Origin of the sequence: Streptomyces achromogenes subsp. achromogenes (assembly GCF_000720835.1) — a bacterium.
Classification (GTDB): Bacteria; Actinomycetota; Actinomycetes; order Streptomycetales; family Streptomycetaceae; genus Streptomyces; species Streptomyces achromogenes.
The window spans coordinates 110257-220163 of the sequence record NZ_JODT01000004.1 but is presented as its reverse complement, the minus strand read 5'-3'; the positions used below and the strand labels follow the sequence as shown (position 1 = coordinate 220163).

The 109907-nt window shown below is 72.7% G+C and carries 111 protein-coding genes, 2 pseudogenes and 1 riboswitch (2 of these 114 only partly in view); of the genes and pseudogenes, 66 read left to right on the top strand and 47 right to left on the bottom strand.

What is annotated here, in order from left to right; translation table 11 throughout:
* A protein-coding gene (locus tag IH25_RS0105970; protein ID WP_030604132.1) for an Rv1733c family protein crosses the window boundary here: on the bottom strand, nt 1-521 show its 5' portion. It extends 73 nt beyond the left edge of the window; only the first 521 of its 594 coding nucleotides appear in the window; its start codon is at nt 519-521; its stop codon lies beyond the left edge, outside the window.
* Between the two features lie 388 nt (nt 522-909).
* On the opposite strand from IH25_RS0105970, the gene IH25_RS0105965 reads away from it, so the two are divergent.
* The 3 genes from IH25_RS0105965 (at nt 910) to IH25_RS0105955 (ending at nt 3650) form a co-directional block, all read left to right on the top strand.
* Nucleotides 910-1587, top strand: a complete 678-nt coding sequence (locus IH25_RS0105965) for a uracil-DNA glycosylase (protein WP_030604130.1) — start codon at nt 910-912, stop codon at nt 1585-1587.
* Entirely contained in the window at nt 1584-2558 is a 975-nt protein-coding gene (locus tag IH25_RS0105960) for an N-acetylglucosamine kinase (RefSeq protein ID WP_030604128.1), read from the top strand. The genes IH25_RS0105965 and IH25_RS0105960 overlap by 4 nt, the downstream gene beginning before the upstream one ends.
* Nucleotides 2559-2723: 165 nt before the next feature.
* Nucleotides 2724-3650, top strand: a complete 927-nt coding sequence (locus IH25_RS0105955) for a sirohydrochlorin chelatase (RefSeq protein ID WP_078844146.1) — start codon at nt 2724-2726, stop codon at nt 3648-3650.
* Between the two features lie 521 nt (nt 3651-4171).
* Here the strand turns inward: IH25_RS0105955 and IH25_RS0105950 are convergent.
* Nucleotides 4172-5209, bottom strand: coding sequence for a lactonase family protein (locus IH25_RS0105950; protein WP_030604120.1), 1038 nt, complete (start codon nt 5207-5209; stop codon nt 4172-4174).
* Between the two features lie 116 nt (nt 5210-5325).
* Nucleotides 5326-6819, bottom strand: coding sequence for an FUSC family protein (locus tag IH25_RS0105945; protein WP_030604118.1), 1494 nt, complete (start codon nt 6817-6819; stop codon nt 5326-5328).
* 230 nt (nt 6820-7049) lie between these two features.
* On the opposite strand from IH25_RS0105945, the gene IH25_RS0105940 reads away from it, so the two are divergent.
* From IH25_RS0105940 to IH25_RS0105930, 3 genes are all read left to right on the top strand, one after another.
* Entirely contained in the window at nt 7050-7529 is a 480-nt protein-coding gene (locus IH25_RS0105940) for an Lrp/AsnC family transcriptional regulator (RefSeq protein WP_030604115.1), read from the top strand.
* A 20-nt stretch (nt 7530-7549) separates the two neighbouring features.
* Nucleotides 7550-8239 carry an HAD family hydrolase gene (locus tag IH25_RS0105935; RefSeq protein WP_030604111.1) on the top strand — a complete coding sequence of 230 codons (690 nt, stop codon included), beginning with the start codon at nt 7550-7552 and terminating at the stop codon, nt 8237-8239.
* Between the two features lie 140 nt (nt 8240-8379).
* The gene (locus tag IH25_RS0105930) at nt 8380-9879 is read left to right on the top strand and encodes an MFS transporter (protein WP_030604108.1); all 1500 of its coding nucleotides are present in this window, start codon (nt 8380-8382) and stop codon (nt 9877-9879) included.
* A 53-nt stretch (nt 9880-9932) separates the two neighbouring features.
* On the opposite strand, the gene IH25_RS0105925 is transcribed toward IH25_RS0105930, so the two are convergent.
* A complete protein-coding gene (locus IH25_RS0105925; protein ID WP_030604106.1) occupies nt 9933-10745 on the bottom strand; it encodes a LysR family substrate-binding domain-containing protein in 813 nt (270 codons plus the stop codon).
* An 81-nt stretch (nt 10746-10826) separates the two neighbouring features.
* On the opposite strand from IH25_RS0105925, the gene IH25_RS0105920 reads away from it, so the two are divergent.
* Nucleotides 10827-11234 carry a DUF5997 family protein gene (locus IH25_RS0105920; protein ID WP_030604103.1) on the top strand — a complete coding sequence of 136 codons (408 nt, stop codon included), beginning with the start codon at nt 10827-10829 and terminating at the stop codon, nt 11232-11234.
* Nucleotides 11235-11303: 69 nt separating this feature from the next.
* Here IH25_RS0105920 and IH25_RS0105915 read toward each other — a convergent pair whose 3' ends face one another.
* A complete protein-coding gene (locus IH25_RS0105915; protein WP_030604100.1) occupies nt 11304-11726 on the bottom strand; it encodes a secondary thiamine-phosphate synthase enzyme YjbQ in 423 nt (140 codons plus the stop codon).
* Between the two features lie 122 nt (nt 11727-11848).
* Here IH25_RS0105915 and IH25_RS43070 point away from each other — a divergent pair, with 122 nt between their 5' ends.
* The 5 genes from IH25_RS43070 to IH25_RS0105895 all read left to right on the top strand — a co-directional run bounded on the left by IH25_RS43070 (nt 11849) and on the right by IH25_RS0105895 (nt 15905).
* A complete protein-coding gene (locus tag IH25_RS43070) occupies nt 11849-11932 on the top strand; it encodes a putative leader peptide (protein WP_350968097.1) in 84 nt (27 codons plus the stop codon).
* Between the two features lie 129 nt (nt 11933-12061).
* On the top strand, nt 12062-12952 hold the full coding sequence (locus IH25_RS0105910) for an ABC transporter permease (RefSeq protein ID WP_030604098.1): 891 nt from the start codon (nt 12062-12064) through the stop codon (nt 12950-12952).
* Nucleotides 12925-13662, top strand: a complete 738-nt coding sequence (locus IH25_RS0105905; protein ID WP_030604096.1) for an ABC transporter ATP-binding protein — start codon at nt 12925-12927, stop codon at nt 13660-13662. Before IH25_RS0105910 ends, IH25_RS0105905 begins: the two co-directional genes overlap by 28 nt.
* A 106-nt stretch (nt 13663-13768) precedes the next feature.
* Nucleotides 13769-14776 (top strand): ABC transporter substrate-binding protein, encoded by a 1008-nt coding sequence (locus IH25_RS0105900; protein WP_030604093.1) that lies wholly within the window; start codon nt 13769-13771, stop codon nt 14774-14776.
* A 52-nt stretch (nt 14777-14828) separates the two neighbouring features.
* Nucleotides 14829-15905, top strand: coding sequence for an NAD(P)-binding domain-containing protein (locus tag IH25_RS0105895; protein WP_030604090.1), 1077 nt, complete (start codon nt 14829-14831; stop codon nt 15903-15905).
* An 11-nt stretch (nt 15906-15916) separates the two neighbouring features.
* Here IH25_RS0105895 and mltG read toward each other — a convergent pair whose 3' ends face one another.
* Nucleotides 15917-16819, bottom strand: coding sequence for an endolytic transglycosylase MltG (mltG, locus tag IH25_RS0105890; RefSeq protein ID WP_030604086.1), 903 nt, complete (start codon nt 16817-16819; stop codon nt 15917-15919).
* 43 nt (nt 16820-16862) lie between these two features.
* Nucleotides 16863-18665: an ABC transporter ATP-binding protein gene (locus IH25_RS0105885; RefSeq protein ID WP_030604083.1), complete on the bottom strand. Its 1803-nt coding sequence runs from the start codon at nt 18663-18665 to the stop codon at nt 16863-16865.
* 115 nt (nt 18666-18780) lie between these two features.
* On the opposite strand from IH25_RS0105885, the gene IH25_RS0105880 reads away from it, so the two are divergent.
* On the top strand, nt 18781-19230 hold the full coding sequence (locus tag IH25_RS0105880) for a MarR family winged helix-turn-helix transcriptional regulator (RefSeq protein WP_030604081.1): 450 nt from the start codon (nt 18781-18783) through the stop codon (nt 19228-19230).
* 102 nt (nt 19231-19332) lie between these two features.
* Here the strand turns inward: IH25_RS0105880 and IH25_RS0105875 are convergent, their stop codons facing one another.
* Complete coding sequence (locus tag IH25_RS0105875; protein WP_245172711.1) at nt 19333-20943, bottom strand: peptide-N4-asparagine amidase; 1611 nt, start codon at nt 20941-20943, stop codon at nt 19333-19335.
* Nucleotides 20944-21172: 229 nt separating this feature from the next.
* Here IH25_RS0105875 and IH25_RS0105870 point away from each other — a divergent pair, with 229 nt between their 5' ends.
* The 6 genes from IH25_RS0105870 to IH25_RS0105845 all read left to right on the top strand — a co-directional run bounded on the left by IH25_RS0105870 (nt 21173) and on the right by IH25_RS0105845 (nt 30111).
* Nucleotides 21173-22723 carry a M1 family metallopeptidase gene (locus tag IH25_RS0105870; protein WP_245172710.1) on the top strand — a complete coding sequence of 517 codons (1551 nt, stop codon included), beginning with the start codon at nt 21173-21175 and terminating at the stop codon, nt 22721-22723.
* A 230-nt stretch (nt 22724-22953) separates the two neighbouring features.
* Entirely contained in the window at nt 22954-25068 is a 2115-nt protein-coding gene (locus IH25_RS0105865; protein ID WP_245172709.1) for an N-acetylmuramoyl-L-alanine amidase, read from the top strand.
* A gap of 193 nt (nt 25069-25261) precedes the next feature.
* Entirely contained in the window at nt 25262-27064 is a 1803-nt protein-coding gene (locus tag IH25_RS0105860) for an ABC transporter transmembrane domain-containing protein (protein ID WP_030604072.1), read from the top strand.
* A complete protein-coding gene (locus IH25_RS0105855; protein WP_030604068.1) occupies nt 27061-28842 on the top strand; it encodes an ABC transporter ATP-binding protein in 1782 nt (593 codons plus the stop codon). The genes IH25_RS0105860 and IH25_RS0105855 overlap by 4 nt, the downstream gene beginning before the upstream one ends.
* A gap of 483 nt (nt 28843-29325) precedes the next feature.
* Complete coding sequence (locus IH25_RS0105850; protein ID WP_030604063.1) at nt 29326-29796, top strand: DUF5709 domain-containing protein; 471 nt, start codon at nt 29326-29328, stop codon at nt 29794-29796.
* Nucleotides 29797-29847: 51 nt separating this feature from the next.
* Nucleotides 29848-30111 (top strand): type B 50S ribosomal protein L31, encoded by a 264-nt coding sequence (locus IH25_RS0105845; RefSeq protein WP_030604060.1) that lies wholly within the window; start codon nt 29848-29850, stop codon nt 30109-30111.
* A gap of 164 nt (nt 30112-30275) precedes the next feature.
* On the opposite strand, the gene IH25_RS0105840 is transcribed toward IH25_RS0105845, so the two are convergent.
* Complete coding sequence (locus tag IH25_RS0105840) at nt 30276-31070, bottom strand: metal-dependent hydrolase (protein ID WP_030604057.1); 795 nt, start codon at nt 31068-31070, stop codon at nt 30276-30278.
* A 145-nt stretch (nt 31071-31215) separates the two neighbouring features.
* On the opposite strand from IH25_RS0105840, the gene IH25_RS0105835 reads away from it, so the two are divergent.
* Both IH25_RS0105835 and IH25_RS0105830 read left to right on the top strand, forming a co-directional pair.
* The gene (locus IH25_RS0105835; protein ID WP_030604055.1) at nt 31216-33729 is read left to right on the top strand and encodes a DEAD/DEAH box helicase; all 2514 of its coding nucleotides are present in this window, start codon (nt 31216-31218) and stop codon (nt 33727-33729) included.
* 40 nt (nt 33730-33769) lie between these two features.
* On the top strand, nt 33770-34636 hold the full coding sequence (locus tag IH25_RS0105830; RefSeq protein ID WP_030604052.1) for an acyl-CoA thioesterase: 867 nt from the start codon (nt 33770-33772) through the stop codon (nt 34634-34636).
* 31 nt (nt 34637-34667) lie between these two features.
* On the opposite strand, the gene IH25_RS43180 is transcribed toward IH25_RS0105830, so the two are convergent.
* Nucleotides 34668-35900, bottom strand: a complete 1233-nt coding sequence (locus IH25_RS43180) for a DUF6397 family protein (RefSeq protein ID WP_394298415.1) — start codon at nt 35898-35900, stop codon at nt 34668-34670.
* Nucleotides 35901-36028: 128 nt separating this feature from the next.
* Nucleotides 36029-36442 (bottom strand): roadblock/LC7 domain-containing protein, encoded by a 414-nt coding sequence (locus IH25_RS0105820; RefSeq protein WP_030604047.1) that lies wholly within the window; start codon nt 36440-36442, stop codon nt 36029-36031.
* 91 nt (nt 36443-36533) lie between these two features.
* Between IH25_RS0105820 and IH25_RS0105815 the strand changes: the two genes are divergently transcribed.
* Nucleotides 36534-36962 carry a PPOX class F420-dependent oxidoreductase gene (locus tag IH25_RS0105815; RefSeq protein ID WP_030604041.1) on the top strand — a complete coding sequence of 143 codons (429 nt, stop codon included), beginning with the start codon at nt 36534-36536 and terminating at the stop codon, nt 36960-36962.
* An 83-nt stretch (nt 36963-37045) separates the two neighbouring features.
* Nucleotides 37046-37645: a class I SAM-dependent methyltransferase gene (locus IH25_RS0105810; protein ID WP_030604039.1), complete on the top strand. Its 600-nt coding sequence runs from the start codon at nt 37046-37048 to the stop codon at nt 37643-37645.
* A 13-nt stretch (nt 37646-37658) separates the two neighbouring features.
* Here IH25_RS0105810 and IH25_RS0105805 read toward each other — a convergent pair whose 3' ends face one another.
* On the bottom strand, nt 37659-38414 hold the full coding sequence (locus IH25_RS0105805) for an alpha/beta fold hydrolase (RefSeq protein ID WP_030604034.1): 756 nt from the start codon (nt 38412-38414) through the stop codon (nt 37659-37661).
* Nucleotides 38415-38519: 105 nt separating this feature from the next.
* Between IH25_RS0105805 and IH25_RS0105800 the strand changes: the two genes are divergently transcribed.
* Nucleotides 38520-39053 (top strand): PadR family transcriptional regulator, encoded by a 534-nt coding sequence (locus IH25_RS0105800; protein WP_030604031.1) that lies wholly within the window; start codon nt 38520-38522, stop codon nt 39051-39053.
* Here the strand turns inward: IH25_RS0105800 and IH25_RS0105795 are convergent.
* Nucleotides 39030-39935: an oxygenase MpaB family protein gene (locus IH25_RS0105795; protein ID WP_030604026.1), complete on the bottom strand. Its 906-nt coding sequence runs from the start codon at nt 39933-39935 to the stop codon at nt 39030-39032. The genes IH25_RS0105800 and IH25_RS0105795 overlap by 24 nt on opposite strands.
* 392 nt (nt 39936-40327) lie before the next feature.
* Here IH25_RS0105795 and IH25_RS0105790 point away from each other — a divergent pair, with 392 nt between their 5' ends.
* A complete protein-coding gene (locus IH25_RS0105790; protein ID WP_030604023.1) occupies nt 40328-41170 on the top strand; it encodes a hypothetical protein in 843 nt (280 codons plus the stop codon).
* 129 nt (nt 41171-41299) lie between these two features.
* Here IH25_RS0105790 and IH25_RS41120 read toward each other — a convergent pair whose 3' ends face one another.
* Nucleotides 41300-41437, bottom strand: coding sequence for a hypothetical protein (locus IH25_RS41120; protein WP_157846950.1), 138 nt, complete (start codon nt 41435-41437; stop codon nt 41300-41302).
* Nucleotides 41438-41604: 167 nt separating this feature from the next.
* Nucleotides 41605-42771, bottom strand: coding sequence for a xylose isomerase (xylA, locus tag IH25_RS0105785; RefSeq protein WP_030604019.1), 1167 nt, complete (start codon nt 42769-42771; stop codon nt 41605-41607).
* Between the two features lie 155 nt (nt 42772-42926).
* On the opposite strand from xylA, the gene xylB reads away from it, so the two are divergent.
* From xylB to IH25_RS0105760, 5 genes are all read left to right on the top strand, one after another.
* Complete coding sequence (gene xylB / locus IH25_RS0105780) at nt 42927-44372, top strand: xylulokinase (RefSeq protein ID WP_030604016.1); 1446 nt, start codon at nt 42927-42929, stop codon at nt 44370-44372.
* 50 nt (nt 44373-44422) lie between these two features.
* Nucleotides 44423-45631 (top strand): ROK family transcriptional regulator, encoded by a 1209-nt coding sequence (locus IH25_RS0105775; RefSeq protein ID WP_030604013.1) that lies wholly within the window; start codon nt 44423-44425, stop codon nt 45629-45631.
* A gap of 409 nt (nt 45632-46040) precedes the next feature.
* The gene (locus IH25_RS0105770; RefSeq protein ID WP_030604010.1) at nt 46041-47543 is read left to right on the top strand and encodes an APC family permease; all 1503 of its coding nucleotides are present in this window, start codon (nt 46041-46043) and stop codon (nt 47541-47543) included.
* 57 nt (nt 47544-47600) lie between these two features.
* Nucleotides 47601-48614 (top strand): acetamidase/formamidase family protein, encoded by a 1014-nt coding sequence (locus tag IH25_RS0105765; RefSeq protein WP_030604007.1) that lies wholly within the window; start codon nt 47601-47603, stop codon nt 48612-48614.
* A 129-nt stretch (nt 48615-48743) separates the two neighbouring features.
* Nucleotides 48744-49343, top strand: coding sequence for an N-acetylmuramoyl-L-alanine amidase (locus IH25_RS0105760; RefSeq protein WP_030604003.1), 600 nt, complete (start codon nt 48744-48746; stop codon nt 49341-49343).
* 98 nt (nt 49344-49441) lie between these two features.
* Here the strand turns inward: IH25_RS0105760 and IH25_RS0105755 are convergent, their stop codons facing one another.
* A complete protein-coding gene (locus IH25_RS0105755) occupies nt 49442-50023 on the bottom strand; it encodes an EF-Tu/IF-2/RF-3 family GTPase (protein WP_245172708.1) in 582 nt (193 codons plus the stop codon).
* A gap of 350 nt (nt 50024-50373) precedes the next feature.
* Entirely contained in the window at nt 50374-50958 is a 585-nt protein-coding gene (locus IH25_RS0105750; RefSeq protein WP_030603998.1) for an isochorismatase family protein, read from the bottom strand.
* A gap of 357 nt (nt 50959-51315) precedes the next feature.
* Here IH25_RS0105750 and IH25_RS0105745 point away from each other — a divergent pair, with 357 nt between their 5' ends.
* Nucleotides 51316-52005 (top strand): TetR/AcrR family transcriptional regulator, encoded by a 690-nt coding sequence (locus tag IH25_RS0105745; protein ID WP_030603995.1) that lies wholly within the window; start codon nt 51316-51318, stop codon nt 52003-52005.
* 240 nt (nt 52006-52245) lie between these two features.
* Here the strand turns inward: IH25_RS0105745 and IH25_RS0105740 are convergent, their stop codons facing one another.
* The 3 genes and pseudogenes from IH25_RS0105740 to IH25_RS0105730 form a co-directional block, all read right to left on the bottom strand.
* A complete protein-coding gene (locus IH25_RS0105740; RefSeq protein ID WP_030603992.1) occupies nt 52246-53160 on the bottom strand; it encodes an MBL fold metallo-hydrolase in 915 nt (304 codons plus the stop codon).
* A gap of 163 nt (nt 53161-53323) precedes the next feature.
* Nucleotides 53324-53461 (bottom strand): annotated as a pseudogene (locus IH25_RS39085) (response regulator transcription factor); the annotation flags it as partial.
* Nucleotides 53462-53630: 169 nt separating this feature from the next.
* Nucleotides 53631-54197, bottom strand: coding sequence for a GNAT family N-acetyltransferase (locus tag IH25_RS0105730; protein ID WP_030603986.1), 567 nt, complete (start codon nt 54195-54197; stop codon nt 53631-53633).
* Between the two features lie 115 nt (nt 54198-54312).
* Between IH25_RS0105730 and IH25_RS0105725 the strand changes: the two genes are divergently transcribed.
* Nucleotides 54313-54780 carry a hypothetical protein gene (locus tag IH25_RS0105725; protein ID WP_030603983.1) on the top strand — a complete coding sequence of 156 codons (468 nt, stop codon included), beginning with the start codon at nt 54313-54315 and terminating at the stop codon, nt 54778-54780.
* Between the two features lie 14 nt (nt 54781-54794).
* On the opposite strand, the gene IH25_RS0105720 is transcribed toward IH25_RS0105725, so the two are convergent.
* Nucleotides 54795-55265, bottom strand: a complete 471-nt coding sequence (locus tag IH25_RS0105720) for a DUF2267 domain-containing protein (RefSeq protein ID WP_063755140.1) — start codon at nt 55263-55265, stop codon at nt 54795-54797.
* Between the two features lie 310 nt (nt 55266-55575).
* On the opposite strand from IH25_RS0105720, the gene IH25_RS0105710 reads away from it, so the two are divergent.
* Nucleotides 55576-55776, top strand: a complete 201-nt coding sequence (locus tag IH25_RS0105710; RefSeq protein WP_030603978.1) for a cold-shock protein — start codon at nt 55576-55578, stop codon at nt 55774-55776.
* A 107-nt stretch (nt 55777-55883) separates the two neighbouring features.
* Here IH25_RS0105710 and IH25_RS41530 read toward each other — a convergent pair whose 3' ends face one another.
* The 3 genes from IH25_RS41530 to IH25_RS0105695 form a co-directional block, all read right to left on the bottom strand.
* Nucleotides 55884-56045 carry a hypothetical protein gene (locus tag IH25_RS41530; protein ID WP_167346012.1) on the bottom strand — a complete coding sequence of 54 codons (162 nt, stop codon included), beginning with the start codon at nt 56043-56045 and terminating at the stop codon, nt 55884-55886.
* Nucleotides 56046-56163: 118 nt separating this feature from the next.
* A complete protein-coding gene (locus tag IH25_RS0105700; RefSeq protein WP_037654423.1) occupies nt 56164-57306 on the bottom strand; it encodes a GNAT family N-acetyltransferase in 1143 nt (380 codons plus the stop codon).
* The gene (locus tag IH25_RS0105695; protein ID WP_391637480.1) at nt 57303-58415 is read right to left on the bottom strand and encodes an aminotransferase class I/II-fold pyridoxal phosphate-dependent enzyme; all 1113 of its coding nucleotides are present in this window, start codon (nt 58413-58415) and stop codon (nt 57303-57305) included. The genes IH25_RS0105700 and IH25_RS0105695 overlap by 4 nt, the downstream gene beginning before the upstream one ends.
* Before the next feature lie 507 nt (nt 58416-58922).
* Between IH25_RS0105695 and IH25_RS0105690 the strand changes: the two genes are divergently transcribed.
* Together IH25_RS0105690 and IH25_RS0105685 are read left to right on the top strand one after the other, a co-directional pair.
* A complete protein-coding gene (locus IH25_RS0105690) occupies nt 58923-59774 on the top strand; it encodes a zinc metalloprotease (protein ID WP_030603971.1) in 852 nt (283 codons plus the stop codon).
* Nucleotides 59775-59995: 221 nt separating this feature from the next.
* Nucleotides 59996-60661 (top strand): DedA family protein, encoded by a 666-nt coding sequence (locus IH25_RS0105685; protein ID WP_030603966.1) that lies wholly within the window; start codon nt 59996-59998, stop codon nt 60659-60661.
* Between the two features lie 60 nt (nt 60662-60721).
* Here IH25_RS0105685 and IH25_RS0105680 read toward each other — a convergent pair whose 3' ends face one another.
* Both IH25_RS0105680 and IH25_RS0105675 read right to left on the bottom strand, forming a co-directional pair.
* Nucleotides 60722-62401 carry an amidohydrolase gene (locus tag IH25_RS0105680; protein ID WP_030603963.1) on the bottom strand — a complete coding sequence of 560 codons (1680 nt, stop codon included), beginning with the start codon at nt 62399-62401 and terminating at the stop codon, nt 60722-60724.
* A gap of 195 nt (nt 62402-62596) precedes the next feature.
* Nucleotides 62597-63298 (bottom strand): TetR/AcrR family transcriptional regulator, encoded by a 702-nt coding sequence (locus IH25_RS0105675; protein WP_030603961.1) that lies wholly within the window; start codon nt 63296-63298, stop codon nt 62597-62599.
* 90 nt (nt 63299-63388) lie between these two features.
* Between IH25_RS0105675 and IH25_RS0105670 the strand changes: the two genes are divergently transcribed.
* The 3 genes and pseudogenes from IH25_RS0105670 (at nt 63389) to IH25_RS0105665 (ending at nt 66311) form a co-directional block, all read left to right on the top strand.
* Nucleotides 63389-64867 carry a purine-cytosine permease family protein gene (locus IH25_RS0105670; protein ID WP_030603958.1) on the top strand — a complete coding sequence of 493 codons (1479 nt, stop codon included), beginning with the start codon at nt 63389-63391 and terminating at the stop codon, nt 64865-64867.
* Between the two features lie 28 nt (nt 64868-64895).
* Nucleotides 64896-64997, top strand: a pseudogene (locus IH25_RS42140) (DUF779 domain-containing protein); the annotation flags it as partial.
* A 75-nt stretch (nt 64998-65072) separates the two neighbouring features.
* A complete protein-coding gene (locus IH25_RS0105665) occupies nt 65073-66311 on the top strand; it encodes a phosphodiester glycosidase family protein (RefSeq protein WP_209445275.1) in 1239 nt (412 codons plus the stop codon).
* Nucleotides 66312-66323: 12 nt separating this feature from the next.
* Here IH25_RS0105665 and IH25_RS0105660 read toward each other — a convergent pair whose 3' ends face one another.
* The 6 genes from IH25_RS0105660 to IH25_RS0105635 form a co-directional block, all read right to left on the bottom strand.
* Nucleotides 66324-66518 carry a hypothetical protein gene (locus IH25_RS0105660; protein ID WP_030603951.1) on the bottom strand — a complete coding sequence of 65 codons (195 nt, stop codon included), beginning with the start codon at nt 66516-66518 and terminating at the stop codon, nt 66324-66326.
* Nucleotides 66519-66620: 102 nt separating this feature from the next.
* A complete protein-coding gene (locus IH25_RS0105655; protein WP_030603949.1) occupies nt 66621-67556 on the bottom strand; it encodes a phosphatidylinositol-specific phospholipase C/glycerophosphodiester phosphodiesterase family protein in 936 nt (311 codons plus the stop codon).
* 150 nt (nt 67557-67706) lie between these two features.
* Nucleotides 67707-68780 carry an acyl-CoA dehydrogenase family protein gene (locus IH25_RS0105650; protein ID WP_030603947.1) on the bottom strand — a complete coding sequence of 358 codons (1074 nt, stop codon included), beginning with the start codon at nt 68778-68780 and terminating at the stop codon, nt 67707-67709.
* Nucleotides 68777-69958 (bottom strand): acyl-CoA dehydrogenase family protein, encoded by a 1182-nt coding sequence (locus tag IH25_RS0105645; RefSeq protein WP_030603943.1) that lies wholly within the window; start codon nt 69956-69958, stop codon nt 68777-68779. Before IH25_RS0105645 ends, IH25_RS0105650 begins: the two co-directional genes overlap by 4 nt.
* Nucleotides 69955-70926 (bottom strand): NADPH:quinone oxidoreductase family protein, encoded by a 972-nt coding sequence (locus IH25_RS0105640; protein ID WP_030603921.1) that lies wholly within the window; start codon nt 70924-70926, stop codon nt 69955-69957. Before IH25_RS0105640 ends, IH25_RS0105645 begins: the two co-directional genes overlap by 4 nt.
* A 140-nt stretch (nt 70927-71066) precedes the next feature.
* Nucleotides 71067-71639 (bottom strand): helix-turn-helix domain-containing protein, encoded by a 573-nt coding sequence (locus IH25_RS0105635; RefSeq protein WP_030603900.1) that lies wholly within the window; start codon nt 71637-71639, stop codon nt 71067-71069.
* Nucleotides 71640-71716: 77 nt separating this feature from the next.
* Between IH25_RS0105635 and IH25_RS0105630 the strand changes: the two genes are divergently transcribed.
* The 8 genes from IH25_RS0105630 to IH25_RS0105595 all read left to right on the top strand — a co-directional run bounded on the left by IH25_RS0105630 (nt 71717) and on the right by IH25_RS0105595 (nt 79600).
* Nucleotides 71717-72646 carry an NAD(P)/FAD-dependent oxidoreductase gene (locus tag IH25_RS0105630; RefSeq protein ID WP_030603880.1) on the top strand — a complete coding sequence of 310 codons (930 nt, stop codon included), beginning with the start codon at nt 71717-71719 and terminating at the stop codon, nt 72644-72646.
* A gap of 29 nt (nt 72647-72675) precedes the next feature.
* Nucleotides 72676-74214, top strand: coding sequence for an ATP-dependent DNA ligase (locus tag IH25_RS0105625; protein WP_030603871.1), 1539 nt, complete (start codon nt 72676-72678; stop codon nt 74212-74214).
* Entirely contained in the window at nt 74211-74684 is a 474-nt protein-coding gene (locus IH25_RS0105620) for an NUDIX domain-containing protein (RefSeq protein ID WP_030603867.1), read from the top strand. Before IH25_RS0105625 ends, IH25_RS0105620 begins: the two co-directional genes overlap by 4 nt.
* A gap of 77 nt (nt 74685-74761) precedes the next feature.
* Entirely contained in the window at nt 74762-76147 is a 1386-nt protein-coding gene (locus tag IH25_RS0105615; RefSeq protein ID WP_030603864.1) for an NADP-dependent succinic semialdehyde dehydrogenase, read from the top strand.
* 26 nt (nt 76148-76173) lie between these two features.
* Nucleotides 76174-76407, top strand: a complete 234-nt coding sequence (locus IH25_RS0105610) for a DUF6213 family protein (RefSeq protein ID WP_030603860.1) — start codon at nt 76174-76176, stop codon at nt 76405-76407.
* Nucleotides 76408-76795: 388 nt separating this feature from the next.
* The gene (locus IH25_RS0105605; protein WP_030603857.1) at nt 76796-77860 is read left to right on the top strand and encodes a type III polyketide synthase; all 1065 of its coding nucleotides are present in this window, start codon (nt 76796-76798) and stop codon (nt 77858-77860) included.
* Nucleotides 77857-79071 carry a cytochrome P450 gene (locus IH25_RS0105600; protein ID WP_030603854.1) on the top strand — a complete coding sequence of 405 codons (1215 nt, stop codon included), beginning with the start codon at nt 77857-77859 and terminating at the stop codon, nt 79069-79071. Before IH25_RS0105605 ends, IH25_RS0105600 begins: the two co-directional genes overlap by 4 nt.
* Nucleotides 79072-79078: 7 nt before the next feature.
* Complete coding sequence (locus IH25_RS0105595; RefSeq protein ID WP_030603852.1) at nt 79079-79600, top strand: cupin domain-containing protein; 522 nt, start codon at nt 79079-79081, stop codon at nt 79598-79600.
* Between the two features lie 40 nt (nt 79601-79640).
* Here IH25_RS0105595 and IH25_RS0105590 read toward each other — a convergent pair whose 3' ends face one another.
* Nucleotides 79641-80870: an acyl-CoA dehydrogenase family protein gene (locus tag IH25_RS0105590; RefSeq protein WP_030603837.1), complete on the bottom strand. Its 1230-nt coding sequence runs from the start codon at nt 80868-80870 to the stop codon at nt 79641-79643.
* Between the two features lie 164 nt (nt 80871-81034).
* On the opposite strand from IH25_RS0105590, the gene IH25_RS0105585 reads away from it, so the two are divergent.
* The gene (locus tag IH25_RS0105585) at nt 81035-81679 is read left to right on the top strand and encodes a TetR family transcriptional regulator (protein WP_030603834.1); all 645 of its coding nucleotides are present in this window, start codon (nt 81035-81037) and stop codon (nt 81677-81679) included.
* Between the two features lie 18 nt (nt 81680-81697).
* Here IH25_RS0105585 and def read toward each other — a convergent pair whose 3' ends face one another.
* Nucleotides 81698-82255, bottom strand: a complete 558-nt coding sequence (gene def, locus IH25_RS0105580) for a peptide deformylase (RefSeq protein WP_030603821.1) — start codon at nt 82253-82255, stop codon at nt 81698-81700.
* 153 nt (nt 82256-82408) lie between these two features.
* On the opposite strand from def, the gene IH25_RS0105575 reads away from it, so the two are divergent.
* From IH25_RS0105575 to rocD, 8 genes are all read left to right on the top strand, one after another.
* The gene (locus IH25_RS0105575; RefSeq protein ID WP_030603819.1) at nt 82409-83647 is read left to right on the top strand and encodes a Mur ligase family protein; all 1239 of its coding nucleotides are present in this window, start codon (nt 82409-82411) and stop codon (nt 83645-83647) included.
* A gap of 21 nt (nt 83648-83668) precedes the next feature.
* Entirely contained in the window at nt 83669-84397 is a 729-nt protein-coding gene (locus IH25_RS0105570) for a type 1 glutamine amidotransferase (protein WP_030603815.1), read from the top strand.
* A gap of 275 nt (nt 84398-84672) precedes the next feature.
* Entirely contained in the window at nt 84673-85698 is a 1026-nt protein-coding gene (locus IH25_RS0105565; RefSeq protein ID WP_030603812.1) for a 6-phosphofructokinase, read from the top strand.
* A gap of 121 nt (nt 85699-85819) precedes the next feature.
* A complete protein-coding gene (locus IH25_RS0105560; RefSeq protein ID WP_030603809.1) occupies nt 85820-86770 on the top strand; it encodes a cytochrome c oxidase assembly protein in 951 nt (316 codons plus the stop codon).
* A 130-nt stretch (nt 86771-86900) separates the two neighbouring features.
* Nucleotides 86901-87077, top strand: a complete 177-nt coding sequence (locus IH25_RS40510) for a hypothetical protein (RefSeq protein WP_030603805.1) — start codon at nt 86901-86903, stop codon at nt 87075-87077.
* 34 nt (nt 87078-87111) lie between these two features.
* A complete protein-coding gene (locus IH25_RS0105550) occupies nt 87112-87597 on the top strand; it encodes an Lrp/AsnC family transcriptional regulator (RefSeq protein ID WP_030603802.1) in 486 nt (161 codons plus the stop codon).
* Nucleotides 87598-87758: 161 nt separating this feature from the next.
* Nucleotides 87759-88568 (top strand): dimethylargininase, encoded by an 810-nt coding sequence (gene ddaH / locus IH25_RS0105545; protein WP_030603799.1) that lies wholly within the window; start codon nt 87759-87761, stop codon nt 88566-88568.
* Nucleotides 88568-89785: an ornithine--oxo-acid transaminase gene (gene rocD, locus IH25_RS0105540; protein ID WP_030603796.1), complete on the top strand. Its 1218-nt coding sequence runs from the start codon at nt 88568-88570 to the stop codon at nt 89783-89785. The genes ddaH and rocD overlap by 1 nt, the downstream gene beginning before the upstream one ends.
* A gap of 48 nt (nt 89786-89833) precedes the next feature.
* On the opposite strand, the gene IH25_RS0105535 is transcribed toward rocD, so the two are convergent.
* Complete coding sequence (locus IH25_RS0105535) at nt 89834-90469, bottom strand: DUF305 domain-containing protein (RefSeq protein ID WP_030603794.1); 636 nt, start codon at nt 90467-90469, stop codon at nt 89834-89836.
* Nucleotides 90470-90564: 95 nt separating this feature from the next.
* Entirely contained in the window at nt 90565-90963 is a 399-nt protein-coding gene (locus tag IH25_RS0105530) for a DUF6153 family protein (protein WP_209445274.1), read from the bottom strand.
* Between the two features lie 233 nt (nt 90964-91196).
* Here IH25_RS0105530 and IH25_RS0105525 point away from each other — a divergent pair, with 233 nt between their 5' ends.
* Both IH25_RS0105525 and IH25_RS0105520 read left to right on the top strand, forming a co-directional pair.
* Nucleotides 91197-91910, top strand: a complete 714-nt coding sequence (locus tag IH25_RS0105525; RefSeq protein ID WP_030603790.1) for a lysophospholipid acyltransferase family protein — start codon at nt 91197-91199, stop codon at nt 91908-91910.
* 58 nt (nt 91911-91968) lie between these two features.
* Nucleotides 91969-92991: an NAD-dependent epimerase/dehydratase family protein gene (locus IH25_RS0105520; protein ID WP_245172707.1), complete on the top strand. Its 1023-nt coding sequence runs from the start codon at nt 91969-91971 to the stop codon at nt 92989-92991.
* Between the two features lie 51 nt (nt 92992-93042).
* Here the strand turns inward: IH25_RS0105520 and IH25_RS0105515 are convergent, their stop codons facing one another.
* The 8 genes from IH25_RS0105515 to IH25_RS0105480 all read right to left on the bottom strand — a co-directional run bounded on the left by IH25_RS0105515 (nt 93043) and on the right by IH25_RS0105480 (nt 99976).
* Nucleotides 93043-94638, bottom strand: a complete 1596-nt coding sequence (locus tag IH25_RS0105515) for an alpha/beta hydrolase (protein WP_030603785.1) — start codon at nt 94636-94638, stop codon at nt 93043-93045.
* Between the two features lie 224 nt (nt 94639-94862).
* Nucleotides 94863-95627, bottom strand: coding sequence for an urease accessory protein UreD (locus IH25_RS0105510; RefSeq protein ID WP_030603783.1), 765 nt, complete (start codon nt 95625-95627; stop codon nt 94863-94865).
* Nucleotides 95624-96301 (bottom strand): urease accessory protein UreG, encoded by a 678-nt coding sequence (gene ureG, locus IH25_RS0105505; protein WP_030603781.1) that lies wholly within the window; start codon nt 96299-96301, stop codon nt 95624-95626. The genes IH25_RS0105510 and ureG overlap by 4 nt, the downstream gene beginning before the upstream one ends.
* 130 nt (nt 96302-96431) lie before the next feature.
* Entirely contained in the window at nt 96432-97106 is a 675-nt protein-coding gene (locus IH25_RS0105500; RefSeq protein ID WP_030603778.1) for an urease accessory protein UreF, read from the bottom strand.
* A gap of 15 nt (nt 97107-97121) precedes the next feature.
* Nucleotides 97122-98843: an urease subunit alpha gene (locus tag IH25_RS0105495; protein ID WP_030603774.1), complete on the bottom strand. Its 1722-nt coding sequence runs from the start codon at nt 98841-98843 to the stop codon at nt 97122-97124.
* Nucleotides 98836-99147 (bottom strand): urease subunit beta, encoded by a 312-nt coding sequence (locus IH25_RS0105490; protein WP_030603771.1) that lies wholly within the window; start codon nt 99145-99147, stop codon nt 98836-98838. Before IH25_RS0105490 ends, IH25_RS0105495 begins: the two co-directional genes overlap by 8 nt.
* A gap of 12 nt (nt 99148-99159) precedes the next feature.
* Nucleotides 99160-99462 carry an urease subunit gamma gene (locus IH25_RS0105485; RefSeq protein ID WP_030603769.1) on the bottom strand — a complete coding sequence of 101 codons (303 nt, stop codon included), beginning with the start codon at nt 99460-99462 and terminating at the stop codon, nt 99160-99162.
* Nucleotides 99463-99697: 235 nt separating this feature from the next.
* On the bottom strand, nt 99698-99976 hold the full coding sequence (locus tag IH25_RS0105480; protein ID WP_030603766.1) for a type II toxin-antitoxin system Phd/YefM family antitoxin: 279 nt from the start codon (nt 99974-99976) through the stop codon (nt 99698-99700).
* An 85-nt stretch (nt 99977-100061) separates the two neighbouring features.
* Here IH25_RS0105480 and IH25_RS0105475 point away from each other — a divergent pair, with 85 nt between their 5' ends.
* The 3 genes from IH25_RS0105475 (at nt 100062) to IH25_RS0105465 (ending at nt 102070) form a co-directional block, all read left to right on the top strand.
* Nucleotides 100062-100697, top strand: a complete 636-nt coding sequence (locus tag IH25_RS0105475) for an ATP-dependent Clp protease proteolytic subunit (RefSeq protein WP_030603762.1) — start codon at nt 100062-100064, stop codon at nt 100695-100697.
* A gap of 7 nt (nt 100698-100704) precedes the next feature.
* Nucleotides 100705-101010: a hypothetical protein gene (locus tag IH25_RS0105470; protein ID WP_030603760.1), complete on the top strand. Its 306-nt coding sequence runs from the start codon at nt 100705-100707 to the stop codon at nt 101008-101010.
* Nucleotides 101011-101450: 440 nt separating this feature from the next.
* Nucleotides 101451-101593: riboswitch (cyclic di-AMP (ydaO/yuaA leader) on the top strand.
* A gap of 3 nt (nt 101594-101596) precedes the next feature.
* Nucleotides 101597-102070 (top strand): C40 family peptidase, encoded by a 474-nt coding sequence (locus IH25_RS0105465; RefSeq protein ID WP_030603757.1) that lies wholly within the window; start codon nt 101597-101599, stop codon nt 102068-102070.
* A 729-nt stretch (nt 102071-102799) separates the two neighbouring features.
* Here IH25_RS0105465 and IH25_RS0105460 read toward each other — a convergent pair.
* On the bottom strand, nt 102800-103246 hold the full coding sequence (locus tag IH25_RS0105460; protein ID WP_030603754.1) for an ATP-binding protein: 447 nt from the start codon (nt 103244-103246) through the stop codon (nt 102800-102802).
* Nucleotides 103247-103459: 213 nt separating this feature from the next.
* On the opposite strand from IH25_RS0105460, the gene IH25_RS0105455 reads away from it, so the two are divergent.
* Together IH25_RS0105455 and IH25_RS0105450 are read left to right on the top strand one after the other, a co-directional pair.
* A complete protein-coding gene (locus IH25_RS0105455; RefSeq protein WP_030603751.1) occupies nt 103460-104320 on the top strand; it encodes a helix-turn-helix domain-containing protein in 861 nt (286 codons plus the stop codon).
* A 9-nt stretch (nt 104321-104329) separates the two neighbouring features.
* Nucleotides 104330-104551 carry a DUF397 domain-containing protein gene (locus IH25_RS0105450; protein WP_030603748.1) on the top strand — a complete coding sequence of 74 codons (222 nt, stop codon included), beginning with the start codon at nt 104330-104332 and terminating at the stop codon, nt 104549-104551.
* A gap of 102 nt (nt 104552-104653) precedes the next feature.
* Here IH25_RS0105450 and IH25_RS0105445 read toward each other — a convergent pair whose 3' ends face one another.
* Nucleotides 104654-105781 carry an 8-amino-7-oxononanoate synthase gene (locus IH25_RS0105445; RefSeq protein ID WP_030603745.1) on the bottom strand — a complete coding sequence of 376 codons (1128 nt, stop codon included), beginning with the start codon at nt 105779-105781 and terminating at the stop codon, nt 104654-104656.
* 147 nt (nt 105782-105928) lie between these two features.
* On the opposite strand from IH25_RS0105445, the gene bioB reads away from it, so the two are divergent.
* From bioB to IH25_RS0105425, 4 genes are read left to right on the top strand one after another with little or no spacing between them, the layout of a single operon-like run.
* The gene (gene bioB, locus IH25_RS0105440; RefSeq protein WP_030603742.1) at nt 105929-107125 is read left to right on the top strand and encodes a biotin synthase BioB; all 1197 of its coding nucleotides are present in this window, start codon (nt 105929-105931) and stop codon (nt 107123-107125) included.
* Nucleotides 107118-108398 carry an adenosylmethionine--8-amino-7-oxononanoate transaminase gene (locus IH25_RS0105435; protein ID WP_030603739.1) on the top strand — a complete coding sequence of 427 codons (1281 nt, stop codon included), beginning with the start codon at nt 107118-107120 and terminating at the stop codon, nt 108396-108398. Before bioB ends, IH25_RS0105435 begins: the two co-directional genes overlap by 8 nt.
* Before the next feature lies 1 nt (nt 108399).
* The gene (gene bioD / locus IH25_RS0105430; RefSeq protein WP_030603736.1) at nt 108400-109116 is read left to right on the top strand and encodes a dethiobiotin synthase; all 717 of its coding nucleotides are present in this window, start codon (nt 108400-108402) and stop codon (nt 109114-109116) included.
* Nucleotides 109117-109150: 34 nt separating this feature from the next.
* Nucleotides 109151-109669, top strand: a complete 519-nt coding sequence (locus IH25_RS0105425) for a hypothetical protein (protein ID WP_030603732.1) — start codon at nt 109151-109153, stop codon at nt 109667-109669.
* A 65-nt stretch (nt 109670-109734) separates the two neighbouring features.
* On the opposite strand, the gene IH25_RS0105420 is transcribed toward IH25_RS0105425, so the two are convergent.
* Nucleotides 109735-109907, bottom strand: the end of a protein-coding gene (locus IH25_RS0105420; RefSeq protein ID WP_030603728.1) for a hypothetical protein. It continues 202 nt past the right edge of the window; 173 of the gene's 375 nt are visible here — the last part of the coding sequence; the start codon falls outside the window, past its right edge — the gene reads right to left on this strand; it ends in the stop codon at nt 109735-109737.

Here is a 109907-nt window from a genome sequence, read left to right as displayed (position 1 = left end):
AGGCGGCCCCGTACGGCCAGGCCCGCGACGCAGGGCACGGCGGCGGCGCTCACGCCGACCAGGAGGCCGATCAGGGTGGCCCGTAAGGCGGCCTCGGAGGCGGTGGTGGGGCGCTCGACGAGCCGGCCCCGCGGGTCGGTCCAGACGGTGACCGGCGTGCCGGGCCCGCTGCCGGAGCCCGCCCGGATCCGGCCGGTGTGGGCGGAGCCGTCGGCCGCCGTCCAGCGGACCTCGGTCCAGCCCCGCTCACCCGCCGAGGCGCGGTCCTCCCGCGCGGCGGACTTCTCCGGGGCCGGGGTGACCACCCGGGCCACGGTGGGCCGCCGCAGGGTCCGTTCGCGGGCGAGCCCGTGCTCCACCGCGCCGGCCGCCGCGAGGCCCGCCAGCACTCCGGCCAGGACGGTCAGCAGGAAGGCGCCGAGCACCACCCAGGCCTCCACCACGTCGGCCCGGCGTCTGAGCGGGTTCCGCCGCCAGCGCCACAGCCACACCTTCGGACCACGGAACGCCTTCAAGGGCATCCTCCTCACGAGCGCACCGACCGGCCGGACCGCCCTCCCGTACGGGAGGGATCGCTCCGTTGCTCACGACGAGCCGTCACCCCGACGGTCGCACGAGACACCCCTCTTGCGCAGGCGCATGCCGGAACGGAACCGGCCGATCTTCGCCACTGTCCGACGACATGGGTGGTGACCTGCGCGGACGCCCGTGGTGGGGGGATTGTCAGTGGTGGGGTGCACACCGACCGATATCCGACGACCACCCGGACAGACGGCTATCCGGACAACGGCGTCCCGGAGGCGACCGGTCAAACGGGACGGTCCGGCGGGCCGGTGCGGGTGGCCGGGCCCGGTCGTGCTCCGGCCGTCGGTTGATCGGCGACGGGTGTACGGCAGTAGGGTGACGCCCGTGGCACCACGACCGTTGCATGAAATCGTCGAACCGGGCTGGGCGAAGGCCCTCGAACCCGTCGCCGGACGGATCGCCGACATGGGCGACTTCCTGCGCGCGGAGATCGCCGCGGGACGCACGTACCTCCCGGCCGGACCGAACGTCCTGCGGGCCTTCCAGCAGCCCTTCGACGAGGTGCGTGTCCTGATCGTCGGTCAGGACCCGTACCCCACCCCCGGGCACGCGGTGGGGCTGTCGTTCTCCGTCGCGCCGGAGGTACGCCCGCTGCCGCCCAGCCTGATCAACATCTTCCGCGAGCTGCACAGCGACCTCGGGCTGCCGCAGCCGTCCACCGGGGATCTCACCCCGTGGACCCAGCAGGGCGTCCTGCTGCTCAACAGGGCGCTGACCACCGCGCCGCGCAGTCCGGGGGCGCACCGCGGCAAGGGCTGGGAGGAGGTCACCGAGCAGGCGATCCGGGCCCTGGCGGCACGCGGCAAGCCGTTGGTGTCCATCCTGTGGGGCCGCGACGCCCGCAATCTGCGTCCGCTGCTCGGCACTCTGCCCGCGGTGGAGTCCGCGCACCCCTCGCCGATGTCGGCCGACCGCGGCTTCTTCGGCTCCCGCCCGTTCAGCCGGGCCAACGACCTGCTGATGCAGCAGGGCGGACAACCGGTGGACTGGCGTCTGCCGTGACGGCCCCGGGGTATCTCGCCGTGGACTCCGGCGGTTCCGGCCTCCGGGTCGCCGTCGGTGTGCCCGGGCGGGAGCCCTCGGCGCGGGGCGAGACCCGGGAGCCGGTCCGCACCGGTGACCGGGGCATCGACCCCGGCCACCTGATGGCCCAACTCGTCCCGGTGGCCCGCTCCCTGGCCGCCGAGGCGGGGCTCGGCGCCTTGCCCACGGCTGTCGTCGGGGCCGCCGGGTTCGCCAGCCTGGGCGACGCCCTGCGCGCCGAACTGCCCGGCGCCCTCGCCCGGGAACTGGGCGTGCGTGCCGTGGCGCTGGCCGCGGACGCCGTCACCGCGTACGTCGGCGCCCTCGGGCCGCGTCCGGGTGCCGTCCTGGCCGCGGGCACCGGACTGATCGCCGTCGGCACCGATCTGACGGGCTGGCGGCGGGCCGACGGCTGGGGGCATCTGCTGGGCGACTGCGGGGGCGGCGCCTGGATCGGGCGGGCCGGCCTGGAGGCCGCGCTGCGCGCCCACGACGGCCGCGACGGCGGTTCCGCGCCGCTGCTGGCCCGCGCCGAGGAGCGGTTCGGCCCGGTACGCGGCCTGCCCGGCATGCTGTACCCCCGGGCCGACCGGGCCGCCGTACTGGCCTCCTTCGCGCCCGAGGTGGCCGCGTGTGCCGCGCACGACCCGGTCGCCGCCGGCGTCCTGCGCGCGGCGGCCCGGCACATGGCCGAGTCCGCCGCCGCCGTGTGCCCGTCCGACGGCGCCCCCGAAGTGGCGCTGACCGGCGGCCTGTTCAAGCTGGGCGAGCCACTCCTCGGACCGCTGCGCGAGGAACTGGCGCGCCGGCTGCCGCACACGCGGCAGGTGCCGGCCGAGGGGGATCCGCTGCACGGCGCGGTGCGGATCGCGACGGATCTGGCGACGGACCGGCTCGCCCTGCCGGGTGAACCGGCGCTGCTGTGCGTGGTGCGCGACCGAAAAAGCTGAGGGTCCCGTTTCGGGCGGTTGCGTCCCGGTGCCGGGTCATGCGTCCGGCATGTGCCCGGTCCGGGTGGTATCCGCGCGTAACTCATCAGACAAAACCGGACGGATACCGCTCACCTGCACCCTCCCCGAACGGAGGAGCCCACGAAACCAGTAACATGCGGCGCCATGAGCTCCCCCACTGGACCCGCGTCCGGCCTGCCCGTACGAATGCCGCGACCCCGCCAGCCCGGACGGCACCGCCGTCCGGAGCCGCTGGTGGCTCCCGAGGGCGCGCCCGCGCTCGTCCTCGCGGTGCCCGGCGCGCCCAGCGCCGGCACGCGCGGCCTCGCCGAGGAGGTCGTGAGCATCGCCCGCTCCGAACTGCCCGGCCTGGACGCCCGGATCGGGTACCTGGACGGGGACGACACCGAGTTCCCCACGCTCCGCTCCGTGCTGGCGCGCACCGCCGAGGAGCGCACCGCGCGGTACGAGCAGGCGGTCGCCGCCGGGATCGAGGGGGTCACGGAGCCCGAGGGGCCGGTCGCCGTCGTCGTTCCGCTGCTGGCCGGTCCGGACAGCGCGCTGCTGCGGCGCATCCGGCAGTCCGTGATGGACAGCCGGGTCGCCGCCGAGCTGACCGACGTCCTCGGCCCGCACCCGCTGCTCGCCGAGGCGCTGCACGTGCGGCTGTCCGAGGCGGGTCTGGCCCGTGCCGACCGCGCCCGGCTGTTCACCGTGGCCACCGCCGCCGACGGCATCATCCTGGCGGCCGTGGGCGGCGAGGAGGCCGTGCAGGCGGCCGGGATCACCGGCATGCTGCTCGCCGCGCGCCTGGCCGTGCCGGTGATGGCGGCGGCCCTGGACGAGGAGGGCTCCATCGCCTCCGTGGCCGAGCAGCTGCGTTCCGCGGGTTCGCAGCAGCTGGCCCTGGCGCCGTACCTGATCGGCCCGGAGATCGAGCCCGGGCTGCTCGCCGCGGCGGCCGAGGAGGCGGGCTGCTCGACGGCGGAGGCCCTGGGCGCGTACCCGGCGGTCGGCAAGCTCGCGCTCGCCAAGTACACGACGGCGCTGGGCATCGCCCCGCAGCAGCCGCAGGGCGTCCCCGTCTGCTGATCCGCCGGCCACCGGCACCACCCAGGGCTCAGGGCTCGCGTACGACACGGGGCCCGCTCCTTCCCGGAGCGGGCCCGTCGCCGTACCCCGGGCAGCGCAACGCCTCCCGGCGGCCCACTGCCGCCCCCGGCCCTACGCCGTCCCCGACCCGCTGCCGCCCCGCGGTCCCGCCCAGTCGGCTCCCGCACCCGGGCACCGCAACGCCTCCCGGCGATCCACTACCGCCCCCGGCCCAACGCCGTCCCCAACCCGCTGCCGCCCCGCGGTCCCGCCCAGTCGGCTCCCGCACCCAGGCGCCGCAACGCCTCCCGGCGGTCTACTACCGCCCCCGGTCCGCCGCCGTCCCCGGTCCGCCCCGCCCTCGACCCGCTGCCGCCCCACGGTCTGCCCCGGTCGCCACCCGCCCCGGTCGGCACCGCGCCTCGGCCGGCTGCCGTCCAGGTCGGCTCCAGCCCCGGTCGGCTCCCGTCCCCCGTCCGCTCCCGTCCTCAGCTGAAGACGACCCCCGCCGAAGACGACCCTCAGCCGAAGACGACGCAGGAGGCCGCGGCGACCCGTACCGAGCCGTCGTAACGGGGGATGCCCGTCGTCGGGTCCACGGCGAACCAGGAGACGTCGCCGGAGCGCTCGTTGGCCGCGTAGAGGAAGCCGGCGTGTTCGGCCAGCGCGCGCGGCCAGTGCCCGCCGCAGGGCACCGTGCCGGTCAGCCGGAGCCCGTCCGCCTCGACGGCGAGGACCGACAGGACGTCCTCGCCGCGGGTCGCGGTCCACACGAAGCGGCCGTCGGGCGAGACGACGATCCCCGACGGGTAGGCGTCGCCGGCCGGCGCTTCGCGCAGCACGGGGACCTCGGTCAGGGGCCTCAGCGTGCCGCCCTCGGCGTCCCAGCGGCACACCGTGACCGTGGGCGTCAGTTCGTTGACCACGTAGGCGTGGCCGCCGTCCGGGTGGAAGGCGAGGTGGCGGGGGCCGGAGCCGGGGCGCAGGGCGAACTCGCGGTGCACGGCGGGGCTGCCGTCCACCAGGGTGCACACCCGCACCGAGTCCGTCCCGAGGTCGACGCTGACGGCCCACCGGCCGCTGGGGTCGGGCTGCGCCTGATGGGCGTGCGGGCCGCGCTGCCGTCGGTCGTGCGGCCCGGAGCCGGTGTGCTGGAGCCGTCCGGAGGGCGCGCCGGCGAGCGAGCCGTCCGGGCGCAGGGGTACGGCGGTGACGCTGCCGCAGCCGTAGTTGGCGGTCAGCACGTGCCCGGCGTACAGGCCGAGGTGGGTGGGGCCGCTGCCGCCCACCGGTACCGGCGCGCCGGCGGGTTCCGGCCGGTCTCCGGCGACACGGTAGGCGGCCACGGCTCCCTCGGCGGTCTCGCTGACCGCGTAGAGGGTGTTCCCGTCCGGGGCGAGGGCGAGGTAGGAGGGGTCGGGGACGTCCTTGACGGCCGACAGCAGGGTGAGGGCCCCGCCCCCCGGCGCGACCTCGGCGGTCACCAGTCCGGGGCCGCCCGCCGCCGTGAACGATCCGATGAACGCCCGGCGCCTGCCCGCCCTGCCGTCCCGTGCCACCGCTGTCCCCTCTCGGTCGAGCCCGTCGAGCCAGTCCGGGGCCGACGGTAGCAGTCCCCGCGGCGCGGTCTAGACCAAGGGCCGGGGGCGGGGCGGTTCGCGCCGTGCCGGGGCGGTCAGGCGCCGACCAGCCGGGACCGGGACGGTGTGCGCAGCGGCTCCGCGAGGTCGGCGAGGGCGCGCTCCAGGCCGTGCAGATGGACGAGGGCGGGTTCGGCGGGCGGTTCGGCGGGGTGCGGGAGGGGTTCGGCGCGGCCCGCGGTGAGGGCCTCGACGGCCGTCTCGACCCGCCAGCAGGCGGCGGCGAGGCGGGCATCGTGGGAGGCCTCGGGGTCGGCGGCGACCGCGACCAGGCCGCGGACCTCGCGGGCGCAGTCGTCGAGCAGCGCCAGGACCCGGCGGGCCCGCGCCTTGCGGGCCGGCATCGGGTTCAGCGGGTGCACCAGCGGCGCCACCGACAGCCTCACCCGGCCGAGCAGCTGCTCCAGTTCGGCGACGCGCGGGGCGGGGTCGGCCGTGGCGGAGCCGGCCAGCCGGGCGGCGGCCTCGGCGGTGCAGGCGTGCACGCAGCGCAGGGCCCGCTGGATCCAGGCGTCGGTGGTGGCGTGCGTGGTGACCGGGAGCACGAGGAGGACGGCGAGCGCGGCACCGAGCGCGCCGACCCCGGTCTCGGCGAGCCGCAGCGCGAGCAGTCCGGGGCTGAGGACGCCGAGCAGTCCGTACAGGGAGGTGGCGAGCAGGGTCACCCAGAGCATCATCCAGGTGTAGGAGACGGCGGCGGTGTAGAAGATGCCGAAGACGCAGACGGCGACGAGGACGGCCGTCGGGACGGGCGCGCCGTGCACGGGGACGGCGACGAGGAGGCCCAGGCCGATGCCGAGCACCGTGCCGAGGACCCGGCGGAAGCCGCGCACCAGGGTCTCGCCGCGCGAGGCGGTGTTGACGAAGATCCACCACGTGGCGCCGACGGCCCAGTACCAGCGCTGGCCCGACACCAGCTGCCCCACCACCAGCGCGAAGCCGGCCCCGGCGGTCGCCTGGACGGCCTGCCGGGTGGTGATCCGGGCGAGGCCGGTGCCGCCGAGCGGGGCGGGCGGGGCGGCGGCCGGGGCGAGCCGGCGCTCGTAGCACCACAGTCCGAACCGGACGCCGGCCGCAGCGAGCACGGAGAGCAGCACGGCGGCGTACAGCTCGGGCAGCTGGGGCGGGGTGGCGTGCAGGAACTGGGCCACGAAGAAGGTCATGAAGGCGAACACACCGACGCTGTGCCCGCGCGGGCCCCACCGCCGGGCGTAGACGCCGGCGCCGGTGACGGTCAGGAAGGTCAGGTCCCGGGCCACGGGGTGGTCGTGCAGTCCGGCCGCGGCGGCGAGCACCGGGACGCCCACGACGGGCAGCAGGGCGGTGGTGACCGCCTGCCCGCGCACGGTCGGGTCGGCGACGGTGAACAGCGCGAGCAGCGCGGCGAGTCCCCCGGTGACCGCTCCGGGGAGGGAGTGTCCGGCCAGTCCGCAGACCACGACCGCCAGCCCGATGCCGAGGACGGCCCGCGCGGCGAAACGCAACCGCGCCCGCCCTGGGTCCGGTGCCACGAACATCCTCTTCAGCACTGCTGCCCTCCCCTGGGAACACCGATACGGAAAAGGCGCCGCGGGGATCCGCAGCGCCATTGACACGTCCATGAGAGCATCACCGGGGTCACTGGCTCAAGTCAGCCCCGTTTCTCCGGGCCATTGGCCCACTACGAGCACCGCACCCGTACCCACCGGAACGCCAACGCAGCAGGTCGCAGGGCATACAGTGCCCGGCCTCGGCTGGGCCATTGGTACAGTCGTCCATCATGGCCGTGGACGAACTCGACACCCGCATCCTGCGGCTGCTCCTGGAGCAGCCGCGCACCAGCGTGCGCGAGTACGCCCGCATCCTCGGCGTGGCCCGCGGCACCCTCCAGGCCCGCCTGGACCGGATGGAGCGCGACGGCGTGATCACCGGCACCGGCCCCTCCCTCTCCGCCGCCGCGCTGGGCCATCCGGTACTGGCGTTCGTGCACATCGAGGTCACCCAGGGACACCTGGACGACGTGGGGGACGCGCTGGCCGCCGTGCCGGAGATCGTGGAGGCCTTCTCGATCACCGGCGGCGGGGATCTGCTGGCCCGGGTGGTGGGCCGGGACAACGCGCATCTGGAGGACGTGATCCAGAAGCTGATCAGCCTCCCGGGCGTAGTGCGCACCCGCACCGAGGTGGCGCTGCGCGAGCGGGTCCCGTACCGGCTGCTGCCCCTGGTGGAGTCGGTGGGCCGGACGACGGCGCGCGGCTGACGGTTGGCATGCTGGGCGCCATGAGCGATCTCGGCACCCTCTCGGTCATCTTCGATCTCGACGGAACGCTCGTGGACAGCGAGCCGAACTACTACGAGGCGAGCCGGCAGACCCTGGCCGCACACGGCGTCCCCGGATTCACCTGGGCGGACCACGAGGGCTACGTCGGCATCAGCACCCGGGAGTCGGTACGGATCTGGCGCGAGCGCTACGGACTGCGCGCCTCGGAGCCGGAGCTGCTGGCCGAGACGAACCGCCGCTATCTGGACCTGGCCCGCACCCGCACCCGCGCGTACCCGGAGATGCGCGCGTTCGTGGAGCTGCTGGCCGCCGCGAACGTCCCCATGGCGGTGGCCTCGGGCTCCTCCCCGGAGGCCATCGAGGCCGCCCTCACGGGCACCGGCCTCGCCGCCCACCTGCGCACGACGGTCTCGGCCGACGAGGTCCCCCACGGCAAACCGGCCCCCGACATCTTCCTCGAGGCGGCCCGCCGCCTCGGCACACCCCCGGCCGACTGCGTGGTCCTGGAGGACGCGGCCCCCGGCGCCGCCGCGGCCCACGCGGCCGGCATGCGCTGCATCGCCCTCCCGTACGTCCCCACCCAGGCGGACGCCCCCGAGTTCACCACCGCGTCCCTGCTGCTGCGCGGCGGGCAGGCGGACTTCCGGGCGGGGGCGGCGTACGCGTGGCTGCGCAACGGGACCCGCTGAAACAGCGCGGACCTGAGGGCAGCTGAAACGGCGCGGACCTGAGGGCGGATCGGCGTCCGCCGACCGGGCTCGCCGAACGGCTCCGCTACGGACGGCCCTCTGCGCGTGCGCGGTCGGCCGTGGCTGCTTAGCGTGACCCCATGAGCACAGTCCAGGCACGGCCCGCCCCCGACGAGCGGCGGTGGAAGGCGCTCGGGGTCTGTCTGGCGGCGGGTTTCATCTCGCTCCTCGACACCTCGATCGTGAACGTGGCACTTCCCTCCCTGGAGCACGGGCTGGGGGCCTCCGAGGCGGTCCAGTCATGGGTGGTCTCCGGGTACGCCCTCACCTTCGGGCTGGCGCTGGTCCCGGCCGGCCGGCTGGGCGACATGCGCGGCCGGCGCCAGGTCTTCCTCGTCGGTCTCGCCCTGTTCACGGTGGCCTCGCTGGCGTGCGGGCTCGCCTCCGGCCCCGGCTCGCTGGTGGTGTTCCGGCTGATCCAGGGCACGGCGGCGGGCATGGTCGCGCCGCAGACCTCGGGGCTGATCCAGCAGATGTTCCAGGGCTCCGAGCGGGCCAAGGCCTTCGGTGTGCTCGGCACGGTCATCGGGGTGTCCACGGCGGCGGGTCCGCTGGCGGGCGGGCTGCTGATCGACGCCGCCGGCACCGGCGAGGGCTGGCGCTGGGTGTTCTTCGTCAATCTGCCGATCGGGGTGGCCGCCTTCATCGCGGGGCTGCGGCTGCTGCCCCGTTACCCGGCGGCGGGCAAGCGCGAGGTGTTCGACCTGTTCGGGGTGCTGCTCCTCGGCGCGGGCGTGCTCGCGCTGATGCTGCCCCTGGTGCAGGAGCAGCAGTGGACCGGACGGGAGAAGTGGGCGCTGGTGCCGGTGGCGCTGGTGCTGCTGGGCGCGTTCTGGGCCTGGGAGCGCCGACAGGGGGTGCTCGGGCGCGCCCCGCTGGTGGACCCGGGCCTGTTCTCCCTGCGTTCCTTCACCCTGGGCTCCCTGATCAGCCTCACCTATTTCGCGGGCTTCACCACCGTCTTCTTCCTCTACGCCCTGTACCTCCAGAACGGCGTGGGCTACAGCGCGCTGGCGTCGGGGCTGACGGTGCTGCCGTTCGCGGCGGCCTCCGCGGTCGGGGCCGCCGCCGGCGGGCGGCTGGTGGTGCGGTTCGGTCGCAAGCTGGTCGTCATCGGGCTGGGCGGGGTGGCCCTCGGGCTGCTCGGAGTGATGGCGGCGGTGGCCCTGGTCCCCGGACCGAACCTGGGCTGGGCGTCGGCGCTGCCGCTGCTCGTCGGAGGCATCGGGTCCGGCCTGACGGTCTCCCCGAACACCACCCTCACGCTCACCCGGGTCCCCGTGCAGCGCGCGGGCGCGGCCGGCGGAGTCCTCCAGACGGGCCAGCGCGTCGGCTCGGCGGCCGGGATCGCGGTGGTGGGCTCGGTGTACTTCGCCCACCTCGCCAACCACGGCCGTACCGATACGGCGATGCAGCTCGGGCTGCTCTCCGCCGTGGGCATCATCATGGTCGCCCTGCTGCTGGCGGTCGCCGACCTGCGGGAACGCCATGTACGGCCCGAGCCGGAGAAGACCGCGGAACCGGCCGGGCCGGGCCGCGGCGAGGGCGGTGCCGTGGAGGGGGTACGGCCGGGGGCGTGAGGAGGGGCCGACGGTGGCCCGAGCACCTCTGTGCCGCCTTCGCCGGACCGCGCTCACGACCTCCGGCGCGGCTTGCCCCGCTTGGCCGGTTTGGCCGGCCGGCCGCCGGTACGGGCGCCCGCCGTGCGGCCCGCCGGTTTACCGGAGGACTTCGATGCCGACTTGCCCGCGGACTTCGCCGCCGGCTTGGCGTTCTGCCGGCTGCCGTCCCGCTCGGAGCGCCCCTGCCGGGCGTCGGCCGCGGGTTGTGCCGTCGTACGGCCCCGGGTGCTGTTGACCGTGCGGCCGCGGACGATGCCGATGAAGTCCTCCACCAGGTCGGTGGTGGCCTCCTCGGGCCAGGACAGGGCGACGCTCGACTGCGGTGCGTCGACGACCGTGCGGTAGGTGAGGTCCCGGCGGTGGTAGAGGCGGGCCAGCGACTGCGGTACGACCAGGAGGCCGATGTTCGCCGCCACCAGCTCGATGGCGTCCGGGGTCGTGGCGGGGCGCTCGAAGGCGGGTTCGCCCGGCGGGGCGTCCCAGTCGAAGACGTCGTCCAGGGGGTGGAGGAGCACCTCGTCGGCGAGGTCGGCCAGGGTCACCTCCTCCGCCGCCGTGATCAGGTGGTCCTTGGGGACCACGACCACCGTGGTCTCGGTGTACAGCGGGATCGCGCTGAAGTACGTACGGTCGACCGGCAGCCGGACGAAGCCCGCGTCCGCCTCCCCCGCGCGCAGCACCCCGGGCGCCTCGGCGGCCGGGACCTGGACGAGGGTGAGCGGGATGCCGGGCAGCCGCTCGTTCCAGGTCCTCACCCACTTGGCGGGCGTCACCCCGGGAACGTACGCGAGCCGGAACGACGGTGATTCCTCCGAGCCTGTCACCAGGCCAGACTACCGGCCGCCGGCGTCCGTCCGGTTCGGCCGTGGTCGGCGTCCGCGCACACGGCCGATACCCTTGACCTCATGAAGTCGCAGCAGAGCACCCAGACGATGAAGCCCGCGACCGCGGCGAAGAAGCTGGGTGTGTACCTCCCCGCCACCCCCGCCTCCTTCCAGGAGGGTGTGGTCTCCCGCGCCGAGCTGAACGAGCTCCAGGCCAACCCGCCGGAGTGGCTGCGCGACCTGCGGCTCAACGGTCCCCACCCGCGCCCGGTGGTGGCCGCCAAGCTGGGCGTGTCCATCGCGGGTCTGGCCCGGGGCGGTGTCACCGAGGCGCTGACCACCAAGCAGATCGAGGCGCTCAAGCAGGAGCGGCCCGAGTGGCTGGAGAAGGAGCGCGCCACCCAGGCCGAGGTCCGCAAGGAGGCCGCGCGGCTGAAGAACGCGAAGAAGGAGAAGGCGGACGCCGAGGGCGCCGACGAGCGCCACTGATCCGTCCGGCCCCGCCCCGCGGCGGGGCCGTTGCGTGCCGCCCCGGGAAGTCCGGCCGCCCCCGGGGCCTCAGCCCAGGAAGCTCAGCCGTACCCGGCGGTCGGGGTTGTCCTTGTTGGTGTCCACCAGGCACACCGACTGCCAGGTGCCCAGCTCCAGGCGTCCGTCGATCACCGGGAGGGTGGCGTGCGGCGGGACGAGGGCGGGCAGGACGTGATCGCGTCCATGGCCGGGGCTGCCGTGCCGGTGCTGCCAGCGGTCGTCGGCGGGCAGCAGGGTGTGCAGGGCCGCGAGGAGGTCGTCGTCGCTGCCGGCGCCCGTCTCGATGACGGCGATCCCGGCGGTGGCGTGCGGGACGAAGATGTTGAGCAGGCCGTCCCGGCCGGCCGCCGCTTCCCGCAGGAACTCCTCGCAGTCGGCGGTCAGGTCGACGACACGTTCCCGGGTACCGGTGGAGACGTGCAGCATGCGCGTGGTGAAGGCATCGGACATGCCCCCATCCTGGCCCATACGCCGGTTTTCACACGTCCCGGGACCCCCCGTTTCTGATACGGCCGGTCCATCACACGAGACGCCGTTGACCTGTGCACGTCCACCTGGCTAGGTTCGGCGGCATGTCGCGTTCAGCCCTGCTCACCACGCGCGGTCACATCGACCTGCTGCGGGTGGCCTCCGCCGCGTGTCGCACCGGCCGCTGACGCCTTCCCCTCCCCTGCCTCCTCCGCCCGGACTCCGGGCCGCCCGCGCCTGCCCGTACGCACCCCTTGACCGCTCATCGACCTGAGCACGGCGTCGCGGCGCGGAGCCCTCCTCCCCCTGGAGCGCTCATGAGCATCAGTCACGCCCCACCCAACCCTCCTTCAGCCGATATTTCCGGCATCTCCGGACCAGGGCACCCCGGCAAGGGCGCGTTCCCCGGCCTGCAACCCGTCGTCCCCGCCTCCGCCCGCCGCGCCCGAGTCCCCCGCTGGCTGCGCCGCACCACCGGTCCGCTCCTGCTGCTGGCCCTGTGGCAACTCCTCAGTGCCACCGGGGTCCTGGCCCCGGACGTGCTCGCCTCACCGGGCCGGATCGCGCACGTCGGCTGGGATCTGGTGAGCGATGGTTCACTGCCGTCGGCCATGGCGACCTCGCTCCGGCGTGTCGCGCTCGGCCTGGTCTTCGGCACGGTGACCGGCACCGGACTCGCCCTGTTCGCGGGGCTGTTCCGGATCGGCGAGGACCTGGTGGACGCGCCCGTGCAGATGCTGCGGACGGTGCCGTTCGTCGGCCTCATCCCGCTGTTCATCATCTGGTTCGGCATCGGCGAGGCCCCGAAGACCGCGATCATCACCCTTGGTGTCACCTTCCCGCTCTACCTCAACGTGTACGCGGGCATCCGCGGTGTCGACGCCCAGCTCATCGAGGCCGGTGAGTCGTTGGGGCTCTCCCGCTGGGGTCTGGTACGGCACGTGGTGCTGCCGGGCGCGCTGCCCGGGGCGCTGACCGGACTGCGGTACTCGCTCGGCATCGCCTGGCTCGCGCTCGTCTTCGCCGAGCAGGTCAACGCCGACTCCGGCATCGGCTTCCTGATGGTGCAGGCGCGGGACTTCCTGCGGACCGACGTGATCGTGGTCTGCCTGATCGTCTACGCCTTCCTCGGTCTGCTCGCCGACTTCATCGTCCGCTCCCTCGAAAGGCTGCTGCTGCAATGGCGACCGACGTTCACCGGTCGGTGACCCGACCCGCGGTCCATGTCGAGGGGCTGACCCGCTCCTTCGACGGCCGCGCGGTCATCGACGGCCTGCGACTCGACATCGCGCCCGGCGAGTTCGTCGCCCTGCTCGGCCGCAGCGGCTGCGGCAAGTCGACCCTGCTGCGCATCCTCGCCGGCCTGGACCGGGACATCGAGGGCACCGCGCTGGTCCCGCGCCGCCGGGCCGTCGCCTTCCAGGCGCCCCGGCTCATGCCCTGGAAGAAAGTGTGGCGCAACGTTCTGCTCGGACTGCCCGGCAGGCCCGAACGGGCGGTCGCGGAGCGGGCGTTGGACGAGGTCGGTCTCGGCCACCGCGTCGACGCCTGGCCGAAGACCCTCTCCGGCGGCGAGGCCCAGCGCGCCTCCCTCGCCCGCGCCCTGGTGCGCGAACCCGATCTGCTGCTGCTCGACGAGCCGTTCGGCGCGCTCGACGCGCTCACCCGGATCCGGGCCCAGCGCCTGGTCGGGGAGGTCTGGCAGCGCCGGGGCTGCGCGGTGCTGCTGGTCACGCACGACGTCGAGGAGGCCGTACTGCTCGCCGACCGGGTCCTGGTCATGGACCGCGGCCGGATCGCCCACGAGCAGGCCGTCGGCCTCGACCGGCCGCGTGAGATCACCGATCCCCGGTTCGCCGCGCTCCGCGCCCGGCTGCTCGGACTGCTCGGCGTCGACACCGCCACCGAAACCGCCTGACCCCCGCTCCCCCTCGCACCGAACCGAACCCGCCTGACCCACGCATCCCCTGGCACCCAACCGAACCCGCCTGCCTCCGCTCCCCCTCGCACCGAACGGAACCGTCATGCGACGACGACTCGTCCCCGCCGCACTGCTCCTGCCCCTCGCCCTCCTGCTCACCGCCTGCGGCGGCAGCTCGTCCGCGAGCACCGACACCGACGGCACGGGCTCGGTCACGCTCGACGTCGGTGACCAGAAGGGCGGTTCGGAGGCCATTCTGCGCGCCGCCGGTGAGCTGGAGAACCTGCACTACAAGATCAAGTGGTCGACCTTCACCTCCGGCCCGCCGCTGCTGGAGGCCGTCAACGCCCGGGCCGTCGACATCGGCGGTGTCGGCAACACCCCGCCCGTCTTCGCGGCCGGCGCCGGCTCGAAGATCACCGTGGTGGCGGCCTGGCACGGCACCTCCAAGGGCGACACCATCCTCGTGCCGAACGGCTCGAAGCTGACCGGGACCCGGCAGCTGAAGGGCAGGTCCGTCGCCGTAGCCCAGGGCTCGTCCGCCCACTACCAGCTGGTCGCCTCGCTGAAGGCGGCGGGGCTGAGCCTGTCCGACGTCGAGGTGAAGTACCTCCAGCCGGCCGACGCGCTCGCCGCGTTCACCTCCGGCAAGGTCGACGCGTGGGCGGTCTGGGACCCGTACACCTCGCAGGTGCTCCAGGCCGGGCGGGGCCGGGTGCTCACCACCGGCGACGGCGTCACCAACGGCCTCACCTTCCAGGTCGCCTCGCCCGCCGCGCTGAAGGACCCGGGGAAGGCCGCCGCCGTCAAGGACTATCTGGCGCGGCTGCGGCGGGCCACGGACTGGGTGCACGACCACCAGGAGGAGTGGGCCAAGGTGTGGGCGAAAGACACCGGTCTGCCCTACGAGGTGGCTCTGGCCTCCGTGCGGCGCACGAACTCCACCCGCGTGGCGGTCGCCGTCGACAAGCCGCTGGTCGCCTCCGAGCAGCGGATCGCCGACACCTTCGCCGAGCTGCGGCTCATCCCGCACAAGGTCGACTTCGCCGGCTTCGTGGACCGGCGGTACAACGGCGGCCTGCCGCCGTCGACGACCCCGGCGCGGAGCTGAGGGTGCGGGACGGCCGGGAAGATCCGGGGACCGTCTCCTGTTGGGGACGGGTGTGAACGCAGCACGCGAGGTCGAGGTCGTCGTCATCGGCGCGGGCCAGGCAGGTCTGTCCGCCGCTTATCACCTGCGGCGGACCGGTTTCGAGCCGGACCGCGACTTCGTGGTCCTCGACCACTCCCCCGGCCCGGGCGGCGCGTGGCAGTTCCGGTGGCCCTCGCTGACGTTCGGCAAGGTGCACGGGATGCACGCGCTGCCCGGCATGGAGCTGACGGACGCCGACCCGGCGCGCCCCTCGTCCGAGGTGGTCCGGGAGTACTTCGACCGCTATGAGCACGCCTTCGGCCTGCGGGTACGGCGCCCCGTGGACGTCCGCGCGGTGCGTGAGGGCACCGCGGGACGGCTGCTCGTGGAGACGCCGGACGGCACCTGGGCGGCACGGGCGCTGATCAACGCGACCGGCACCTGGGACCGGCCGTTCTGGCCGCGCTACCCCGGCCAGGAGACGTTCCGGGGGCGGCAGTTGCACACCGCGCAGTACGCCGGCCCGGAGGAGTTCGCCGGCCGGCGGGTCGTGGTGGTGGGCGGTGGCGCCTCGGGCACCCAGCATCTGCTGGAGCTCGCGCCGTACGCCGCCGCGACCACGTGGGTCACCCGGCGGCCCCCGGTCTTCCGCGAGGGGCCGTTCGACCAGGACGCGGGCCGCGCGGCCGTCGCGCTGGTGGAGGAGCGGGTGCGCCAGGGGCTGCCGCCGCGCAGTGTGGTCTCGGTCACCGGGCTGCCCCTGAACGACGCGATCCGGCGGGGCCTGGCGGAGGGAGTCCTGGACCGGCGGCCGATGTTCGACCGGGTCGTCCCGGACGGTGTGGAGTGGCGGGACGGCCGCACGGTGGTGGCCGATGTGATCCTGTGGGCGACCGGTTTCCGCGCCGCGCTGGACCATCTCGCGCCGCTCGGGCTGCGCGAGCCGGGCGGCGGCATCCGGCTGGAGGGCACCCGCGCGGTCGCCGATCCGCGGGTCCATCTCCTGGGCTACGGCCCCTCCGCCAGCACCATCGGGGCCAACCGGGCCGGGCGCGCGGCCGTCCGGGACATCCGGCGGCTGCTCGCCGGGGAGCCCGTCGCCGCGTGATGCCCCCCCGCTCAGCCGCCCGAAGGCTGCGCGGGAACCGGGGAGGACGAGGACCAGGGCACGCCGCCGTCCGGCTGGGCCGGTGCCGCGCTCTGATGGACGGCGTGGAACTCGGCCACGTTCCTCAGGTGCTCGTCGTAGTCGGCGGTGAACCGGGTGTCCCCGGGCCGGACCGTGACGAAGTACAGCCAGTCGCCCGGCGTGGGGTTCAGGGCCGCGCGCATCGCGTCCGCCCCGGGGTTGTCGATCGGGGTCGGGGGCAGGCCCATGCGCTGGTAGGAGTTGTACGGGCTCTGCACCTGACCGCTGCCCTGGCCGGTCTGGCCGGGGTCGTGTTCGAGCGCGTAGCTGACGGTCGAGTCCATCTGCAGCGGCATTCCGCGGGCCAGCCGGTTGAGGATGACCCGGGCGATCTTGCCCATGTCCGCCTTGGTGTCGGCCTCGGCCTGGACGATGCTGGCGACGGTGACGGTCTGGTGGAGGTTCATCGCGTTGCGCTGGGCCCCCGCCGTCACCGGTGCCAGGCCGTACTTGTCGTTGGCGGTGTCGACCATGGTGCGCAGCAGCGACTCGGGGGTGGCTCCTTCCGGGATCGGGTACGTCGCCGGGAAGAGATAGCCCTCCGGGTTGCCCTCGGCCTCGCCGGGCAGTCTCAGCGCGGCCTTGCCGAGCGACTTGCGGGTGCTGCCCGGGGGCAGCCGGAGTGCCTTGTCGACCGCGTCGTACACCTGGTTCGCGCGCCAGCCCTCGGGGATCACCAGGGTGGCGGGCCTGGCCTGGTCGCGGTCGCCCGCGAGCAGCAGCAGCGGCACCACCACGGCGGTGCCGGCCGCGACGGCGCCGGCGACGAGGGTGACAAGTCTGCCCCGGCGTGTCAGTCGGATCGTGTTCCGTGGCGGAGTGTTCGTCTGCATGCGGGCACGGTAATACGCATATCGTCATAAACCTGGCATATGTTCAGTCTGTCGGTCGCAGTTGCGCATCGCGGCGCACCAGGGCCGCGTACCGCCCGTCCCGCTCCAGGAGTTCGTCGTGCGTGCCGCGTTCGGCGACTCGCCCGGAGTCCAGCACCACGATCTGGTCGGCGTCGCGGACGGTGGACAGCCGGTGGGCGATGGTGAGGGTGGTGCGGTCGGCCGAGAGCGCGTCGATGGCCTCCTGGACGGCGGCTTCGGTGCGGGTGTCGAGCGCGCTGGTCGCCTCGTCCAGGATGAGGACCGGCGGGTCGCGCAGGATGGTGCGGGCTATGGCCAGGCGCTGCTTCTCGCCGCCGGAGAAGCGGTGGCCGCGTTCGCCCACGATCGTGTCGTAGCCGTCGGGCAGCGCGGTGATGTGGTCGTGGATCTGCGCCGCTCTGGCCGCCGCGTGCAGTTCCTCGTCGGTGGCGTCCGGCTTGGCGAAGCGCAGGTTGTCGGCGACCGAGGCGTGGAAGAGGTACGTCTCCTGGGAGACGACGCCGACCGCGCGGGCGAGGGTGTCGAAGTCGAGGTCGCGGACGTCCACCCCGTCCAGGGTAACCCGGCCGCCGGTGACGTCGTACAGGCGGGGCACGAGATAGCCGAGCGTGGACTTCCCGGCACCGGTCGGGCCGACGACGGCGAGGCTGCCGCCGGCCGGCACGGTGATGTCGATGCCATCGAGGACGGGGCCGCCCTTGTCGTCGTAGCGGAACTCGACGTTTTCGAACCGGACTTCGCCCTTGACCGTGTCGAGGCGTACCGGCCGCTCGCGCTCGGTGATGTCCACCGGCAGGTCCAGGTACTCGAAGATGCGCTGGAAGAGCGCCAGCGAGGTCTGGATCTGGACGCCGGTCGCCAGCAGGCTCACGGCCGGGCGGAACAGGCCCTGCTGGAGGGAGACGAAGGCGACGATGGTGCCGAGGGAGACATCGGGCCCGCCGAACCGGAGGGCGAGGCCGGCGGTCCAGTAGATGACGGCGGGCATCGCGGCCATCACGATCCCGATGACGGCCATCCGCCAGCGCCCGGCCATGTTCGATCTGACCTCGAGGTCGACCAGGCGCTCGGACTCGGTGGCGAAGGACGCGGTCAGCGAGTCGGAACGGCCCATGGTGCGGCCGAGCAGGATGCCGCTGACCGAGAGCGACTCGGTGACCGTGGCCGCCATCGCGGCCATCTGTTTCTGCCGCTGGGTGGTGATCTTCTTGCGTTCGTTTCCGACGCGGCGGCTGATCCAGACGAACGCCGGCAGCAGGGCGAGCGAGACGATCGTCAGCCGCCAGTCCAGGGCGACCATGGCGACGACCGTGGCGACCACGCTGGTGACGTTGGAGACCAGGGAGGTGGCGGTGGAGGTGACGGTGGCCTGCATGCCGCCGATGTCGTTGGCGATGCGGGACTGCACCTCGCCGGTGCGGGTGCGGGTGAAGAAGGCGAGGGACATGCGCTGGAGCCGGCCGTAGACCGCCGTGCGCAGGTCGTGCATGACCCGCTGGCCGACGGTGGTCGAGATCAGCGTCTGGAGCACGCCGAAGACGCCGGACAGGACGGCACTGAGGATCATGCCGAGCGCGAGCAGGCTCAGCAGACCCGTGCGGCCTTCGGGGATGGCGACGTCGAGCGTCTCGCGCAGCAGGAACGGCGTGGCCACCGAGACCAGCGAGGAGGCACCGACGAGCAGCCCGACGACGGCGAGACGCCCGCGATAGGGACGGAAGAGCCGCAGGATGCGGCGCACCTGCCGGGGCTGCTCGCCCGCGTCGGCAGGTGGGGTCCAGGAGGGTACGTGGTCGGGGTGCATGAGCTCCTACGGAGGTGGACGGAGAGGCCGACTCGGGACGGCCGGCGATGCATCACTGATCGTAGCTCATTGTTACCTATATTCACAATGAACGGCGTCCTGATATTGTTCCCGCATGACCACCCCCGACCCCGACGGCCTGCTCGCCGAGCAGTTGCTCCGGCTCACCCGCCGGGTGCACCGCATCCAGAAGCGCCATCTGGAACTGCGCGACCTGGGTGTCACCCCGGCCCAGTCCCGGCTGCTGCGCACCCTCGCGCACTACCCCGCGCCACCGCGCATGGCCGACCTGGCCGAGCGGCTGGAGGTCGTGCCGCGTGCGGTGACGACGCTCGTCGACGGGCTGGAGGCGGGCGGCAAGGTCCGGCGGGTGCCGGACCCGGCGAACCGGCGCGTGACCCGGATCGAGCTGACCGACGAGGGCCGCGCGACCCTGCTGGAACTGCGCGGCGCCCGCCGCTCGGCGGCCAAGGAGATACTGGCGCCGCTGACGGAGAAGGAGCGCCAGGTGCTCGGCGTGCTGCTGGACACACTGATCGACGGGGAGGCCGCGCCGGGCTGCTGAGCGGCCGTCACTCTCCTGCAAGCTTTCTCCCGCACGCCCCCGCCCGGATCCGTCCGCCGCCGCTGGCGCGGCTTGCCCGGGGGCGGGGGTGGCCGACTGGCCTCAGCAGCGGTCGCGGTCCTCCGTCAGCACCCCCTGGACCGTGGTCAGCGAGCGGTCGTAGCAGCCCGCCGAGCCGACGAGGCGGTAGCGCTTGGTCGACGTGCCCACCGCGTGCCGCTGGTCACGCGGCACGTCGAGGGTGTACGCGGCGTCGCCGCTGTAGGTGTCGTCCAGGCGCGACCACACGGTGCGCCGGCCGCCCTCGCGCGTCACCGCCGACGTGTGGTCGCCGACCGTGAGCACGGTGCGCAGCCGGTCGTCCGGGCCCAGGGTGACGGTGCCGTTCATGGTGTACGTCCGGTGCGTCCGCGTCGTGCGCGCCGGGCCCCGGCCGGTGGTGCCGACCGACTCGTCGTCGCTCCAGGAGGCGTCGAGTCCGTCCGTGTTCTCGCCGTCGGTCCAGCGGTGCACGGAAGAGTGGGCGAGCGTGCGGGTGACGGTGGTCGTCACCCGTCCGTGGGAGGTGTCCAGATAGCCGGAGACGGTGAGCCGGTGCCCCGCCTCGGTGTCCACCCGGTGCTCCGGGCCGGGCGTGTGGACCGAGGTGTTGGCGAGGTCGGTGGCGGTGTCCTCGGTGAGCGCGCCGGGGACGTGGGCCCGGTGCGGGTCCTGCCAGACCAGGACGTTCACCGGTGTGCTCCAGCCCGGCTGCCCCGTCGGCACCCCGGCGACGGACACCTCGACGCGGTGCGGGCGCCCGTCGTTGAGCAGGCCGGCGAAGGGCGTGAGGTCGTACTCGACGGGGCGCACGTCGAAGGCGCGCGGGGCCGGGACGACGTACCAGAGGAAGGGGTTGGACCAGCCGCCCGTCCACACGTGCGGGTACGGCGCCGCGATGCCGGCGAGCCGCCCGTCGACGCTGATCCGCACCTCCCGGTACGGCCCGTGGTCGGCCTTGCAGGAGTAGGGCGCCGGGTCGGCGACGGTCAGGTACCAGAACTCCTCGCAGCCGCCGCCCGAACCGGTCGCGTACACCTCGGCGACGATCCGTTGGCTGTTGCGCGGGGTGATGAGCGTCGTGCCTGCGGGCGTGTCGGCGAGGGTCAGGACCCGGTCGGGCGCGGCCGCCGCGGGGCGCCCCGCGTAGAAGGTCAGGGTGACGTGCACGTCGATGACACCGGTGTAGGTGTCGTCCACCACGTTGCCGATCAGCATCTCGACGTCCCGGGCGGCGCGAAAGGTCTCGCTGTAGCGGGTCACGTCCTTCTCGACGTGCCACTCGATGCCGTCGGGCGAGGGTTCCGGAGTGGAGGTGCGCAGGACCTCGACCCCGCCGACCCGCAGATAGCCGAGCCGGTCGTACTGACGGCCCTTCACCTTGCCGTCCAGGCGCAGCACGACCTTGCTCCAGCGGTCGCCGCAGCCCTCGGGGGGCGCGTAGGCGCCGCGGTAGGGCGTGAAGTCGCGGAACCGCGCGTCGGCCAGGGTGACCCGGCAGGAGCGGGTGTGCGGCCGGCCGACGGGTGGGGCCGCGGTCACCGGGTCGTGCCAGTCGGTGCCGAACTCGGCGGGTACGTCCACCGCTCGGGCGGTGGGTGCACCCGTACCGAAGAGCGCGCTCGCCAGGAGGGTCGCCCCGGCGAGCATGGACATGACTAACTTTCGTCTCATGGCCCGTGTTCTACGGGCAGACGACCCGCCCCGCAATGACGCCTCGGGGGATCGGCGCGATGGAGACGGTCGTCCGGGACACCGCACAGACGCCCAGAAAAGTGACAATCAGTTATATAAGCGCATCTTACTGGCATAGTGCGGGCATGGAGATCACGACCGTCGGCGGCCCACCCGCCGGGCGTGCGGGCGCGAGCGCCGCTCCCCGCCCCGCCGCGGGACGCTCGCGGTGAAAGCGCCGGTCACCAGCGCCCCGGCAGGGCACCGCCGGGTCGTCCGCACGCTCGCCGGAGCCGTCGTACTCGCCCTCGCGCTCACGGGAGCCGCCGTCGTCACCGTCGGCACCCTGTTCGCCGGCCCGGGCCGGCGCCCCGCGCCCGGCGCCCCGGCCACCGGCGCCGCCGCCGGTCCGGTTCCGTCGCCCGGTGCGCCGGGCATCGGCGACCCGCTCATGCCGCTGGCCGGCAACGGCGGCTACACCGTCCGCGATTACACCCTCGACTTCGACTGGCGCGCGCCCCGCACCCCCTTCGAGGCCGGCGCCACCATCAGCGCCACCGCCACCCAGGCCCTGTCCCGCTTCGACCTGGACTTCGCGGGCAACACGCTGCACCGCGTGACCGTCGACGGGGCACCGGCCGCCGCCGCGCGCCACGGTGACGAACTCGTCGTCACCCCCGCGAAGCCGATCCCGCGCGGCCGCGCGTTCACCGTCCGCGTCGCCTACACCGCCGACCCGACGCAGGGACGCCACCGCGACGACGCCATCCAGGACTACGGCTGGGTACCCACGTCCGACGGGACCGTGGTCTGCGCACAGCCCGACGGCGCCAGGATGATCTTCCCGGCCAACGACCACCCGAGCCTGCGGGCACCCATCACCTTCCGCGTGACGACCCCGCCCGGCCTGAGCGCGGTGGCCAACGGCCGTCTCGTCGGCACCGAGCGGCACCCCGACGGCCGCACCCGGTGGACCTACGACTCCGAACAGCCGATCGCGGCGCAGCTGGTCCAGCTGGCGATCGGGAGGTTCACCTTCGTCGACCGCGAGGGACCGCGCGGACTGCCCGTCCGGGACGTGGTGCCGGACGGCCTGGTCGCGGACACCGAGGAATACCGCTCGCTCACCCCGGACCACCTGGCCTGGCTGGAACGGCGGCTCGGCCCCTACCCGTTCCACCGCTACGGCGTGCTGGTCGGGGACACCGACCTGCCGGTGGCGCTGGAGACCCAGTCGCTCGCCGTCGTGCCCCGGGACGACCTGCTGGGCGACCGGGTCGACGCCGAACGCAACCTCGTGCACGAACTGACCCACCATTGGACGGGTGACAGCGTCGCCATCCGGCGCTGGTCCGACCTGTGGCTGAGCGAGGGTCACGCCCGTTACTACGAACGGCTGTACTCCGCCGAGCACGGCGGGGCCGATCTGGAGTCCGTGATGCGGGCGGCGTACGAACAGCACGACCAGTGGCGGCACGACGAGGGAGCACCCGCCGAACCCACCGACGCCACGCTGTTCAAGGTGATGCGGTACGACGGCTCGGCGCTGGTGCTGTTCGCGCTGCGGGAAAAGGTCGGCGAGGAGACCTTCGGCCGGATCGAGCGGGCCTGGGTGAGCGCCTACCGGGGCCGGGCGGCCGGCACCCGGGACTTCATCGCGCTCGCGTCCCGGGTCGCGGGCGAGGACCTCGGCCCGTTCCTGAACCCGTGGCTGTACGGCGCGCACACCCCGCCGATGCCGGGGCACCCCGACTGGCGGGTGGACCCGGTCGAGGACTGAGCGTCCGGGCGACCGGGCGGCCGGGCCGGGACCGGACGGCACGTCATGTTTGGTTGCCCCGGGCAGCGGAGTGACTGCCGCCGACCGGGTGGCCTCTGGGGGAGAGCTGGTCCACACCGGTGACGCTCGCCACGACACGGCGCCCGGGGCACGGAAACGTACAAGGGGTGGCGCGACGGGCAACTCCTCTGCCCGAGTTGCGAACGAGCGTGGTTGGGAGAGCCCCTGCAATGAGAAGATCTGTCGTTGCTCGTGTCCCCGGTGCCGTCCGGAGATGCCGCCGTACGGCCTGTGTGATCGCGGGGGCGGCGCTGCTGCCACCGCTGCTGATCCTCCCGATGTCCGGCTGCGCCGATCCGTCCGACCGGCGGCTGCAGGACGCCTTCACGGACGCCGCGCGCGAGTTCCACGTGCCCCGCAGTGTCCTCATGAGCGTGTCCTACCTGCAGTCGCGCTGGGACTCCCACCCCGGCGCGCCCAGCGTCGCGGGCGGCTTCGGGCCGATGCACCTGCTGGACCCCGAGCTCGTCACGACACCCGCGCCCTCCGCCGATCCGGGGGCGACGGACGGCGTCCACGCCCAGCCCCGCGCCGCGGCCCCCGGGCCGGCCGCCACGGGCGGCGCCGACACCTCCCCCGGTCGCGCCGTGCAGCCCGCCGATCTGCCCCACGCGGCACGGCTGATCCACGTCCCGGCCGAACAGTTGCGCAAGGACGCCGTCGCCAACGTACGCGGCGGCGCGGCGCTCCTGGCCGCCACCCAACGTCAGCTCGGCAAGCCCCTCAGCACCGACCCGGGGGACTGGTGGGAGGCGGTGGCACGCTTCCCGGGCACCCGTGACGTCTCGTCGGCCGCCGCCTACGCCGACGACGTCTTCGCCCTGATCCGCCGGGGCGCGCACCGCACCACCGCCGAGGGACAGGAGGTCACGCTCCCCGCCACCCCCCGCGTCCGGCCGCGCCAGCAAGCCTCCACCGCCCAAGGCCCGCAACGGCAGAAGGACGTCGAGTGCCCCGCCGAACTGGCCTGCGACTGGCTCGGCGCGCCGTACGAGGAGATCGACGACAGCGCGTACGGCAACCACGATCTGGCCGACCGCCCCAGGGACCAGCCGATCGAGTACATCGTCATCCACGACACCGAGGCGGAGCTGCCGAGCATGCTCCAGACGGTGCAGGACCCCACGGAGTCGTCGTGGCACTACTCGATCCGCTCCACCGACGGCCACATCACCCAGCACGTCAAGACCAAGGACGAGGCCTGGCACTCCGGCAGCCAGTTCGTGAACGCCCGCTCCATCGGCATCGAACACGAGGGGTTCCTCACCCAGCCGGGAACCTGGTACACGGAGCGGATGTACCGGGCCTCGGCGCGCCTGGTGAAGTACCTGGCGAAGAAGTACGCCATCCCGCTCGACCGGCAGCACATCTTCGGCCACGACAATGTGCCGGCCCCGACCGCCGACAGCATTCCCGACATGCACGACGACCCCGGCCCCTTCTGGGACTGGCGCCACTACTTCGACCTCCTGGGCGCACCGCTGCGGGCCACGGCGGGGCCGGACAGTGACATGGTGACCATCCTGCCCGACTACCCCACGCACAAGCCGGAGTTCACGGGTTGCACCGGCAGTGGTTCACCGTGTCGGCCGCACGGCTCCAGCGCCGTCCGCCTGTACACCGAGCCGAACGAGCGCGCCCCGCTGATCCAGGACCCGGGCCGCAAGCCGGACGGCGACGACTCCACCGTGGACGTCAACGACCTGGGTTCACGGGTCTCGGCCGGTCAGACCTTCGCCGTGGCCGACCGCAGCGGCGACTGGACGGCGATCTGGTTCCAGGGCAACAAGGCCTGGTTCAAGAATCCCCGGAACCACCCGACCGCCGTCGGCGCGGCCGGGCGCATGGTCACCCCGAAGGAGGGCCTGGACGAGGTCCCGGTGTACGGGCGTGCCCTCCCGGAGGAGGAGGCGTACCCGGAGGACATGGACGAGCCGGACGAGTCGCCGCTGCCGTACAGCTTCGAGGCCGGCCAGCGGTATGTGACGCAGTCCGGTGTCGGCAGCTCCTACACCGCCAAGTCCTTCACCGACACGCCCAACCCGGTGGTGTGGGGCCGGGAGAAGTACTACGAGATCCAGTTCGGCCACCGGCTCGCGTACGTACGGGCGAGTGACGTGGACGTGGTGTCCTCGGCCGCCGCGTCGCCTCCACGGGACAGCCCGGCCGCCAGGTCGGCCCCGGACGGCCCGGCCGCTCCGGACGGCCCGGCGAGCCCCGCCGGTTCCGCAGGTTCCGCCGGATCTGCCGGTTCCGCCGGTTCCGCCGGTTCCGCCGGACGATGACCGCGCGGCAGCCGGGAACCTGGGATCCCGGCTGCCGGACGGCGGTGTCATGGCCGGAACACGGCCGATTTCGCCGGCCGTCGGGAAAACTGTTTGAAATTCACCACCGCATGACGTCAACCTTTCACGGCTTGCTGCCGCGCACCGCGGCGTTCCGCTCCTGCCCTGCCCTGACACGAGCCGCTGGGACGTCATGCAGATCCAAGACCTTCCGTATCCCGATCCGGGCGTGCCCGACGCACGCTCGGGTCCCCGATTCCTGTGGTGGCTCTGGCGCAACCAGCTGGGCGGACAGCTGAAGTCGCTCGCCTGGGGCCTGCTTCATTTCGTCTCCGTCTCCGCCCTGCCCTTCTGCGTCGGTCTCGGCGTGCAGGCGGCCGTCGACCGCTCCGGCACCCGACTCGCCCTGACGGGGGCTCTGATGCTGCTGTGCGGCACGGGGCTCGCCGTCGGCGACACCATGCTGCACCGCGCCGCCGTCACCAACTGGATCACCGCCGCCGCCCGCGTCCAGCAGCTGCTGGCACGCAAGGCCGCCCACCTGGGGTCCGCCCTGACCCGGCGGGTGGCCGCCGGTGAGGTGGTGGCCGTGTCCACGGGTGATGTGGAGAAGATCGGCTGGTTCGTCGAGGCCCTCTCCCGCTTCACCGCCGCCGCCGTGACGGTGGTGATCGTCGCCGTCGGCCTGGTCGTGTACCAGCCCGCGCTCGGCGTGGTGGTCGCCGTGGGCCTGCCCGTCGTGGCGCTCGCGGTGCTGCCACTGCTGCCCCGGGCGACCCGCCGCGCCGACGTCCAGCGCGAGAAGGCGGGCCGGGCCACCGAGCTGGCCTCGGACACGGTCGCGGGTCTGCGGGTGCTGCGCGGCATCGGCGGCGAGGAACTCTTCCTGGACCGCTACCGCCGGGCTTCCCAGGAGGTACGGCACGCCGCCGTGCGCAGTGCCCGGATGTGGTCGCTGATCTCCGCCGTCCAGGTGCTGCTGCCCGGACTGCTGCTGATCGCGGTCGTCTGGCGCGGCATCGGTCTGGCCCGCGAGGGCCGGATCGACGTCGGCGAGCTCGTCACCGTCTACAGCGCGGTCATGATCCTCACCTACCCGCTGCGGCACTTCGAGGAGATCGCCATGGCGTACTCCTTCTCCCGCCCGTCGGCCAAGCGGGCCGCGCGTGTGCTGTCGCTGCAGCGGTCCACGGACACCGACGGCACCCGCGAGGCCGAGGTGCCGGGCGGCGACCTGTACGACCCGGTGACCGGTCTGCTCGCTCCCGCCGGCCGGTTCACCGCCGTGGTGTGCGGTGACCCGGACGCGGCGGGCAGGCTGGCCGAGCGGCTCGGCGGCCACCCCGCGGAGCCGGACCGGTCGGTGCTGCTGGGCGGGGTGCCCCTGGACGACCTGCCCCTCGACAGCGCCCGCACCGCCGTCCTCGTCCAGGACAAGGACCCGGTGCTGCTGTCCGGCACACTGCGCGAACTGCTGGACGTGCCCTCCTCCGGTGCCGTGCCGGCCACGGACGCGCTCACCGCGGCGCAGTGCGAGGACGTGCTGGACGCGCTGGTGCAGGGTTCGCTGGACGCCGACGATCCGATGGACGCCCGGATCACCGAGCGCGGCCGGTCCCTGTCCGGCGGCCAGCGCCAGCGGCTGGCCCTCGCCAGATCGCTGATCACCGATCCGGAGGTGCTGGTGCTGGACGAGCCGACCTCCGCGGTCGACTCGCACACCGAGGCCCGGATCGCGGACGGGCTGCGCCGGCTGCGGTCGGGGCGGACGACCGTGGTGTTCACCTCCTCGCCGCTGCTGCTCGACCGCGCGGACCAGGTCGTCCTGGTGCACGAGGGCCGGGTCGCGGCGGCCGGCCCGCACCGCGAGCTGATCGACGGCGACCCCCGGTACCGGGCCGTGGTCACCCGGGAGACCGACGAGGAACTGGCCGCCGCCGACGGCATGCTGCTGGACGAGCTCCAGGAGCTGGAAGAGATCGAGGAGAGCGCATGATCGGCGTCGCACCGCCGGACTACGACCCGGCGGCCCCGACGACCGCCACCACCCTGCCCGTCGGCGCCGCCACCACCGTGCGCGCCTACGTCACCGAGCTGTTCCGCCGGCACCGCCGGGCCTTCCTGCTGCTCATCGCCGTCAACACGGTGGCCGTGATCGCCTCCATGGCGGGCCCGTACCTGCTCGGCGGGCTGGTCGAGCGGGTGTCGGACGGGTCCCGGGAACTGCGCCTGGAGCTGACCGCCGGGCTGTTCGTGCTGGCGCTCGCCGTGCAGGCCGTGTTCGTCCGTCAGGTACGGCTGCGGGGCGCCATGCTCGGCGAGCGGATGCTGGCCGACCTGCGCGAGGACTTCCTCGTGCGGTCCGTGGGGCTGCCGCCGGGCGTGCTGGAACGGGCGGGCACCGGCGACCTGCTCTCCCGCATCACCACCGACATCGACCGGCTGGCCAACGCCATGCGCGAGGCCGTACCGCAGCTGGCCATCGGTGTCGTGTGGGCCCTACTGCTGCTCGGCGGGCTGGTGGTGACGGCTCCGCCACTGGCCGCCGCCGTGCTGATCGCCGTGCCGGTCCTGGTGATCGGCTGCCGCTGGTACTTCAAGCGGGCGCCGTCGGGTTACCGCTCGGAAGCCGCCGGGTACGCCGCCGTCGCCGCCGCGCTCGCCGAGACCGTGGACGCGGGCCACACCATCGAGGCGCACCGTCTCGGCGCCCGCCGCGTGGCCCTGTCCGAGCAGCGGATTTCGCAGTGGGTCGCGTGGGAGAGGTACACGCTCTGGCTCCGCTCCGTGCTCTTCCCGGTCATCAACACCGTCCACCTCCTCGTACTCGGCTCGGTCCTGATGGTCGGCGGGGTGTTCGTGCTGCGGGGCTGGATAGGAGTGGGCCAGCTGACCACCGGCGCCCTCATCGCGCAGATGCTGGTCGACCCGGTCAACCTGATCCTGCGCTGGTACGACGAGGTGCAGGTCGCCCAGGTGTCGCTGGCCCGCCTGGTCGGTGTCCGGGACATCGAGCCGGACGCCGGGGACCCGGCGCTGGCCCCCGCGGGACGGGTCATGGATGCCGACCGGGTGCGCTTCGGTTACCGGGAGGGCGTCGACGTGCTGCGCGAAGTCTCCCTGCGTGTCGCTCCGGGCGCCCGGGTGGCCCTGGTCGGCCCCTCCGGCGCGGGCAAGTCCACCCTGGGCCGGCTGCTCGCCGGGATCTACGCGCCCCGGGACGGCCGGGTCACCCTGGGCGGCGCGGAGCTGTCCCGGATGCCCGCCGAACGCGTCCGCGCGCATGTCGCCCTGGTCAACCAGGAGCACCATGTCTTCGTGGGTTCCCTGCGCGACAACCTCCTGCTGGCCCGCACGGACGCCACGGACGCCGAGCTGTGGGCGGCCCTCGGCGCGGTCGACGCGGACGGCTGGGCGCGAGCCCTGGACGACGGCCTGGACACCGAGGTCGGCTCCGGCGGTCTCGCGCTGACCCCGGCGCAGGCACAGCAGATCGCGCTGGCCCGGCTGGTGCTCGCCGATCCGCACACGCTGGTCCTGGACGAGGCGACATCGCTGCTCGACCCTCGCGCGGCCCGCCATCTGGAACGCTCCTTGGCACGGGTCCTCGACGGCCGCACCGTGGTGGCCATCGCCCACCGGCTGCACACCGCCCACGACGCCGACGTGATCGCCGTCGTCGAGAACGGCCGGATCAGTGAGCTGGGCAGCCACGAGGAGCTGGTCGCGGCGGAGGGGGCCTACGCGGCACTCTGGCGCTCCTGGCACGGGTGAGGACCGGACGGGACCGCCTGCGGAGGACGGTCCCCTGGGAGAGGCGGCAAAGGCCGGCTGCCTGGGGGGCAGCGTGGAGGCGCCGACCGTGATGGCGGGAGGCGGTCCAGCAGGGTCGTAGGCGCCCGATGCCACGGCTGCGGACGGCGCCCCCGCGCCTCCGCTCCGGAAGGCCGGGCGGCGAAGCGGTCCGCCTGACGCACTCCGAGGTTCCGTGCGAGCGGGGCGGCGGCGGGTCTCCCCGCTTGCCGCGCCACCTGGCCGGGTGGGGCCCGTCCGGACCGGCGGCGTGGCCGCGCGCTCACCCCCGGAGCCGTGCCGTTGCGCGGTGCCGATCCAGGGTGGAAGGCTGGAAAGCGGCAGCGGCTCGGGGCACGCCCGGGGACCAGCCGGTTCACGGCGTATGACTCCCGTGCCGCGCGTGCCGACGGCTCGCCGCCCGCTGGGGCGGCATCCGGCCGTCCTCACCCTCTGGAGGTAGTCGTGGACAACGCCGACGGTTGGGGGGATGACGTCTACCAGCCCGATCCCTCGGAGATCCGGGAGGACTCGGGGGTGCTCGACGTCGAGGACACACTGGACTTCGACGGCGTCGCCGACCCCCTCGACCGCGGCTGGTCCCCTCCCGAGCGACCGTGGGCGGTCGAACACGTCGGTGTGACGGCGGCCGAACGCCAGGCGGGCGAGAGCCTCGACCAGCGGCTCGCCGAAGAGCTGCCCGACCTCTCCGCGCCCGACGGTGACGGCATCGGGGACTGCGAGGGCACCGACGGGGAACCCCTCGACCATGAGGTCGGCAACTTCCGGTCCGGTCGGCTGGTGGCCCCCGACGAGGGCGCGCACGAGGACGACGAGGCCGCACTCGTCGCCACCGACGTCGGCATCGACGGGGCCGCCGCCTCCGCCGAGGAGGCCGCGGTGCACATCGTCGACGAGGACGCCCTCCCCGGCTGAACCGGACAGCCCGGCCGCCTCCGTCCCGACCTCCCGTCCCGAGGAGCCGCCATGCAGCAGGACAAGCACCCCGACTACCACCCCGTGGTCTTCCGCGACCGCGCCGCCGGGTACGCCTTTCTGACGAAGTCCACCGCGCGGAGCGAGCAGACCATCGAGTGGGACGACGGCCACAGCTACCCGGTGATCGACGTGGAGATCTCCTCGGAGAGCCACCCCTTCTACACCGGCAAGGCGCGTACAGTCGACACCGAGGGCCGCATCGCCCGCTTCGAGCGCCGGTACGGCACGGCGGACGCGGGCGAGCCGGGCTGATCCGGCGACCGCCGCGGAATCGCGGGCCACCACCGCGGAACCCGCCCGTGCAGGGACCGGGGCACGAGACACCCGGGAACCTCCGCCTCGCCCTGATGACCTGGCCCGGTCACGGCCTGCCCGATCCGTCTTCGTCCGATCGCGGGCCGGTGCCGTCGGCCCGGTCAGATCACGTTGAGGGCCGCGGCGCAGCCGACCCCGCCGAGCAGCATGAACGCCGGCATCAGCACCTTCAGCTCGATCCAGCTGCCCGCCCGGAACCGCATCGGCTTCGGAGGCCCCACCGGGTACCAGCGCTTGCGGCCCACCGGGATCGGCCACAGGATCGGGCAGCCGGACACGGTCAGCGCGTCCCCGATGTCGTGCACCAGCGCGCCGAGCACGACCGGCAGACCCAGCCACAGGTACTCCTGCCCCGGCGCGGTGAACAGCCAGTCGGAACCATGACCCGGCTTGTCCAGCACTCCGGCCAGGATCCACGCGCTGGTCGCCGCCAGCAGCCAGACCAGGACATCGCTGCTGGAGCCGCGTGCCGCGCGCCACAGCAGACCTTCGATCGCCAGCACCATGTGCACGAAGAGGATCGCCAGCACCCCCCAGCGGCCCCCGGCGATCGCCACGGCGGAGCAGCCCCCGCCGATCAGAACCGCCCACACCCAGGTGTGCGTCAGCGTGCGGTGTCCTCCGGAGCGGCGTGGGTCGCCCTGCTTCCTGGTCGCCTTGTAGACGGTGTACGACAGTTTGTCCACGATCTCGCAGATCCCGCGGGAGACCGGCCCGAAGGCCCGCGAGATGGTGGCCGCCTTGTGGTCGAGGTCCGGGGCGAGCGCGGCGCCGGCGCAGATCAGGGCGCCGCAGAGGAGGACCGGCCAGGGCATGGCATGTCCGGCCGCCGCTGTGGCGGCTCCCACTCCCAGCCAGGCCGCGGCCCCCGACAGTGAGTGTGCTGGTCCCATCATGGCCGCTTCCCGCCCCATTCCTCGTGTCGCGCTGCCCAGTTGACCTGGTGCGCTGACGCCTCGCCGGCCACACAGCGTAGCTTCCATGATCTTGGTACCCGCAGCCGATTCCCCGCTCGGGCGGTAGGCCAGGCAAGATGGGGGCGTGACCCTCATCGATCAGCTGCCGCCGACCGCCGACCCCGACGCCCTGTACGAGGCCTTCGAGTCCTGGGCTCAGGAACGCGGTCTCACCCTCTATCCCCACCAGGAGGAGGCGCTGATCGAGGTGGTCTCCGGGGCGAACGTGATCGTGTCGACACCCACCGGTTCCGGCAAGAGCATGATCGCCGCGGGCGCGCACTTCGCCGCGCTGGCCCGGGACGAGGTCACCTTCTACACGGCACCGATCAAGGCCCTGGTGTCGGAGAAGTTCTTCGAGCTGTGCAAGCTGTTCGGCACCGAGAACGTCGGCATGCTCACCGGCGACGCCTCCGTGAACGCCGACGCACCCGTCATCTGCTGCACCGCCGAGGTGCTGGCGTCGATCGCGCTGCGGGACGGCAAGGACGCGGATGTCGGCCAGGTCGTCATGGACGAGTTCCACTTCTACGCCGAGGGCGACCGCGGCTGGGCCTGGCAGATCCCCTTGCTGGAACTCCCTCAGGCGCAGTTCATCCTGATGTCGGCCACCTTGGGAGATGTGTCCTTCTTCGAAAAGGATCTCACCCGTCGCACCGGCCGCCCCACCTCGGTGGTCCGCTCCGCGACCCGCCCGGTGCCCCTCTCCTACGAGTACAAGCTGACCCCGCTCACCGAGACGCTCACCGACCTGCTGGAGAGCAAGCAGGCCCCGGTGTACATCGTGCACTTCACTCAGGCGCAGGCCGTGGAGCGGGCGCAGGCGCTGATGAGCATCAACATGTGCTCGCGCGAGGAGAAGGACCAGATCGCCGAGCTGATCGGCAATTTCCGCTTCACCACCAAGTTCGGCCGCAACCTCTCCCGTTACGTGCGGCACGGCATCGGCGTGCACCACGCCGGCATGCTGCCCAAGTACCGGCGTCTGGTGGAGAAGCTCGCCCAGGCCGGACTGCTGAAGGTCATCTGCGGCACGGACACGCTCGGCGTGGGCGTCAACGTACCGATCCGCACGGTGCTGTTCACAGCGCTGACCAAGTACGACGGCAGCCGGGTGCGCACCCTGCGGGCCCGTGAGTTCCACCAGATCGCGGGCCGGGCCGGCCGGGCCGGCTTCGACACCGCGGGACTCGTGGTCGCGCAGGCGCCGGAGCACGTCATCGAGAACGAGAAGGCGCTGGCGAAGGCGGGCGACGACCCGAAGAAGCGGCGCAAGGTGGTGCGCAAGAAGGCGCCGGAGGGCTTTGTCGGCTGGACGGAGAACACCTTCCAGAAGCTGATCGAGTCGGATCCGGAGCCGCTGACCTCGCGTTTCCGGGTGACGCACACGATGCTGCTGTCGGTGATCGCCCGTCCGGGCAACGCGTTCGAGGCGATGCGCCATCTCCTGGAGGACAACCACGAGCCGCGGAAGCAGCAGCTGCGGCACATCCGCCGGGCCATCGCGATCTACCGCTCGCTGCTCGACGGCGGAATCGTCGAGAAGCTCGACAAGCCCGATGCCGAGGGCCGCATCGTCCGGCTCACGGTCGACCTCCAGCAGGACTTCGCGCTGAACCAGCCGCTGTCCACGTTCGCGCTGGCGGCGTTCGAACTGCTCGACCCCGAGTCGCCGTCCTACGCCCTCGACATGGTCTCCGTGGTCGAGTCCACCCTGGACGACCCGCGGCAGATCCTCGTCGCCCAGCAGAACAAGGCGCGCGGCGAGGCGGTGGCCGCGATGAAGGCGGACGGGGTCGAGTACGAGGAGCGCATGGAGCGCCTGCAGGACGTCACGTACCCGAAGCCGCTGGAAGAACTGCTCTTCCACGCCTACAACACCTACCGCAAGAGCCACCCGTGGGTCGGCGACCACCCGCTGTCGCCGAAGTCGGTGGTCCGGGACATGTACGAGCGGGCGATGTCCTTCACGGAGCTGGTCTCCTTCTACGAGCTGGCCCGCACCGAGGGCATCGTGCTGCGTTACCTCGCCAGCGCCTACAAGACCCTGGACCACACCATCCCGGACGACCTGAAGTCCGAGGACCTGCAGGACCTGATCGAGTGGCTGGGCGAGATGGTGCGCCAGGTGGACTCCAGTCTGCTGGACGAGTGGGAGCAGCTCGCCAATCCGGAGGTGATGACCGCCGAGGAGGCCCAGGAGAAGGCCGACGAGGTCAAGCCGGTCACGACCAACGCCCGTGCCTTCCGGGTCCTCGTCCGCAACGCCATGTTCCGCCGCGTGGAGCTGGCCGCCCTGGACCAGGTCGAGGAACTGGGCGAGCTGGACGCCGAGTCCGGCTGGGACGCCGACGCCTGGGGCGAGGCGATGGACAAGTACTGGGACGAGTACGACGACCTCGGCACCGGCCCCGACGCCCGTGGCCCCAAGCTCCTCGTCATCAAGGAGGAGCCGGAGCACGGCCTCTGGCGCGTCCGTCAGATCTTCGACGACCCGAACGGTGACCACGACTGGGGCATCAGCGCGGAGGTGGACCTCGCGGCCTCCGATGCCGAGGGGCGTGCGGTCGTCCGTGTCACCGACGTCGGCCAGCTGTGAGCCGTCAACGGCCAGTGGCAAGCCAAGGAGAAACCCATCGATGACGAATCCGGCCGAGAGACTGGTCGACCTGCTCGACCTGGAGCAGATAGAGGTCAACATCTTCCGTGGCCGCAGCCCGCAGGAGTCCCTCCAGCGGGTCTTCGGCGGACAGGTGGCCGGCCAGGCGCTGGTCGCCGCCGGCCGCACCACGGAGGGCGATCGCCCGGTGCATTCACTGCACGCGTACTTCCTGCGCCCCGGCCGGCCTGGCGTGCCGATCGTGTACCAGGTGGAACGGGTCCGCGACGGGCGTTCCTTCACCACGCGCCGGGTCACGGCCGTGCAGCAGGGCCGCACGATCTTCAATCTGACCGCCTCCTTTCACAAGCCTGAGGAAGGACCTTTCGAGCACCAGCTGCCGCCGGCCCGCGAGGTGCCGCACCCCGAGTCGCTGCCGACGGTCTCGGAGGAGATCCGCAAGCATCTGGGCACGCTGCCGGAGCAGTTGGAGCGGATGGCGCGCCGTCAGCCCTTCGACATCCGCTACGTCGACCGGCTGCGCTGGAACGCCGAGGAGATCGAGGGGGCCGAGCCGCGCAGTGCCGTGTGGATGCGCGCGGTGGGGCCGCTCGGCGACGACCCCCTCGTGCACACTTGCGCGCTGACCTACGCCAGTGACATGACCCTCCTGGACGCGGTCCGCATCCCGGTGGAGCCGCTGTGGGGTCCGCGCAACTTCGACTTGGCCTCGCTGGACCACGCCATGTGGTTCCACCGGCCCTTCCGCGCGGACGAGTGGTTCCTCTACGACCAGGAGTCCCCGATCGCCATCGGCGGACGTGGGCTGGCCCGCGGGCGCATCTACGACCTGGAGGGACGCCTGCTCGTATCGGTCGTCCAGGAAGGTCTGTTCCGGGCGCTGTAGCCCTCGCGGCCAGGGCTACGCCACGAGTCGTTCACACCCGCGCGGGCCCTGTGCGCCGTGGGCTTCTGCGCCGGAGCCAGGCCCGCAGGCCACGGGGCGACCGCTGCGGTGCGGGCTGTGCCGGTCCGTGGCCCCGGGGTGCGGTCGGCGCCGGCGGCCGCACCGCCGGCCTGGGGGCGGACATCGGTTCGGGGTGCCGTACCACCGGCTCGCCAGGCCGCGCCGTCGGCCACGTGGGCCGTGCCGTCGGCTTCGCGGTTCGCGCGGCCGGCTCCGGGAGCCGTTGTGTCGGCTCCGTGAATCGTCGTGTCGGCTCCGTGAGTCGGTGCGCCGGCTCCGAGGAGGAGCTTTCCGGTCCAGGGGGCGACGCCGTCGGCTTCGGGAATCTCGTCGTCCCCTCCGCGGGACCCGTCACCGTACGGGCCATCGGCGGGATGGGCCGGGGTGCCCTACGGAGCACCGGTCGGATGGGGCGGGCGGCCGGGCGCGCGACGGGTGAGACGCTGCGGGCCTCTTCGACCAGGCGCGCCAGCTCGCTGCGCAGCCAGCCGATCTCGTCCGCGTCCTGTGCCGTCGTGATCCGCTCGGCGGCGTACGGGGCGGGTGATCCGGGAACGCCGTGCCCGGGCGGCGTGGGCCGGGACCGGTTCAGGTGCGCCCGCTCGTAGGGGTCCTTCACGATGTCCGCGACGTCGGCGGGCGAGAGGAAGGCGGCCACGGCCCCGGCGCGCGCCCAGGGGCCTTCGGCCCGCCGGAGCATGAAGCCCAGATGGCGTCCGCGCCAGTTGCGTGCCCGCAGGTCCACTCCCGCCGCCAGCCGGCCGCGCAGCGTCTCGGGTGTACGTCCCTTGAGCAGGTGCGCGTTCTCCGCTCCGGTCGCGAACTGGCGTAGTTCTTCCGCCAGGTAGAGCCAGACCACGGCTCGGTAGCGGTTGAGGTAGAACGCGACGGGCACGAGCAGGCCCACGCGGGCGAGCCGGGTGAACCTGCCGGCCGGGATTTCCATGAGGGCGGCCCCCTCCGCCGTCCCGACGACCCGCACCCGGTCCAGGAGGGACTCGGGGAAGCCGTCCTGGGCGCGGACGCGCTCGATCTCCGCGCGTTCCACCCGGTGGCCCCCTCCCCCGCCCTCGTCGGGCACGGTCCGGATGCAGCCGAACTGCACGGCGCGGTCGAAATCGCCTCGCTTGAGTCCCAGTTCGCGGGCGGCATCGCTCGGCTTGCAGGTGTCGGGGCTGGTGGGGCGGAAAAGGTCGGCCGACATGGTCGTACTCCCCCGTGGAGTCAGTGGCTCACGCCCTGTGCGTTCGCCGTGCACCCACCGTAGCCGGTTGGCCGCCAGCCCGTTTCCGGGCCTGTGGATAACTCCACGGGGGCGGGAAAACCCGCAGGTCAGGCGCCCGCTTTGCGTGTTCGCTCGGGTTGCCTGGCATCGATGCCGAGGTGTTCGCCGACCCGGTTGACCAGCAGGGTCATCTCGTAGGCGATCTGACCGATGTCGGCCTCCGCCCCGGTGAGCACGCACAGACAGCTGCCGGTGCCGGCCGCGGTCACGAACAGCACGGCATCGTCGTACTCGATCATCGTCTGGCGCACCCTGCCCGCGCCGAAGTGTCGTCCCGAGCCCTTGGCCAGGCTGTGCAGTCCGGACGCCACTGCGGCCAGATGCTCGGCGTCCTCGCGGCGTAGGCCCGTGCTCGCCGCGGTGACCAGCCCGTCGTTCGACAGGACCAGCGAGTGGCGGACGTGGTCCACCCGCTCGGTCAGATCGTCCAGGAGCCAGCCGAGGCCCTGGTTCTGCGCCATGTCCCTCTCCCCGTGTGATGTCTCCCCCTGGCTGGAGGAACTCTCCGCCAGCCTTCCCCACGACCGGCGTGCGGGCAAGCAGGATGGGCGCATGGCAGAGAAGATGACCGATGAGGAATGGCGGGCGTTCGTCTCGGACGGCACCCGTACCGGCAAACTGTCCACCGTTCGCGGCGACGGGAGCCCCCATGTGGCCCCGGTCTGGTTTCTCCTCGACGGAGACGACCTGGTGCTCACCACCGGCAAGGACACCGTGAAGGGGCGCAATCTGATCCGTGACGGCCGGGTCGCCCTGTGCGTGGACGACGAGCGTCCGCCGTTCCACTTCGTGGTGCTGAACGGCGAGGCCGAGGTGTCGGAGGATCTGGCCGAACTCCGTCACTGGGCCACCCGGATCGCGGCCCGGTACGTGGGCGAGGACAACGCCGAGGAGTACGGCGACCGCAATGGCGTACCCGGCGAACTCCTCGTGCGGGTCAGCATCGACAATGTGGTGGCGGTACGAGACCTGGCGGCCTGAGCCGCGAGAACGCGCGTGTGCGGTCCTGGCGGTGACCGGCGGCGCCGGCGAAGGCCGGGTGGCGGTGCGGAATCATGCGGGGCATGAGCGACGACCACACACATGTCCAGGAATTCTTCACCGCCCGGGCCGACGACTGGGACAGCCGGTTCCCGGATGACGGCCCTGCCTACGCGGCAGCCGTCGCCGACCTCGGATTGCGCGAGGGGGACCGCGTGCTGGACGCGGGCTGCGGCACGGGGCGGGCCCTGCCGCCACTGCGGGCCGCCGTCGGCCCCACCGGCGTGGTGCTCGGGGCCGATCTGACCCCGGCGATGCTCCAGGCCGCCGTACGGGCGGGCCGGCACCGCGCGGGACGGCTGCTGCTCGCTGACGTCGCCGCGTTGCCGCTGCGTTCGGGCTGCCTGGACGCCGTGTTCGCGGCCGGCCTGATCGCCCACCTGTCGCATCCGGTGGAGAACCTGCGGGAACTGGCCCGCGGGGTGCGGCGGGGAGGCGTGCTCGGGCTCTTCCATCCCCTCGGCCGTGCCGCCCTGGCCGCACGGCAAGGCCGTCGGATCACGCCCGACGACCTGCGGGCCGAGGCCAATCTCCGGCCGCTGCTGGCTCGTTCGGGCTGGCGCCTGACGTCGTACGTGGACGAGGACGCCCGTTTCCTCGCGCTCGCGGTGCGCGAGGACTGACCGACGCGCCGGATCAGGCCGTGCCGGCGACGGCTGCCGCGAAGGCGCCGGGGTTGTCGAACATGACGTTGTGCCCGGCGCCGGGCACCGTCATCACGCGGACTCCGGCGGCTTCCAGCCGCTCGCGGCCCGCGAGTTCCCCGGCGGCTTCGCCCTGGAGGAAGGTCCGGTCGACGGACAGTCCCTCCAGGAGCGTACGCATCACGGGGGTGGAGCCCCGGTACAGGCCGACGGCGCTGCGGTGCAGGGCTCGCGGATCGGTCAGCCGCATGGTGGCCGCCCACAGCGGGCCGACCGTGTCCAGCATGCGCGCGTAGGCCTTCTCCACGAACTCCTCCTCTTCGTAGGCGGCGATAGCGCTGCTGGCGGCGGTCGACGGCGGACAGGCGTCCAGGTTGGCCTCGGTCAGCACCAGCCGGGAGACGAGGTCGGGCCGCCGGTGGGCAAGGACGATGGCCACGGCACCGCCCATGCTGTGCCCGATCAGTTCGGCGCTCGTGACCCCGGCCGTGTCCAGCGCGACCGCGACGGCGTGGGCGTGATCGTCCAGGGTGTAGCCGAAGTCCTGGGGCCGGTCGCTCGTGCCGTGCCCGGGCAGGTCCACGAACAGGCTCCGTCTGCCCGCCAGTTCGGGGCGGGCGGCGATGTGGGCGTGGTACACGGCGGACATGGATCCGAGTCCGTGCACATACACCCGGGCGGGCTCCGCCCCGGGCACCTCGGTCCACCGGATGTGGCTGCCCCTGCTGTCGAACACGGCCTGCCGCATGTGCCCCTCCCTGTTCTGTGACGACGCCACACAATACCTCGGCAACGATGTATAGCGTCAAGGCGGTAGTGGAACGGCGATGTACCACTGCGCGAGAATGCGGGCATGCTCGAACTCGCCATCCTGGGATTCCTGTACGACGCGCCGTTGCACGGGTATGTCCTGCGCCGTCATATCGCCGCGCTCACCGGGCATGTGCGCCCGGTCGCGGAGAGCACGTTGTACCCGGCGATCAAGCGGCTGGAGAAGGCGGGCCTGCTGGTACGGGCCACCGAGCCCGGCGCCGTCGCCGCGCCGCGCCATGTGCTGACGCTGACCGATGCGGGCGGGCGGGAGCTGATGCGCCGGCTCGCCGAGCCGGCGCAGCGCGAGATCACCGACGAGAACCACTGGTTCACGCTGCTGGCGTTCCTGCGGCACTTGGCGGACCCGGCCGCGCAGGCGGCCGTACTGCGACGCCGGCTGGCCTTCCTGGAGGAGCCGGCGAGCTTCTTCTACGACGGCGACCGGCCGCTGAGCGCCGAGGAACTGGACGACCCCTTCCGGCGGGGCGTCCTCACCATCGCGCGTGCCACGAGCCGGGCGGAACTGGCCTGGCTGCGGGACACGCTCGCGTCACTCGACGGGGTCGGCCGCTGAGGCGTCCCGGTGCCGCACCGGACAGCCGCGCAGCCCGGGCACCGGGCGGGTACCCAGGTCCGCCACGCGGTAGCCGTCGGGGTAGCCCTTGATCTCCCGGTTCTGACGCGCGAAGTGCGGGGAGCGGCGCGACGGCAGGAGCCGGACCAGCCGGCCGCGCGTCCGTACGGCCCGGCGCACCAGCGCGGTGGCCGCCGCACCGGGTTTCGGATAGCGGAAGGCGCGCAGCAGCGGCTCGTCGAGCAGGGCGAGTGTCACCGTGCGCAGCAGCGGGGCCAGAGGGCGGGGATACCAGGAGGCCATCAGGCCGAGCGTGGCGTCGGAGACCCGCCGGGCCTCCTCGTCCCAGCCGAAGTGGGCCTCTTCGTAGGAGTCGAGAAGGGCTTCGAACTCCTCGTAGGTGCGGGGGATGTCCGGGATGCCCATGTGGCGGCCGAGGGTGCGGTAGTACTCGGTGGTGGCGATGATCTCGTGGCGGGACAGCCGCCGCCAGCCGTAGGTGTCGATCCAGCGCCTGGGCACCACCACGAAGGTGCTCAGCACATACCGCATGTCGTCGTCGCTGATGTCGTAGCTGCGGTGCATCTGGTTGATGCGGCGGATCGCCGTACGCCCCTGCTCCGCGGCGAAGCCGTGCTCCAGGACGGCGTCCAGCAGGAGCGCCGTGTCGTCGTACCGCTTCTGTGTGCGCTCGGTCAGTTCCGCCGTCCGCGCGAGCAGCCGGCCGATGCTCGGTACCGCGTAGGTGCGGTACAGGGCCAGTTCCAGGGCGCGCGTGTAATCCCAGGGGAACTCCAACGACACGCTGATCCGGTAGATCTCCAGCGCGTCCGCCACCGGGTCCAGCCGACGGATCCGCTCCAGTTGTCCGAACCGCTTCACCGCGTCGCCCCCTCCAGCCGTCGAAGCTCCAACTCTACGTCGCGGGGCAGCAGATGAGCGATCAGCACTGACTGGTCCGGGGAGAGCGCGGTCCGGGCGTCCGGCGCGATCCGCAGGCCTCCCGGCAGGTTCTGTGCGCCCGTGCAGGGGGGCCGGTCGGCCTGTCGGGCGGTCGTAGCGCCGGCCAGGAAGCGTGACGAGTCTCCTGGCGCGGTAGCCCGCGATGTCCTCGGTCCGCCCGTGGACCGAGCGGAATTCCCGTCTCCCGACGTGGTCGTTTCGCCCCTTTCCAGGCGGAAACCTGCAGCTCCGCGTGGTGCCCGAAGCCGTGACAACCGGCTTGCGCTCGCACTAGGGTGCGCGCCGACGGACCAACCACTGGGGAGGCAGGGATGGCCGGAACGGACGAGAGGGCCGTCGCCGCCGCGGACGATGCGCTGTACGTGCTGACGGCGGTCCTGCTGACGCCGGCACAGTTCCCGAGCGTGCTGGGCGACGACTACCCGGCGGCGTGCGCGGTGCTGGGTCTGCCGCCGCTCGCCGACGGGTACGGCCTGGTGCTGGGCCAGGACGGGGACGGCGCTCGCTGGACGGTCGTCATCGACGACGTCGCGCTGGTCGCCGTGGCGATCGCGTCCTGGGACTGCGGCATGGAGTACGAGCTGTCGCCGGACGAAGGCGCGGTCGTGACCGCTCTGCCGGGGTGGCCCCTGGCCGTCGCCGTCGCCGCGCCCGGGGTGCCCGCGCCGCACGATCCCCCCGCCGAGACGGCGGGCCGGCCCGCGCTGAGCCCGCCGGACACCGGCTCCTGGGGGCCGGCCCAGCGCCGTCTGGGCGCGGACGAGATCGCGCTGCAATGGTCCGCATGGCGGGAGCAGATCGCCGACGCCGACTTCCGCGCGCCCGGCGGGCCGGCGAAGGACGCGCCGCCCGCCCAGGGCGGCGAGGAGGGCCCCGCGCGCGGCGGCCACGCGGGGGTCCGCCGGGTGCTCGCGGAGGCGCGCGCCTACGTCGACTCCCCGCCGCCGCTCGGCCGGGTGCGCTCGTCGTTCGCCCCGGGTGACGCCCGTACGCTGCGCGCCGACGGCCCGGGCTGGTCGCTGGTCGCCCGCACCGACGACATCGCGTTCGTCCTGCTCGACGACGAGCCGGGCGAGGTGCATCCGGTGGGCCGGGGTCCCGAACTGCCGGGCCTGCTGGAAGCCCTCGACAAGATGGCCGTACGTCCGCTGTGAGGCTCGGCGGCCGTACGGCACCTCTCGGTCCCGGGAGTACCCGCCCCCGTACGACGGCGCGGCCGCTCGAGGGTCCGGCCGGCCGCCAAGGACGCCTCGCCCGCCGGCCGCCTGCCGCACGCCGGCGCCTCAGCGGCCGATTCCCTTGCGGGCGCCTCGGCGAACCCTGCGCCGCTGCGAAGGGTCCAGGGCCAGGCAGGCGACGACCGGCACTCCGGCCACGATCAGGAACGCCACCCACCAGGGCAGCCCTATCAGCAGGATCACTCCGACCGCCACACCCCCTGCGGCGATCTTCGAAGACCACGGTGGTGTACGTCCGTCTGCCCGAGAAGCCGTGACGGACGCGGGCCGTCCCCGTCACGGCGGGCGGCCCGCGTCGTTCGGCGACCGCCCCTGCGGCAGGGGCGGTCGCCGGTACGCGCGCGTGGGCGTCAGCCCCGCGCCCCCAGCAGGTGGTCCATCGCCAGCTGGTCGAGCCGTTCGAAGGCCATGCCGCGCGCGGCGGCCGCGTCCACGTCGAAGTCCTCGAAGGCCGTGCGGTCGGCCAGCAGCTCCTGGACGCCGTCGGCCGCGGTCGGCTGGGCCAGCTCGTCCAGCCGCGACGCGCGCAGCGCCTCCTGCACCTCCGGGTCGGCGCGGAAGGCGGCCGCGCGCTCCTTGAGAATGAGGTAGTTGCGCATGCAGCCCGCGGCCGACGCCCACACGCCGTCGATGTCCTCGGTCCGCGGCGGCTTGAAGTCGAAGTGGCGCGGTCCTTCGTAACCGGCGCTCTCCAGGAGGTCGACCAGCCAGAAGGCGGCCCGCAGGTCACCGGCCCCGAACCGCAGGTCCTGGTCGTACTTGATGCCGGACTGGCCGTTGAGGTCGATGTGGAAGAGCTTGCCCGCCCACAGGGCCTGCGCGATGCCATGCGGGAAGTTCAGTCCGGCCATCTGCTCGTGGCCGACCTCCGGGTTCACGCCGTACAGCTCGGGCCGCTCCAGGCGCTCGATGAAGGCCAGCGCGTGGCCGACGGTGGGCAGCAGGATGTCGCCCCGGGGCTCGTTCGGCTTGGGCTCGATCGCGAAGCGGATGTCGTAGCCCTGCGAGGTGACGTACTCGCCCAGCAGGTCGAAGGCCTCCTTCATGCGGTCCAGGGCGGCACGGACGTCCTTGGCGCCCCCGGACTCGGCGCCCTCGCGACCGCCCCAGGCGACGTACGTCTTCGCGCCCAGCTCGACCGCCAGGTCGATGTTGCGGATGGTCTTGCGGAGGGCGTAGCGGCGCACGTCACGGTCGTTGGCGGTGAACGCGCCGTCCTTGAAGACGGGGTGCGTGAAGAGGTTCGTGGTGGCCATCGGGACGGTCATGCCGGTGGCGTCCAGGGCCTGCCGGAACCGCTTGATGTGCGACTCCCGCTCGGTGTCCGAAGAGCCGAAGGGGATCAGGTCGTCGTCATGGAAGGTCACTCCGTGGGCACCGAGTTCCGCCAGACGCTGCACCGTCTCGACCGGGTCGAGGGCGGGGCGGGTGGCGTCGCCGAACGGGTCCCTTCCCTGCCAGCCGACGGTCCACAGGCCGAAGGTGAACCTGTCCTCGGGGGTGGGCTGGTAGCTCATGGCGCGGCTCCTTGCTGCGTACGAGTATTTCGTCATGGCCGTTTACAAATTAGTATGCGCACACACCGCTGGGAAGAGACAACATGTCTTTCACCCACCAGATGTCTTCGTCACACAGCGCAGATGCCGCGGAGCCGCGGAAGAGGGAGAGTCCGATGTCAGCAGCCGAGGGTCCGCTCGTCGTCGGAGTGGACACGTCCACCCAGTCCACGAAGGCGCTGGTCGTCGACGCGGCGACCGGGCGGATCGTGGCCAGTGGCCAGGCGCCGCACACCGTGACCAACGGGGCGGGCCGGGAGAGTGACCCGCGCCAGTGGTGGGACGCGCTGTGCACGGCGCTGCGCCAGTGCGGTGAGGCGGCGCACGAGGCGGCGGCGGTGTCGATCGGCGGTCAGCAGCACGGCCTGGTCACCCTGGACGAACACGGTGAGCCGGTGCGTCCGGCGCTGCTGTGGAACGACGTCCGCTCCGCTCCGCAGGCCCGCCGGCTCGTCGAGGAACTGGGCGGTCCGAAGGCCTGGGCGGAGCGCACCGGCAGTGTGCCCGGCGCGTCCTTCACGGCCACCAAGTGGGCCTGGCTCGCCGAGCACGAGCCGGAGGCGGCCCGCGCGACCAAGGCGGTCCGGCTCCCCCACGACTACCTCACCGAGCGCCTGACCGGGCAGGGCACGACCGACCGGGGCGACGCCTCCGGCACCGGCTGGTGGGCGTCCGGCACCGAGGCGTACGACGAGGAGACGCTGGCGCACATCGGCCTGGACCCGGCGCTGCTGCCCCGGGTGGCGCGGCCGGGCGAGGTGGTCGGCACGGTGCGCGACAGCCATGACCTGCCCTTCTCCAAGGGCACGCTGGTGGCCCCGGGCACCGGCGACAACGCCGCGGCGGCGCTGGGCCTCGGCCTGCGGCCCGGCACGCCGGTGCTGAGCCTCGGCACCTCCGGCACGGTCTACACCGTCTCCGCGCGCCGCCCCACCGACCCGACCGGCACGGTGGCGGGCTTCGCCGACGCGCGCGGGGACTGGCTGCCGCTCGCCTGCACCCTGAACTGCACCCTGGCGGTGGACCGGGTCGCGGCCCTGCTGGGCCTGGACCGGGAGGCCGTCGAGCCCGGCGGTTCGGTGACCCTGCTGCCGTACCTGGACGGCGAGCGCACCCCCAACCTGCCCCACGCCTCCGGACTGCTGCACGGGCTGCGCCACGACACCACCGCGGGTCAGCTGTTGCAGGCCGCCTACGACGGCGCGGTGCACGCGCTGCTGGGAGCCCTCGATCTCGTCCTGGACGCGGACGCCGACCGTGACACCCCGCTGCTCCTGATCGGCGGCGGGGCCCGGGGCACGGCCTGGCAGCAGACCGTGCGCCGGCTCTCCGGGCGCCCTGTCCAGGTCCCGCAGGCCAGGGAACTCGTGGCGCTCGGCGCGGCGGCGCAGGCGGCCGGCCTGCTGACCGGCGAGGATCCCGCGGCCGTGGCCCGCCGCTGGAACACGGCCGCGGGACCGGTGCTGGAGGCCGTGGAGCGGGACCGGTCGACGCTGGAGAGGATCACCGGGGTACTCTCCGACGCGGCCCCGCTGCTGGAACGGCGGCCCGAAACCGACTGACCAGGCCGTCCGCCCCCGCCGGGCGGCAGACACCGAGGATTGACGCAGGCATGACCGCACCGCTGCACGAGGCGCGCCCGCCGGGCACCGGGCGCGCTCTGCCGGACACCCAGCAGGGCATGCGCCGGCGCAATCTCGCCCGGGTGATGCACGCCGTCAGCGCGGAAGGGTCGCTGTCGCGGGCGGCGGTCGCCTCGCGGATCGGTCTGACGCGGGCGGCGGTGTCGACGCTGGTGGACGAGCTGATCCGGTGGGGACTGCTGGAGGAACTGGGTCCCGAACGGCCCGGCCGGGTGGGCCGGCCCGGGTCGGCGCTCGCGGTGAGCGGCCGGGGTCCGGCCGGGATCGGGGCCGAGATCGGCGTCGACCACCTCGCGGTGTGCGCGGTCGACCTGCGCGGCGAGGTGCGCGCGCGGGCGGTGCGGCGCGGCGGCAACCGGGGCCGGGCGGCCGAGCCGGTGATCGAGGAGCTGACGGCGCTGATCCATCGGGTGGTCGCCGAAGCCGAGCAGGCGGAACTGTGGCCCGCCGGACTCGCGGTCGCGGTGCCCGGACTGGTGGCCAGGGACGGACGCACGGTCGTACGGGCGCCGAACCTCGACTGGCACGACACCGACCTCGGCGCCCTGCTGCCCGGCGGCTGGCCGCTGTCCGTGGACAACGAGGCCAACTTCGGCGCCCTGGCCGAGCTGTGGCTCGGTGCCGGTACGCCCGGTGACTTCCTGCATGTGTCGGCCGAGATCGGTATCGGTGCCGCGGTGGTCGTGGACGGGCGGCTGCTGCGCGGCAAGCGGGGATTCGCGGGCGAGCTGGGCCATGTGCCGGTACGGCCCGACGGTCCTCCCTGCCCGTGCGGCGGCCGGGGGTGCCTGGAGCAGTACGCGGGTGAGGAGGCGGTGCGGCGCGCGGCCGGGCTGGAGCCCCGGGAGGATCTGGTGGGCCTGCTCGCGGAGCGCGCCGGGGCCGGTGACGAGGGCGTGCGGGCCGCTCTGCGGGACGCCGGTACGGCCCTCGGTATCGCCCTGACCGGGGCGGTGAACCTGCTCGATCCCGAGACGGTGGTCCTGGGCGGAGCCCTCGCGGGTCTCTCGCCCTGGCTGCTGCCGGCGCTGGAGACGGAGCTGACGGGCCGTACGGCGGGCCCGGCCTGTCCGGTGACGGTGTCCCCGCTGGGGCCACAGGGTCCGCTGCTGGGCGCCGCGCACTCGGTCGTCCGTGCGGTGCTGGACGACCCGGCGGTGGTGGCGGAGCGATCCTGACGCCGCTCGCGGTCCGGTACCGACCACGGTTGCCGAGTGTCGGACCGGGTGTCGTGCGAGGTGGGGGTGCGGCAGCCAGGTGCGCGCTGACGTGAGGAGGCGCGGTGTGCTGCTCGGCGATTGCGCGGGGGCGCGGCCCGCTCGTCAGTGATCCTCGAGAAGGCACGCCGCTGTGGCGAGCCAAGAGCTCGGCCGCTTGGGCCTGTGGCCTCACCCGATCGGGTGGCCGAGTTATCCACAGGCGGCGGGTTGTCCACCGAACGGCCGCGCACCCTTCTGCCCAACCACCGGGCGCCGTACCGTGATTTCACGCGAGGCCGGCCGACGGGTCGTCATATCCGTGCGACGGCCGCCGAGCGCAGACATGCTCAGGTGACGAACGGCAGCCAGGCCACGGATCGGGGGACACATGCACGCGGAGAGGGCCGGCGCGCTGCGGCGTGACGCCATCGGATTGCGCGACGTCCTGTTCCAGAGCGTCACGGCGATGGCGCCGGCCGCCGCGGTGGCCGCGTCGATCCCGGCCGGTGCCGCCTTCGCGGGCGGGAGCCTGCCGCTGTCGGTGCTGATCGCCCTCGTGGCCTGCCTGTTCACCGCCTCGTGCGTGGCCGAGCTGGCCCGGGAACTGCCCGCGGCGGGCTCGGTGGCGACCTACGCGGCGCGAGGGCTGCACCCGGCCGTCGGTTTCCTCGTCGGCTGGGCCTATGTCTTCGTGGAGATGCTGGTGCCACCGCTGCTGCTGTTGCAGCTGGGTTTCACGGTGGCGGGGGCGCTGCACGCGGAGTGGTCCGCGTACCCGGCGGACCTGTGGTGGCCGTGGGCGCTGGCCGGAGCCGTGGTGATCGCCTGCGCCGGTTATCTCGGCGTTCGCGCCTCCGCCCACTTCGGTACCGTCCTCGGCGTCTTCGAGATCCTTGTCCTCCTGGTGTTCGCGGTGCTGCTCATCGGTGGGGCCGGCAGCGCCAACACCCTGTCGGTGTTCGGCACTTCCCACACCGCCGACGGGTACGCGGGGGTCTCCGGGGTGTTCGCCGGGTCCGTGTACACGGTGCTGGCGTTCGCCGGCTTCGAAGCGGCCGCGCCGCTCGCGGAGGAGACCCGCGACCCACGGCGGACGATGCACCGCGCGGTCCTCGGAGCGGCCCTGGGCATCGGGTTGTTCTACGTGATCACGACCTACGCGATGACCGTCTACTTCGGCCCCGACCGCTTCGCGGCGTTCGGCGCCTCGGGCGAGGCGTCCTGGGAGGGCGTCGCCCGGGCCTCGTTCGGTCTCTTCTGGGTGCTGGTGTTCCTCGCGGTGGTCAACTCCACGATCGCGAACGCCAACGCCTGCGCGAACGTCTCCACCCGTACGGCCTTCGCCCTGGCCCGCATCAGGGTCCTGCCCGGCGTACTCGCGGCCCTCCACCCCCGGCACCGCTCCCCCGTGGCCGGCATCGCCGTACAGACCGTCGTGGCGGTCGGCGCGGTGCTGGGCCTCGGTCTCGTCTACGACCCGGTGACCGCGTATCTGCTGCTCGCCACGGTGATCGTCACCGTCGTCGTCGGCGTCTACATCGTCGTGAACCTCTCCTGTGCCGGCTATTTCCTACGCTCCGGCCGGACATCCCTGAGGCCGGTACGACATCTGCTGTTCCCCGCGCTGGGCAGCGCCGCGTTCATCCCGGCCCTGCTGACGGCCGTCGGCCTGCCGGTGTTCGACTTCGTCACGGGACTGACGGCTCCGGTGTCCTACGCCGGTCCGGTCGTCGGCGCCTGGCTCGCCCTGGGTGTGGTGGTGCTGCTCGTGCTGATACGGCGGCACCCCGGCCGGATAGCCGAGACCGCCCGCGTGCACCTCGACGCCTACGACACCGGTGCCGAACGACAGGACGGGGCCGGAGTCCGCCCACCACCGTCACAGCGGTGAACGGCCCTTCCGGGTCGGCCCCACACGATGATCCCTCTGAGAAGGAGCCATGCCGCGATGACCGACCCCCGGATCCTCACCGTGCGCCCGGAACCGGACCAGTACGCCTGGACCTTCGGCGGGGCGCCGCCCATGGCCCGGGTCGCCCCCGGCACGGTTCTCGACCTGTACACGGAGGACTGCTTCGCCGGGCGGGTCCGCTCCGAGAAGGATCTCGTGTCCGAGGTGTGCGAGTTCCCCTACCTCAACCCCCAGACCGGTCCCTTCCACATCGAGGGTGCCGAACCCGGTGACACCGTGGCCGTGCACTTCGTGGCGATCGAACCGGCCCGTGACTGGGCGGCTTCCACGACAGTGCCGCTCTTCGGCGCGCTCACCTCCACGCACACCACGGCCACGCTGCAGCCGCCGCTGCCGGAACGCGTGTGGATCTGGCAGCTGGACCGGGCCCGCCGGACAGCCCTGTTCCAGGCACAGGACAGCGACATCCGGGTGGAGCTGCCCATGGACCCGATGCACGGCACGGTGGGCGTGGCGCCCGCCAATCTGGAGGTCCGCTCGGCCCTGGTGCCCGACGCCCACGGCGGCAACATGGACACACCCGAGATGCGGTCCGGTGTCACCTGCTACTTGGGTGTCAATGTCGAGGGCGCCCTGCTGAGCCTGGGAGACGGGCATGCCCGGCAAGGCGAGGGAGAGACCTGCGGGGTGGCCGTCGAATGCGCGATGAACACGGTGGTGGTCGTGGACCTGCTGAAGGGCGTCACCACACCCTGGCCACGCCTGGAGTCCGACACGCACATCATCTCGACCGGCTCGGCCCGCCCGTTGGAGGACGCGTTCCGGATATCGCAGCTCGACCTGGTGCAGTGGCTGGTGCGCGACTACGGGTTCAGCGAGCTGGATGCGTACCAGTTCGCGACCCAGACGGTCGAATCGCCACTGGCCAATGTGTGCGACACCAACTACACCTGCGTGGCCAAGCTCCGCAAGGAGTGGCTGCCCGCGCGGGAGACCTACCGCGGCGTGCACGCGCGGCTGCGGGAGACCGCGCGGGCCCTGCGCCGCTGAGGTCTCCCGCGCGGCTCGGAACCCTGACCGCCGCCTCCGGAACAGGCTCCTGCGAAACAAGCTCCTCCGGAACGGGCTCCTCCCGAAGGCACATCGAAAGGCTTCCCCGAAAGGCATACCGCCATGGACATGGACCGAGCCACACCCGGACTCAGCCGACGACGGCTGCTGAAAGGCGCGGCACTCGCCGCCGTCCCCTACGCACTGCTGCCCGATCCGCGTGCCGGCGCGCAGTCGCAGTCCGTCGACTACCCGCCCGCCGAGTGGCGGCCGGCGAGCACCGCGAACTACACCGTGTCCAGCCGCCCCGGCGCATACGCCATCGACCGTGTGATCATCCATGTCACACAGGAGACGTACAGCGACGCGCTGGCGATCTTCGCCGATCCGCAGAAGAAGGTGTCCGCCCACTATGTGGTCCGCTCGGCGGACGGGCACATCGCCCAGTGCGTCCGTGAGGCCGACATCGCGTGGCACGCGGGCAATTGGACCTACAACACACGCTCCATCGGCATCGAGCACGAGGGCTGGGTGGACCGACCCGAGTACTTCACCAACGCGCTCTACCAGCAGTCGGCGAGGCTGACGGCGGCGATCTGCGCCAAGTACGGCATCCCCCGGGACAGAGAGCACATCATCGGCCACTATCAGGTGCCCGGCACCGACCACACCGACCCTGGGCCGGACTGGGACTGGGTGCGCTACATCAGAATGGTCAACTTCTCCTGACCGCACCGCGCCGCCGTCTCCATACCGCCGCACCGCCGCCACATCACCGTTCGGGGAGGCCGAGACGACCAATCCGTGGGCTGTCCTGGAGCCGGGGGCTATCCCGCCGAGCATGTCCCCGTGCCCCGGAGCGTCACGACTCCCGAGCCGGCGGCCCGTCCTCGGTGCCGGAAGGCGAAGAACTGGCCGTCCTCCAGAGCGACGGACCGGTCGAGTGTGATCGTCACGTCGCCCCGGTGAAGCGGATACAAGACGTCCGTTTCCTGAGAGAGCGTCACCCGACCCGCGACTACAGCGCCGCGAATGCAGAACTGAAGCCGCTCACCCGTCCGTATCTCGGCAGCGCCGTCCTCCTCGGACAGCAGGGCGATGTCCGCCGCGAAACCGGTGTGCTCACTGATGGAGCCAGGCGCCGCGAGCACCTGCCCTCGCTCAACCGCGCCGGCCGCCACCCCACTCGTCAACAGGTCCACGTTCATGCCCGCACTCGCCTCGTCGATGCACCGACGGCAAGCTTCGATGTCCTTGACCGTGACGACCGCGCCGGCACCGAAGCCGACGATCTCCACCTCGTCGCCCTTGCGAACCCGCCCGCGCTCGATCCGACCCGTCAGCGTGACCACCCTGCCCTGATTCCGGCAGAAGACATCTTCGATACACATCAGGAACGGTCCACCCACCAGGACTTCCCTCCCAACGACCAGCCATCACCGGACTGTAGAGGCCAACGGTGATCACTGACAGGACCGTTCAGCCCTGGTTCCTCGGCATGGGGCACTGCCACCTACTGGGGTTCTCAACCGCGATGCGCGACTCCGGTATGGGCGTCACCATAGAGCCGCACGGCAACCGCGGATTCCGGTTCACGTCGCTGGGCCGACATCGCGTGGCACGCGGGCCGGTCCACCCAGCCCTCGTGCTCGGGGGTGACGCCCGCTCTCCCCGGGGGCCTCGGTGCCGTCCCCCGGGTGGAGGTCCTGCGGCAGGGCGGGAAGGAGCGCCGCCCTGCCGGAGACACAAGTGTGAAGGGCTACTTCAGCGCCGCGAGCGAGGGGACGACGATGCCGTAGCGGTCGGTGATGGTCGCGAGGGCACCGTCGTGGACCTGCTGGGCGGTCAGCGACGTGCCTCCCTCGTGCATGGTCTGCAGGGGCCGGGTCGCACAGGCGTTGGCGACGACGGTGGGCTGGTTGCCCCGCAGGGAGGCGCCCTGCGCCGTGAACAGGACACACATGTTGGTCATGAACCCGGCGATGATGACATCGGAGTTCCCGGCGGCGTCGACGTGCTCGCCCAGGTCCGTGCCGTGGAAGCCGTTCGGGACGCTCTTGACGACGACGGTCTCGCCCTCGATGGGCGCGACGCTCTTGTGGATCTGGCCGGCCTCGGACTCCACGTCGTAGCCCGCCTCCTGGACGTGGATGACCTTCGCGCCGGCCTGGCGGGCCGCGGCCAGCAGCTCGGCGGCGGCTTCCAGCGCGGGCTTCCAGCCGTCGAGCTCCATCACACCGCCGGTGTAGACGTTCTGGTAGTCGACCATGATGAGGGTCGCGTTGCCGAGCGACGCGGGAGTCTCGTCGGCGCCGATGAGGGCTCGCAGAGTCGTCGTAGCCATGACTAACCACCTAAAAGGATCGAGAAAGCTTGCGCCGCTCGCAGTGCTGCGGAGGCGTGGGACATGACGGCAACCACGGGCCGGACGCACAGGGGGAACCGAACGTGACGGCAGTGACTCGTGAGACGGGTCGGAGCGGTTGCACCCCGAAAGCCCGCATCGGCGTACCCGGGCGGGTACCTCCGGCCTCGCGGCGCGGAAGCATTCGGGACCTGGGGGCAACGGCCCTCAGGACGTGATCAACGCTAACACAAGGTGTGAGCGCCGTGAAGCGGAACTCTCAGACTCCGCTCCCAGAGCGATAAACGGGCAGTTCGAGGGCGTTAGCAACGCTTTCTTAGCTGTTACCATCGAGGCATGTCGACGGCACGAGAGCGCATCCTGGCCGCCACCGAGGAACTGCTCGCGTCAAAGGACGCGCTGGCCATCTCGACCCGGGCCATCTGTGACCGGGCCAAGGTCGGCATGCCCGAGATCTATCGCCAGTTCGGCGACAAGCAGGGGCTGCTCACGGCGGTCGCCTGCATCGGCTTCGAGCGTTTCCTGGCGAACAAGCGCCGCAATCCGATGACCGACGACCCGGTGGCCGACCTGCGCACGGCCTGGGACAGCCACGTCGCGTTCGCCCTGGACAACCCTCACCTGTACCGGTTGATGTTCACGCCGGCCCCGGAATCCCAGCCACGGGCGGTCGAGGAGGCCAGGTCCCTGCTGCTGTCGGCCCTGGAGCGCTGCCGTGCCGCCGGACGACTGCGTACACCGCTGGAGCTGGCAGGCCAGTCGATCCTGACGGCCAACGTCGGCGTGTGCCTGATGGCCCTCTCCTTTCCCGGGCTCTACGGCGCCCCCGAGATCTCCCGTTCCGTACGGGACGCCGTGATCGGGGCCGTCACGGGCGACGAGCGCGAGGACACGAGGATCACCGACGGGATCGTGCTGGCCCAGACACTGGTCGGCACCCTCACCGGGACCGCGCCCGCCGGCAGCGACGCCATCGCACGGCTGTCCCAGGCGCTTCAAGGGACCGCCCCCCGCGGGGACGACTGAGCACCGCCAGGCCCTCGTCGGCCGGGAAGCCGATGACCACGGCCCGCCAGAGGGCGTAGAGGGCGGAAGTCAAGCACCCCCGCGTCCCTCCAGCCGGGGACACTCCATGCCGATGCCCGTGAAAACGGCAGTACGGCGCCACCGCGCCGTACTGCCGTCATCGCGCTTCCGAAGCAGCGGCCCGGTCCGCTACGTCGAGCTTCCCCTCACCTCCGCCGCTCCGAGCCGGGCACCGCCCCTTCAGGACAGGTTCTTCTTCTCCCCCGCCGGCTCCAGGTCCACGAGCTTGCCGTCGATACCCTGGTCCTTGAACGCCTTGACGAGGGACTTGATGTCTTCGGAGTAGATGTCCCAGCTGTCGGTGTGGAGCGGTACCACCTTGCGGGGGTTGAGGTCCTTCGCCACCAGAGCGGCGTTCTTCGACGTGAGCGTCAGCGGAGCGTTGTCGAGGATCGCGGGAGTGCGGGCGGCACCGGCGAAGAGGACGGTCGTGTCGATGGCTCCGATGTCCTTCTTGATCCGGTCGCCGACCTGCTTGGCCACCTTGACCGAGGCATTGTCACCGGAGATGTAGGTGGTGGGGACTCCCTTGCCGCTGAGCACGAACCCGGTGACCTCACCGTCCGCCCCGCGGTCGACTCCGTCGGGACCGTGCAGGGCGGGCACCGCGGTGACCTTGATGGTGCCGCCGGAGGACTTCAGCTCCCGCTGCTCCCAGCTCTTCATGGGAGTGATGTGATCACCGAGACGCTTGTGGGCGCCAGGCGTGGAGAACACGACCGGCACGTCCTTGAGCAGCTCACGGCCCTTGCCGTCGAGGTTGTCGTCATGCTGGTCATGGGAGAGCAGAACGGCGTCGATCTTGCCGAGCTTCTCGGGGCCGAAGGCGGGACCCTTGACCTTCGACATGCCCGACTTGTACTTCTTCGGCGCGTCGAAGGTGGGGTCGATCAGGATGCGCTGACCGGCGATCTCCAGCACGGCCGTCGGCCCGCCCACGTGGGTGACGGTGAACGCCTCGGCGCCGGACGGTGTCGAGGCGGCGGACGACGGCTTCTTCTCCTCACCGTCGGCGCCGGCGTTCCCGCCGCAGGCGGCGAGGAGCGACACGCTGGCTGCGGCTACGGCGGCACGGAGGAGCGTCGAACGGTTCATCAGGTATGGCCATCTCTCTCGTCTTACGGACAGTCGGGCACCTGACGAGGGCAGGCCCCAGGAGTGTTTTCAACGCTAACACAGCTCGTTAGCGTCGACCACAACGGCCTGCGTGTGGCAGCCATATGGCTTGAATAAGACCAGCTCACGACCGTTAGCGCTGCTATCGGGTGGTGGGGCCGCCAGGCGTGACCAGGCCCGTCTCATAGGCGAGGACGACGGCTTGGGCGCGGTCGCGGAGGGCGAGCTTGGCGAAGATCCGAGCAACGTGGGTCTTCACGGTGGCCTCGCTGAGGGTGAGGCCGGACTCGGGCTGGTCGGCGGGATCCTGGGACTGCCGCTCGGAGTCGCCGCGTACCACGTGGTGATCCCGATCACCGAGCACGCGGGCCAACTCACCTTCCCCGCCTGGATGCCGGCTCGCTGACATGTCCGTCGGACTCCGGAAGTCCCGGCGCCCGGCCGTCGGTTCACGGGCAGGGCATGCTCATGTAGAGCGCCTGCTCGCCCTGTGAGGGGGTGCCGTCGTAGAGGGTGGTGTCGAGCCCGCAGAAGGTGAAACCCATCCGCCGGTACGCGTGGATCGCCGGCGCGTTGATGTTGGTGACCTCCAGCCAGATGTGCACCGCGCCCCGCTCGCGGGCGAACTGCGCCGCGAGCCCCATCAGCGCACGGCCCACTCCCCTGCCCCGGTGCTCCGGGGCGACCTCGATGTCCTCGACGGTCAGCCGGCGGTTCCAATCGGAGTACGACGCGGTGACGAACCCGGCCAGTTCCCCCGAGGCGCCCTGGGCGACGAAGGTACGGGAGTCCGCGCCGTCCTCGCCCTCCCCTTCGTCACCATCCGACTCGCCCTTGGGAAACACCTTGGTCAGCGGCGGCTCCACCGGCACCTCCCGCAGCAGGAACCCCTCGTCCGTCACGGACACCCGGAATACGGTGCCGGTGGTGAACGAGCTATCCAGTGCCTCGATGGCCGGGGCATCCTCGGGGAGCGCGGCGCGGTACCGGTACCCCGTGTCGTCAGCAGTGGTCATGACCCGACGTTAGGACCGTCGGCCGGGGACAGGCCGGCCGGCCCGGTGTCCGCAGCCTGCCCGTCGAGGCCTTTTGTGCGGTTCGTTCCGTTATGTGGGGGGCACCCGGCGCAGCATGATGCGAAGCGTTGTGCGGGGGTGTGCCGCGGGGGCCGTCGGGACGACCGTGTTGAACGCGGTGACCTTTGCCGACATTGCGTTGCGGGGCCGGCCCTCCAGTCAGGCTCCTGCCCAGACCGTGGACAAGATCGCCGGGGGCGTGGGATGTCCGGTTCCCGGGGCGGGGGAGGTCAGGGAGAACCGGCTGTCCGGGCTGGGCGGGCTGTCGTCGGGGATCGCCGGCGGGGTCGGCACCGGCGTGGTGGTCTCCCTGGCGCGCCACGCCGGACTCCGGCCGCCCTGGTGGCTGGGCGGCCTGGCCACCGGCGCCCTGGCCATGACCGCGACCGACCTGCCGATGGCACGACTGGGTGTGAGCGATCCGGCGGGTTGGTCGGTGACGGACTGGGTCTCGGACGCGGTGCCGCATCTGCTGTACGGGCTCGCGACGTACGGAGCCCTGCTCCACGCGGCAGGTGAATAGCCGGGCGCTGTCCGTCACTCGTCCCGCCGGGCGCCTCCCTCGTGCTGGCCGTGCGCGGTCGGCGGGGTGTCCGTCGCACGGTCGGTCTGCCCGGGGACGCGGTCCGGTTCCTCGAACAGCGTGCCGAACTCGTCCGGCAGGGCGCGCAGGAGGTCCTCCGCCAGGTCCGTGTCCTCGGCCGTGATCCGGCAGACCACCGTCTGTGCCAGGAAGAGCGCCTGCTCAGGGGTGGCCCCCGCGGGCCGGGCCACGTCCGCCAGCAGATCGTCGAGCGACGCCGCGGCATCGTCCGCCGCGTCGGCGCCGTAGCGCAGCGCGGGGCGTTCGTGGGCCGGTACGGCCTTGCGCAGGTGCTCCCGGCGCGGTGGGTCGAGGCGGCTGCTCAGCGCGGCGAGTACGAGGTGTACGGCGGCGTCGGCGGCCTCCGTGTCGTCGAGATGGGTTCGCGACGCCACCTCTTCCACCAGGTGCTGATGGCTGATCATGCTGCCTCCCGCCGGTGAGTGCTCTGGGTGAGGACACTGCGGCCTGACGGGTGCCCGCGCGACCGACTTCTACCCTTAGATCACCACAAAATGGACATGAGCAAGATTTTTTTCGGGGGCGGGAATGGAACCGGGGGGCGGCTCGTTGTACTGGGCGGTCGTAGTTTTTGTGTCTGTGTTTCACCGCACGCTCGCGAAGAACGATGTCGCGGGCGCCGCCTCCTTCAGGGAACTGGAGTAGTCGCGTCCAGGCCGGCCCGGGAGTCCGCACGGTGCGGCTTCCGTACCCAGCCCCTGTAAGGAGCATCAAATGGCTCAGGGAACCGTGAAGTGGTTCAACGGCGAGAAGGGCTTCGGCTTCATCGCCCAGGCCGATGGCCCGGACCTCTTCGTCCACTACTCCGAGATCGAGGGCAACGGCTTCCGTAGCCTCGAGGAGAACCAGCACGTCGAGTTCGACGTCGTCCAGGGCCCCAAGGGCCCGCAGGCCGCTCGCGTCCGCGCCCTCTGAGGCCGTCGCTGAGCAGGAGGGCCGGTGCCGTCATGGCGCCGGCCCTCGGCATGTCACCGTGCGCGCACCCCTGGTAAGGGCCGGTTGCCGGTGGGCGGGCCGCCCGGCTACTCCTCGAAGTCGTCGGGTGTGATCCCCGCCTCTTCCATCGCCTCGCGTATCGAGCGACCCGAAGCTCCCGGCTGCTCTTCGCTGCGGGTGTCGGCGGGCGACTCGATCACTTCGTCCGTGGTGGGCGTCTTCGGACGGTTCTCCTCGGGCACGGTCACCGTGACCGCCTCCTCGCTGCGTCGGGCCTTTCGCGAGCGTCGGGTACCCGGGCCGACCTGCGGAATGCCCGTGCGCCGCTCGTCGAAGACGGCTGCTGATCACCGGTCCCCCGGGCCGTCACGGCGCGGACGTGGCGCGCTCGTACAGCCGGTGCGTCTGGGTGTGGACCCCGCCGAGAGCTTCGCCGTGCCGGCGTGAGGCGTGATTGTCCTCCAGGACCCACGAGTAGGAGATCTCGGTGTAGCCGAGGCGGAAGGCGGCGCGCTGGGCCTGGGTCACCAGGGCCGTGGCCAGACCGCGGGACCGGTGCTCCTCGGCCACGCCCATGGCGGCGAAGCGCACGCGGTCGATGCGGCGGACGGCTCGCGCGGCCCGGATCAGCCCGACGGGCAGGCCCAGGGTGGTGAGCCGGCCGCGGGCCGCGTGCAGCGCCTGGTGGGCGTCGGGCAGGCAGAGCATGAAGGCGACGGGTTCGCCGTGCACCTCCGCGATCTGTACAAGGCCGGGGCGCAGCAGGGGCTTCAGCTTTTTCATCATGTAGCCGAACTGCGCTTCGTCGACGGGGACCGAGCCGTAGCTGTGGGTGAACGTTTCGTTGTAGAGCTTCCGGACGGCCTCCATATCGGATTCCGGCCGCTGCGGATCCATGGGCCGCACCGTGAGGCCCGGGGTCGCGAGGACACGGTCCGCCGCCTCCCGGTATTCCGCCGGGGGTTCCCCGTCAGCGGGAATCGGAATGGCGTACGAAAGCAGGTCCTTGGCCTTCTCGAATCCACATGCGGAGAACAGCTGCGGATAATACGGCCGGTTCCGGGGAATCATGACGATGTGCGGCTGGTCGAAGCCGGATATCTGCACGCCGCACTCGTCATTGGTGGTGAATCCGAGGGGGCCGAAGGTGCGTTTCATTCCTTGCGCGGCGAGCCAGTCGTCCGCCGTGTCGAAGAGAGCAGCCGCGGCCTCGGGGTCGTCGGCGCACTCGAAGAGGCCGATCAGTCCGCGGTCCGGGCCGTGCCGCTCGTTGTAGCGGGGGTCGACGATCGCCGCGATCCTGCCGACGACGGTGCCGCGCCGCCGCGCGAGGAAGAGCCGCACGCTGGCCACTTGGTGGTACGGATTGCGGGCCGGGTCCAGGAAGGAGCGCCGCTCCCGCTCCAGCGGGGCCACCCACAGCGGGTCGTCGCGGTAGAGGTCGTACGGGAGCCGGATGAAGGAGGCCAGGTCGGTGTCGGCGCCGACCGGGGTGACCGTGACACTCATGACACCCAGTCCAGAAGCGTTTCCCTCAGCATCGGCTGCACCGGGACGGGCGGCGGCCCGGTGGGGATGAGTCCCAGGCGGCGGCCGGCGTGGGCGAACGCGACGAGGATACGCTCGATGTCCTCGTCGGTGTGTGTGGCCTGAAGGGACAGCCGGACCAGCGAGCGTTCCTCGGGTACGGCGGGCGCGGATACGGCGCTGGTGAAGACGCCCTCCGTGAGGACCTCCCGCCACAGGGCCGTGGCCAGTTCCTTGCGCCCGGTGATGACGGGCACGATCGGGGTGACCGACTCGCCCGTGTCGAAGCCGAGGCCGCGCAGGCCGTCCCGGACCTGCCGCGCCACCTCGAAGGCGCGCGCCCGGCGCTCCGGCTCGGACTCGATGATGGTCAGGGCCGCCAGCGCGGCGGCGGCCGAGGCGGGGGGGATCGAGGTGGTGAAGATGACGGACCGCGAGGTGTGCCGGAGGTAGTGGATCACCTCGGCCGGGCCGGCCAGGAAGCCCCCGATGGAGCCGAACCCCTTGGACAGCGTGCCCGTATGCAGGTCGACGGCGTCGGGCAGCCCGAAGTGGTCGGTCACCCCGCGCCCGCCCGGTCCGAGCAGCCCGATGTCATGGGCGCCGTCGACCACCAGGCGGGCGCCGTAGCGCCGGGCGAGCGAGACCAGCTCCGGCAGCCGGCACAGGTCCCCCTCCATGGAGAACAGGCCGTCCGTGAGGATGGCCTTGGCCGCGTCCGGGTCGGCCACCGCCAGCTTGCGTTCCAGGTCCGCCATGTCCGAGTGCCGGTACCAGCGTCTGTCGGCGAAGCCCAGCCGGACCGCCTCGATCAGCGAGGCGTGGTTGGCCTTGTCGCTGAAGACGATGTCACCGCGGCCGAGCAGGGGAGCCAGCGCCAGGTTCGCCTCGAAGCCGGTGGTGGTCACGATCACCGCCTCGGCGTCGAGGAAGGCGGCCAGCCTGGCCTCCAGTTCCTCGTGCAGGGTGAGCGTTCCGCCGATCAGCCGGCTCGCCGAGGCGGAGGCACCCCAACGACGGGCCGCGTCGGCCGCCGCGGCAACCACACGGGGGTGACCGGAAAGGCCAAGATAATCGTTTCGGGCGGCCATGACCAGGCGCTTTCCACCCAGGAACACCTCCCCTCCGCGCGCCTCGAGTGCGTTGTAGACGGCCCTCGGCCGCATGCGCGTCGCGTGCTGCATGACGGCCGTCAACTGCTTGTCGAAAATATCTGCCACTGCGCTCTCACATTCGACTCGCCACCCTTTTGAGATTTTCATACAAAAATGCGGAGAGGGTGGCCTCGGCATCCTCTCAGCCAGAGGAATGAAATGAAAAGCCAAGGCCTGGTTTCGTTAAGCCATTCGAGTGAATCAAGTCCTGTGGACGGTGCGACGGGGGATGCGAGTGCGGTACGACTCGGGCTTACGGCTCCGCCGACCGCGCCCCGGCCCGGCTCCGGCACTCGTCCCTCTTGACGCCCGCCTCCGGCACCCGACTCTCTCGACGCCCGGCTCCGGCGCGCGACCGTGGCGCCTGACCGGGGCGTCCGGCAACCTCGTCGCCGTCGGCGGCGACCGGTAGGTGAATCCCGTTCCCCACACGAGGAGTTCACCATGTACAGACGCCTCGCACGGCTGTTCACCGTGCTCGCCGTCCTGACCGCGCTCGTTCCGGCGGCCGGTGCGGCGGCGTCCCGGGCCGAGGCGGCGGACGGCTGGAATCCGCCGGCCGCCCTGGTCCAGCCGCTCGGCGAGGTCTGGAACCACGTCGAGTCGACCTACCCGGACCTCTACGGCTTCCGCAATTACGGCTGGGACCAGATCATGGCCAACAAGGGCAGCGTCAACTACTGCGTCCGCTGGGAGTCCGACGCCCCGGTCAGCGCCGCCCTGCGCGACCGGATCCACACGGCGTTGAAGAAGCAGTTCGGCAAGTGGACGGCGGCCATGCTGGACAACGGCACGGGGCACAACGCCTGGCCGTACACCAGCGTGCGGGTCAACATCGTCGGCTGGGCGGTCAAGAACCGCGCGACACTCCAGTGGACCGACGACTCGGTCGACGTCTACGCCGGAGTCCTCGACGGCGCCGGTGCCCCGCAGTGCGCCCCCGACTGCGGCCGTTTCTTCCATCAGAACGGCGACTACTCGAAGTGCCCGGGCGGCGCGGCCCGGCACTACGACCAGTCGCTGTGGCTGACCAAGGGGTTCCAGGGCGGTGCCGGCGGGGACTGGGGGCAGCGCGTGGGACAGGAGTACTTCACCGGCGCGCTGGGCCAGGAGGACATCCACATCTATCTGCACGAGGTCGGCCACACCTTCGGCCTCGACGACTTCTACGACTGGACCCCGACCGGCCAGTGCTGCTTCCTCATGAACGCGGGCAGCGCCACCCGCATCACCGAGTTCGACACCTGGATGCTGCGTGACTTCTGGCGCCATCTGAAGAGCCGGTACGGGTACTGACCGACCGGGCACGGCAGCGCGTCGTACGGCCGCCGGACCGGCGGTGTCCGCCCCGCACATCGATGGAGTACGCCCCGCACCAGCCGGCGGTGCCCGCCCGCACCGGCCCGCAACCGGCGCCGGTCCGGAGCCGAATCGAAGGCGACCGGTGCGCGCGGGTACGCCGGGCGGGTGATGCTGGTGAGCGGACGCATCCGCGCACAGGCCGGGAGGTTCGGGCAGTGACCGCCGTCAATCCGATGGACAGCGCCTCGGTGCTGGCCGCCTTCGGCGCGCTGGGCGTACTGGCGGTGCTCTTCGCCGAGTCGGGCCTGCTGGTCGTCGGTTTCTTCCTGCCCGGTGACACCCTGCTGTTCCCGGCCGGGGTGCTGTGCGCGGGCAGCGCCCAGCAGCCGCCCCGGCTCGCCCTGTGGCAGGTGCTGGTGTGCGCGGCCGTGGGGGCGGTGGCGGGCGGTCAGGCGGGGTATCTGATCGGGCGGCACGGCGGGCGGGCGCTGCTGGCCCGCACGTCCAGCCGCCGGGTGACGGACGCGGCGCGGCGGGCGGAGCGGCTGCTGGCCCGCTACGGGTACGGCAAGGCCCTGGTGATCGGCCGGTTCGTACCGCTGCTGCGGACGGTGCTGCACCCGGTGGCGGGGGTGCTGGGCGTGCCCGCGCGGACCTTCACGCTGTGGCAGACGGTGGGCGGGGTGCTGTGGTCGCAGACGCTGGTCCTGGCCGGGTACACCCTGGGCGCGTCCGTCCCGCACATCGACGACTATCTGCTGCCGCTGGTGGCCCTGGTCGTCGTCGTGTCCCTGCTCCCGCTGCTGCCGGAGCTGCGCCGCTCCCGCAAAGCACGCCGCGCACGCCGCGCACGCCGCGAACGAGACGAATCCGCGGGCTGAACCGAGCCCCCCACCACGCTCCCCGCAGCGAACCGCCACGCCCCCGCCCCACCGCCCCGGCTACACCTCCGCCGCCCGATGGGTGACCCGTCCCGCCACCGCCGTCAGCAGTACCGGCAGCGCGGCCAGCTCGCTGTCGGGCACGCGCAGCGGATCGTCGGCGAGCACCGTGAGGTCGGCGCGGTGGCCGACGGCGAGCCGGCCGGCCCGGTCCTCCTCCCCCGCCGCCCAGGCGGCGTTCACCGTCATGCCCCGGAGCGCCTGGAGCGGGGTGAGGGCCTGCTCGGGGCCGTGCGGGGGCAGGGAGAGGTCGGCGGGGCGCCGGTGCCGGGCGCCGGCCATGACCTGGAGCGGCGGGTACGGCGCGATGGGCCAGTCCGAGCCGAGGACGACCCGTGCCCCGGCCTCCCACAGGTCCCGGCAGCGGAACGCGCGCCCGGCCCGCTCCTCGCCGAGCCGGCGCGACCAGTTGTCGGTGTGGTCCGCCCGGGTGAACTCGCAGCAGTGGGTGGGCTGCATCGAGGCGGCGACACCGAGCGGCGCGAACCGCCGTACGGTGTCGTCGGGGACGGTCTCGATGTGCTCGACCCGGTGCCGTACGACGCCCGTACCGCCCCCACCGCCCATGCTGCCGGTAAGGCCGGTACCGCCCGTGCCGCCCGTCCGCCCGCTCTCCGCCTGGGCCTGCTCGACGGCGTCCAGGACATGGCGGACCGCCGCGTCGCCGATGGCGTGGGTGGCCGTGGGGACGCCGGCCCGGTGCAGTTCGGCGATCACTTGGGTGTAGCGCCGGGGGTCGGGCCAGTAGGCGTGGTCCGACTGGCCGTGGCAGTCGGGGGTCTCCAGCCAGGCGGTGCCGTTGTCGATGGTGCCGTCCATGAACAGCTTCACCCCCGCCACCCGCCACAGCGTGCCGCCGGTGCCCTGGAGCCGGATCAGCTCGGCGATGTCGGCGTCGCTCGCCTCGGGCCGGCACCAGGGGGCGATCCGGAGCCGCAGGGGCAGGGCGTCCTCGGCTTCCAGGGCGGCGTAGACGGCGAGGCTGTCGCCGTTCGCGTCCATGGCGTGCCCGCCGGTGAGCCCGGAGGCGGCCATCGCCGCCAGCACCTCGGCGGCGCGGGCGCGGATCTGTGCCTCGGTGGGCCGGGAGGCGGCCGCCTCGACGACCTCGCAGGCGGCGTCCTCCAGCAGCAGCCCGGTGGGCCGTCCGTCGGCGTCGCAGACGATCTCCGAGCCCTGCTCGAAGGCGCGCGGCCCGTCGACGCCGGCCAGTTCCAGCGCCCGCTCGCTGGCCAGCGCCGAGTGCGCGTCGAACAGGTCGATCAGCGCGGGCACACCGTCGAGGACGGGGCCGAGCGCGGCGGTGGCCACCGGTGCGCTGCCGAAGGCGTTGGGGTCCAGGCCCCAGCCGCGCAGCCAGGCGCCCGGCCGCAGGTCGCCTACCGCCGCGGCGAGCGCGGTGCGTACGGCGGCCAGGTCGCGACAGCCGGACAGGTCGACGCCCATGGTGCGTTCGGCGCCGGAGACCGGGTGCAGATGCCCGTCGGTGAACCCGGCCGTGACCACCGCTCCGCGCAGGTCGACCACGGTGGTGCCGGGCCCGGCGAGGGCGCGGGCGTCCCGGTCGTCGCCGAGGAAGGCGATCCGCCCGCGCTCCGCGGCGAGCGCGGTGTGCGGCAGGATGCGGCCGGTGCCGGGGTCGAGCAGCCGGGCGGAGAGCAGGACGAGATCGGCGGACACGGGAGCTCCTTCGCTCGCAGGTGGCATATCGAGGGGCCTTCACTCGCAGGTGGCATCGCGAGGGGCCGTGACGTACGGGGACCTATCGGGGGCCCTTGACGCACAGCGGACCCGTCAAGTCCCCTTTGACGCACAGCGGGCCCGTCGAGGCCCCTTGACCCGCGGGGGCACAGCAGGGGCGTGGGGCCCGGTGGATCAGCCGGCGGCTTCGTCGAGCGTGCCGGGCCGCAGTCCGAGTTCCCGCTCGGCCGTGGTCAGAGGCATGCGCAGCACCGCGGCCGGGCGCTCGGGCGTCGCGGTGTTGGCGTGGACGCCCAGGCCGTCGAGGACGACGAGGAGTTGCACGGCGACGGCCGTCGGATCCTCGGTGGCGAACTCGCCGGCCTCCACACCGTCCCGGATCACGCCTTCGAGCCGGCCGCGCCAGGCGGCCTCCTGCCGGGCGACCCGGTCGCGGAGCACGGACCGGTAGCGGCTGAGGTGGCGGGCGTTGATCCACAGCCGGCTGATCGCGTCGTACTCCTCCCCCGACGTGCGGGCGAGGAAGCGGGCCAGCCGCCCGGTGGGCGTGAGCGCGGCGCGCTCGGCCGGAAGGGGGCGGTCGGGCACGGCATGCTCCGCCGGAAGGGGGCGGTCGAGTTCGCCGTGCTCGGCCGGGAGGAGGCGATCGAGTTCGCCGGTCGCCGCGCTGCCGAACGCCTCGGCGACCAGGTCCTCGGCCGAGGGGAAGTAGTGGCTGATCAGCCCGGGGCGGACGGCGAGTTCCTCGGCGATCCGGCGGAGGGTGACGCACTCCAGGCCCTCCGCCAGGGCGACGGCCGCGGCGGCGGCGACGATCTCCGCCCGCCGGGCGGCCGGGTCCTTGCGGATCCGCTTGCGCTGAACGCTTGACGACATGACGGCGATGCTATTGAGTGTGCGACCAATAAGCAACTGGTCACCTGCCCAATAAGCGACCAGGCCCCCTCCCACGGCTCCCGGAGGCCCATGGCGTCCACGCTTCCCGACCCGCACCCCGGCGCACGGCCCACACCCGCCGACGGCGCCGGCTCCGCCTCCCGGGCCGCCGAGCGCGCCGGTGTCGAGGCGCACGGCATCGACCACATCCCGGACTCCGAACGTCGCGGCCGGCCGCGCGAGTTGCTCTCCGTGTGGGCCGCCGCGAACGTCAACTACCTGAGCCTGGTGGTGGGAGGCGCGCTGGTGCTGATGGGGCTGAGCCTGTGGCAGGCGCTCGTGGTGATCGTCGTAGGCAATCTGTTCTGGCTGCTCACCGGCCTGCTGGCGGTCCCGGGCCCGGTGGCGGGCGCGCCGAGCGAGGTGGTGACCCGGGCGCTGTACGGGGTGCGCGGGAACCGGGTGAACAACGCGGTGACCGGCTGGCTGATCTCGGTGTGCTACTTCGCGCTGAACCTGGCGGCGGCGGCCACCGCGGCCTTCTCCCTGGTGGACCGGGCCGGGCTGCCGGTGACCACCGGGGTGAAGGCGGCCGTCGTGGTGCTGATCGCCGCCGTCACGCTCGCCATCGGTGTCTACGGCCATGGTGCGATCGTCCGGCTCTACCTGCCGATCACCCTGGTGCTGTCGGCGGTGTTCGCCGCGGTGGGCGTCGCGGTGCTGCGGCACACCGACTTCGGCTACGCCCCCGGGCAGCCGCCGGCCGGCGCGGACCTGTGGGCGACCGTGACGGCCGGGACCGCCCTCATCGCCTCGGGCCCGCTGTCGTACACCACCAGCGCGGACTTCTCCCGCTATCTGCCCCGGGCCACCCCCGCGAAGGCGGTGGCCGGCTGGACCGCGCTCGGCGGGTTCGTGCCGAGCGTCCTGGTGTGCGGCATCGGCGCCTGTGCCGCGACCGCCGTCGACATGAACGACCCGGAGTCCTCGCTCCAGACGCTGCTGCCCGGCTGGTTCCGCCCGGTGTTCCTGCTCTCGCTGGTCCTCGGCACCATCGCGCTGAACGCGCTCACGTCCTACAGCGCCGGTCTCGCCCTCCAGGCCGTGGGCCTGCGCGTCCGGCGCACGCTCAGTGTCCTGGTGGACGGCGCGGTGGCCGTGTCGCTCACCCTGTACGCGCTGCTGGTCTCCGACTTCCTCGACGCCGTCGGCGATGTGCTCCAGCTGACCGTGCTGCTGCTCGGCCCGAGTACGGCCGTCTACGCCACGGACATCCTGCTGCGCCGCAACCGCTACGACGGTCCCGGCCTCGCCGACGAGTCGCCCGGCGGGCCGTTCTGGTACACCGGCGGCGTCAACCGGTCCGGGGCGCTGGCCCTCATGGCGGGCGTGACGGCTTCCGCGCTGAGCGTCGACAGCGTCTACACCGGTCCCGTGGCCGCCGCCCTGGGCGGTGTCGACCTGGCCCTGCCGGCCGGGCTGGTGGTGGCCTCGGCGACGTACGCCCTGCTGTTCACGCGCCTGAAGCCGGTGACACCGCGTGCCGGACGGCTTCCTGAACAGCCGTGAGAACGGCGGGAGTCGAGGAAGCGACCGCTCCCGGCTGATCGTGGACGTCGCCCCCGGACGCGGCGGCTTCCCGCCGAAGACACCCGAGGGGGTACGTTTTCTCACCCGTTCTCGCGTCGTCGACGCGTAGTCGTACCACCGGACGCCCGAGTCTGCTGCACTGCCCCTGCACACGCAGGCAGTTGACGAGGCATCAGGAGGCACGGTGTCCAGACGGAACGGGCGTTCGGCGGCGGGCAGAGCTGTTCTCACGACGGTCACGGCGCTCGGTGTGCTGGCCGGGGCGTCCCTCGTGGCCGCGGCTCCGGCCGGTGCCGCGCCGGCGGGCCGGCGGATCGCGCCGGGCGTCACCTACCGGCAGTTCGACATCGACGCGGCGAAGGGCACGGCCCGCGTCCACCTGCTCACGGTGGACCTGGCCAACCCGCACGTCCGTGTCGGCCTGCTGTACCCGGGCACGGTCGCGGCCCGGGCGACGGTCTCCCGGCTGGCGGACTCGGCCGGGGCGGTCGCCGGGGTGAACGGCGACTTCTTCCACATCACCGAGTCCCAGCACCCCGGCGTGGCGGCCACCGGGGCGCCCGTCGGACCGGCCGTGGCGGACGGGCAGGTGCTGAAGGCGGCCGTGCCGAAGGGCCAGCGGTTCGGGCCCGCGCTGCCCCCGGGCACCGACACCCGTGAGGTGTTCGGCGTGGGCACCGACCGGCGGGCCCGCCTGGACCGCCTCTCCCTCACCGGCTCGGTCGGCACCCCCGGGGGCACGCTGCCCCTGAAGGGCCTCAACCAGTACGCGCTCCCGGTGAACTCGGTCGGCGCCTTCACCGCGCGCTGGGGCAGCGCCTCCCGCGAGCGCGCCGTCTGCGGCACCGACACCCAGCGCTCGGCTCCGTGCAGCGAGGACACCTACGAGGTGAAGGTGCGCGACGGCCGGGTGGTCTCCGCCGCCGGCGCCCCGGGCGGCGGCGCGATCCCCGCGGACACCACGGTCCTGGTGGGCCGGGAGGAGGGCGCGCGGAAGCTGCGCGAGCTGTCGGTCGGTGATCCGGTGCGGGTCACGCACGCCCTGACGGCGGCCTCGTCGGGGGTGCCGTACGCCTTCGCGATCGGCGGCTTCCCGATCGTCCGTGACGGTGCCCCGCTGTCCGGGCTGGACGACGAGACCTCGGCGGTGCGCACGGCCGTGGGCGTCAAGGGCGGCGGCCGGCAGTTGCTGCTCCTGGCGCTGGACGGGGCGGCGGACTACCGCTCGGGGCTGACCGTCCACGAGGAGGCGGACGTCCTGCGGTCGCTCGGCGCCGCCGACGCCTTCAACCTGGACGGCGGCGGCTCGACGGAGCTGGTGACCCGCGACCCGGACGACCGTGCCGTGACCGTGCGCAACCACCCGAGCGGCGGCGCCGAGCGGCCCGTGCCCAACGGCGTCGGTGTCTTCTCGGCCGGCTGAACACCGGCCGGTTCAGGGCCGCAGGCTGCTCACCAGGTCGGCGGTCGCGGTGAGCCCGCTGTGGATGGTGGGTGCCATGCTCGTACAGGCCATGTAGAAGCCGAACAGCATGCAGACCAGGCCGTGCGAGACCTTCAGCGCGCCACTGCGCATGAAGATCACGACCAGGACCAGGAGCAGCAGCACCACCGAGATGGAAATCGCCATCGGAACCTCCTCCGCCACGCCCCATGTGCGGCGTTTCGGGCGCAAGTGTGACGTAGCGGAGGGTTCGTCCGGGCGGCTGACACGTCCGCCGATCGTGTGGTCTTACGCCGGGGCGTGGGCGTCCAGGAAGGCCTCCAGCCCGGCGAGGTCGTCGGTGTTGAGGTGGTCCACCCCGGCGGCCAGCAGCTCGGTCCACAGGGCGTCCCGGGCCGGGCCGGCGGTGTCGGGGGTGGCCCAGAACCGGACGCGCTGTCCGCGCGCGTGGGCGGCGGCGGTGATGCTCCGCAGCCTGTGCCGCTCGGCGTCCGGAAAGGGTCCGGTGCCCGTCCAGGTGAAGTTCTGCGTCCAGTTGTCGCTGATGAGCGGGGCGAAGGAGGCCGGGGTGGGGCCGGCCAGGTCGGTGAGCCGGCCGTCGTAGAAGGCGCGCCGCTCGGTCTGCTCGGCCATCGGGGTACGGGCCGCCCGGTCGCCGGAGACCACGGCGGTGACCGGGCCGGGGTGGACGCGGCCGTGCGCGTACCGGGTGAACAGGTGCGGGTAGCGGCGCAGCCGGCGGTCGAGTTCGAGGTAGGTCGCGGCGCCCTCGGTCTTGATGTCGATGAGGAGTTGCAGCGGCCGGTGCGCGCCGCGGTAGACCGAGCCGTGCCGGGCGGCGACGCGGGCGGCGAGCGGGTCCAGGTAGAGGGATTCCAGGGTGCGGGACGGGTCGAGGCCGGACGCCTCGTGACCGACGAGGAGCCGGCCGCCGACGAGGAAGATGTCGGCTTCGACGCTGCCGAAGCGGTGGTCGAGGGCGTCGAGCAGGGGGCGTGGGTGCGCGTAGTCGTTGTGGGCGTGGGCCCGCCACAGCGGGCGGGGCCGCCGCCGGGGGTCACCGGCCGGCGCGTCGCTCGCGGCGCCGGCGTCACTCACGGCCGGTACGTCGCTCGGGGGCGCGGTGTCGCTCGCGGCCAGTGCCTCGCCCGTCGGCCGGGCGAGGGTGCCCACGAGGGCGGCGCCGAGGGTGGTGAGGGCTCCGCGACGGGTGGTGAAGGTCATGCACTGCCTCCCTGGGGTGTTGGGGACCGGGGAGAGTATGCGTGCGGGGGTGCCTCGACGGACCCGTCGCGACGGCGAGTTGGCGCGCTGTTCACTTCCGTCGCACGGAAAGCCCGCCCCGGGTGGGGCGGGCTTCACCGGAGGGAGAGGTCAGGGGGCCTGGAGGTCGACCAGTTCGGCCAGCGCCTCGTGGTGGGCGCCCGCCGTGCCGTAGGCGATCGAGTCCGCCTTGGCCCGCTTCAGGTACAGGTGGACCGGGTGTTCCCAGGTCATGCCGATCCCGCCGTGCAGTTGCAGCGCCTCCTCGGTGGCGCGTACGGCGACGGGGGCGGCGTACGCCTGGGCGACGGCCACCGTGACGTCGGTGTCCCTACCGGAGGCGAGGGCGTCGGCGGCGGCGCGGGCGGCGGCCCTGAGGTGGACGGTCTCCAGCCACAGCCGGGCCAGCCGGTGCTTGAGCGCCTGGAAGCCGCCGACCGGCCGGTTGAACTGCTTGCGCTCCTTCAGGTAACGGACGGTCTCCGTCAACGCCCAGTCGGCCACCCCGAGTTGCTCGGAGGCGAGCAGTCCGGCCGCGGCCCGCAGGGCGCGGCGTACGGCGGGCCCGGTGTCCCCGACACGGCGGCCGGGGGCGCCCGCCAGCCGCACGGTGGCCAGTGGCCGGGTGAGGTCCAGGGAGGTCTGCGGCAGGATGGTCACGGCGTCGGCGTCGACGGCGTACAGGCCGCCGTCGTCGGCCGGGACGAGCAGCACGTCGGCGACGGCCGCGTCCGCGATGCCGGTCAGCTCGCCGTGCAGGGTGCCGTGCTCCACCCGTACGGTCCTGACACCAGCGGTCGGCCCGGTGTGCAGGCCGACCGCCAGGGCGCCGATGGTGCGCCCGGAGGCCAGCCGCTCCAGCAGTTCGGCGTCGCCGCAGGCGAGCAGCGCCTCGGTGGCCACGACCGCGCTGGTCAGGTACGGCACCGGGGCGACGGCCCGGCCCAGCTCCTCCAGGACGACGGCCGCCTCGCGGTGGGAGGCTCCCTGGCCGCCCTTTTCCTCGGGCACCAGGAGGCCGGCCAGGCCCATGTCCTCGGCGAGCGACTTCCACAGGGCCCGGTCGTGGGGCGCGTCCGACTCGGTGCGGGCGAGCACGCCGGCCGGCGGGCAGTGGTCCGTGAGCAGGTCGCGGACGGCGGCGCGCAGCGCCTCTTCCTCCTCGGAGTACAGCAGGTCCGTCATCGGGCGAGGTCCTTCCAGGCGACGTCCTTGTCGGTGCGCGGTTCGGCGGGCAGGCCCAGGACGCGCTCGGCCACGATGTTCAGCAGCACCTCGCTGGTGCCGCCCTCGATGCTGTTGCCCTTGGAGCGCAGATAGCGGTAGCCGGCGTCACGGCCGGTGAAGTCGACGTGTTCGGGGCGGCGCATGGTCCAGTCGTCGTACAACAGGCCCTCCTCGCCCCGCAGTTCCACCTCCAGGCCGCTGATCTCCTGGTTGAGGCGGGCGAAGGCGAGCTTCATGCCGGCGCCCTCGGGTCCGGGCTGGCCGGCGGCGAGCTGCTGGCGCAGCCGCTCGCCGGTGAACCGGGCCACCTCGGCCTCCACCCACAACGACAGCAGCCGCTGGTGCAGTGCGTGGGTGCGCAGTTCCGGGCGTTCGCGCCAGGTCTTCGCGACGGGGCCGATCATGCCGCCCTCGCGGGGCTGGGCCATGCCGCCGATGGCGACGCGCTCGTTGTTGAGCGTGGTCTGGGCGACCCGCCAGCCGTCGCCGACCGCGCCCAGGCGGCGGCTGTCGGGGATGCGGACGCCGGTGAGGAAGACCTCGTTGAACTCGGCCTCGCCGGTGATCTGGCGCAGCGGCCGGACCTCCACGCCCGGGTCGGTCATGTCGCAGACGAAGTAGGTGATGCCCTGGTGCTTGGGCACGTCCGGGTCGGTGCGGGCGATGAGGATGGCCCAGCGGGCGAGGTGGGCGCTGGAGGTCCACACCTTCTGCCCGTTGACCACCCAGTCCTCGCCCTCGCGGACCGCGCGGGTGCCGAGCGCGGCCAGGTCGGAGCCGGCGCCGGGCTCGCTGAACAGCTGGCACCAGACCTCCTCCCCGGTCCACAGGGGCCGCAGATAGCGCCGCTTCTGCTCCTCGGTGCCGTAGGCGAGGATGGTCGGCGCGGCCATGCCGAGGCCGATGCCGATGCGCCGGGGGTCGTTGTCGGGGGCGCCGGCGGCTGCCAGTTCGGCGTCCACGACGCCCTGGAGGGAGCGCGGGGCGCCGAGGCCGCCGAGGCCCTCGGGGTAGTGCACCCAGGCGAGGCCCGCGTCGAACCGGGCCCGCAGGAAGTCCGCGCGGTCGGTGCTGGCGGGCGGGTGCTGGGCGAGCAACTCCCGGGTGCGCTCGCGCAGTTCGTCGGCGTCGGTCATGCGGCGGCTCCGTTCTCCGGTACGACGGCGATCCGGCCGGTGGTCACCCCGTCGGCGACCCGCTGCACGGCGCCGGCCGCGCCGGCGAACGGCACCCGCTCGCTGACCAGCGGCTTGACGGCGCCCCGCGCGGCCAGCTCGGTGAGCTGTTCGTGACAGTGCCGGACCAGCTGTGGGTTCTTGGTGTTGTACAGGCCCCAGTGCAGGCCGAGGATCGAGTAGTTCTTCACCAGGGCGTGGTTGAGGGCGGGGGTGGGGATGGTGCCGCCGGCGAAGCCGACGACGACGATCCGGCCCTCGAAGGCGACGACCTTGGTGGACTGGGTGTAGGCCTCGCCGCCGACCGGGTCGTAGATCACGTCGGCGCCCCGGCCGCCGGTGGCCTCCTTCACGGCGGCGACGACGTCCTCGGCGCGCCGGTCGACCACCACGTCACAGCCCAGCTCCCGGGCGACGGCGGCCTTCTTCTCGCCGCCGACGACACCGATCACGGTGGCGCCGGCCGCCTTGCCGAGCTGGACGGCGGCGCTGCCCACGCCCCCGGCGGCGGCGTGCACGAGCAGGGTCTCCCCCGCCTCCAGCCGGGCCCGCCGGTGCAGGCCGAACCAGCCGGTCTGGTAGCCGATGTGCAGGGCGGCGGCCTCGGCGTCGTCCAGGGAGTCGGGCGCGGGGAGCAGGGCGCGGGCGTCGGCGACGGCGTACTCGGCGAAACCGCCGTACGGGAGCACGGGGTTGGCGATCACCCGGCGGCCGTCCTCGGTCTCGCCGCAGATCTCCACGCCGGGGGTGAAGGGCAGCGGCGGGCGCACCTGGTACTGGCCCCGGCACAGCAGCGCGTCGGGGAAGTTGACGTTGGCCGCGCGCACCCGCAGCAGCACCTGGCCGTCGCCGGGCACGGGCCGCTCCGTCTCCGCCAGGCGCATCACCTCGCTCGGCTCGCCGTTCTCGTGCACTTGCCATGCCTGCATGCGGGGCCTCCACGGGACTGCTTCGTCTGACCGGGTCCGATCGCATACTAAGCGGTCGCTTGCCGATCAGGGAACAGCCGACGGGCCCCGAACGCCGCGTGGACGTCACGGGGTGGCCACCGGCGCGCACGGGGGCCGGGTCAGGAACGGGCCGGCCGCGCCCGTACGTGCATCCGCTCCCCCTGCGGCCCGAACAGGCTCAGGAACTCCACCGGCCCGTCCCCCGCCGGCCCGAACCAGTGCGGCACCCGGGTGTCGAACTCGGCCGCCTCGCCCGGCGAGAGCACCACGTCGTGCTGTCCGAGCACCAGGCGCAGCCGCCCGGACAGCACGTACAGCCATTCGTAGCCCTCGTGGGTGCGGGGGTCGGGCTCGCCGCCGCGCTGCGGTTCGACCACCTTGTAGGCCTGGAGTCCGCCGGGCTGCCGGGTCAGCGGATACAGGGTGCGCCCGTGCCGGGTGATCGGCCGGGCCCGCACCCGGGGGTCGCCGACCGGCGGGGCCCCGACCAGTTCGTCCAGCGGGACCTGGTGGGCCTGGGCGATGGGCAGCAGCAGTTCCAGGCTGGGCTTGCGCAGGCCGGACTCCAGCCGGGACAGGGTGCTGACGGAGATGCCGGTGGCCTCGGACAGCGCGGCCAGGGTCACCTGCCGGTCCTTGCGGATCCGCCGCAGCCGGGGGCCGACCTCGGCGAGAACGTCGTCGGTACTCATGACCTTATTGCAGGTTCGGCAAAGCTGTTTGTCAATGTGGCACGGCTTGGGCGACGGTCGGGGCGGAGGTGGTCACCATGACCGAGAACTACGAAGTGGTCGTCGTCGGCGGCGGGGCGGCCGGGCTGTCCGCCGCGCTGGTGCTGGGCCGGTCCCGGCGCCGTACCCTGGTCGTCGACGCGGGCGAGCCGCGCAACGCGCCGTCCGCGCACATGCAGGGGTACCTCTCCCGGGACGGCATGTCCCCGGCCGAGTTCCTGGCGGCCGGCCGCGCCGAGATCGCCCGGTACGGGGTGGAGCTGGTCCGGGGCCGGGTGGTGGACGCGAGGAAGGACACCGACTTCACCGTCGTCCTCGCCGGGGGCCAAACCGTGCGGGCCCGGCGGCTGGTGATCGCCACCGGTCTGCGCGACGAGCTGCCGGATGTCCCGGGCCTGGCCGAGCGGTTCGGCCGGGACGTGCTGCACTGCCCGTACTGCCACGGCTGGGAGATGCGCGACCTGCCGACCGGGGTGCTCGCCACCTCCCCGCTCAGCGTGCACCAGGCGCTGATGGTCACCCAGTGGTCGAAGGACGTACGGCTCTTCCTGCACCGGGTGGGCGAGGCCGAGCTGACCGACCAGGACCTGCGCCGGCTGGCCGCCGCCGGGGTCGCGGTGGTGCCCGGCGAGGTGGCGGGGCTGGAGGTCACCGACGACCGGCTCACCGGGGTCCGCCTTTCGGACGGCACGGTGCACGACCGCGCGGTGCTGTACGCCGCCCCGCGCGCCGTCCCGAACAACGATCTCCTGGTCAGGCTGGGCGCGGACCTGCGCGAGACCCCGTTCGGCAGCTACCCGGTGATCGACGAACGGGGTCTGACGAGCGTGCCCGGGCTGTGGGCGGCGGGCAACGCGAGCGGTTTCTCCGAGCAGGTGGTGAACGCGGTCAGCCGGGGCTACCGGGCGGGCGCGGCGATCAACGCGGAACTGCTGATGACGGACCTGGACGCGGCCGTGGGGGTGTAGACCGGGCGGCCCCGGTGCACTCTGGGGACATGCTGCTGACCCGGCTGGCCGAGGTGTCCCGGGAGGTCGCCGCGACGGCGGCCCGGTCCCGTAAGACCGCGCTGCTCGCGGAGTTGTTCCGGGAGGCCGAGCCGGAGGACGTGCCGATCGTCATCCCCTATCTGGCCGGACGGCTGCCGCAGGGCCGGCTCGGGGTCGGCTGGAAGGTGCTGGGCCGCCCGGTGCCGCCGGCCGCCGAGCCGACGCTCACCGTGCGCGAGGTCGACGCCCGGCTCGGCGAGCTGGGGGAAGTGGCCGGGCCGGGCTCCCAGGCGGTGCGGTCCCGGATCGTCGGGGAGCTGATGGGCGCGGCCACCGAGGCCGAGCAGCGCTTCCTGCTCGGTCTGCTCAGCGGCGAGGTCCGCCAGGGCGCGCTGGACGCGGTCGCGGTGGAGGGTCTGGCCCGGGCGACGGGGGCGGATCCGGCGGACGTACGGCGGGCCGTGATGCTCGCCGGGTCGCTCCAGACGGTGGCCGAGGCGCTGCTCGGCGAGGGACCGGCGGCGCTGGAGCGGTTCCGGCTCACGGTGGGCCGCCCGGTGCTGCCGATGCTGGCGCACAGCGCGTCGTCGGTCGCGGAGGCGGTGCGGAAGCTGGGCGCCTGCGCGGTGGAGGAGAAGCTGGACGGCATCCGGGTCCAGGTGCACCGGGACGGCGCACGGGTGCGGATCCACACCCGCACCCTGGACGACATCACCGGCCGGCTGCCCGAAGTCACGGCCGCCGCGCTGGCGTTGCCCTGCGAGGGGTTCATCCTGGACGGGGAGGTGATCTCCTTCGACGCGGCGGGGCGGCCCCGGTCCTTCCAGGAGACGGCGGGCCGGGTGGGTTCCCGGTCCGACGTGGCGCGGGCGGCCGAGGAGGTCCCGGTCTCCCCCGTGTTCTTCGACGCCCTCGCGGTGGACGGCCGTGACCTGCTCGACCTGCCGTTCGCCGAGCGGCACGCGGAGCTGGCCCGGCTGGTGCCCGAGCCGATGCGGGTGCGGCGCACGCTGGTCGCGGGGCCCGGTGACCTGCCGGAGGCGGAGCGGTTCCTCGCGGACACCCTGGCCCGGGGGCACGAGGGCGTGGTGGTCAAGTCGCTCGACGCGCCCTACAGCGCGGGCCAGCGGGGCGCGTCCTGGCTGAAGGTGAAGCCCGTGCACACCCTGGACCTGGTGGTGCTGGCCGCCGAGTGGGGCCACGGCCGGCGCACCGGCCGGCTGTCCAACCTGCACCTCGGCGCCCGCGCCGCGGACGGCGGCTTCGCGATGCTCGGCAAGACCTTCAAGGGCATGACGGACGCGATGCTCGCCTGGCAGACCGAGCGGCTTCGCAAGCTGGCGGTCGAGGACGACGGCCGGGTGGTCCGGGTGCGCCCCGAACTCGTCGTGGAGATCGCCTACGACGGCCTCCAGCGCTCCACCCGCTATCCGGCCGGTGTCACCCTGCGGTTCGCCCGTGTGCTCCGCTACCGCGAGGACAAGCGCCCCGAGGAGGCCGATACCGTTCAGGCCCTGCTGGCGGCCCATCCGGAGGTCGGGACATGACGGTGCGGACGGCGAAGCGCAGTGCGGGACTGCTGTTGTTCCGGCACACGGACAGGGGCCTTCAGGTGTTGCTCGGCCATATGGGCGGCCCGCTGTGGGCCAGGAAGGACGCGGGTGCCTGGACCGTGCCCAAGGGCGAGTACGACCCGGCGGAGCCGGCCTGGGAGGCGGCCCGGCGGGAGTTCCGCGAGGAGCTGGGGGTGGCGCCGCCGGACGGGCAGGCCGTGCCGCTGGGCGAGGTCGTGCAGCGCAACGGCAAGATCGTCACGGTGTGGGCGGTGGAGGCGGACCTCGACCCGGAGACGATCGAGCCGGGGACGTTCACCATGGAGTGGCCGCCGCGCTCCGGCCGGTTGCGGGAGTTCCCGGAGCTGGACCGGGTGGCGTGGTTCACCCCGGACCGGGCCCGTGCGGTGATCATCACGGCGCAGGCAGCGTTTCTCGACCGGCTGGCGGAGCACTCGGCCTGATCCGAGGACCTGTCGCGTTGCGACTTGCCGGGCCGCGCGCGAAGGTCGAGACAAGCCCGCTCCCAGGGAGGTCGGTCATGCCCATCGCGACGGTGAATCCGGCGAACGGCGAGACGCTCAAGACGTACGAGCCCATGGACGAGGACGAGCTGGAACGCCGGCTGGAGCTGGCCGAGGCCACGTTCCGCACCTACCGGACCACCTCGTTCGCCGAGCGCGCCCGGTCGCTGACCAAGGCCGCCCAGCTGCTGGACGAGGACCAGGGGGAGATCGGCCGGGTCGTCACCACCGAGATGGGCAAGCCGGTCCGGCAGGCCCGCGCGGAGGCGGCGAAGTGCGCCAAGGCGATGCGCTGGTACGCCGAGCACGCCGAACGGCTGCTGGCCGACGAGGAGCCCGCCGAGGCGGACGTGCGCGACTCGGGCGCCTCGCGGGTGCGGGTGCGCTACCGCCCGCTCGGCCCGGTGCTCGCCGTGATGCCGTGGAACTTCCCGCTGTGGCAGGTGGTCCGGTTCGCGGCGCCCGCCCTGATGGCCGGCAACGTGGGCCTGCTCAAGCACGCCTCCAACGTGCCGCAGACGGCCCTGTACCTGGAGGATCTCTTCCACCGGGCGGGCTTCCCGGCGGGCTGCTTCCAGACGCTGCTGATCGGCTCCGGCGCGGTGGACGACGTCCTGCGCGACGAGCGGGTCAAGGCGGCCACCCTGACCGGCAGCGAACCGGCGGGCCGGGCGGTCGCGTCCACCGCCGGCGAGATGATCAAGAAGACGGTGCTGGAGCTGGGCGGCAGCGACCCGTACATCGTGATGCCGTCCGCCGACCTCGACCGCGCGGCCGAGGTCGCGGTGACCGCGCGGGTGCAGAACAACGGGCAGTCCTGCATCGCCGCCAAGCGGTTCATCGTGCACACCGACGTCTACGACGCCTTCGCCGAGAGGTTCGTCGCGGGCATGCGGGCCCTGAAGGTGGGCGATCCACTGGCGGAGGACACCGAGATCGGGCCGCTGGCCAGCGAGCGGGGCCGTGACGACCTGGCGGAACTGGTCGACGACGCCCGGCACGGCGGGGCGACGGTGCTGTGCGGCGGCGAGCTGCCGGACGGGCCCGGCTGGTACTACCCGCCGACCGTGCTGTCCGGCATCACCCGGGAGATGCGCGTCCACCGCGAGGAGGCGTTCGGACCGGTCGCCACGCTGTACCGCGCGGACGACGTGGACGAGGCCGTGCTCATCGCCAACGACTCGGAGTTCGGACTGAGTTCGAACGTGTGGACGCGGGACGAGACCGAGGTCGAACGGTTCGCCCGGGACCTGGAGGCCGGTTCGGTGTACGTCAACGGGATGACCGCCTCCCACCCGGCGTTCCCGTTCGGCGGGGTGAAGCGCTCGGGGTACGGGCGTGAGCTGTCCGGGCACGGAATCCGGGAGTTCTGCAACATCACCACGGTTTGGCAGGGTGCGTGAGGGCCGCGCGGCTACCATCCCGTTCTGTGAACCGCGAAGTGACCCTGCCTCTGATCGTCGACGACCGCGGGGCCTTGCAGGTCTCCGCGGCCGACGTGAGTAAGTTGTTGCGGACCGTGGGCGCGCGGTGGCTGCATCTGGTCGAGGCGGGCGAGCAGGGGCTCGACGAGGACACCGTGGCCGCGCTGACCATCGAGCTGGCCAAGCTGGCCGACCGCATCGACGTCGCGTGCATCGCGCACAGCAGCGGGACGCAGTAGGCCGTCCCCGCCACGCCCGCCGAACGCCTCGCCCGCACCGCCCCGGCAGTTCGGTCGTGCCCGCCGGCCCGCCTCATGCCCCGGCCGCCTGCGGTCGAGGCGCCCGCACCGCGTCCCCGCCGCGTCCCCGCCGCGCGCCGGGTGCCCGCCGCCCACGGCCCGCCTCCCACACCGCCGGCCCCTGCGACGTAACGCCCGGCCTGCCGTTTTCCCTCGTCCGGCCGCATGAATCGCCCTGCGGGCCGGACCCCGGGGTCCCCGGTTCGGAGTAATCCAACGCGAGATCATCGCCCTCCCGGGTGACCGTGGGTGGAGCGCCCACAGAGGCGAACCCACCTTCTGACCGGCGGGCGAAGGCCCGTCGGAACGCGGAAAGCAGGGACGGTTCATGGCGACCTTGTGCAAGCCCTCGGTGTCGGTCCCGGAGTACGTGATCACGATGGAGGAGACGCTGGAGCTGGCGCGCTCCCGCCACGCCGACCACCCACAACTGCCACTCGCCCTCAGGCTGATCGAGAACACGGGCGTCAAGACCCGGCACATCGTGCAGCCCATCGAGGAGACCCTCAGACACCCGGGCTTCGAGGAGCGCAACAAGCTCTACGAGGCCGAGGCCAAGGCCCGGGTCCCCGCGGTGATCCAGCGCGCGCTGGACGACGCGGAACTGCTCACCAGCGACATCGATGTGATCATCTACGTGTCGTGCACGGGCTTCATGATGCCCTCGCTCACGGCGTGGCTGATCAACGAGATGGACTTCGACAGCACCACCCGCCAGCTCCCGATCGCCCAGCTGGGCTGCGCGGCCGGCGGCGCGGCGATCAACCGGGCGCACGACTTCTGTTCGGCCTACCCGCAGGCCAATGCCCTCATCGTGGCCTGCGAGTTCTGCTCGCTGTGCTACCAGCCCACCGACCTCGGCGTCGGCTCGCTGCTCTCCAACGGGCTGTTCGGCGACGGCATCGCCGCCGCCGTGGTCCGCGGGCGCGGCGGCCGGGGCGTCGAACTGGAGCGCAACGGCTCCTACCTGATCCCGAAGACCGAGGACTGGATCGCCTACGACGTGCGCGCGACCGGCTTCCACTTCCTGCTGGACAAGCGGGTGCCGACGACCATGGAGCCGCTCGCCCCGGCCTTGCGGGAACTGGCCGGCACACACGGCTGGGACGCGGCCGACCTGGACTTCTACATCATCCACGCGGGTGGTCCCCGCATACTCGACGACCTGAGCAAGTTCCTCCAGGTCGACCCGCACGCGTTCCGGTTCAGCCGGGCCACGCTCACCGAGTACGGCAACATCGCCAGCGCCGTCGTCCTGGACGCGCTGCGCCGGCTGTTCGACGAGGGCGGCGCCGAGGACCGGGCGCGCGGGCTGCTGGCCGGGTTCGGCCCGGGGATCACCGCCGAGATGACGGTCGGACGCTGGGCCGACGGGGACGGAGCCGGGCGGTGACCGCGCCGGCGCTGCCCGAGACCCTGCCCCCGGTACGGCACTGGCCGGCGCTCGACCTGCCCGGGACCGACTTCGACCCCGTGCTGGCCGATCTGATGGCGGAGGGCCCGGTCACCCGCGTCCAGCTGCCGCACGGAGAGGGCTGGGCGTGGCTGGTCACCCGGTACGAGGACGTGCGCAGGGTGGCGGGCGACCCCCGCTTCAGCCGGGCGGCGGTCAGGGCCAAGCAGGTCACCCGGCTGGCGCCGCACTTCATCCCCGAGCCGGGCGCGGTCGGCTTCCTCGATCCGCCCGAACACACCCGGCTGCGCCGCTCGGTGGCCGCCGCGTTCAGCGCCAAGGGCGTGGAGCGGGTGCGGGAGAAGGCGCGCGTCCGGCTGGCGGAGCTGGTCGACGAGCTGCTGCGCGGCGGCCCGCCCGCGGACCTGACCAGCGCGGTGCTCGGCCCGTTCCCGATCGCGGTGATCTGCGAGCTGATGGGCGTCCCGGCCGGCGACCGGCACGCCCTGCACACCTGGACCGGGCTGATCCTCTCCTCCTCGCACGGCAAGCGGATCAGCGAGCGGGCCAAGCGGGAGATGGCCGCGTACTTCGCCGAGCTCATCGGGCGGCGCGGGCACGGCACCGGCGAGGACGTCACCTCCCTGCTGGGCGCCGCGGTGGGCCGCGCGGAGATCACGCTGGACGAGGCCGTCGGTCTCGCCGTCCTCCTCCAGATCGGCGGCGAGGCGGTCACCAGCAACAGCGGGCAGCTCTTCTACCTGCTGCTGACCCGGCCCCGGCTGCTGCGCCGGCTGCGCGCGCAGCCGGAGATCAGGCCCCGGGCGATCGACGAACTGCTGCGCTACATCCCGCACCGCAACGCGGTCGGACTGTCCCGCGTCGCCCTGGAGGACGTGGAGATCGGCGGGGTCCGCATCCGCGCGGGCGAGGCGGTCTACGTCTCGTACCTGGCCGCCAACCGCGACCCCGAGGTCTTCCCCGACCCGGACACCATCGACTTCTCCCGCAGTCCCAACCCGCACGCGGCCTTCGGTTTCGGCCCGCACTACTGCCCGGGCGGGATCCTGGCCCGGCTGGAGGAGGAGCTGCTGACGGACGCCCTGCTGGACCGGGTGCCGGGACTGAGGCTGGCCGTACCGCCGGATCAAGTGCCGTTCCGCAAGGGCGCGTTGATCCGGGGGCCCGAGGCCCTGCCGGTGACGTGGTGAGCCGCTCATGACCGAGACCGAGGGACTGTACGTGCCACCGGGGCACGGCCGTGTCGTCGAGACCCCGGCCCAGCGGGTGACGTTCAAGGTCACCGGCACCCATTCGCGGATGGCCTCCACCTTCGAGGTGGAGGTGCCGCCCGGCTTCGATGTGGGCGCCCATGTGCACACGCGCAGCGAGGAGTTGTTCTACGTCCTGGAAGGGGAGCTGGACGTCCTCGCCTTCGAGCCGCGCATCCGTACCCCCGACAACTGGCAGAAGTGGCAGTCGCCTTCGGGCAGCCGGGTGGTGCGCGCGACGCCGGGCACGGTGATCGTCGTACCGCCGGGCTGCCCCCACGCCTTCGCCAATCCGACGGAGAGCCCGGCGAAGATGTTCTTCCAGGCGTCTCCCCCGCCGGACCACGAACGCTACTTCGAGGAACTGCTGGAGATCCTGGCCGACGGGGGCCCGCCGGACCAGGAGGCGATCGAGGCGCTGCGGGCGAAGTACGACATCGAGCAGCTCACCCCGCTGAAGCACCGGTGAGCGGGCGGAGCCGTCCGCGGCAGACGGTTCCGCCCCGCCGTCACCGGATGGACATGCCCGACAGGGTCCGGGCGATGACCAGCCGCTGGATCTCGCTGGTCCCCTCGAAGATGGTGTAGATCGCGGCGTCCCGGTGCATCCGCTCCACCGGGTACTCGCGCGTGTACCCGTTGCCGCCCAGGATCTGGATGGCCTGCGCGGTCACCTTCTTCGCGGTCTCGCTCGCGAACAGCTTGGACATGGACCCCTCGGCCGCGGTGAACGGCTTGCCGTTGACGGCCATCCAGGAGGCCCGCCACACCAGCAGCCGTGCCGCGTCGATCTGCGTGCGCATGTCGGCGAGCTGGAAGGCCACGCCCTGGTTGTCGATGATCGGCCGTCCGAACTGCTCGCGGTTCTTCGCGTAGTCGAGCGCGACCTCGTAGGCGGCCCGGGCGGTGCCCACGGCCATGGCGCCGACAGCCGGCCGGGACGCCTCGAACGTGGCCATCGCCGCGTTCCTCACGCGCTCACCCCCAACCGCCTTCACCTTCTCCCGGGCCCGGGCCAGCCGCTCGTCCAGCTTCTCCTTGCCGCCGAGCAGGCAGGAGCCGGGCACCCGCACGTCGTCCAGGACCACCTCGGCGGTGTGGGAGGCGCGGATGCCGTGCTTCTTGAACTTCTGCCCCTGGGACAGGCCGGGCGTGCCCGGCGGGACGATGAAGGAGGCGTGGCCCTTGGAGCCCAGCTCCGGGTCGACGACGGCGACGACCACGTGGACGTTGGCGATGCCGCCGTTGGTCGCCCAGGTCTTCGTGCCGTTGATCACCCACTCGTCCTTGGCCTCGTCGTAGACGGCGCGGGTGCGCATGGAGGCCACGTCGGAGCCGGCGTCGGGCTCGGAGGAGCAGAACGCGGCGACCTTGACGTCGTTCTGGTCGCCGTACATCTGCGGGATCCAGGTGCCGATCTGCTCGTCGGTGCCGTTGGCGAGGACGCCCACGGCGGCGAGGCCGGTGCCCACGATGGACAGGGCGATGCCCGCGTCCCCCCAGAACAGCTCCTCCATCGCCATCGGGATGCCGAGGCCGGTGGGGTCGAAGTACTGCTGCGCGTAGAAGTCGAGGGAGTAGATGCCGACCTTCGCGGCCTCCTGGATGACGGGCCAGGGCGTCTCCTCGCGCTCGTCCCACTCGGCCGCCGCCGGGCGGATCACGTCCGCGGCGAAGCCATGGAGCCAGTCCCGGACTTCCTTCTGCTCGTCGTTGAGCTCCATGGTGAACTCGGCCATGTCCCCTCCAGCGGCGGTTGCCACGTTACTAACGGTAACGCGAGTCTGTTACCGGCCGGTAGGATTGTCAACCGCCGAGCCCCTCGGCCTCCCGTTCGATGCCGGGGGTGCCGTCAGTGTTAGTTTGCGCAGGCGTCACCGAATCAGCACGGGTGGGAGAGCACATGGACACCACACAGCGGACCGAGCAGCAGCGGTCCGCCGACCGACGACGGCGCGAGCTGCTGGAGGCCGCCGACCGGGTGGTGCTGCGCGACGGCCCGCAGGCGTCGATGAACGCGATCGCGGCGGAAGCGGGGATCACCAAACCGATCCTGTACCGGCACTTCGGCGACAAGGGCGGTCTGTACGCGGCCCTGGCCCAGCGGCACACCGACGCCCTGCTGGCCTCGCTGCGGGCGGCGCTGGACGCGCCGGCCGAGCGGCGCGAGCGGGTCGAGTCCACCCTCGACACCTACCTCGCCGCGATCGAGGCACGGCCCCAGGTGTACCGGTTCCTGATGCATCCGGCCGAGGGCGGTGCCGGCGGGGAGCAGGGCTTCGACGTCGGCAAGCACTCCGTGCCGCTGCTGCGGCGGATGGGCGAGGAGCTGGCCCAGGTCATCGAGGAGCGGGTGGACCTCGGCCCGGACAGCCGGCAGCTGGCCCGGGTATGGGGCCACGGGATCGTCGGGATGATGCACGCGGCCGGCGACTGGTGGCTGGGCGAACGCCCCTGCTCCCGGGCCGAGTTGGTGCGCTCCCTCGCCGACCTGCTGTGGGGCCGGCTGGCCGCCGCCGGGGACCGCCTGGGCGGCCCGGGGTTCTGACGGCCGCCGGCCGCCAACCTACCCTGCCGTACCGCTCCCCCGGTGCCAGGGGGCGCGGGAGACCTGCCGCATCAGCTTCCGGTGCCGCCACCCCGTCAGCCGGTCCGCGTAGATCTCTCCCTCCAGGTGGTCGTACTCGTGCTGGAGACACCGGGCGAAGAAGCCGGTGCCGTGCACGGTGACGGGCTCCCCGGTCACCGTCCGGCCCTCGATCACCGCGTGGTCGTAGCGCTCGGTGCCCGCTTCCAGACCCGGCAGCGACAGACAGCCCTCCGGACCCCGGATCACCACGCCGTCCGCCTCCACCAGCCGTGGATTCACCACATGACCCAGGTGGCGCACGTCCTCGTCGTCGGGGCAGTCGTAGACGAACACCCGCAAGGGCACGCCCACTTGGTTCGCCGCCAGCCCGACCCCGCCCGCCGCGTACATCGTGGCGAACAGGTCCTGAACGAGGTCCGCGAGGGCGGGGCCGAAGTCGGTGACGTCCCGGCAGGGCTCGCGCAGCGCCGCGTCGCCGAGCAGGGTGAGGGGCCGGACGCGCCCGCGGGCGCCCGGAATGGAACCGTGTCGCATGGCGGCAAGGGTACGGTTCCTTCAGCTCATGCCCGCCGCGCGAAGGCGTGGGCCGGAATTCGGGTGTGTGAACGGATCTCGATAGGCTGAGGGTCCCACCACGCTGCCGGATGGCCCCAGGCGCGGCGCGTACGCAAGGAGGATCGAGAACTGATGGCAGGCAACTCGGACCCGCTCTCGCCGCGGGCCAAGCTGGCCGTGACCGCGGGCAAGGCGGTCGCTGCGGCATCGCGCGCCGCAGGGCGCGGCAGCGGGTCGGTGATCGGTGGCCGGGTCGCGCTGAAACTCGACCCCGACCTGCTCGGACGGCTCGCCCAGAACCTGGACGTCGTCCTGGTGTCGGCGACCAACGGCAAGACCACCACCACCCGGCTCATCGCCGAGGCGCTGCGCGCCGCGGGCCCGGTCGTGTCGAACGCGCTCGGCGCCAACATGCCGGCCGGCATCACCTCGGCGCTGGCAGGCGGCTCGGACGCGAAGTTCGGCGTCATCGAGGTCGACGAGAAGTACCTGGCCGGAGTGGCCCGGGACACCGACCCCAAGTGCATCGCGCTGCTGAACCTCTCCCGGGACCAGCTGGACCGCGCGGCCGAGACCCGGATGCTCGCCGAGAACTGGCGCGAGGGCCTGGCCGGCTCCAAGGCGGTCGTCGTCGCCAACTGCGACGACCCGCTGGTGGTGTGGGCCGCGTCCTCCTCCCCGAACGTGGTCTGGGTCGCGGCCGGCCAGATGTGGAAGGACGACGCCTGGTCCTGCCCGTCGTGCGGCGGTGTGATGCAGCGCCCCGGTGACGACTGGTTCTGCGGTGAGTGCGGCTTCCGCCGGCCCACGCCGACCTGGGCTCTGTCCGGCGACCACGTGCTGGACCCGCACGGGTCCGCCTGGCCGATCCACCTCCAGCTGCCGGGCCGCGCCAACAAGGCCAACGCCGCGTCCTCCGCGGCCGTCGCCGCCGTCTTCGGGGTGCCGCCGCAGGTCGCCCTGGAGCGGATGTACCAGGTGCAGGCGGTGGCCGGCCGGTACGACGTGGTGCAGTTCCAAAGCCGTGACCTCCGGCTGCTGCTGGCCAAGAACCCGGCCGGCTGGCTGGAGACGTTCTCCCTGATCGACCCGCCGCCGGCGCCGGTGATCCTGTCCGTGAACGCGCGCGGGGCCGACGGCACCGACACCTCCTGGCTGTGGGACGTCGACTACACCCGGCTGACCGGCCACCCGATCTTCGTCATCGGTGACCGGAAGCTGGACCTCGCCGTGCGTCTGGAGGTCGCGAACCAGCACTTCCAGGTCTGCGACAACCTCGACCAGGCCGTGCAGATGTGCCCGCCGGGCCGGATCGAGGTCATCGCGAACTACACCGCGTTCCAGGACCTGCGCCGCCGCGTCGGCAACTGATCTTCGAAGGGCGATCACCTCATGAGCGACAACCAACTGCGGCTGGTGTGGATCTACCCGGACCTGCTGAGCACCTACGGCGACCAGGGCAACGCCCTCGTCGTGGAGCGCCGGGCCCGGCAGCGCGGCCTGGACGTGGCCCGGCTCGACGTGCGCAGCGACCAGCCGATCCCGACCTCCGGTGACATCTATCTCATCGGCGGCGGCGAGGACCGTCCGCAGCGGCTCGCGGCCGAGCGGCTGCGCCGGGACGGGCATCTGCACCGCGCGGTGGAGAACGGCGCGATCGTGTTCTCCGTGTGCGCCGGCTACCAGATCCTCGGCCACGAGTTCATCAACGACCTCGGCCAGCGCGAGCCGGGCCTCGGCCTGCTCGACGTGGTGTCGGTGCGCGGCGAGGGCGAGCGGTGCGTCGGTGACGTGCTCGCGGACATCGACCCGCAGCTCGGGCTGCCCCAGCTGACCGGCTTCGAGAACCACCAGGGCGTCACCCACCTCGGCCCGACGGCACGCCCCTTCGCCCGGGTGACGATCGGCAAGGGCAACGGCACCGGCGACGGCACCGAGGGCGCGTACAACGGCACGGTCTTCGGCACGTACATGCACGGGCCGGTGCTCGCCCGCAACCCGCTGATCGCCGACCTGCTACTAAAGCTGGCCCTGGACGTCAACGCGCTGCCGCCGATCGACGACCGCTGGTACGAGGCGCTGCGCAACGAGCGCATCGCGGCGGCCCAGCAGCCCGCGTAACCGGCCGGAGAGGGGCGGCGGGTTCGGCAGCCCGCGTAACCGGCCGGAAAAGGGCGGAACGGCAGCCTCCGTAACCGTCCCTTCAACGGGAGGTCAGCATGGTCCGGCAGACTCCCGGCGGGCCCGCCTGACGGCTCGTCCGCTCACATGTGCGGGCGCGTCCAGCAGGCGGACGCCCGCTGTGGAGTCACCCCCTCACGCCGGTAGGGTGGCCGGGAATCCGCCGGACAACGTGGTCCGGTCACCCGGCCCACGTTGAGAAGGTAATTCGGGCTATGCGCATTGGTGTCCTCACGTCCGGCGGCGACTGCCCCGGCCTGAATGCCGTCATCCGGTCCGTCGTGCACCGTGCCGTCGTCGACCACGGCGACGAGGTCATCGGTTTCCGGGACGGCTGGAAGGGCCTCCTGGAGTGCGACTACCGCAAGCTCGACCTGGACGCCGTGTCCGGCATCCTGGCCCGCGGCGGCACCATCCTCGGCTCCTCCCGGGTCCGCCCGGAGCACCTGCGGGACGGCGTGGAGCGGGCCCGGGGCCATGTCGCGGAGCTGGGCCTGGACGCGATCATCCCGATCGGCGGCGAGGGCACCCTGAAGGCGGCCCGGCTGCTCTCGGACAACGGCCTGCCCATCGTGGGCGTGCCCAAGACCATCGACAACGACATCGCGGTCACCGATGTCACCTTCGGCTTCGACACCGCGGTGACCGTGGCGACCGAGGCCCTGGACCGGCTGAAGACCACCGCCGAGTCCCATCAGCGGGTGCTCATCGTGGAGGTCATGGGCCGGCACACCGGCTGGATCGCGCTGCACTCCGGCATGGCGGCCGGCGCCCACGCCGTCGTCGTGCCCGAGCGGCCCTTCGACATCGAGGAGCTGACGCGGAAGGTCGGCGAGCGGTTCGCGGCCGGCAAGCGGTTCGCCATCGTGGTCGCCGCGGAGGGCGCCAAGCCGCGCCCCGGCACCATGGACTTCGACGAGGGCGGCAAGGACGTCTACGGCCACGAGCGCTTCGCGGGCATCGCCCGGCAGCTGTCGGTCGAGCTGGAGCAGCGGCTCGGCAAGGAGGCCCGGCCGGTGATCCTCGGGCATGTGCAGCGGGGCGGGACGCCCACGGCGTACGACAGGGTGCTGGCCACGCGGTTCGGATGGCACGCGGTGGAGGCCGTGCACCGGGGGGAGTTCGGCGCGATGACCGCGCTGCGGGGGACCGACATCGTCATGGTGCCGCTGGCCGACGCCGTGGAGACGCTGAAGACGGTTCCCGCCGAGCGGTACGACGAGGCGGAGTGCGTTCTGTAGTCCGCGGACGCCTTTTCGTTCAGGGGAGAACAATCCGCCCCCGGTCGCAGTCGGGACCGGGGGCGGTTCTACTCTTGGGGGCGGACAACTCGCACAACCCCCACGAAACAGGAGCCGGCGGATGGATCACAGCGGGCACGGCATGATGATGGATCTGCCGCCGTTCACGCTGGGTCGAGGGCTCGAGTGGTCGGCGGACCCCTTCTTCCTCGTCGCCTGTGCGGCCGGACTGGCCCTGTACGGGTGGGGGGTCGTACGACTGCGGCGGCGCGGGGACGCGTGGCCGGCCGGGCGGACGGTGTCGTACGTCGTCGGCGTGCTCACCATCGTCCTGGTGATGTGCACCAAGCTGAACGACTACGGCATGGTCATGTTCAGCGTGCACATGGTGCAGCACATGGTGATCAGCATGCTGTCGCCGATCCTGATCCTGCTCGGCGCCCCCGTCACGCTGGCGCTGCGCGCGCTGCCGGCCGCCGGCAAGGGCCGCAAGGGGCCGCGCGAGCTGCTGCTGATGCTGCTGCACAGCCGGTACATGCGGGTCGTCACCCACCCGGCGTTCACCATCCCGCTGTTCATCGCCAGCCTGTACGCCCTGTACTTCACCCCGCTGTTCGACTTCCTGATGGGCTCGAAGACCGGGCACATCGCGATGATGGTGCACTTCCTCGCGGTCGGTGTGGTGTTCTTCTGGCCGATCATCGGTGTGGACCCCGGTCCGCACCGGCCGGGCCATCTGATGCGGATGCTGGAGCTGTTCGCGGGCATGCCGTTCCACGCGTTCTTCGGCATCGCGCTGATGATGGCGTCCACGCCGATGGTGGGCACCTTCGAGCACCCGCCGGCCTCGCTGGGCATCGACGCGCTGTCCGACCAGAGCTCGGCGGGCGGCATCGCCTGGGCGTTCAGCGAGATCCCGTCGGTGCTGGTGCTGATCGCGCTGCTGTTCCAGTGGTACCGCTCCGAGCAGCGGCAGGCCAAGCGCAAGGACCGGGCCGCCGACCGGGACGGTGACAAGGAGCTGGAGGCGTACAACGCCTATCTGGCCTCGCTGAGCGCCCGCGAGGGCTGAGCCGGGGCTGCCCCGCACGGGCCGGAGCCGACCGGGCTCCGGCCCGTCGTCGTATCCCGTGCCCCCTATCCCGCCGGCGCGGGAATGGGGGCACCATGGGTCGGGGACGGACCACGAGGAGGGTGTCGCGATGCCCGGTACCACGAACGGCTCCAATGGTTCCACCAAGACGATGGGTGCTCTCACGGCCGGCGCGCTGGTCCTCGTGACCGCCTACACGGTCGCGCTCGGCAGCAACGGCTGGCTGTGGTTCGGCTGGGTGGTGCTGGGGCTGCTGACCCTGGCCGTGGTCGTCGTCCGGTCCTGAGCCGCCGCGCGCGGGAGCTGGCTACAGTGCCCGCATGAACAGCAGGACACCCGCGTTCGACGAGCTGGACCGCCGGATCATCACCGCGCTGATGGCGAACGCCCGCACGAGTTTCGCCGAGATCGGCGCGGACGTCGGGTTGTCCGCCACGGCGGTCAAGCGGCGGGTGGACCGGCTGCGGGAGACCGGGGTGATCACCGGGTTCACGGCGACGGTGAAACCGGCGGCGCTGGGCTGGCGCACGGAGGCGTACGTCGAGGTCTACTGCGAGGGCGCCGCCCCGCCCCGGCGCCTGGCGGAGGTGGTCCGCAACCATCCGGAGATCGCGGCGGCCATGACGGTGACCGGCGGCGCCGACGCGCTGCTGCACGTGCGGGCGCGGGACGTGGAGCACTTCGAGGAGGTGCTGGAGCGGATCCGCGCCGAGCCGTTCATCCGCAAGACGATCAGTGTGATGGTGCTGTCCCATCTGCTCCCGGAGAGTCCGGAGGCGGGCGCCACCCACGCCGCCCCCGAGTGACCCGGCATCGGGGGCGCGCGCAGGAGGCGTGCGTGCGCCCCGGTGGGAACGCAGCGATGCTGCGCATCTACGCAGCCTTTCGCACTTGTCGGCCGTCTTCCTCCCTTCCTACCGTGGTGTCACCCCCTCAGTGACACACAGGAGAGCGGAGGGAACCCTCTGTGACCGAACGTCGTGTGCCGCGTCCCCGGCGATTCCTCGTCTGCGAATGCAGGCACTTCGCCGTCCAGTACGCGATCAACCCCTGGATGCATCCCGGCCGGCCCGTCGACGCGGCCCTGGCCCGGGAGCAGTGGCGGTCGCTGGTCCGCGCCTTCGAGGATCACGGCCACACCGTCGAGCGTGTCGAGCCGGTCCCCGGGCTGCCGGACATGGTGTTCGCCGCCAACGCGGCCCTCGTCGTCGGCGGTCGGGTCTTCGGCTCCCTCTTCCACGCCCCCGAGCGGCGCCCGGAGTCGGAGCACTACGACACCTGGTTCAAGACGGCCGGCTACGACGTGTACCGGCCCGAGTCGGTGGCCGAGGGCGAGGGCGACCTGGTGTGGACGGGCCGGTACGTGCTCGCCGGGACCGGGTTCCGCACCACCCCCGAGGCGCACCGGGAGGCGCAGGAGTACCTGGGCCGGCCGGTGATCGGGCTGCGGCTGGTGGACCCGTACTTCTACCACCTGGACACGGCGCTGTTCGTCCTCGACGACGAGAACGTCTGCTACTACCCGGAGGCCTTCTCGCCGGGCAGCCGTGAAGTGCTCCGGCGGCTGTACCCGCGGGCGGTGCTCGCCACCCGCGAGGACGCGCTGGCCTTCGGCCTGAACTCCGTCTGCGACGGCCGGCACGTCTTCATCGCCCCGCAGGCCGGGGCGCTGGCCGCGCGCCTGGCCGATCACGGCTATGTCCCCGTCCCCGTCGACCTGTCCGAGCTCCACAAGGCCGGCGGCGGCATCAAGTGCTGCACCCAGGAGATCCGCTGATGACCGCACCCGCCCGCCCCCGTACGTCCGAGCAGCTGATCCGCGCGGAGGAGCCGGTGCTCGCGCACAACTACCATCCGCTGCCCGTGGTCGTGGCCCGGGCCGAGGGCAGTTGGGTGGAGGACGTCGAGGGCAACCGCTACCTCGACATGCTGGCCGGCTACTCGGCCCTGAACTTCGGCCACCGGCACCCGGCGCTGGTCGAGGCCGCCCACCGCCAGCTCGACCGGCTCACCCTGACCTCCCGCGCCTTCCACAACGACCGGCTGGCCGAGTTCGCCGAGCGGCTCGCGGAGCTGACCGGAATGGACATGGTGCTGCCGATGAACACGGGCGCGGAGGCCGTGGAGAGCGGCATCAAGGTGGCCCGCAAATGGGCGTACGACGTGAAGGGCGTCCCCGAGGGCCGGGCGACGATCGTGGTCGCGGCGGAGAACTTCCACGGCCGTACGACGACGATCGTCGGCTTCTCCACGGATGAGACGGCCCGCGCCGGCTTCGGCCCCTTCACCCCCGGCTTCACGGTGGTGCCGTACAACGACCTGGCCGCGCTGGAGGCGGCGGTCGACGACACCACGGCGGCGGTGCTGATCGAGCCCATCCAGGGCGAGGCGGGCGTGATCGTGCCGGACGACGGCTATCTCGCGGGGGTGCGCGAGCTGACCCGCCGCCGGGGCTGTCTGTTCGTCGCCGACGAGATCCAGTCGGGCCTCGGCCGCACCGGCCGCACCCTCGCCGTCGAGCACGAGGGCGTGGTGCCGGACGTGCTGCTGCTCGGCAAGGCGCTGGGCGGCGGCATCGTCCCGGTGTCGGCGGTGGTGGCCCGGCGCGAGGTGCTGGGCGTGCTGCGTCCCGGTGAGCACGGTTCGACGTTCGGCGGCAATCCGCTGGCCGCGGCGGTCGGCACGGCCGTGGTGGAGCTGCTGGAGACGGGCGCGTTCCAGCGCCGGGCGGCCGAGCTCGGGGTGCTCCTGCGGGAGGGGCTGACGGAGCTGATCGGCAGGGGCGTGACCGGGTTCCGGGCCCGCGGGCTGTGGGCCGGGGTGGACGTCGACCCGGCGCTCGGCACCGGCCGGGAGATCAGTGAGCGGCTGATGCGCGAGGGGGTCCTGGTCAAGGACACCCACGGCTCCACGATCCGGCTGGCGCCGCCGCTGACCATCACGGCGGAGGAGCTGCGGTCGGCGCTGGGCGCGCTGGAGAAGGTGCTGGGCTGAGAGACGAGCGGGCGGGGGCCGGTGGCGACACCGGCCCCCGCCGCGGTGTCACTTCGCGCCGAGGAGCTGCTTCATCTCCTTGATCTCGGCGTCCTGCGCGGTGATGATCGCGTCCGCCATGGCCTTGGCGTCGCCGGAGCGGCCCTTCCGCTTCTCGGTGGTGGCCATCTCGACGGCGCCCTGGTGGTGTTCGGTCATCAGGGACAGGAACCGGTTGTCGAAGTCCCTGCCGGTGGCCTTCTTCAGGGCGGCCATGTCGGCCTCGCTCATCATCCCGGACATCCCGGTGTGGCCGGAGTGGTCCATGCCGGCCATCGGGGGCTGCTCGCCCCAGGCCTTCAGCCAGCCGGTCAGGGTGCGGATCTCCGGGTCCTGCGCCTTCTCGATGCGCGCGGCGAGGTCCTTCACGCGCGCGGAGGAGGCGCGGTCGGCGGCGAGTTCCGCCATCTGAAGGGCCTGCTGGTGGTGCGGGATCATGCCCTGGGCGAAGGCGACGTCCTGGGCGTTGTGCGCGCCGGCCGACGCGCTCGGCGTGGCGGAGGCGGCAAAGGCGCCGTGACCGGTGTGGCCGGTGCCGCCCTCTCCGTTGTCGTCGCTGTTGCCGCCGCAGGCGGCGAGGACGAGCGCGGAGGTCACGGCGGCCGTGGCGAGGGCGGCACGGCGCGTCAGGGTACGGGTGATCATGGGAAGAACTCCTGCTGTCGCGGAGGGATTTCGGGCACGCGTGGGCACGGGCGCGCGTCCCGCGGGTGGCGGGGCGGGCGCGGCCGGGGCGGCCTCTAGATCCGCAGGAGCTGGAGTTCGGCCAGGTCGGGTGGGGCGCGGGCGCCGTCCGGCGCGGTGGCCCACACGGCGAGCCGGCAGGGGGCCGGTGCCGGTCCGGTCACCGGGTCGGGGGCCGGCGCGGGCAGGCGGGGCCCGCCGTCCAGGGCGCCCGAGGCGCAGCTGGGGTCGGCGTGGTGCAGCCGGTGGCCGCCGCAGTGGCCGTCGCCGCCCGGGCAGTCGTCGGCGGCGACGAGCGCGGCCATGCCGTGTGTGGCGTGGGCCTGTTCGGCGTGCCCCGCTCCGCCGCCGGGCGCGAGGGCGTGCATGCCCAGCAGCCCGATCAGCACCGCCAGCACGGACAGCGCGCGGTACCGCCCGAGCGGGCGCCACGGGTGCTGTCCGGTGGTGCGCATGAGGTCATCGTACGGGGGCGTGCGACGGCGCACGGACAAGGCCCGCCGACACGCCCGCGCGCCCCCGGTTCGGCGCGGCGGTGTGCGGGCAACCGGGCGGTGTACGACGCGTGGCGCGGTACTGGCCGTGGGAAACCGGGCAGCGGATGATGACAGGGGCGCCCGGCCGGCGGTCCGGCCCGCGCGCCGCACCGCCGACGGTCCGCCGCCGGCCCGACGGAGTGAGGCGAGCCGTGTTCTATTACGTCCTCAAGTACGTGCTGCTGGGCCCGCTGCTCAGGCTGGTCTTCCGGCCCCGGATCGAGGGGCTGGAGCAGGTGCCCGTATCGGGACCGGCGATCATCGCGGGCAATCATCTGTCGTTCTCCGACCACTTTCTGATGCCTGCGGTGCTGAAGCGCCGCATCACCTTCCTCGCCAAGGCCGAGTACTTCACCGGTCCGGGGCTGAAGGGCCGGCTCACCGCGTTCTTCTTCCGCGGCGCCGGGCAGATCCCGGTGGACCGCTCCGGGAAGGAGGCGGGGCAGGCGGCGATCCGCGAGGGCCTCGGGGTGCTGCGCCGGGGCGAGTTGCTCGGCATCTATCCGGAGGGCACGCGGTCGCACGACGGCAGGCTGTACAAGGGCAAGGTCGGGGTCGCCGTGCTGGCGCTGACGGCGGGGGTGCCGGTGGTGCCCTGCGCGATGATCGGCACCTTCGAGGCCCAGCCGCCCGGCCGGGTCGTACCGAGGATCCGCCCGGTGACCATCCGCTTCGGCGAGCCGCTGGACTTCTCCCGCTATGCGGGCATGGAGCGGGAGAAGGCGGTGCTGCGGGCGGTCACCGACGAGATCGTCTACGCGATCCTTACCCTGTCCGGGCAGGAGTACGTCGACGAGTACGCGGCCGTCGTCAAGGAGCGGCAGGCCGCCAAGGAGCGCGGGCCGCGCCGGGCGCCGCTCGGGTGACCTCTGCCGTCGGCAGAAGATCCGCCCCGGCGGCGGTGGGGGTGCCTAGGCTCGCCGTATGAGGAAAGCGGTGGTGATCGGGGCGACCGGGCAGATCGGCCGTCCGGTGGTGGACGCGCTGGCCCGGGACGGCTGGGCGGTGACGGCCGCCTCGCGCGGCGGGGGCCGGGACGCGGGCTGGGACGAGGGGGTGCGCACGGCCAGGCTGGACCGCGCCGACGGCGACGCCCTGGCCGCGCTGGTGGGCGACGGCTGCGAGCTGCTGGTCGACGTGGTCGCCTACGACGCGGGACACGCCCGGCAGTTGACGTCGCTCGCGGACCGGATCGGCTCGGCGGTGGTGATCTCCAGCGTGTCCGTGTACGAGGACGGCGCCGGACGGGGTTTCGACACCCAGGGCGAGCCGGACGGCTTCCCGGTATACCCGGTGCCGGTCCCCGAGACCCAGCCGACGGTCGCGCCGGGCGAGGCCACCTACAGCACCCGCAAGGCCGCGCTGGAGGCGGAACTGCTCGCCGCCGGTGACGGGTTCCCGGTGACGGTGTTGCGGCCGGGCGCGGTGCACGGGCCGTACAGCCCGCTGCCGCGCGAGCTGTACTTCGTCAAGCGGAACCTGGACGGCCGCAGGCGGCGGGTGCTGGCGTACCGGGGCGAGAGCCGGTTCCATCCGTCGAGCACCCGGACCATCGCCGAGCTGGTGCGGCTGGCGGCGGCCCGGCCGGGTTCGCGGGTGCTCAACGCCTGTGACGCCGAGGCGCCGACGGCCGCGGAGATCGGTGCGGCGGTGGACGCGGTGATGGGGGTCGAGGCCCGGACGGTGTGGCTGGACGGTCCACCGGAGGGCTCGGTGGGCCGCACTCCCTGGTCGGTGCCGCGGCCGGTGGTGTGCGACATGTCCGCCGCGCGGCGGGAGCTGGGCTACCGGCCGGTGGGGTCGTACGCGGAGAGTCTGCCCGAGACGGTGGAGTGGCTTGCCGCGAGCGTGCGCGGACGCGACTGGCGGGAGGCGTTTCCGCTGCTCGCGCGGGCGTATCCGGATCTGTTCGACTACGCGGCGGAGGACGCCTGGTGCGCGGCATAGCCGAGGGGCGGCCGGAAGATCCGGCCGCCCCTGGTCAGCTTGGTGGTGCGGTTACGGCTTGGGCGTGGCGTGCGGGGCGCAGGTCACGTTCTTGCCGTCCAGCGCGCCCTTGAGCAGGTAGGCGTCGACGCGCTGGTTGACGCACGGGTTGACCAGGCCGGTCACACCGTGGGAGCCCGCGTTCTTCTCGGTGATCAGGCGGGAGCCCTTGAAGCGCTTGTGCAGCTCGACGGCACCGCCGTACGGGGTGGCGGCGTCCCGGGTGGACTGCACGATGAGCACCTTCGGCAGGCCCTTGTGGGTCTTGACCTCGACCGGGGTGTGCTGCTTGGCCGGCCAGGTGGCGCACGGCAGGTTCATCCAGGCGTTGGACCAGGTCAGGAAGGGGTAGTTCTTGTTGAGCCGGGTGTTGTCCCGGTTCCACTTCTGCCAGCTGGTGGGCCACTTGGCGTCGGCGCACTCGACGGCGGTGTAGACGGCGTTGGAGTTCTCGGAGGCGATGTTGCCCGCGGTGTCCGACAGGTCGGGGGCCGCGGCGTCGACCAGCGCCTGGGTGTCACCGGCGACGTACTTGCTGAAGACCGTGGCGACCGGCACCCACGAGGAGTCGTAGTACGGCGCGCTCTGGAAGAAGGAGATCAGCTCGGCCGGGCCGACGACGCCGCCGATCGGGTGCTTCTTGGCGGTGGCGCGCAGCTGGAGCCACTTGGCCTGGACGGCGGCGCGGGTGGTGCCGAGGTGGAAGGCGGCGTCGTTGGCGGCGACCCAGTCCTGCCAGTCCTTCCAGCGGCCCTCGAAGGCGATGTCCTGGTCCAGGTTGGCCTGGTACCAGATCTTCTCGCGGGAGGGGTCGACCACGCTGTCCACGACCATGCGGCGCAGGTGGCCCGGGAAGAGGGTGCCGTAGACGGCGCCGAGGTAGGTGCCGTAGGACACGCCGAGGTAGTTGAGCTTCTTCTCGCCCAGCGCGGCGCGGATGACGTCCAGGTCGCGGGCGGTGTTGGGGGTGGTCATGTGCGGCAGCATCGCGCCGCTGCGCTTCGCGCACCCCTCGGCGTACGCGCGGGCCAGCTTGCGCTGCGCGGTCTTGTCGGCCTCGCTGTCCGGCACCGGGTCCATCTTGGGCGCCTTGACGAACTCCTGCGGGTCGACGCAGGAGATGGGCGTGGAGTGGCCGACGCCGCGCGGGTCGAAGCCGACGAAGTCGTAGGCCTTGGCGACGTTCGCCCAGAGGGCGTTGTGGGTGGTGACCCGGCGCGGGAAGCGCAGACCGGAGCCGCCGGGGCCGCCGGGGTTGTAGACGAGCGCGCCCTGGCGCTCCTTCTTGGTGCCGGTGTTGCCGATGCGGTCCACGGCGAGCTTGATCTGCTTGCCGTAGGGGTGGGCGTAGTCGAGCGGCACGCTGACCCAGCCGCACTGGATGGGCTTCTCCAGCCCCCAGTCGGCCGGGCAGTCCTGCCACTTGACGCCAGCCTTCGCCGCCCGGGCGGCCGCTATCTCGGCGCCCTTGGCCTCCCGGTCCTGCGCGGGCCGGGAGGCGGCCCCGGCCACGGGCGCCGACACGGCGCCGGCGATCAGGGTGGCGGTGACGAGTACTCCGGCGGAACCTAGCGCCAACAGGCGGCTCTTCGGTCTGGCTTCCCTCACGTGGGCCCCTCCCCCTACCTCGATGCGAGTGGTCAGACGGGGATCCTCTCGGCTGCGAGGGTGCCGGGGACAGGGTTTTCCGGTCATCTTTACCAATCCGATAACCGGATGATCATGTCCCGTTGAGCGAAGCGTCGCCTTGTGGGGCCGGGTGGTGCCGTCCTTCGTCCGCGGGCATCGTCGTGGCTGGTCGCGCCGTTCCCCGCGCCCCTTCGGGGCACGGGTCAGTCGAGGCCGGTCAGTACGTCGTCCAGGGTCCGGCGCAGGCTCAGGGCGTCCGGGGCGACCGCGCTGACGAGGGCCGCGGGACCGGCGAGGGGCACCAGTGCGGCGTACTCGCCGAGCATCCGCGCGGGCGGCGGGGCGGCCGCGAACTCCGGTCGTACGACGACCAGCTGGCCCACCGCCCGGTGACCGGCGAGCACCGCCGGACCGTCCCAGCCGCCCGGGGCGCCGGGTCCGCAGGACAGCTCCTGGTCCAGCACCGTCCGGCCCGCCACCCGTACGGTCAGCCGGCTGGTGAGCCGCCCGGGCTGCTCCCCGGTCCGCCCCAGCACCTGCTCCTCGCGCAGCACGAGCCGGGCGCCGGCACCGAGTTCGGCCCGGGTGGTGACGTACAGGTCGCTGCCGTCGGCGGAGATCAACTGCTCGGGCAGCCAGCGCAGTTCGGCGCCGTCGGCCACGTCGAGCCGCACGTCGTACCGGGCCTCGCCCTTGGTCTGGCCCGGCAGGGCGAGGGTGGCGGCGGCCGACCCGACGTGCAGCCGGGCGCCCTCCTCCACACGGGCGTCCAGGGTGAAGCGGTCGCCGCCGAGCGGTCCGCTCATCGCGCCCACGAGCATCACCTTCGCCCAGGACCCGGTGGCCCGGGTGCGGCGCGGCGCCAGCGGGCCCTCGCCGTCCAGGACGGGCAGGGCCGTACCGCCGCGCCCGTCGGCGCGGGCGACGATCCGGGCCCTCGCCCGCACCCGGACCCCGGTGACGGTCATGCCGCCCACGCGGCGAGCCGCCCCCGCACCCAGGCGGCCACGTCGGCGACACCGGTGTCACCGCGCAACGACTGGAGGACGACCGGGAGTTCGGCGCGCTGCGCCTTGGCGTCGGCGGCCATCCGGGCGAGGTCGGAGCCGACGTACGGGGCGAGGTCGGTCTTGTTGATCACGAGCAGGTCGGCGGTGGTGACGCCGGGGCCGCCCTTGCGCGGGATGTCGTCGCCGCCGGCCACGTCGATCACGAAGATCTGGGCGTCCACGAGCCCCTTGGAGAAGGTGGCGGTGAGGTTGTCGCCGCCGGACTCCACGAGGATGAGGTCCAACGGGCCGACCGCGTCCTCCAAATCCTCCACCGCTTCGAGGTTGGCGGAGATGTCGTCGCGGATCGCGGTGTGCGGGCAGGCGCCCGTCTCGACGGCGGTGATCCGCTCGGGCGGCAGCACTGCCTCCCGGAGCAGGAACTCGGCGTCCTCGCGGGTGTAGATGTCGTTGGTGACGACCGCGAGGGACAACTCGTCGCGCAGCGCCCGGCACAGGGCGGCGACGGTGGCGGTCTTGCCGGACCCGACGGGCCCGCCGAGCCCGACCCGCAGGGCACGGCGGGCCCCGTCCGGCCGGTGGGCGTCCGCGCTGACGGCGGAGGGGGCGGGGTGGGAGTGGTCGAGGTGCATGGACGGCTCCTTGTGCGAGAGGCCTTGTGCCGGTGGGGAAGGCCGGAGGTACCGGTGGGGGGAAGACGAGGGGTACCGGCCGGGGAGGGGGCGGAGGTTGCTGTTCAGCCGGGTGGGCCGGGGGGCGGGGTCAAGACGCGAACAGCCGGACCGGCCATGCCGCGTGGGCCTGCGCCATGACCTCCAGCAGCGGGGCCGACACCGCGGGGAGCGCGTCGGTGCCCTCGGCGGCCACCGACCGCGCCGCCTCCACCGCGGCGTCCGCGACCCGGTCCAGCTCGGGCGCCAGCCGGGCCAGCACGCCCGTCGCGTCGAACGGGTCGAGACTGAGCAGCCGCACGGTGGCGGTCGCCGGGCCGCTCACGCTCTCGTAGACCGCGCAGTGGGCGGCGTCCTCGGGAGTGAGCCCGGCCGCCCGGGCGGCGAGGCCGAGCACGACCGGCTGGTGGGCGCCCTTGGGGAACTCCCGGGCCAGCGCGTCCAGTTCGGCACACGGCCAAGCCGTCCGCGCGGCCCGCAGCAGTTGCCGGCCCAGGCGCCGGGCGGCGGTGCGCAGCGCCGGGGACGGGGTGCGGGCGTCGGCCGCCGCGTCCAGCTCGCGCGGATCGGCGCCGAGGACGGCCGCCGCCGCCAGCGCGCCCGCGACCAGCCCGGCGGTGTGCAGCCGGCCGCGGCAGAACTCCTCCAGGCTCGCGGGGTCGGTGATGCGTCCGGCCTTGACGGCTGCCTCGGCCCCGCCGGAGTGCGCGTGCCCTCCGGCGGGAAAGCGGCCGTCGGCCAGGACGAGCAGTGCTGCCCGTGTCATCGCGGAATACGCCTGTCAGAAGAGGAAGTAGCGCTGGGCCATGGGCAGTTCGGCGGCCGGGGTGGCCTCGACCAGCTCGCCGTCGATGTGCACGGCGAAGCTGTCGGGGTCGATCCGGACGTCCGGCATGGCGTCGTTCTCACGCATGTCGGCCTTGGTGACCGCGCGCGTGGACTCGATCGCCACGAACCGCTTGCCGAGCCCGAGCCGCTCCGGCAGCCCGTCCTCGATCGCCAGACCGGACACGAAGTTGACCGAGTTGGCGGCGGGGGCCCGGCCGATCGCGCCGTACATCGGCCGGGGCAGGATCGGCTGCGGGGTGGGGATGGAGGCGTTGGCGTCGCCCATCTGCGCGTACGCGATCTGCCCGCCCTTGATCACCAGCAGCGGCTTGACCCCGAAGAACGCGGGCTCCCACAGCACCAGGTCGGCGAGCTTGCCGCTCTCCACCGAGCCGGTCTCGGCGGCCAGGCCCTGGGCGAGCGCCGGGTTGATGGTGTACTTGGCGACATAGCGCCGTACCCGGTGGTTGTCGGCGCGGCCGTCGCCGGGCAGCGCGCCCCGCCGGCGCTTCATGACGTGCGCGGTCTGCCAGGTGCGCAGGACGACCTCGCCGACGCGGCCCATGGCCTGGGAGTCGGAGGAGATGATCGAGATCGCGCCGAGGTCGTGGAGGATGTCCTCCGCGCCGATGGTGGACGGCCGGATCCGGGACTCGGCGAACGCCAGGTCCTCGGGGACGGCCGGGTTGAGGTGGTGGCACACCATCAGCATGTCGAGGTGTTCCTCGGTGGTGTTGACGGTGAAGGGCCGGGTCGGGTTGGTGGAGCTGGGCAGGATGTTGGCCCGCGAGACCACGGTCATGATGTCGGGCGCGTGGCCGCCTCCGGCGCCCTCGGTGTGGTACGAGTGGATGCCCCGGCCCGCGATCGCGGCGAGGGTGTCGCCGACGAAGCCCGCCTCGTTCAGGGTGTCGGTGTGGATGGCGACCTGGATGCCGGTCCGGTCGGCGACGGTGAGCGCGGCGTCGATCACGGCGGGCGTGGAGCCCCAGTCCTCGTGCAGCTTCAGTCCGACGGCGCCGCCGCGGATCTGGGAGAGCATCGCCTCGTGGCTGACGGTGTTGCCCTTGCCGAGGAAGCCGACGTTGACCGGGTAGGCCTCCATCGCCTCCAGCATCCGGGCCAGGTGCCAGGGGCCGGGGGTGACGGTGGTGGCCTTGGAGCCCTCGGCGGGGCCGGTGCCGCCGCCGACCAGGGTGGTGATGCCGGAGGCCAGCGCCTCGTCGGCGACCTGGGGGCAGATGAAGTGGACGTGGGCGTCGATGGCACCGGCGGTCAGGATGCGGCCGTTGCCCGCGATGATCTCGGTCTCCGGGCCGATGACCAGGTCGGGGTGGACGCCGTCCATGGTGTCGGGGTTGCCGGCCTTGCCGAGGGCGGTGATCCGGCCGTCGCGGATGCCGACGTCGGCCTTGACGATGCCCCAGTGGTCCACGACGACGGCACCGGTGATCACGGTGTCGGGGGCGCCCTCGGCCCGGGTGGCGCGGGACTGGCCCATGGACTCGCGGATGACCTTGCCGCCGCCGAAGACCGCCTCGTCGCCGGAGGCGCCGGGGCCGCCGGAGCGGTCCTCCTCGATCTCGATCAGCAGATCGGTGTCGGCGAGCCGGATGCGGTCGCCGGTGGTGGGGCCGAACAGGTCGGCGTAGGCGCCGCGGGAGATCTCAGGCATCGAGGGCGCCTCCGGTCTCGCCGCGCAGCCCGGGCACGATCCGGGCGCCGGACAGCGGCACCAGCCCGACCTCGACGGGGATGCCGGGTTCGAAGCGGACGGCGGTGCCCGCGGCGACGTTCAGGCGCTTGCCGCGGGCGGCGGCGCGGTCGAACTCGAGGCCGGGGTTGGCCTCGGCGAAGTGGTAGTGGGAGCCGATCTGGACGGGCCGGTCGGCGGCGTTGAGCACGGTCAGACGAGTGACCTCGCGCCCGTCGTTGAAGCTGACGGGGTCGTCCGCGAACAGGATCTCTCCGGGAATCATCGCGGCGCCCCTTCAGATGATCGGCTCGTGGACGGTGACGAGCTTGGTGCCGTCCGGGAAGGTGGCCTCCACCTGCACGTCGTGGATCATCTCGGCGACGCCGTCCATGACATCGTCCCTGGTCAGGACCTTGCGGCCGGAGGACATCAGCTCGGCGACCGTACGGCCGTCGCGCGCGCCCTCCAGGACGTGCGACGTGATGAGGGCGACCGCTTCGGGGTGGTTGAGCCTCAGTCCACGGGCCTTGCGCTTCTCGGCGACGTCGGCCGCCACATGGATCAGCAGCCTCTCCTGCTCGTGCGGGGTCAGTTGCACGTCCCACCTCACTGTCCTTGCTCCGGACCGTGCGGGGTCCGGTTGCCGCAGCCATCGCGACGGGGATAGGTGTAACACACAGACAAATTCCCCGGATCGCTCTCAATCCCGGGCAGAAATACCCCTGATGGCGTGGATGGGCAGGCTAGAGGGCCGGAGTTTCAACGACGTTAACCAGACCTTGGCCGGCCCATGACCGTGCTATGGGCTCCCGCAGAGACGGCGGCGGACGGGCTCAGCGGGCGTCCGGCCGGCGGTGCTCCGCCGCTATCCCGAAGCGCTGCCGCTCGGGCGGCACGGCGCCGGCGTCGTGGACCCCGGAGACCGAGCTGATGATCCGCTCCTCGCCCGGTTCGTCCAGCGCGTCCAGCCGCTCCAGGTCGGCGGCCGAGACCAGCGCGACCAGCGGCTTGCCGTGCCGGGTCACGACGACGCGCTCGCCGCCGTACACCACCCGGTTGATCAGGTCGGCGAGCTCAGCCCTGGCTTGCGTCACCGGAATCTCGTAGGCCATACCCCCATCATAACGTCAGGTACGTCCTGTACATTCTGTACAGAAGTCGAGCCCATCGGGGCCTCGTCGAAGGAGGCGTATGTCCATGTACCGACCGTCCGCCCGGCACGTCCTGCCCGAGTTCACCGAGCGCGCCTCGGGCACCGTGCGCACCCTGGACCCGTACGCGCGGCTCTTCCAGGACCGGATCGTCTTCCTCGGCGCGCCGGTCGACGACACGACGGCGAGCGATGTGACGGCGCAGCTGATGTATCTGGAGCACCAGGCGCCGGACCGGGACATCACGCTGTACATCAACTCGCCCGGCGGTTCCTTCGACGCCATGGCGGCGGTCTACGACACGATGCGCTACATCAGCTGTGACGTGGCGACCTACTGCCTGGGGCAGGCCGTCGCCTCGGCCGCGGTGCTGCTCGCGGCAGGCGCCCCGGGCAAGCGGTTCACGCTGCCCGGCGCCCGGGTCGTGCTCGAACAGCCGGCGCTGCCGGAGCCGGTGCGCGGGCAGCCCAGCGACCTGCTCATCCGGGCCGAGGAGCTGACCCGGATCCGCGCCACCCTGGAGGAGATGCTCGTCCGGCACACGGGGCGCACGGCCGCGCAGGTCCACGAGGACCTGGAGCGTGACCTGATCCTGGACGCCCCCGGGGCGCTGGCGTACGGTCTGGTCGACGGCATCGTGCCCAGCCGCCGGGACATGCCCGGCGCACCGGACGCGAGGTGAGCCGACCGTGCTGCCGGACCTGCCACCGCTGCCCGCCCTGACCCGTGCCGAGGGCGAGTTGATCGATCGTTATCTGGAGGCCGTCGACCTGCTGGGCCGGGTGAATCCGGCCCGGCCCGGGCCCACCTACGGTGGGCTGCGCGCCGCCCAGGCCCTGGTGCGCAAGGCGGCAGAGCTGCGGGACGCGCTCGCGCTGATGCACGAGCGGGGCGAGGCGGAGCTGCACGGGGACACGCTGGCACGGTCGCTGCGGGTGCTGGACGGCGAGCGCCGGGCCGCTCGCGTCGCGCTCCCGCCGGACGACGTCGGCTGAGGCGGACACCCGTCCGGCCCGGCGGCACCGATCCGTCGACACACGTCGTTCGGACCGGAGTTGAAACGGCCCGAACGACGTACCGCCGACCGGTGTACATCCCGATCGTTTTCCGGGCCGCCCGAGTTGCGGAACGCACGGGTCCATGGATCGTCGGCGAGGGCATCGCCCCAGGTCCGGGGCTACGACGGCGAACTGACGGGGCCTCGAACAGAGCACTGTCCACCCGAACGGGTGAGTGGTGAGGAACACCACAAATCCCCGATTCCGTTGGGATTTTCAGACAGTTGTGAGCCAAGATCCCTGTCTGACGACAAGCCCCCGCCACCGCGGCGGGGCGGTCCGGGCGGACGCCGAGTCCTGCCGCCGCCCGGATGACCGGTCGACGGAAGTGGATCGGCAGGAGTGGAGGACCCAAGCAAGGCGGGTTCGCCGGAACGGATGTCCAGCCGTCCGACACAGAGTCGGGCGCGGGGCGGAGGTTCCGGGCGGCCCTTGGGGTGAAGCCGCGGCAACGCGGCCGGGCTACTTCGCCAGCCCGAATCCGACAGGTCATCCTTCACAGGCGGCTGACGAAGGGTTGCGCATGACTGCGCTCAATCGAGTCCCGTCGCTGATGGCCCGGGCCGGTACGGCCTCGGCACTCACCCTCGCCGCCGTGGGCGGCTCGATCGCGGTGCCCGGGCTCGCCACCGACGCCTCCGCCGCGACGATCGCGACGAAAGCACTCAAGGTCGCGGCCTCCAAGAAGGGTTCCCCGTACCGGTGGGGCGCCACCGGACCGAACAGATTCGACTGCTCGGGGCTGACGCTCTACTCGTTCAAGAAGGCCGGCAAGAAGCTGCCGCGCACCGCCGCCCAGCAGTACAACAAGACGCGCCATGTCTCCGCCCGCAACCGCAAGGTCGGCGACCTGGTCTTCTTCCACTCGGGTTCCAGCGTCTACCACGTCGGCATCTACGCCGGCCACAACAAGATCTGGCACGCCCCGAAGACCGGGGACGTGGTGAAGCTCCAGAAGATCTGGTCCAGGAGCGTCTGGTACGGCCGCGTCTCCTGACCCTTCCGCGCACCGGGAGCGGCTCCGGCAGCAGGACCGCTCCCGCACACCGTCAGCGCCTTCCCGGCCCGCCTGACGCCCTGGGGCGGGCTTGGGGCGGGTCTGGGGGCCGTGGGGCCCTGGCGCGGGCATGAAGGCCGGGGGCCCTGGGACAGGGGCTGAGGGCCGACGATGACCGCCGTGGGGTCATACCGGGCGCGGGGCCGCCGACGAGCCGGCCAGCCGGAAGCTGCCGCCTTCCGGCGCGGATGGTGGATCCACCTCCGCAGGACTCGCCCGACCACCACGGCAGCCTTCCGGCACGGTCGGGTGCCTCGGACCCGGCACGCTCGCCGGACCACCACGGCCGCCCGGCTGCGCGGCGCACCGGCATGTCCTGCCCGGCGGGGCCGGTCCGGGCGAGTGCCTGATGGGTCATGCATCCCCGGCCGGCCCGCCGTAGGGCTCTCGCTTCGCGCAGCGCCGCCCCGGGCGCCGTACACCGCAGTCGAGGCGCCTGAGCCCGCGAGCCCCGCCCTGACTTGCCCGCCCCCGGGCCGCCGAGCCACCCCTACGGGGACCCGGTCGGCGCGGGCCGGCAAGACCCTGGCGACTCCTCCGAGTGTTCCGGCAGGGCTTCCTCACCGGCCCCGCGCCCTCACGCGCTCCCGTCGGCCCGGCCCCGGCCCCGCGTCCCCGACTGCACGGGGCCCCGGCCGAAACCGAGGCGGCACCGCACTCCCCCACCCGTCAGACCGCCGGAGGCACCGGTGCCGTCGGCAGGCACCAGGGCAGTTCGATGGAGACCGTCTTGCCGCCCTCGCTCGTCGGGCGGACCCGGAGCCGGCCGCCGCACTCCGCGGTAAGCCAGCGGATGATCACCATGCCGCGCCCATTGTCCTGCTGCACCGCGGCGGGCAGTCTCTTCGGGAAGCGGGGATGGCTGTCCGTGACGCCGATGCGCAACTGTTCGTCATGGTGCAGCGCGATGTCGACCGTGAAGGTGGGTGACTGGCCGAAGGTGTGCTGCACGGCGTTGGTGGCGAGTTCGGAGACGATGAGCCGGACGGTGTCGGCCGTCTCGGTGTCGGCGGGCAGGCCCCACTCCGCGAGGGTGCCCACGACGTAGGAGCGCGCGGCCGAGACCGAGGCGGGATCGCTCGGCAGAGTGACGGAGGCTTCCAGATGGTCTGCCATGGCGACGTCGTCCCTTTCCGGGCGGGACCGCGGCCCGCCATACGGCGGTGGATTCGAGTACGGTCCCGGACTGGTGCTTGTCCGTCAGACTGCCATTACCGGGACGGTCAGGGGGGCGATCCACCAAGATATGCATATATCTGTCGCTCGAAGCGGTGAACTGTGCGACGCGAGACCGTATCGGGGCGGTCCGTACGGAGTAAGGAGGAGCCCATGCAGAACGGTCCCGCGGTGCGCCGCCGCAAACTGGGCGCCGAGCTGCGCGCGCTGCGCACCGGCGCCGGGCTCACCAGCGGTGAGGCGGCCCGGCTGGTCGGCTGGCACCAGTCGAAGGTGAGCCGTATCGAGACCGGCGCCAGCGGCGTGAAACCGGCCGATCTGCGGTTGCTGCTGGACGCCTACGGGGTGCGGGACAGACATCTGCGCGAGTTGCTGCTGATACTGGCGGGGTCGGAGGAGACGAGCGGCCGGCACCGCTGGTGGCACGCCTACCGGGGTGTACTGCCGCCCACGTACCGGGATTTCATCAGCCTGGAATCACAGGCCAGCGCGATGCGCACCCTGGAGACCACGGTGGTGCCCGGTCTGCTGCAGACCGCCGAGTACGCCCGCGCGGTGACCCGGGCCGCCGTGAAGGACCTGGACGAGGACCGCCTGGACACCCTGGTGGAGGTGCGTCTGGCCCGGCAGGACGTGCTGCGGTCGGACCCGCCGCTGGCGCTGAGCGCCGTACTGGACGAGGCGGTGCTGCGCCGGGAGGTGGGCGGTCCCGGGGTGATGGCCCGGCAGCGACGGCGGCTGATGGAGGCCGCCCGGCTGCCGCAGGTACGGCTCCAGGTGCTGCCCTTCACGGCGGGGGCGCATATCGGCCTCACCGGGCCTTTCGTTATCTTCTCATTTCCGAGCACTTCTGATCTGGACGTGGTTGTTCTCGACCAGTTGACGAGTAGCCTCTACCTGGAACGGAAAGAAGACCTGGTGGCCTACTCCGAGGCCTTCAGCACCCTTCAGTTCCACGCCCTTTCCCCCGAGGACTCGTTGGACTACATCGCCGGGATAGGTGACGGCGTGTAAGGAGGCACCATGTCAGCTCTGCCTCGGAACGTCCCCGTCAGTACCGACCTGCGTGAAGTGCGCTGGCTGCGCAGCAGCCGCAGCACGGGCGCGAACAACTGCGTGGAGACGGCACGGCCGCGCTCCGGCCCCGCGGCCGGACTGCTCGCCGTGCGCGACTCGAAGAACCCGGCCGGACCCGCCCTGCTCTTCTCCCCCGAGAGCTGGACGGGATTCGTGGCCGCCCTCTGACCATCCTCCGACCAACCGCTGACCACGATCCGACCCGCATTCCGATCAGATTCGTTCAATCTTTCATCGGTTTTGTGCGATTCACGGCCGTGTCACGCCGACTCATGGTCGCGTTTCGCCGATGACCCGTACAGCGCGTTCGATCTCGGCCCCGGAGAGGTCCGCGCGGGCGGTCAGCCTCAGCCGTGAGATGCCGTCGGGCACGGAAGGAGGACGGAAACAGCCCACGGCCAGACCCGCCGAGCGGCAGTCGGCCGCCCAGCGCACCGCCCGCTCCGGGGACGGAGCCCGCACGGAGACCACCGCGGCGTCCGGACGTACCGCCTCCAGACCCGCGGCGGTCAGCCGTGCGTGCAGTTCCGCGGCCACCTCGCGGGCGCGTGCCGCCCGTCGCGGTTCGCGTTCCAGCAGCCGCAACGCCGCCAGCGCGGCGCCGGCCGCCGCCGGCGCCAGGCCCGTGTCGAAGATGAACGTCCGGGCCGCGTTCACCAGGTGGTCGATCACCTTGGCGGGGCCCAGCACCACGCCGCCCTGGCTGCCCAGCGACTTGGAGAGGGTGGCCGTGACCACCACGTCGCCGGCGCCCGCGAGACCCGCCGCGTACGGCGCGCCCCGGCCGCCGTCGCCCAGCACGCCGAGGCCGTGGGCGTCGTCCACCACCAGTCCCGCGCCGTACTCCCGGCAGGCGGCGGCCAGTTCGGCGAGCGGTGCCCGGTCCCCGTCGACCGAGAAGACCGTGTCGGAGACCACGATCGCCGCGCCCTGGCGGGTGCCCAGGGCCTTGCGCACGGCCTCGGGGTCGGCGTGCCCGACGACCTGGGTCTCGCCCCGGGCGAGCCGGCAGCCGTCGATGAGGGAGGCGTGGTTGCCCGCGTCGGAGACGATCAACGAGCCGTGCGGACCGAGCGCGGTGACCGCGGCCAGGTTCGCGGCGTACCCGGAGGAGAACACCAGGGCCGCCTCGAACCCGCAGAACGCGGCGAGCGCGCGCTCCAGTTCGGCGTGCAGTTCGGTGCTGCCGGTGACCAGCCGGGAGCCGGTGGAGCCGCCGCCCCAGCGCCGGGCGGCCTCGGCGGCCCCCTCGGTGACCTCGGGATGGCGGGACAGACCCAGGTAGTCGTTGCTCGCCAGGTCCAGCAGGGACGAGTCGGCGGGGCGGGGGCGCAGGGCGCGCACGAGTCCGGCGCGGCGGCGCGCCTCGGCCTGCTCGTCGATCCAGCCGAACGCCATGGGTCCTCCGGTGCTTTTGTAGGTATCGAACAGACCCTAGCGGCATGATCAGCCCCCCAGGATGTGGCAATACCCACACGATGAACCGCCTTCGTTGTGCCAAGTCTCCTTGGCCGGGAGCGGTCCCGTAGGACAGGATCGTCGCTCATGGACCTGCTGAACACGCTGGTGGACAAGGGGCTTCGGCGCGAGCTGCCGACGCGCGAGGAAGCGCTCGCCGTGCTGGCCACCTCCGATGACGACCTGCTCGACGTGGTGGCCGCGGCCGGAAAGGTGCGCCGGCACTGGTTCGGGCGACGGGTGAAACTCAACTATCTGGTCAACCTCAAGTCGGGCCTGTGCCCCGAGGACTGCTCGTACTGCTCGCAGCGGCTGGGCTCCAAGGCCGACATCCTGAAGTACACCTGGCTCAAGCCGGACGAGGCGTCCCAGGCCGCCGCCGCGGGCCTCGCGGGCGGGGCCAAGCGGGTGTGCCTGGTGGCCAGCGGGCGCGGCCCGACGGACCGGGACGTGGACCGGGTCTCGGAGACCATCAAGGCGATCAAGGAGCAGAACGAGGATGTCGAGGTGTGCGCCTGCCTCGGGCTGCTCTCCGACGGCCAGGCCGAGCGGCTGCGCGCGGCGGGCGCGGACGCCTACAACCACAACCTCAACACCTCGGAGTCCACCTACGGGGACATCACCACCACCCACACGTACGCCGACCGGGTGGACACGGTGCGCAAGGCGCACGCGGCCGGTCTGTCCGCCTGCTCGGGCCTCATCGCCGGCATGGGCGAGAGCGACGAGGACCTGGTGGACGTGGTGTTCTCGCTGCGCGAGCTGGACCCGGACTCGGTGCCGGTGAACTTCCTGATCCCGTTCGAGGGCACCCCGCTGGCCAAGGAGTGGAACCTCACCCCGCAGCGCTGTCTGCGGATCCTGGCGATGGTCCGGTTCGTCTGCCCGGACGTGGAGGTCCGGATCGCGGGCGGCCGTGAGGTCCACCTGCGCTCCCTGCAGCCGCTGGCGCTGCACCTGGCCAACTCCATCTTCCTCGGCGACTACCTGACCAGCGAGGGCCAGGCCGGCAAGGCCGACCTGGAGATGATCGCGGACGCCGGCTTCGAGGTGGAGGGCGCCGGGGAGGTGACGCTGCCGGCGCACCGGGCCGACGTCGCGCACGGCTGCGGCTCGCACGCCGAGGCGGGCTGCGGTTCCCACGCGGAGGCGGGCTGCGGCTCGCACGCGGGCGGCGGTGTGTGCGGTACGGCGAGCGGGCCGGCCGTGGCGGCCGAGCCGCGCACCGACCTCGTCGCCGTCCGCCGCCGGGGTGCCGGTACGGACCTCGCGCCCAATGCCTGAGCCGGGCGTCGCGCAGCTGCTGGAGCTGGACCGGCGGCATGTGTGGCACCCGTACGGCCCGATGCCCGGCCGGGTGGACCCGCTCGTCGTGGAGGCGGCGAGCGGGGTCCGGCTGCGGCTGGCGGACGGTTCCGGCGAGCTGGTCGACGGCATGTCGTCGTGGTGGTCGGCCATCCACGGCTACAACCACCCGGTGCTGAACGAGGCCGCGCGCGAGCAGCTGGGCCGGATGAGCCACGTGATGTTCGGCGGGCTCACGCACGAGCCCGCCGTCCGGCTCGCGAAGCTCCTGGTCGACCTGTCGCCGGACGGCCTGGAGCACGTCTTCCTGGCCGACTCGGGGTCCGTGTCGGTCGAGGTCGCGGTGAAGATGTGCCTCCAGTACTGGCGTTCGCTGGGCCGGCCCGCCAAGCGGCGGCTGCTGACCTGGCGGGGCGGCTACCACGGGGACACCTGGCAGCCGATGTCGGTGTGCGACCCCGAGGGCGGGATGCACGAGCTGTGGACCGGCGTGCTGCCGCGCCAGGTGTTCGCGGACGCGCCGCCCGCCGCGTACGAGGAGTCGTACGCACAGCACCTGCGGGAGCTGATCGCCCGGCACGCCGACGAGCTGGCCGCGGTGATCGTGGAGCCGGTGGTGCAGGGCGCGGGCGGGATGCGCTTCCACTCCCCCGGGTATCTGCGGGTGCTGCGCGAGGCGTGCGACGCGCACGACGTGCTGCTGGTGTTCGACGAGATCGCCACCGGTTTCGGCCGCACCGGCGCGCTGTTCGCGGCGGACCACGCGGCCGTCGCGCCCGACGTGATGTGTGTGGGCAAGGCGCTGACCGGCGGCTATCTGACGCTGGCGGCCACCTTGTGCTCCGCCCGGGTGGCCGACGGCATCTCGCGGGGCGAGGTGCCGGTGCTCGCGCACGGTCCGACGTTCATGGGCAATCCGCTGGCGGCGGCCGTGGCCTGTGCCTCCATCGAGCTGCTGCTGGGCCAGGACTGGCTCGGCGAGGTCAAGCGGATCGAGGCGGGCCTGCGCGAGGGGCTGGCCCCGGCGCGGGAGATTCCCGGGGTGCGCGACGTCCGGGTCCTCGGTGCCATCGGGGTCGTCCAGCTCGACCACCCGGTGGACATGCGGGCCGCGACGGACGCGGCGGTACGGGCCGGTGTGTGGCTGCGCCCGTTCAGGGACCTGATCTACACGATGCCGCCCTACGTCACCTCGGACGAGGACGTGGCACGGATCGCGCGCGCGGTGTGCGCCGCGGCGCGGGAGGGATGACATGCGGGTACTGGTGATCACGGGCACGGGCACGGAGGTCGGCAAGACGGTCACCACCGCCGCCGTCGCCGCCTCGGCACGCGCGGCGGGACGGTCGGTGGCCGTGCTCAAGGCCGCCCAGACGGGCGTGCGGCCGGACGAGCGCGGCGACGCGGACGAGGTCGCGTGGCTCGCGGGACCGGTCACGACGGACGAAATCGCCCGCTTCCCGGAGCCGTTGGCGCCCGGCACGGCGGCCCGGCGGGCCGGGATGGCGCCGGTGCGTCCCCGGGAGGTGGCCGAGCGGGCCGCCAAGCTGGCCACCGAGCACGATCTGGTGCTGGTCGAGGGCGCGGGCGGGCTGCTCGTCCGGTTCGACGAGGACGGCGGCACACTGGCCGACGCGGCCCGGCTGCTGGACGCGCCGGTGCTGGTGGTCGCGCGGGCCGGGCTCGGCACGCTCAACGACACGGAGCTGACGGCCCGCGAACTGCGCCGCCGGGAGCTGGAGTTGGCCGGTGTGGTGATCGGCAGCTGGCCGGGCGAGCCGGACCTGGCCACCCGCTGCAACGTGGCCGACCTGCCGGAGGTGGCGGGCGCCCCGCTGCTCGGCGCGCTGCCCGCCGGGGCGGGGGCGCTGCCGCCCGCCGAGTTCCGCACCGCGGCCCCGGGCTGGCTGGCCCCGCGGCTGGACGGGACCTGGGACGCGGAGGCGTTCCGCATGCGGGAGGCCGCGTAGCGGGCGCGGCCGGCGCGGCGCCTATGCTCGTGCGATGACGTACGACGACGCCACCCACCCCACGGTCCCCGTGCGGGTGGGTGACCGTCGGGCACGGATCGACGAGCTGCTCGCACCGGCGATAGAGGCGATCTGGACCTGCGGTTTCGAGACCTTCACCTGCTGTCAGGACCTCGGCGAGAGCAACGCGGGCTGGGTGGAGAAGCTGCCGCACATGGCGGCCTATGTGGAGTCCCGGCGGGGCTGGATGCTCATCGACTTCCCGGTCGACAGCGGTCTCGCCTTCCTGACGGCCGTGGCGAACGCGGGCCCGCGGGACGCCTTCTACGTCCGGATGACGCACTGGGCGGCCCCGGACGCGTGGGACGTGAGGATCAAGCCGATGGACGCGGCGATGTTCGGCGAGGAGTCGCCGTCGCGGTTCGGGCTGCGCCTGCTCCAGGTCTCCTTCCCCGGGTACGACCTGCCGGAGCTGGTCCGGCGGCTGCGCGAACACGCGGCGGGCCGCTCGGTACCGCCCGCGCCGACGGACTGGAGCACGGTGGGCCGCTAGAGCCTGTCGTGCGGATCGCGGGCTCCCCGTGGAAGCGTGCCGCGGGGGGCCATGCCGGCCGTCGGTCAGCTGCTCCAGCGGCGCAGTTCGCGCGCGATGTCGTCGACGCCGGCCGCACCGTCCTTCACCAGCCGGGCGAGGTCGCGGACCTGCTCCGGGGTGGTGGCGATCTTCTCGCCGCTGGCGACCAGATAGGCGTAGGCGACGGCGGAGGCGAACAGGGCGTTGGCGCGTTCCA

Bases quoted from the DNA above. Each gene is read 5' to 3' on its own strand.
- IH25_RS0105710 (WP_030603978.1), top strand. From the start codon at position 55,576: ATGGCTCAGGGAACCGTGAAGTGGTTCAACGGCGAGAAGGGCTTCGGC.
- mltG (WP_030604086.1), bottom strand. From the start codon at position 16,819: ATGCAGACGAACACTCCGCCACGGAACACGATCCGACTGACACGCCGG.
- IH25_RS0105955 (WP_078844146.1), top strand. From the start codon at position 2,724: ATGAGCTCCCCCACTGGACCCGCGTCCGGCCTGCCCGTACGAATGCCG.
- IH25_RS0105915 (WP_030604100.1), bottom strand. From the start codon at position 11,726: ATGTCCGATGCCTTCACCACGCGCATGCTGCACGTCTCCACCGGTACC.
- IH25_RS0105650 (WP_030603947.1), bottom strand. From the start codon at position 68,780: ATGACGGACCTGCTGTACTCCGAGGAGGAAGAGGCGCTGCGCGCCGCC.
- IH25_RS0105480 (WP_030603766.1), bottom strand. From the start codon at position 99,976: ATGGCCTACGAGATTCCGGTGACGCAAGCCAGGGCTGAGCTCGCCGAC.
- IH25_RS0105585 (WP_030603834.1), top strand. From the start codon at position 81,035: ATGGACACCACACAGCGGACCGAGCAGCAGCGGTCCGCCGACCGACGA.
- IH25_RS0105700 (WP_037654423.1), bottom strand. From the start codon at position 57,306: ATGAGTGTCACGGTCACCCCGGTCGGCGCCGACACCGACCTGGCCTCC.
- IH25_RS0105575 (WP_030603819.1), top strand. From the start codon at position 82,409: ATGGCAGGCAACTCGGACCCGCTCTCGCCGCGGGCCAAGCTGGCCGTG.
- IH25_RS0105790 (WP_030604023.1), top strand. From the start codon at position 40,328: ATGGCCGGAACGGACGAGAGGGCCGTCGCCGCCGCGGACGATGCGCTG.
- IH25_RS0105510 (WP_030603783.1), bottom strand. From the start codon at position 95,627: ATGACCGTCACCGGGGTCCGGGTGCGGGCGAGGGCCCGGATCGTCGCC.
- xylB (WP_030604016.1), top strand. From the start codon at position 42,927: ATGTCAGCAGCCGAGGGTCCGCTCGTCGTCGGAGTGGACACGTCCACC.
- IH25_RS0105930 (WP_030604108.1), top strand. From the start codon at position 8,380: ATGAGCACAGTCCAGGCACGGCCCGCCCCCGACGAGCGGCGGTGGAAG.
- IH25_RS0105640 (WP_030603921.1), bottom strand. From the start codon at position 70,926: ATGCAGGCATGGCAAGTGCACGAGAACGGCGAGCCGAGCGAGGTGATG.
- IH25_RS0105590 (WP_030603837.1), bottom strand. From the start codon at position 80,870: ATGGCCGAGTTCACCATGGAGCTCAACGACGAGCAGAAGGAAGTCCGG.
- IH25_RS0105865 (WP_245172709.1), top strand. From the start codon at position 22,954: ATGAGAAGATCTGTCGTTGCTCGTGTCCCCGGTGCCGTCCGGAGATGC.
- IH25_RS0105750 (WP_030603998.1), bottom strand. From the start codon at position 50,958: ATGGCTACGACGACTCTGCGAGCCCTCATCGGCGCCGACGAGACTCCC.
- IH25_RS0105725 (WP_030603983.1), top strand. From the start codon at position 54,313: ATGATGCGAAGCGTTGTGCGGGGGTGTGCCGCGGGGGCCGTCGGGACG.
- IH25_RS0105910 (WP_030604098.1), top strand. From the start codon at position 12,062: ATGAGCATCAGTCACGCCCCACCCAACCCTCCTTCAGCCGATATTTCC.
- IH25_RS0105905 (WP_030604096.1), top strand. From the start codon at position 12,925: ATGGCGACCGACGTTCACCGGTCGGTGACCCGACCCGCGGTCCATGTC.
- rocD (WP_030603796.1), top strand. From the start codon at position 88,568: ATGACCGCACCCGCCCGCCCCCGTACGTCCGAGCAGCTGATCCGCGCG.
- IH25_RS0105620 (WP_030603867.1), top strand. From the start codon at position 74,211: ATGACGGTGCGGACGGCGAAGCGCAGTGCGGGACTGCTGTTGTTCCGG.
- IH25_RS0105800 (WP_030604031.1), top strand. From the start codon at position 38,520: ATGCTCGAACTCGCCATCCTGGGATTCCTGTACGACGCGCCGTTGCAC.
- IH25_RS0105645 (WP_030603943.1), bottom strand. From the start codon at position 69,958: ATGACCGACGCCGACGAACTGCGCGAGCGCACCCGGGAGTTGCTCGCC.
- IH25_RS0105530 (WP_209445274.1), bottom strand. From the start codon at position 90,963: ATGCGCACCACCGGACAGCACCCGTGGCGCCCGCTCGGGCGGTACCGC.
- IH25_RS43180 (WP_394298415.1), bottom strand. From the start codon at position 35,900: ATGTCGGCCGACCTTTTCCGCCCCACCAGCCCCGACACCTGCAAGCCG.
- IH25_RS0105435 (WP_030603739.1), top strand. From the start codon at position 107,118: ATGCCTGAGCCGGGCGTCGCGCAGCTGCTGGAGCTGGACCGGCGGCAT.
- IH25_RS0105745 (WP_030603995.1), top strand. From the start codon at position 51,316: ATGTCGACGGCACGAGAGCGCATCCTGGCCGCCACCGAGGAACTGCTC.
- IH25_RS0105885 (WP_030604083.1), bottom strand. From the start codon at position 18,665: ATGCACCCCGACCACGTACCCTCCTGGACCCCACCTGCCGACGCGGGC.
- IH25_RS0105845 (WP_030604060.1), top strand. From the start codon at position 29,848: ATGCAGCAGGACAAGCACCCCGACTACCACCCCGTGGTCTTCCGCGAC.
- IH25_RS0105860 (WP_030604072.1), top strand. From the start codon at position 25,262: ATGCAGATCCAAGACCTTCCGTATCCCGATCCGGGCGTGCCCGACGCA.
- IH25_RS0105820 (WP_030604047.1), bottom strand. From the start codon at position 36,442: ATGGCGCAGAACCAGGGCCTCGGCTGGCTCCTGGACGATCTGACCGAG.
- bioB (WP_030603742.1), top strand. From the start codon at position 105,929: ATGGACCTGCTGAACACGCTGGTGGACAAGGGGCTTCGGCGCGAGCTG.
- IH25_RS43070 (WP_350968097.1), top strand. From the start codon at position 11,849: ATGTCGCGTTCAGCCCTGCTCACCACGCGCGGTCACATCGACCTGCTG.
- xylA (WP_030604019.1), bottom strand. From the start codon at position 42,771: ATGAGCTACCAGCCCACCCCCGAGGACAGGTTCACCTTCGGCCTGTGG.
- IH25_RS0105565 (WP_030603812.1), top strand. From the start codon at position 84,673: ATGCGCATTGGTGTCCTCACGTCCGGCGGCGACTGCCCCGGCCTGAAT.
- IH25_RS0105455 (WP_030603751.1), top strand. From the start codon at position 103,460: ATGCAGAACGGTCCCGCGGTGCGCCGCCGCAAACTGGGCGCCGAGCTG.
- IH25_RS0105550 (WP_030603802.1), top strand. From the start codon at position 87,112: ATGAACAGCAGGACACCCGCGTTCGACGAGCTGGACCGCCGGATCATC.
- IH25_RS0105940 (WP_030604115.1), top strand. From the start codon at position 7,050: ATGGCCGTGGACGAACTCGACACCCGCATCCTGCGGCTGCTCCTGGAG.
- IH25_RS0105880 (WP_030604081.1), top strand. From the start codon at position 18,781: ATGACCACCCCCGACCCCGACGGCCTGCTCGCCGAGCAGTTGCTCCGG.
- IH25_RS0105445 (WP_030603745.1), bottom strand. From the start codon at position 105,781: ATGGCGTTCGGCTGGATCGACGAGCAGGCCGAGGCGCGCCGCCGCGCC.
- IH25_RS0105935 (WP_030604111.1), top strand. From the start codon at position 7,550: ATGAGCGATCTCGGCACCCTCTCGGTCATCTTCGATCTCGACGGAACG.
- IH25_RS0105900 (WP_030604093.1), top strand. From the start codon at position 13,769: ATGCGACGACGACTCGTCCCCGCCGCACTGCTCCTGCCCCTCGCCCTC.
- IH25_RS0105560 (WP_030603809.1), top strand. From the start codon at position 85,820: ATGGATCACAGCGGGCACGGCATGATGATGGATCTGCCGCCGTTCACG.
- IH25_RS0105535 (WP_030603794.1), bottom strand. From the start codon at position 90,469: ATGATCACCCGTACCCTGACGCGCCGTGCCGCCCTCGCCACGGCCGCC.
- IH25_RS0105450 (WP_030603748.1), top strand. From the start codon at position 104,330: ATGTCAGCTCTGCCTCGGAACGTCCCCGTCAGTACCGACCTGCGTGAA.
- IH25_RS0105460 (WP_030603754.1), bottom strand. From the start codon at position 103,246: ATGGCAGACCATCTGGAAGCCTCCGTCACTCTGCCGAGCGATCCCGCC.
- IH25_RS0105670 (WP_030603958.1), top strand. From the start codon at position 63,389: ATGGCGTCCACGCTTCCCGACCCGCACCCCGGCGCACGGCCCACACCC.
- IH25_RS0105840 (WP_030604057.1), bottom strand. From the start codon at position 31,070: ATGATGGGACCAGCACACTCACTGTCGGGGGCCGCGGCCTGGCTGGGA.
- IH25_RS0105815 (WP_030604041.1), top strand. From the start codon at position 36,534: ATGGCAGAGAAGATGACCGATGAGGAATGGCGGGCGTTCGTCTCGGAC.
- IH25_RS0105615 (WP_030603864.1), top strand. From the start codon at position 74,762: ATGCCCATCGCGACGGTGAATCCGGCGAACGGCGAGACGCTCAAGACG.
- IH25_RS0105520 (WP_245172707.1), top strand. From the start codon at position 91,969: ATGAGGAAAGCGGTGGTGATCGGGGCGACCGGGCAGATCGGCCGTCCG.
- bioD (WP_030603736.1), top strand. From the start codon at position 108,400: ATGCGGGTACTGGTGATCACGGGCACGGGCACGGAGGTCGGCAAGACG.
- IH25_RS0105495 (WP_030603774.1), bottom strand. From the start codon at position 98,843: ATGCCTGAGATCTCCCGCGGCGCCTACGCCGACCTGTTCGGCCCCACC.
- ureG (WP_030603781.1), bottom strand. From the start codon at position 96,301: ATGCACCTCGACCACTCCCACCCCGCCCCCTCCGCCGTCAGCGCGGAC.
- IH25_RS0105730 (WP_030603986.1), bottom strand. From the start codon at position 54,197: ATGACCACTGCTGACGACACGGGGTACCGGTACCGCGCCGCGCTCCCC.
- IH25_RS0105875 (WP_245172711.1), bottom strand. From the start codon at position 20,943: ATGAGACGAAAGTTAGTCATGTCCATGCTCGCCGGGGCGACCCTCCTG.
- IH25_RS0105695 (WP_391637480.1), bottom strand. From the start codon at position 58,415: ATGGCCGCCCGAAACGATTATCTTGGCCTTTCCGGTCACCCCCGTGTG.
- IH25_RS0105475 (WP_030603762.1), top strand. From the start codon at position 100,062: ATGTACCGACCGTCCGCCCGGCACGTCCTGCCCGAGTTCACCGAGCGC.
- IH25_RS0105805 (WP_030604034.1), bottom strand. From the start codon at position 38,414: ATGCGGCAGGCCGTGTTCGACAGCAGGGGCAGCCACATCCGGTGGACC.
- IH25_RS0105570 (WP_030603815.1), top strand. From the start codon at position 83,669: ATGAGCGACAACCAACTGCGGCTGGTGTGGATCTACCCGGACCTGCTG.
- IH25_RS0105635 (WP_030603900.1), bottom strand. From the start codon at position 71,639: ATGAGTACCGACGACGTTCTCGCCGAGGTCGGCCCCCGGCTGCGGCGG.
- IH25_RS0105675 (WP_030603961.1), bottom strand. From the start codon at position 63,298: ATGTCGTCAAGCGTTCAGCGCAAGCGGATCCGCAAGGACCCGGCCGCC.
- IH25_RS0105605 (WP_030603857.1), top strand. From the start codon at position 76,796: ATGGCGACCTTGTGCAAGCCCTCGGTGTCGGTCCCGGAGTACGTGATC.
- IH25_RS0105765 (WP_030604007.1), top strand. From the start codon at position 47,601: ATGACCGACCCCCGGATCCTCACCGTGCGCCCGGAACCGGACCAGTAC.
- IH25_RS0105655 (WP_030603949.1), bottom strand. From the start codon at position 67,556: ATGACCTTCACCACCCGTCGCGGAGCCCTCACCACCCTCGGCGCCGCC.
- IH25_RS0105760 (WP_030604003.1), top strand. From the start codon at position 48,744: ATGGACCGAGCCACACCCGGACTCAGCCGACGACGGCTGCTGAAAGGC.
- IH25_RS0105810 (WP_030604039.1), top strand. From the start codon at position 37,046: ATGAGCGACGACCACACACATGTCCAGGAATTCTTCACCGCCCGGGCC.
- IH25_RS0105770 (WP_030604010.1), top strand. From the start codon at position 46,041: ATGCACGCGGAGAGGGCCGGCGCGCTGCGGCGTGACGCCATCGGATTG.
- IH25_RS0105465 (WP_030603757.1), top strand. From the start codon at position 101,597: ATGACTGCGCTCAATCGAGTCCCGTCGCTGATGGCCCGGGCCGGTACG.
- IH25_RS0105625 (WP_030603871.1), top strand. From the start codon at position 72,676: ATGCTGCTGACCCGGCTGGCCGAGGTGTCCCGGGAGGTCGCCGCGACG.
- IH25_RS0105920 (WP_030604103.1), top strand. From the start codon at position 10,827: ATGAAGTCGCAGCAGAGCACCCAGACGATGAAGCCCGCGACCGCGGCG.
- IH25_RS40510 (WP_030603805.1), top strand. From the start codon at position 86,901: ATGCCCGGTACCACGAACGGCTCCAATGGTTCCACCAAGACGATGGGT.
- def (WP_030603821.1), bottom strand. From the start codon at position 82,255: ATGCGACACGGTTCCATTCCGGGCGCCCGCGGGCGCGTCCGGCCCCTC.
- IH25_RS0105425 (WP_030603732.1), top strand. From the start codon at position 109,151: ATGACGTACGACGACGCCACCCACCCCACGGTCCCCGTGCGGGTGGGT.
- IH25_RS0105720 (WP_063755140.1), bottom strand. From the start codon at position 55,265: ATGATCAGCCATCAGCACCTGGTGGAAGAGGTGGCGTCGCGAACCCAT.
- IH25_RS0105830 (WP_030604052.1), top strand. From the start codon at position 33,770: ATGACGAATCCGGCCGAGAGACTGGTCGACCTGCTCGACCTGGAGCAG.
- IH25_RS0105630 (WP_030603880.1), top strand. From the start codon at position 71,717: ATGACCGAGAACTACGAAGTGGTCGTCGTCGGCGGCGGGGCGGCCGGG.
- IH25_RS0105740 (WP_030603992.1), bottom strand. From the start codon at position 53,160: ATGAACCGTTCGACGCTCCTCCGTGCCGCCGTAGCCGCAGCCAGCGTG.
- IH25_RS0105660 (WP_030603951.1), bottom strand. From the start codon at position 66,518: ATGGCGATTTCCATCTCGGTGGTGCTGCTGCTCCTGGTCCTGGTCGTG.
- IH25_RS0105690 (WP_030603971.1), top strand. From the start codon at position 58,923: ATGTACAGACGCCTCGCACGGCTGTTCACCGTGCTCGCCGTCCTGACC.
- IH25_RS0105500 (WP_030603778.1), bottom strand. From the start codon at position 97,106: ATGACACGGGCAGCACTGCTCGTCCTGGCCGACGGCCGCTTTCCCGCC.
- IH25_RS0105595 (WP_030603852.1), top strand. From the start codon at position 79,079: ATGACCGAGACCGAGGGACTGTACGTGCCACCGGGGCACGGCCGTGTC.
- IH25_RS0105855 (WP_030604068.1), top strand. From the start codon at position 27,061: ATGATCGGCGTCGCACCGCCGGACTACGACCCGGCGGCCCCGACGACC.
- IH25_RS0105775 (WP_030604013.1), top strand. From the start codon at position 44,423: ATGACCGCACCGCTGCACGAGGCGCGCCCGCCGGGCACCGGGCGCGCT.
- IH25_RS0105490 (WP_030603771.1), bottom strand. From the start codon at position 99,147: ATGATTCCCGGAGAGATCCTGTTCGCGGACGACCCCGTCAGCTTCAAC.